Annotated in this window: 114 protein-coding genes and 4 pseudogenes (2 of these 118 only partly in view); 52 read left to right on the top strand and 66 right to left on the bottom strand. The window is 70.0% G+C overall.

Annotated features, from left to right (window positions below):
• The 5 genes from rlmB to OG352_RS19710 all read right to left on the bottom strand — a co-directional run.
• A protein-coding gene (gene rlmB / locus OG352_RS19690; RefSeq protein ID WP_329218572.1) for a 23S rRNA (guanosine(2251)-2'-O)-methyltransferase RlmB crosses the window boundary here: on the bottom strand, positions 1-170 show its beginning. 772 nt of this gene lie to the left of the window's left edge; only the first 170 of its 942 coding nucleotides appear in the window; the start codon lies at positions 168-170; its stop codon lies beyond the left edge, outside the window.
• A gap of 121 nt (positions 171-291) precedes the next feature.
• On the bottom strand, positions 292-1,692 hold the full coding sequence (gene cysS, locus OG352_RS19695; RefSeq protein ID WP_329218573.1) for a cysteine--tRNA ligase: 1,401 nt from the start codon (positions 1,690-1,692) through the stop codon (positions 292-294).
• A 142-nt stretch (positions 1,693-1,834) separates the two neighbouring features.
• Positions 1,835-2,389, bottom strand: a complete 555-nt coding sequence (gene ispF / locus OG352_RS19700; protein WP_443072304.1) for a 2-C-methyl-D-erythritol 2,4-cyclodiphosphate synthase — start codon at positions 2,387-2,389, stop codon at positions 1,835-1,837.
• Positions 2,379-3,131: a 2-C-methyl-D-erythritol 4-phosphate cytidylyltransferase gene (gene ispD, locus OG352_RS19705; RefSeq protein WP_329218574.1), complete on the bottom strand. Its 753-nt coding sequence runs from the start codon at positions 3,129-3,131 to the stop codon at positions 2,379-2,381. The genes ispF and ispD overlap by 11 nt, the downstream gene beginning before the upstream one ends.
• A gap of 322 nt (positions 3,132-3,453) precedes the next feature.
• The gene (locus OG352_RS19710) at positions 3,454-3,936 is read right to left on the bottom strand and encodes a CarD family transcriptional regulator (RefSeq protein ID WP_003953493.1); all 483 of its coding nucleotides are present in this window, start codon (positions 3,934-3,936) and stop codon (positions 3,454-3,456) included.
• Between the two features lie 685 nt (positions 3,937-4,621).
• Between OG352_RS19710 and OG352_RS19715 the strand changes: the two genes are divergently transcribed.
• On the top strand, positions 4,622-5,314 hold the full coding sequence (locus tag OG352_RS19715) for a DUF461 domain-containing protein (protein WP_329218576.1): 693 nt from the start codon (positions 4,622-4,624) through the stop codon (positions 5,312-5,314).
• Between the two features lie 84 nt (positions 5,315-5,398).
• Here the strand turns inward: OG352_RS19715 and OG352_RS19720 are convergent, their stop codons facing one another.
• The gene (locus tag OG352_RS19720; RefSeq protein WP_015659563.1) at positions 5,399-6,079 is read right to left on the bottom strand and encodes a response regulator transcription factor; all 681 of its coding nucleotides are present in this window, start codon (positions 6,077-6,079) and stop codon (positions 5,399-5,401) included.
• Positions 6,076-7,446: a sensor histidine kinase gene (locus OG352_RS19725; RefSeq protein WP_329218577.1), complete on the bottom strand. Its 1,371-nt coding sequence runs from the start codon at positions 7,444-7,446 to the stop codon at positions 6,076-6,078. The genes OG352_RS19720 and OG352_RS19725 overlap by 4 nt, the downstream gene beginning before the upstream one ends.
• A 354-nt stretch (positions 7,447-7,800) precedes the next feature.
• Between OG352_RS19725 and phoU the strand changes: the two genes are divergently transcribed.
• From phoU to OG352_RS19745, 4 genes and pseudogenes are all read left to right on the top strand, one after another.
• Positions 7,801-8,514 carry a phosphate signaling complex protein PhoU gene (phoU, locus tag OG352_RS19730; protein ID WP_329218579.1) on the top strand — a complete coding sequence of 238 codons (714 nt, stop codon included), beginning with the start codon at positions 7,801-7,803 and terminating at the stop codon, positions 8,512-8,514.
• 134 nt (positions 8,515-8,648) lie between these two features.
• A complete protein-coding gene (locus tag OG352_RS19735; protein WP_177244840.1) occupies positions 8,649-8,807 on the top strand; it encodes a hypothetical protein in 159 nt (52 codons plus the stop codon).
• A gap of 165 nt (positions 8,808-8,972) precedes the next feature.
• On the top strand, positions 8,973-9,221 hold the full coding sequence (locus OG352_RS19740; protein WP_329218582.1) for an SCO4226 family nickel-binding protein: 249 nt from the start codon (positions 8,973-8,975) through the stop codon (positions 9,219-9,221).
• A gap of 14 nt (positions 9,222-9,235) precedes the next feature.
• Positions 9,236-10,914 (top strand): annotated as a pseudogene (locus OG352_RS19745) (FAD-dependent monooxygenase).
• 941 nt (positions 10,915-11,855) lie between these two features.
• On the opposite strand, the gene OG352_RS19755 reads toward OG352_RS19745, so the two are convergent.
• Positions 11,856-12,617, bottom strand: coding sequence for a phosphoglyceromutase (locus OG352_RS19755; protein WP_329218584.1), 762 nt, complete (start codon positions 12,615-12,617; stop codon positions 11,856-11,858).
• A gap of 210 nt (positions 12,618-12,827) precedes the next feature.
• On the opposite strand from OG352_RS19755, the gene OG352_RS19760 reads away from it, so the two are divergent.
• Positions 12,828-14,123, top strand: coding sequence for an MDR family MFS transporter (locus tag OG352_RS19760; RefSeq protein WP_329218586.1), 1,296 nt, complete (start codon positions 12,828-12,830; stop codon positions 14,121-14,123).
• Positions 14,124-14,129: 6 nt separating this feature from the next.
• Here the strand turns inward: OG352_RS19760 and OG352_RS19765 are convergent, their stop codons facing one another.
• On the bottom strand, positions 14,130-14,573 hold the full coding sequence (locus OG352_RS19765) for a DUF2000 domain-containing protein (protein ID WP_329218587.1): 444 nt from the start codon (positions 14,571-14,573) through the stop codon (positions 14,130-14,132).
• Positions 14,574-14,622: 49 nt separating this feature from the next.
• On the opposite strand from OG352_RS19765, the gene OG352_RS19770 reads away from it, so the two are divergent.
• Together OG352_RS19770 and OG352_RS19775 are read left to right on the top strand one after the other, a co-directional pair.
• A complete protein-coding gene (locus tag OG352_RS19770; RefSeq protein ID WP_329218588.1) occupies positions 14,623-15,426 on the top strand; it encodes a helix-turn-helix domain-containing protein in 804 nt (267 codons plus the stop codon).
• 138 nt (positions 15,427-15,564) lie between these two features.
• Positions 15,565-15,960 carry a hypothetical protein gene (locus tag OG352_RS19775; protein WP_329218589.1) on the top strand — a complete coding sequence of 132 codons (396 nt, stop codon included), beginning with the start codon at positions 15,565-15,567 and terminating at the stop codon, positions 15,958-15,960.
• On the opposite strand, the gene OG352_RS19780 is transcribed toward OG352_RS19775, so the two are convergent.
• Complete coding sequence (locus tag OG352_RS19780; protein ID WP_329218590.1) at positions 15,935-16,522, bottom strand: YbjN domain-containing protein; 588 nt, start codon at positions 16,520-16,522, stop codon at positions 15,935-15,937. The genes OG352_RS19775 and OG352_RS19780 overlap by 26 nt on opposite strands.
• Entirely contained in the window at positions 16,515-17,852 is a 1,338-nt protein-coding gene (gene mshA, locus OG352_RS19785; RefSeq protein ID WP_329218591.1) for a D-inositol-3-phosphate glycosyltransferase, read from the bottom strand. The genes OG352_RS19780 and mshA overlap by 8 nt, the downstream gene beginning before the upstream one ends.
• A gap of 208 nt (positions 17,853-18,060) precedes the next feature.
• On the opposite strand from mshA, the gene OG352_RS19790 reads away from it, so the two are divergent.
• From OG352_RS19790 to OG352_RS19800, 3 genes are all read left to right on the top strand, one after another.
• Entirely contained in the window at positions 18,061-18,879 is an 819-nt protein-coding gene (locus OG352_RS19790; protein WP_329218592.1) for a class I SAM-dependent methyltransferase, read from the top strand.
• Between the two features lie 298 nt (positions 18,880-19,177).
• Complete coding sequence (locus OG352_RS19795) at positions 19,178-20,296, top strand: C40 family peptidase (protein WP_329218593.1); 1,119 nt, start codon at positions 19,178-19,180, stop codon at positions 20,294-20,296.
• 441 nt (positions 20,297-20,737) lie between these two features.
• Positions 20,738-22,291, top strand: a complete 1,554-nt coding sequence (locus OG352_RS19800; protein WP_329218594.1) for a PP2C family protein-serine/threonine phosphatase — start codon at positions 20,738-20,740, stop codon at positions 22,289-22,291.
• A gap of 167 nt (positions 22,292-22,458) precedes the next feature.
• Here the strand turns inward: OG352_RS19800 and OG352_RS19805 are convergent, their stop codons facing one another.
• The 4 genes from OG352_RS19805 to OG352_RS19820 all read right to left on the bottom strand — a co-directional run bounded on the left by OG352_RS19805 (position 22,459) and on the right by OG352_RS19820 (position 25,664).
• On the bottom strand, positions 22,459-22,797 hold the full coding sequence (locus tag OG352_RS19805) for a DUF2516 family protein (RefSeq protein WP_443072305.1): 339 nt from the start codon (positions 22,795-22,797) through the stop codon (positions 22,459-22,461).
• Between the two features lie 234 nt (positions 22,798-23,031).
• Positions 23,032-23,688: a hypothetical protein gene (locus OG352_RS19810; protein WP_329218595.1), complete on the bottom strand. Its 657-nt coding sequence runs from the start codon at positions 23,686-23,688 to the stop codon at positions 23,032-23,034.
• A gap of 104 nt (positions 23,689-23,792) precedes the next feature.
• Entirely contained in the window at positions 23,793-24,251 is a 459-nt protein-coding gene (locus OG352_RS19815; RefSeq protein ID WP_329218596.1) for a helix-turn-helix domain-containing protein, read from the bottom strand.
• A gap of 216 nt (positions 24,252-24,467) precedes the next feature.
• On the bottom strand, positions 24,468-25,664 hold the full coding sequence (locus tag OG352_RS19820; protein ID WP_329218597.1) for a DGQHR domain-containing protein: 1,197 nt from the start codon (positions 25,662-25,664) through the stop codon (positions 24,468-24,470).
• Positions 25,665-26,150: 486 nt separating this feature from the next.
• Between OG352_RS19820 and OG352_RS19825 the strand changes: the two genes are divergently transcribed.
• Together OG352_RS19825 and OG352_RS19830 are read left to right on the top strand one after the other, a co-directional pair.
• Positions 26,151-27,089 carry a hypothetical protein gene (locus tag OG352_RS19825; RefSeq protein WP_329218598.1) on the top strand — a complete coding sequence of 313 codons (939 nt, stop codon included), beginning with the start codon at positions 26,151-26,153 and terminating at the stop codon, positions 27,087-27,089.
• Positions 27,086-27,325: a hypothetical protein gene (locus OG352_RS19830; protein WP_329218600.1), complete on the top strand. Its 240-nt coding sequence runs from the start codon at positions 27,086-27,088 to the stop codon at positions 27,323-27,325. Before OG352_RS19825 ends, OG352_RS19830 begins: the two co-directional genes overlap by 4 nt.
• Positions 27,326-27,389: 64 nt before the next feature.
• On the opposite strand, the gene OG352_RS19835 is transcribed toward OG352_RS19830, so the two are convergent.
• The 3 genes and pseudogenes from OG352_RS19835 to OG352_RS19845 form a co-directional block, all read right to left on the bottom strand.
• Entirely contained in the window at positions 27,390-28,895 is a 1,506-nt protein-coding gene (locus OG352_RS19835) for a hypothetical protein (protein ID WP_329218602.1), read from the bottom strand.
• A 133-nt stretch (positions 28,896-29,028) separates the two neighbouring features.
• A pseudogene (locus OG352_RS40000) lies at positions 29,029-29,364 on the bottom strand (DUF4158 domain-containing protein); the annotation flags it as partial.
• Between the two features lie 165 nt (positions 29,365-29,529).
• The gene (locus OG352_RS19845) at positions 29,530-29,841 is read right to left on the bottom strand and encodes a hypothetical protein (protein ID WP_329218607.1); all 312 of its coding nucleotides are present in this window, start codon (positions 29,839-29,841) and stop codon (positions 29,530-29,532) included.
• Between the two features lie 540 nt (positions 29,842-30,381).
• On the opposite strand from OG352_RS19845, the gene OG352_RS19850 reads away from it, so the two are divergent.
• Positions 30,382-31,569 carry a hypothetical protein gene (locus OG352_RS19850; RefSeq protein ID WP_329218609.1) on the top strand — a complete coding sequence of 396 codons (1,188 nt, stop codon included), beginning with the start codon at positions 30,382-30,384 and terminating at the stop codon, positions 31,567-31,569.
• Between the two features lie 98 nt (positions 31,570-31,667).
• On the opposite strand, the gene OG352_RS19855 is transcribed toward OG352_RS19850, so the two are convergent.
• Positions 31,668-32,693 (bottom strand): XRE family transcriptional regulator, encoded by a 1,026-nt coding sequence (locus tag OG352_RS19855; RefSeq protein ID WP_329218611.1) that lies wholly within the window; start codon positions 32,691-32,693, stop codon positions 31,668-31,670.
• A 216-nt stretch (positions 32,694-32,909) separates the two neighbouring features.
• On the opposite strand from OG352_RS19855, the gene OG352_RS19860 reads away from it, so the two are divergent.
• Both OG352_RS19860 and OG352_RS19865 read left to right on the top strand, forming a co-directional pair.
• A complete protein-coding gene (locus OG352_RS19860) occupies positions 32,910-33,857 on the top strand; it encodes a CBASS cGAMP-activated phospholipase (protein WP_329218613.1) in 948 nt (315 codons plus the stop codon).
• A gap of 1 nt (position 33,858) precedes the next feature.
• Positions 33,859-35,028, top strand: coding sequence for a cyclic GMP-AMP synthase DncV-like nucleotidyltransferase (locus tag OG352_RS19865; RefSeq protein WP_329218614.1), 1,170 nt, complete (start codon positions 33,859-33,861; stop codon positions 35,026-35,028).
• Between the two features lie 574 nt (positions 35,029-35,602).
• Here the strand turns inward: OG352_RS19865 and OG352_RS19870 are convergent.
• The 6 genes and pseudogenes from OG352_RS19870 to OG352_RS19895 all read right to left on the bottom strand — a co-directional run bounded on the left by OG352_RS19870 (position 35,603) and on the right by OG352_RS19895 (position 42,398).
• Positions 35,603-36,043 carry a hypothetical protein gene (locus OG352_RS19870; protein WP_329224193.1) on the bottom strand — a complete coding sequence of 147 codons (441 nt, stop codon included), beginning with the start codon at positions 36,041-36,043 and terminating at the stop codon, positions 35,603-35,605.
• Between the two features lie 282 nt (positions 36,044-36,325).
• Positions 36,326-36,769: pseudogene (locus tag OG352_RS19875) on the bottom strand (TniQ family protein); the annotation flags it as partial.
• 2 nt (positions 36,770-36,771) lie between these two features.
• Positions 36,772-38,001: a TniQ family protein gene (locus OG352_RS19880; protein WP_329218615.1), complete on the bottom strand. Its 1,230-nt coding sequence runs from the start codon at positions 37,999-38,001 to the stop codon at positions 36,772-36,774.
• Entirely contained in the window at positions 37,998-39,287 is a 1,290-nt protein-coding gene (locus tag OG352_RS19885; RefSeq protein WP_329218617.1) for an ATP-binding protein, read from the bottom strand. The genes OG352_RS19880 and OG352_RS19885 overlap by 4 nt, the downstream gene beginning before the upstream one ends.
• A 1-nt stretch (position 39,288) precedes the next feature.
• Positions 39,289-41,583, bottom strand: a complete 2,295-nt coding sequence (locus OG352_RS19890) for a transposase (RefSeq protein WP_329223894.1) — start codon at positions 41,581-41,583, stop codon at positions 39,289-39,291.
• Positions 41,580-42,398, bottom strand: a complete 819-nt coding sequence (locus OG352_RS19895) for a TnsA-like heteromeric transposase endonuclease subunit (RefSeq protein ID WP_329218619.1) — start codon at positions 42,396-42,398, stop codon at positions 41,580-41,582. Before OG352_RS19895 ends, OG352_RS19890 begins: the two co-directional genes overlap by 4 nt.
• Before the next feature lie 17 nt (positions 42,399-42,415).
• On the opposite strand from OG352_RS19895, the gene OG352_RS19900 reads away from it, so the two are divergent.
• The 4 genes from OG352_RS19900 to OG352_RS19915 all read left to right on the top strand — a co-directional run bounded on the left by OG352_RS19900 (position 42,416) and on the right by OG352_RS19915 (position 45,416).
• Positions 42,416-42,592 (top strand): hypothetical protein, encoded by a 177-nt coding sequence (locus OG352_RS19900; RefSeq protein WP_329218621.1) that lies wholly within the window; start codon positions 42,416-42,418, stop codon positions 42,590-42,592.
• 182 nt (positions 42,593-42,774) lie between these two features.
• Positions 42,775-43,227 carry a hypothetical protein gene (locus tag OG352_RS19905; protein ID WP_329218622.1) on the top strand — a complete coding sequence of 151 codons (453 nt, stop codon included), beginning with the start codon at positions 42,775-42,777 and terminating at the stop codon, positions 43,225-43,227.
• 109 nt (positions 43,228-43,336) lie between these two features.
• Positions 43,337-44,035: an SMI1/KNR4 family protein gene (locus tag OG352_RS19910; RefSeq protein WP_329218624.1), complete on the top strand. Its 699-nt coding sequence runs from the start codon at positions 43,337-43,339 to the stop codon at positions 44,033-44,035.
• 124 nt (positions 44,036-44,159) lie between these two features.
• On the top strand, positions 44,160-45,416 hold the full coding sequence (locus tag OG352_RS19915) for a HEAT repeat domain-containing protein (protein WP_329218626.1): 1,257 nt from the start codon (positions 44,160-44,162) through the stop codon (positions 45,414-45,416).
• Between the two features lie 33 nt (positions 45,417-45,449).
• Here OG352_RS19915 and OG352_RS19920 read toward each other — a convergent pair whose 3' ends face one another.
• On the bottom strand, positions 45,450-46,145 hold the full coding sequence (locus OG352_RS19920) for a hypothetical protein (protein ID WP_329218628.1): 696 nt from the start codon (positions 46,143-46,145) through the stop codon (positions 45,450-45,452).
• A gap of 449 nt (positions 46,146-46,594) precedes the next feature.
• On the opposite strand from OG352_RS19920, the gene OG352_RS19925 reads away from it, so the two are divergent.
• Positions 46,595-47,263 (top strand): hypothetical protein, encoded by a 669-nt coding sequence (locus tag OG352_RS19925; RefSeq protein WP_329218631.1) that lies wholly within the window; start codon positions 46,595-46,597, stop codon positions 47,261-47,263.
• Between the two features lie 262 nt (positions 47,264-47,525).
• On the opposite strand, the gene OG352_RS19930 is transcribed toward OG352_RS19925, so the two are convergent.
• From OG352_RS19930 to OG352_RS19950, 5 genes are all read right to left on the bottom strand, one after another.
• The gene (locus OG352_RS19930; RefSeq protein ID WP_329223895.1) at positions 47,526-48,032 is read right to left on the bottom strand and encodes an HAD domain-containing protein; all 507 of its coding nucleotides are present in this window, start codon (positions 48,030-48,032) and stop codon (positions 47,526-47,528) included.
• A 53-nt stretch (positions 48,033-48,085) separates the two neighbouring features.
• A complete protein-coding gene (locus OG352_RS19935; protein WP_329218634.1) occupies positions 48,086-50,161 on the bottom strand; it encodes a HelD family protein in 2,076 nt (691 codons plus the stop codon).
• A 77-nt stretch (positions 50,162-50,238) separates the two neighbouring features.
• Positions 50,239-50,916, bottom strand: coding sequence for a TetR/AcrR family transcriptional regulator (locus OG352_RS19940; protein WP_329218636.1), 678 nt, complete (start codon positions 50,914-50,916; stop codon positions 50,239-50,241).
• Positions 50,917-50,998: 82 nt separating this feature from the next.
• On the bottom strand, positions 50,999-53,158 hold the full coding sequence (locus OG352_RS19945) for a phosphotransferase family protein (protein WP_329218638.1): 2,160 nt from the start codon (positions 53,156-53,158) through the stop codon (positions 50,999-51,001).
• A 300-nt stretch (positions 53,159-53,458) separates the two neighbouring features.
• Positions 53,459-54,352: a winged helix-turn-helix domain-containing protein gene (locus OG352_RS19950; RefSeq protein WP_329218639.1), complete on the bottom strand. Its 894-nt coding sequence runs from the start codon at positions 54,350-54,352 to the stop codon at positions 53,459-53,461.
• Between the two features lie 218 nt (positions 54,353-54,570).
• Here OG352_RS19950 and OG352_RS19955 point away from each other — a divergent pair, with 218 nt between their 5' ends.
• A complete protein-coding gene (locus OG352_RS19955; RefSeq protein WP_329218640.1) occupies positions 54,571-54,759 on the top strand; it encodes a hypothetical protein in 189 nt (62 codons plus the stop codon).
• Here OG352_RS19955 and OG352_RS19960 read toward each other — a convergent pair.
• Both OG352_RS19960 and OG352_RS19965 read right to left on the bottom strand, forming a co-directional pair.
• Positions 54,743-55,579, bottom strand: a complete 837-nt coding sequence (locus OG352_RS19960) for an HAD family hydrolase (RefSeq protein ID WP_329218642.1) — start codon at positions 55,577-55,579, stop codon at positions 54,743-54,745. The genes OG352_RS19955 and OG352_RS19960 overlap by 17 nt on opposite strands.
• Positions 55,528-56,406, bottom strand: a complete 879-nt coding sequence (locus OG352_RS19965) for a GntR family transcriptional regulator (protein ID WP_329218643.1) — start codon at positions 56,404-56,406, stop codon at positions 55,528-55,530. The genes OG352_RS19960 and OG352_RS19965 overlap by 52 nt, the downstream gene beginning before the upstream one ends.
• A 184-nt stretch (positions 56,407-56,590) precedes the next feature.
• Here OG352_RS19965 and OG352_RS19970 point away from each other — a divergent pair, with 184 nt between their 5' ends.
• Positions 56,591-56,785 (top strand): hypothetical protein, encoded by a 195-nt coding sequence (locus OG352_RS19970; RefSeq protein WP_329218644.1) that lies wholly within the window; start codon positions 56,591-56,593, stop codon positions 56,783-56,785.
• Here OG352_RS19970 and OG352_RS19975 read toward each other — a convergent pair.
• The 3 genes from OG352_RS19975 to OG352_RS19985 form a co-directional block, all read right to left on the bottom strand.
• Complete coding sequence (locus OG352_RS19975) at positions 56,775-57,683, bottom strand: winged helix-turn-helix domain-containing protein (protein WP_329218645.1); 909 nt, start codon at positions 57,681-57,683, stop codon at positions 56,775-56,777. The genes OG352_RS19970 and OG352_RS19975 overlap by 11 nt on opposite strands.
• Positions 57,684-58,028: 345 nt before the next feature.
• Positions 58,029-59,270: a GNAT family N-acetyltransferase gene (locus OG352_RS19980; RefSeq protein WP_329218646.1), complete on the bottom strand. Its 1,242-nt coding sequence runs from the start codon at positions 59,268-59,270 to the stop codon at positions 58,029-58,031.
• A 101-nt stretch (positions 59,271-59,371) separates the two neighbouring features.
• On the bottom strand, positions 59,372-59,938 hold the full coding sequence (locus OG352_RS19985) for an RsiG family protein (RefSeq protein ID WP_329218647.1): 567 nt from the start codon (positions 59,936-59,938) through the stop codon (positions 59,372-59,374).
• A gap of 163 nt (positions 59,939-60,101) precedes the next feature.
• Here OG352_RS19985 and dtd point away from each other — a divergent pair, with 163 nt between their 5' ends.
• Positions 60,102-60,527: a D-aminoacyl-tRNA deacylase gene (gene dtd, locus OG352_RS19990; protein WP_329223896.1), complete on the top strand. Its 426-nt coding sequence runs from the start codon at positions 60,102-60,104 to the stop codon at positions 60,525-60,527.
• 51 nt (positions 60,528-60,578) lie between these two features.
• Here the strand turns inward: dtd and ygfZ are convergent, their stop codons facing one another.
• From ygfZ to OG352_RS20005, 3 genes are read right to left on the bottom strand one after another with little or no spacing between them, the layout of a single operon-like run.
• Positions 60,579-61,544: a CAF17-like 4Fe-4S cluster assembly/insertion protein YgfZ gene (ygfZ, locus tag OG352_RS19995; protein ID WP_329218649.1), complete on the bottom strand. Its 966-nt coding sequence runs from the start codon at positions 61,542-61,544 to the stop codon at positions 60,579-60,581.
• 10 nt (positions 61,545-61,554) lie between these two features.
• Complete coding sequence (locus tag OG352_RS20000) at positions 61,555-62,046, bottom strand: Fur family transcriptional regulator (protein WP_329218650.1); 492 nt, start codon at positions 62,044-62,046, stop codon at positions 61,555-61,557.
• A gap of 16 nt (positions 62,047-62,062) precedes the next feature.
• Positions 62,063-62,638, bottom strand: a complete 576-nt coding sequence (locus OG352_RS20005; protein ID WP_329218652.1) for an FABP family protein — start codon at positions 62,636-62,638, stop codon at positions 62,063-62,065.
• Positions 62,639-62,981: 343 nt separating this feature from the next.
• Between OG352_RS20005 and OG352_RS20010 the strand changes: the two genes are divergently transcribed.
• A complete protein-coding gene (locus OG352_RS20010) occupies positions 62,982-63,344 on the top strand; it encodes a DsrE family protein (RefSeq protein ID WP_329218654.1) in 363 nt (120 codons plus the stop codon).
• Positions 63,345-63,375: 31 nt separating this feature from the next.
• Here the strand turns inward: OG352_RS20010 and OG352_RS20015 are convergent, their stop codons facing one another.
• The 8 genes from OG352_RS20015 to OG352_RS20045 form a co-directional block, all read right to left on the bottom strand.
• Positions 63,376-63,636: a DUF3099 domain-containing protein gene (locus tag OG352_RS20015; protein WP_329218656.1), complete on the bottom strand. Its 261-nt coding sequence runs from the start codon at positions 63,634-63,636 to the stop codon at positions 63,376-63,378.
• Positions 63,637-63,882: 246 nt separating this feature from the next.
• Positions 63,883-64,170, bottom strand: coding sequence for a DUF1416 domain-containing protein (locus OG352_RS20020; protein WP_329218658.1), 288 nt, complete (start codon positions 64,168-64,170; stop codon positions 63,883-63,885).
• Between the two features lie 26 nt (positions 64,171-64,196).
• Positions 64,197-65,036: a sulfurtransferase gene (locus tag OG352_RS20025; protein WP_329218660.1), complete on the bottom strand. Its 840-nt coding sequence runs from the start codon at positions 65,034-65,036 to the stop codon at positions 64,197-64,199.
• Between the two features lie 137 nt (positions 65,037-65,173).
• Positions 65,174-65,257: an Ms5788A family Cys-rich leader peptide gene (locus OG352_RS40005; RefSeq protein ID WP_350818853.1), complete on the bottom strand. Its 84-nt coding sequence runs from the start codon at positions 65,255-65,257 to the stop codon at positions 65,174-65,176.
• 213 nt (positions 65,258-65,470) lie between these two features.
• Positions 65,471-66,208: an LmeA family phospholipid-binding protein gene (locus tag OG352_RS20030; protein ID WP_329218662.1), complete on the bottom strand. Its 738-nt coding sequence runs from the start codon at positions 66,206-66,208 to the stop codon at positions 65,471-65,473.
• 188 nt (positions 66,209-66,396) lie between these two features.
• Positions 66,397-67,560: a hypothetical protein gene (locus OG352_RS20035; protein WP_329218663.1), complete on the bottom strand. Its 1,164-nt coding sequence runs from the start codon at positions 67,558-67,560 to the stop codon at positions 66,397-66,399.
• 2 nt (positions 67,561-67,562) lie between these two features.
• The gene (locus OG352_RS20040) at positions 67,563-67,817 is read right to left on the bottom strand and encodes a MoaD/ThiS family protein (RefSeq protein WP_093780201.1); all 255 of its coding nucleotides are present in this window, start codon (positions 67,815-67,817) and stop codon (positions 67,563-67,565) included.
• 37 nt (positions 67,818-67,854) lie between these two features.
• Positions 67,855-68,409 carry a hypothetical protein gene (locus OG352_RS20045; protein ID WP_329218665.1) on the bottom strand — a complete coding sequence of 185 codons (555 nt, stop codon included), beginning with the start codon at positions 68,407-68,409 and terminating at the stop codon, positions 67,855-67,857.
• 215 nt (positions 68,410-68,624) lie between these two features.
• Between OG352_RS20045 and OG352_RS20050 the strand changes: the two genes are divergently transcribed.
• The 6 genes from OG352_RS20050 (at position 68,625) to OG352_RS20075 (ending at position 74,512) form a co-directional block, all read left to right on the top strand.
• A complete protein-coding gene (locus OG352_RS20050; protein WP_329218667.1) occupies positions 68,625-69,413 on the top strand; it encodes a response regulator transcription factor in 789 nt (262 codons plus the stop codon).
• Between the two features lie 126 nt (positions 69,414-69,539).
• Positions 69,540-70,562, top strand: coding sequence for a LacI family DNA-binding transcriptional regulator (locus tag OG352_RS20055; protein WP_329218669.1), 1,023 nt, complete (start codon positions 69,540-69,542; stop codon positions 70,560-70,562).
• A 139-nt stretch (positions 70,563-70,701) separates the two neighbouring features.
• Positions 70,702-71,925: a S1C family serine protease gene (locus OG352_RS20060; RefSeq protein ID WP_329218670.1), complete on the top strand. Its 1,224-nt coding sequence runs from the start codon at positions 70,702-70,704 to the stop codon at positions 71,923-71,925.
• Positions 71,926-71,965: 40 nt separating this feature from the next.
• Complete coding sequence (locus OG352_RS20065) at positions 71,966-72,211, top strand: hypothetical protein (protein ID WP_329218672.1); 246 nt, start codon at positions 71,966-71,968, stop codon at positions 72,209-72,211.
• A gap of 127 nt (positions 72,212-72,338) precedes the next feature.
• Positions 72,339-73,076 carry a response regulator transcription factor gene (locus OG352_RS20070; RefSeq protein WP_329218674.1) on the top strand — a complete coding sequence of 246 codons (738 nt, stop codon included), beginning with the start codon at positions 72,339-72,341 and terminating at the stop codon, positions 73,074-73,076.
• Positions 73,073-74,512 carry a HAMP domain-containing sensor histidine kinase gene (locus OG352_RS20075; RefSeq protein WP_329218675.1) on the top strand — a complete coding sequence of 480 codons (1,440 nt, stop codon included), beginning with the start codon at positions 73,073-73,075 and terminating at the stop codon, positions 74,510-74,512. The genes OG352_RS20070 and OG352_RS20075 overlap by 4 nt, the downstream gene beginning before the upstream one ends.
• Here OG352_RS20075 and OG352_RS20080 read toward each other — a convergent pair.
• The 5 genes from OG352_RS20080 to OG352_RS20100 form a co-directional block, all read right to left on the bottom strand.
• The gene (locus OG352_RS20080; RefSeq protein ID WP_329218676.1) at positions 74,487-74,846 is read right to left on the bottom strand and encodes a hypothetical protein; all 360 of its coding nucleotides are present in this window, start codon (positions 74,844-74,846) and stop codon (positions 74,487-74,489) included. The genes OG352_RS20075 and OG352_RS20080 overlap by 26 nt on opposite strands.
• Positions 74,843-75,193, bottom strand: a complete 351-nt coding sequence (locus tag OG352_RS20085) for a DUF6247 family protein (RefSeq protein ID WP_329218677.1) — start codon at positions 75,191-75,193, stop codon at positions 74,843-74,845. Before OG352_RS20085 ends, OG352_RS20080 begins: the two co-directional genes overlap by 4 nt.
• A 136-nt stretch (positions 75,194-75,329) precedes the next feature.
• Positions 75,330-75,545, bottom strand: coding sequence for a DUF397 domain-containing protein (locus OG352_RS20090; RefSeq protein WP_329218678.1), 216 nt, complete (start codon positions 75,543-75,545; stop codon positions 75,330-75,332).
• Entirely contained in the window at positions 75,545-75,748 is a 204-nt protein-coding gene (locus OG352_RS20095; protein WP_329218679.1) for a DUF397 domain-containing protein, read from the bottom strand. The genes OG352_RS20090 and OG352_RS20095 overlap by 1 nt, the downstream gene beginning before the upstream one ends.
• A complete protein-coding gene (locus OG352_RS20100) occupies positions 75,732-76,571 on the bottom strand; it encodes a helix-turn-helix domain-containing protein (protein ID WP_329218681.1) in 840 nt (279 codons plus the stop codon). Before OG352_RS20100 ends, OG352_RS20095 begins: the two co-directional genes overlap by 17 nt.
• Positions 76,572-76,769: 198 nt before the next feature.
• Between OG352_RS20100 and OG352_RS20105 the strand changes: the two genes are divergently transcribed.
• Together OG352_RS20105 and OG352_RS20110 are read left to right on the top strand one after the other, a co-directional pair.
• On the top strand, positions 76,770-77,033 hold the full coding sequence (locus tag OG352_RS20105; RefSeq protein WP_329218683.1) for a hypothetical protein: 264 nt from the start codon (positions 76,770-76,772) through the stop codon (positions 77,031-77,033).
• Positions 77,030-77,365, top strand: a complete 336-nt coding sequence (locus OG352_RS20110) for a hypothetical protein (RefSeq protein ID WP_329218685.1) — start codon at positions 77,030-77,032, stop codon at positions 77,363-77,365. The genes OG352_RS20105 and OG352_RS20110 overlap by 4 nt, the downstream gene beginning before the upstream one ends.
• Before the next feature lie 192 nt (positions 77,366-77,557).
• On the opposite strand, the gene OG352_RS20115 is transcribed toward OG352_RS20110, so the two are convergent.
• Positions 77,558-78,544 (bottom strand): helix-turn-helix transcriptional regulator, encoded by a 987-nt coding sequence (locus OG352_RS20115; protein ID WP_329218686.1) that lies wholly within the window; start codon positions 78,542-78,544, stop codon positions 77,558-77,560.
• A gap of 140 nt (positions 78,545-78,684) precedes the next feature.
• Here OG352_RS20115 and OG352_RS20120 point away from each other — a divergent pair, with 140 nt between their 5' ends.
• The gene (locus OG352_RS20120) at positions 78,685-80,766 is read left to right on the top strand and encodes a pectinesterase family protein (protein ID WP_329218687.1); all 2,082 of its coding nucleotides are present in this window, start codon (positions 78,685-78,687) and stop codon (positions 80,764-80,766) included.
• Between the two features lie 65 nt (positions 80,767-80,831).
• The gene (locus OG352_RS20125) at positions 80,832-81,716 is read left to right on the top strand and encodes a response regulator transcription factor (RefSeq protein WP_329218688.1); all 885 of its coding nucleotides are present in this window, start codon (positions 80,832-80,834) and stop codon (positions 81,714-81,716) included.
• Between the two features lie 118 nt (positions 81,717-81,834).
• Here the strand turns inward: OG352_RS20125 and OG352_RS20130 are convergent, their stop codons facing one another.
• A complete protein-coding gene (locus OG352_RS20130) occupies positions 81,835-83,646 on the bottom strand; it encodes a bifunctional metallophosphatase/5'-nucleotidase (RefSeq protein ID WP_329218689.1) in 1,812 nt (603 codons plus the stop codon).
• 157 nt (positions 83,647-83,803) lie between these two features.
• Here OG352_RS20130 and mshD point away from each other — a divergent pair, with 157 nt between their 5' ends.
• Positions 83,804-84,730 carry a mycothiol synthase gene (gene mshD, locus OG352_RS20135; protein ID WP_329218690.1) on the top strand — a complete coding sequence of 309 codons (927 nt, stop codon included), beginning with the start codon at positions 83,804-83,806 and terminating at the stop codon, positions 84,728-84,730.
• Between the two features lie 255 nt (positions 84,731-84,985).
• Here the strand turns inward: mshD and OG352_RS20140 are convergent, their stop codons facing one another.
• The 5 genes from OG352_RS20140 to OG352_RS20160 form a co-directional block, all read right to left on the bottom strand.
• Positions 84,986-85,705: an ABC transporter gene (locus OG352_RS20140; RefSeq protein WP_329218692.1), complete on the bottom strand. Its 720-nt coding sequence runs from the start codon at positions 85,703-85,705 to the stop codon at positions 84,986-84,988.
• Complete coding sequence (locus OG352_RS20145; RefSeq protein WP_329218693.1) at positions 85,693-87,258, bottom strand: ABC transporter permease; 1,566 nt, start codon at positions 87,256-87,258, stop codon at positions 85,693-85,695. Before OG352_RS20145 ends, OG352_RS20140 begins: the two co-directional genes overlap by 13 nt.
• Positions 87,255-88,160, bottom strand: a complete 906-nt coding sequence (locus OG352_RS20150; protein WP_329218695.1) for an ABC transporter ATP-binding protein — start codon at positions 88,158-88,160, stop codon at positions 87,255-87,257. Before OG352_RS20150 ends, OG352_RS20145 begins: the two co-directional genes overlap by 4 nt.
• A gap of 196 nt (positions 88,161-88,356) precedes the next feature.
• Positions 88,357-89,199 (bottom strand): anti-sigma factor family protein, encoded by an 843-nt coding sequence (locus OG352_RS20155; protein WP_329218696.1) that lies wholly within the window; start codon positions 89,197-89,199, stop codon positions 88,357-88,359.
• 70 nt (positions 89,200-89,269) lie between these two features.
• A complete protein-coding gene (locus OG352_RS20160; RefSeq protein ID WP_329218698.1) occupies positions 89,270-89,821 on the bottom strand; it encodes an RNA polymerase sigma factor in 552 nt (183 codons plus the stop codon).
• Between the two features lie 177 nt (positions 89,822-89,998).
• Between OG352_RS20160 and OG352_RS20165 the strand changes: the two are divergent.
• The 11 genes and pseudogenes from OG352_RS20165 to pstB all read left to right on the top strand — a co-directional run.
• Positions 89,999-90,385, top strand: a pseudogene (locus tag OG352_RS20165) (GntR family transcriptional regulator); the annotation flags it as partial.
• 176 nt (positions 90,386-90,561) lie between these two features.
• Entirely contained in the window at positions 90,562-91,455 is an 894-nt protein-coding gene (locus OG352_RS20170; protein ID WP_443072485.1) for an ABC transporter ATP-binding protein, read from the top strand.
• Positions 91,452-92,498 (top strand): ABC transporter permease, encoded by a 1,047-nt coding sequence (locus OG352_RS20175; RefSeq protein WP_329218700.1) that lies wholly within the window; start codon positions 91,452-91,454, stop codon positions 92,496-92,498. The genes OG352_RS20170 and OG352_RS20175 overlap by 4 nt, the downstream gene beginning before the upstream one ends.
• On the top strand, positions 92,495-93,496 hold the full coding sequence (locus OG352_RS20180) for a hypothetical protein (protein ID WP_329218701.1): 1,002 nt from the start codon (positions 92,495-92,497) through the stop codon (positions 93,494-93,496). The genes OG352_RS20175 and OG352_RS20180 overlap by 4 nt, the downstream gene beginning before the upstream one ends.
• A 161-nt stretch (positions 93,497-93,657) precedes the next feature.
• Entirely contained in the window at positions 93,658-96,015 is a 2,358-nt protein-coding gene (locus OG352_RS20185; RefSeq protein ID WP_443072306.1) for an RNA degradosome polyphosphate kinase, read from the top strand.
• The gene (locus OG352_RS20190; protein WP_329218703.1) at positions 95,996-97,153 is read left to right on the top strand and encodes a CHAD domain-containing protein; all 1,158 of its coding nucleotides are present in this window, start codon (positions 95,996-95,998) and stop codon (positions 97,151-97,153) included. Before OG352_RS20185 ends, OG352_RS20190 begins: the two co-directional genes overlap by 20 nt.
• Before the next feature lie 36 nt (positions 97,154-97,189).
• Entirely contained in the window at positions 97,190-97,666 is a 477-nt protein-coding gene (locus OG352_RS20195; protein WP_329218704.1) for an NUDIX hydrolase, read from the top strand.
• A gap of 324 nt (positions 97,667-97,990) precedes the next feature.
• Positions 97,991-99,124 (top strand): phosphate ABC transporter substrate-binding protein PstS, encoded by a 1,134-nt coding sequence (gene pstS / locus OG352_RS20200; protein ID WP_329218705.1) that lies wholly within the window; start codon positions 97,991-97,993, stop codon positions 99,122-99,124.
• A 142-nt stretch (positions 99,125-99,266) separates the two neighbouring features.
• Positions 99,267-100,286 carry a phosphate ABC transporter permease subunit PstC gene (gene pstC, locus OG352_RS20205; protein ID WP_329218707.1) on the top strand — a complete coding sequence of 340 codons (1,020 nt, stop codon included), beginning with the start codon at positions 99,267-99,269 and terminating at the stop codon, positions 100,284-100,286.
• Positions 100,283-101,347, top strand: coding sequence for a phosphate ABC transporter permease PstA (pstA, locus tag OG352_RS20210; protein WP_329218708.1), 1,065 nt, complete (start codon positions 100,283-100,285; stop codon positions 101,345-101,347). Before pstC ends, pstA begins: the two co-directional genes overlap by 4 nt.
• 50 nt (positions 101,348-101,397) lie before the next feature.
• Complete coding sequence (gene pstB / locus OG352_RS20215) at positions 101,398-102,174, top strand: phosphate ABC transporter ATP-binding protein PstB (RefSeq protein WP_329218709.1); 777 nt, start codon at positions 101,398-101,400, stop codon at positions 102,172-102,174.
• Between the two features lie 791 nt (positions 102,175-102,965).
• Here pstB and OG352_RS20220 read toward each other — a convergent pair.
• Together OG352_RS20220 and OG352_RS20225 are read right to left on the bottom strand one after the other, a co-directional pair.
• Positions 102,966-103,964, bottom strand: coding sequence for an inorganic phosphate transporter (locus tag OG352_RS20220; RefSeq protein WP_329218710.1), 999 nt, complete (start codon positions 103,962-103,964; stop codon positions 102,966-102,968).
• A 7-nt stretch (positions 103,965-103,971) separates the two neighbouring features.
• On the bottom strand, positions 103,972-104,592 hold the full coding sequence (locus OG352_RS20225) for a DUF47 domain-containing protein (RefSeq protein WP_037678700.1): 621 nt from the start codon (positions 104,590-104,592) through the stop codon (positions 103,972-103,974).
• A gap of 220 nt (positions 104,593-104,812) precedes the next feature.
• Here OG352_RS20225 and OG352_RS20230 point away from each other — a divergent pair, with 220 nt between their 5' ends.
• On the top strand, positions 104,813-105,202 hold the full coding sequence (locus tag OG352_RS20230; protein ID WP_329218711.1) for a metal-sensitive transcriptional regulator: 390 nt from the start codon (positions 104,813-104,815) through the stop codon (positions 105,200-105,202).
• Here the strand turns inward: OG352_RS20230 and OG352_RS20235 are convergent.
• Both OG352_RS20235 and OG352_RS20240 read right to left on the bottom strand, forming a co-directional pair.
• Entirely contained in the window at positions 105,191-105,439 is a 249-nt protein-coding gene (locus OG352_RS20235; protein ID WP_329218712.1) for a hypothetical protein, read from the bottom strand. The genes OG352_RS20230 and OG352_RS20235 overlap by 12 nt on opposite strands.
• Positions 105,440-105,572: 133 nt before the next feature.
• Complete coding sequence (locus tag OG352_RS20240; protein ID WP_329218713.1) at positions 105,573-106,409, bottom strand: hypothetical protein; 837 nt, start codon at positions 106,407-106,409, stop codon at positions 105,573-105,575.
• A 163-nt stretch (positions 106,410-106,572) separates the two neighbouring features.
• Between OG352_RS20240 and OG352_RS20245 the strand changes: the two genes are divergently transcribed.
• Positions 106,573-106,743: a hypothetical protein gene (locus OG352_RS20245; RefSeq protein ID WP_329218714.1), complete on the top strand. Its 171-nt coding sequence runs from the start codon at positions 106,573-106,575 to the stop codon at positions 106,741-106,743.
• Positions 106,744-106,917: 174 nt separating this feature from the next.
• Positions 106,918-108,495: an FAD-binding oxidoreductase gene (locus OG352_RS20250; RefSeq protein ID WP_329218715.1), complete on the top strand. Its 1,578-nt coding sequence runs from the start codon at positions 106,918-106,920 to the stop codon at positions 108,493-108,495.
• A gap of 57 nt (positions 108,496-108,552) precedes the next feature.
• On the opposite strand, the gene OG352_RS20255 is transcribed toward OG352_RS20250, so the two are convergent.
• Together OG352_RS20255 and OG352_RS20260 are read right to left on the bottom strand one after the other, a co-directional pair.
• Complete coding sequence (locus OG352_RS20255) at positions 108,553-109,263, bottom strand: phosphatase PAP2 family protein (RefSeq protein WP_329218717.1); 711 nt, start codon at positions 109,261-109,263, stop codon at positions 108,553-108,555.
• 168 nt (positions 109,264-109,431) lie between these two features.
• Positions 109,432-110,439: a C40 family peptidase gene (locus tag OG352_RS20260; RefSeq protein ID WP_329218719.1), complete on the bottom strand. Its 1,008-nt coding sequence runs from the start codon at positions 110,437-110,439 to the stop codon at positions 109,432-109,434.
• Between the two features lie 89 nt (positions 110,440-110,528).
• Between OG352_RS20260 and OG352_RS20265 the strand changes: the two genes are divergently transcribed.
• Complete coding sequence (locus OG352_RS20265; protein ID WP_329218721.1) at positions 110,529-111,146, top strand: hypothetical protein; 618 nt, start codon at positions 110,529-110,531, stop codon at positions 111,144-111,146.
• Between the two features lie 166 nt (positions 111,147-111,312).
• The gene (locus tag OG352_RS20270) at positions 111,313-112,071 is read left to right on the top strand and encodes a carbonic anhydrase (RefSeq protein WP_329218722.1); all 759 of its coding nucleotides are present in this window, start codon (positions 111,313-111,315) and stop codon (positions 112,069-112,071) included.
• 75 nt (positions 112,072-112,146) lie between these two features.
• Here OG352_RS20270 and OG352_RS20275 read toward each other — a convergent pair whose 3' ends face one another.
• On the bottom strand, positions 112,147-112,258 hold the end of the coding sequence (locus OG352_RS20275; protein WP_329218723.1) for a trypsin-like peptidase domain-containing protein. 638 nt of this gene lie beyond the right edge of the window; the window shows 112 of its 750 coding nt (coding positions 639-750); its start codon lies off the right edge, out of view; the stop codon is at positions 112,147-112,149.

The raw sequence follows: 112,258 nt of genomic DNA on the forward strand, positions 1-112,258 counted from the left end.
CGGCGCACGGCCTGCTTCGCCTTGGCGTTCGCGATGCGGTTCGCCTTGTGCTTCTTGCGCATCTCGGCGGGCGGGGTCGGGCCCTTGCCCTCCAGGCCTCGGCGCCGCTGGCCGCCACTGCCGACCTGCGCGCCCTTCTTGCCGGACATGCGGCGGTTGTTGGCTGCCATGAGTGACTCGTCTCCGTGAGCTTCGTACGTGCGTGCGTCGTACTGCGTCTGTTGCGATGTCTGCGTCTTATGCAGTGTGCCGCCCGGAAGGCCGGGCGGCACACTTGATCAAGAAGTGGGGCTAGCGCGGGCCGAGGCTCCAGCGCGGGCCCTGGGGGCCGTCCTCGATGGTCAGGCCGGACTGGCCGAGCTGGTCGCGGATGGCGTCCGCGGTCGCCCAGTCCTTGCGCGCGCGGGCCGACTCGCGCTGGTCGAGGACGAGTCGTACGAGGCTGTCGACCACGCCGTGCAGGTCCTCGCCGCGGCTCTCGTCGCCGGCCCAGTGGGGGTCGAGCGGGTCCAGACCGAGGACGCCGAGCATGGCGCGGACCTCGGCGAGGCGGGCCACCGCGGCTTCCTTGTCGTCGGCGGCGAGGGCCGAGTTCCCCTGCCGGACCGTCGTGTGGACGATGGCCAGGGCCTGCGGGACGCCCAGGTCGTCGTCCATCGCCTCGGCGAAGGCGGGCGGCACCTCGGCCGCGGGCTCGACGACTCCCCCGGCCTTCTCGACGACGCGCTGCACGAAGCCCTCGATCCGAGCGAACGCCGACTCAGCCTCGCGCAGGGCCTCCTCGCTGTACTCGATCATCGAGCGGTAGTGCGGGGTGCCGAGGTAGTAGCGCAGGACGATGGGCCGCCACTGCTTGACCATCTCGGAGACGAGGACGGAGTTCCCGAGGGACTTCGACATCTTCTCGCCGCTCATGGTGACCCAGGCGTTGTGCACCCAGTACCGGGCGAACTCGTCGCCGTAGGCCTTGGCCTGGGCGATCTCGTTCTCGTGGTGCGGGAAGATCAGGTCGAGGCCGCCGCCGTGGATGTCGAAGGCGGAGCCCAGGTACTTGTGGGCCATCGCCGAGCACTCCAGGTGCCAGCCGGGACGGCCGCGGCCCCACGGCGTCTCCCAGTCGGGCTCGCCCGGCTTGGTCGCCTTCCACATCGCGAAGTCGCGCGGGTCCCGCTTGCCGGTGATGCCCTCCTCGGAGGGCTGGCGCAGGTCGTCGACGTCCTGGTTGGACAGCTCCAGGTAGCCGGGGAAGGAGCGCACGTCGAAGTAGACGCTGCCGTCGGCCTCGTAGGCGTGACCGCGCTCGATGAGGCCGCGCATCATCTCGATCATCTCCGGGACGTGCCCGGTGGCGCGCGGCTCGTACGTCGGCGGGAGGCAACCGAGTGCGGTGTAGCCGTCGTTGAACGCGCGCTCGTTCTCGTAGCCGATGGACCACCAGGGGCGGCCCTGGTCGTGCGACTTGGTGATGATCTTGTCGTCGATGTCGGTGACGTTGCGGATGAACGTGACGTCGTAGCCGCGGTGGTCGAACCAGCGGCGCATGATGTCGAAGTTCAGGCCGGAGCGGATGTGGCCGATGTGCGGGGCCGCCTGCACCGTGGCGCCACAGAGGTAGATCGAGACACAACCCGGCAGGAGCGGGGCGAAGTCACGGATCTGCCGGGCGCTGGTGTCGTACAGGCGAATGGTCACCACACCAGGGTAGTGGGCCCGTGGCGATGCCTCACGCCTTCCGGCGATTGGACCGTTTTCGGCTGCGGGCCGGTGGGGGCTGGTCGCGCCCACGCGGCGGAGCCGCACATGCTCACAGCCCCGCGCCCCTTGGTTGGCACACTCACGCCTGTCGCACCACCAACGCCGTCGCCACCGCCATCAGTCCCTCGCCGCGTCCCGGGAAGCCGAGTCCGTCCGTCGTCGCGCCCGACACCGAGACGGGGGCTCCGGCCGCCTCCGACAGCACCTTCTGCGCCTCGCCGCGCCGCTTGCCGATCTTCGGCCGCGGACCTACGACCTGTACGGCGACATTGCCGACGACGAACCCGGCGGCGCGGACGATGCGGGCGGCCTCCGTGAGCAGGGTGACGCCCGACGCGCCGGACCACTCGGGGCGCCCGGTGCCGAAGTGCTGCCCCAGGTCGCCGAGGCCGGCGGCGGAGAAGAGCGCGTTGCAGGCGGCGTGCGCGACCACGTCGGCGTCGGAGTGCCCGGCCAGACCGGGTCCCTCGCCCTCCCACTTCAGGCCCGCGCACCACAGCTCGCGGCCCTCCTCGAAGGCGTGGATGTCGGTGCCGATGCCGACCTGGGGGAGCGGCATCCCCGCGAAGGGCGTCGCAGGGGCCGTCCCGGAGGCTGTCCCGGAGGCCGTCTCAGAGGTCGTCTCAGAAGCCATCGTTGAGCCTCCTGCGGGCCAGGACCGCCTCGGCGAGGACCAGGTCGAGCGGGCGGGTGACCTTGAAGGCCTCCTCGTGGCCGGGCACGACCACGACCGTCAGGCCGAGCTGCTCGACCATGCTCGCGTCGTCGGTGACGTTGTCCGTGACCGTCTCGTGGGCGCGGATCAGGGTGGCCCGGTCGAAGCCCTGAGGGGTCTGGACGGCGCGCAGGCGGGCGCGTTCGGGGGTGGCGACGACCGGCTCGGGGTCGCCGGGGGTCGCGGCCGGTTCGACCTCCTTGACGGTGTCGGCGAGCGGCAGCGCCGGGACGACGGCCGGGGCGCCCTCGCGTACGGCCTCGATGACGGCGTCCACCGTGTCCACGGGGACGAGGGGGCGGGCGGCGTCGTGCACGAGGACGATGTCGTGGCCGGGGGGCAGCGCGTCCAGGCCCAGCTTCACGGACTCCTGACGGGACCCGCCGCCGGGGACGACCAGGAAGTCGGTGCGGTCGGGCAGCGCGTGCGCGTCGAGGAGCGACTTGACCTCGGCGGTGCCGTCCGGCGGGGCCACGACGACGACCAGGGAGACGGCGCGGGAGGCGGCCAGGGCGCGCACCGCGTGGATCAGCATGGGCGTGCCGCCCAGCGTGCGCAGCGCTTTGGGGGCGCCGGGACCGAGGCGTACACCCCGTCCGGCGGCTGGAATCACCGCGGCCGTGCGGGCGGGCGCGGGGGAGGGACGCGAATCGTCAGACATCGGTTCCTGTCAGGTTTGTGTGCCGGCCTGGCGTGGGTATGGCCTGGGAAGTGCCGGGCGCGACGCCTTGACCGGACCCTTCCGTGACGCACCGGTCGAGGCAGCAGCCCGGGCCCGGCACATCCAGTATCGAAGTACGAAGTACATCGAAGTACGGGGGCGAGCGACAGCTACGGCGTCCGGGCGTGAACATGCCGCAGCGCCCGGCGACGGAAAATACGTCATCGGGCACCGCGGCATTTCGGTGTTCTTCAGTGTGCTGTGTACGCGTTCTTCAGCGTGCTGAGACCGGTCTCGGGCACCGATGTCAGGACGACCGATGTCAGGACGCGAGAACCTCGTCGAGCAGCGCTTCGGCCTTGTCCTCGTTGGTGTTCTCCGCGAGAGCGAGCTCACTCACCAGGATCTGGCGAGCCTTGGCGAGCATGCGCTTCTCACCGGCGGAGAGTCCGCGCTCGCGCTCACGACGCCACAGGTCACGCACTACTTCCGCGACCTTGATGACATCGCCGGAGGCGAGCTTCTCCAGATTTGCCTTGTACCGACGCGACCAGTTCGTGGGCTCCTCGGCGTACGGCGCGCGCAGCACCTCGAAGACCCGGTCCAGCCCGTCCTGACCGACCACATCACGTACGCCGACGAACTCCGCATTGTCCGCTGGCACACGTACCGTCAGGTCACCCTGGGCGACCTTCAGCACCAAGTAGGTCTTGTCCACGCCTTTGATCTGGCGAGTTTCGATAGCCTCGATCAGCGCGGCCCCGTGATGGGGATAGACCACGGTGTCGCCAACCTTGAACGTCATGTGACAGGTACCCCTTCCGTGGCTATCCAGGGTAACACGGAAACTACGGGTTCTGAATGACGTTTTCGCAGGTCAGGGCATATCTCAGGGCTTGACAACAGCAACAGGAACGTGCTGCGGAGGGGCTGCGGAAGCAGGTATTCGCAGGTCGGAGCGGCTCTCCGAGGGGGGAGAAACGCGCACGGTACACACATCCGGAGGCCCGCGCGAGCGGTTGAACGTCCGCAAATGTCCGCTTCCAAGCGTGCGACTTACGCTACTCCGTTCGGTGTGCGCGGCCGGATACGAGTCGTTTCCGGAATTGATCATCCAGTCTTCGACCGGGGTCGTGATCAATTCCGGTGATCGTCTCGTTTTCCTTCACGGAAAATCCGTGCGGGGGTGTCGGACGCGCTTGTCGGACGCGCTTATGTGAATGGCAGACGAGCGGGAAGACGAGTGACGAGTCAGGAAGACGAGTGGTGAAGCCAATGTGACTCACGGGTCGCTCGTGGTGGTCGGGGCGGGGGTGGCGGAGAGACGTGCGGGGCGTCCGCCGAGGCCCCTGATCGCCCCGGATCGCTCTAGAGGCGGGTCGGGTGCGGTGGCGCGGGAACGGCTCGGTAACCTAAGGGCCGCTGACAGACCCTTAGGGCGGCTTTGTTCACAGGGAAGCCGCCCGCGTGTTCAAGGAGTTGCCGCCGCCGTGAGCAGCAGCCTTCGACGTGGCGCCCTCGCCGCTTCCGCCATCGCGTTCTCGATCGCCTCGCTCGCCGCCTGCGGGGCCGGCAACGACTCCCAGACCCTGGAGATCAAGCCGGACAACGCCGCCACCAGCGTCGGCGACATCAAGCTGCAGAACGTCGTGGTCATCACCCAGCCCGACCTGGAGTCGACGGGTCCCGCCGTGATCTCGGCGACCGTCTTCAACACCGGGAAGACCGCCCAGACGCTGGACTCCATCACCGTCGACGGCACCGGCAAGTCCGCCGAGCTCAAGCCCGCCAAGGGCAAGGGCAAGCTGACCGTCCCGGCCGGCGGCTCGGTCGTCATCGGCGGCGCGGACAACGCCTCCGCCGTCCTGCCGAGCAGCCGTGAGGCCGTCCGGGACGGCGACGCGCAGAAGATCACCTTCACCTTCAGCGACACCGGCGAGATCAGCCTGCGCGCCTTCGTCGTCCCCTCCGAGAGCTACTTCTCGTCGTGGGGCCCGACCGACATCCCGAGCGCGTCGCACAGCGCTTCGGCGGGTTCTTCGGAGGGTTCTTCGGCGGGCTCCTCCAAGTCGCCGTCCGCGAGCACGTCGGGGTCCCCGGCGGCGGGCGGCGAGGCCGGCTCGGCCTCCCCGTCCGGCTCGGCCTCCGCGAACGCCTCGGAGTCGGCGACGGCCGGCCACTGAGCCTCGTGAGCAACGCCGAAGGGCGGCACCCCGCGTGGGGTGCCGCCCTTCGGCGTACGTCCTGACGGACCGTGCCGGGCCGGCCTACGGCTCGAACTTGTAGCCGAGACCACGGACCGTGACGAGGTACCTCGGGGCGCCCGGGTCGGGCTCGATCTTGGCGCGGAGGCGCTTGACGTGGACGTCGAGGGTCTTGGTGTCGCCGACGTAGTCGGCGCCCCAGACCCGGTCGATGAGCTGCATGCGGGTCAGGACGCGGCCCGCGTTGCGCAGCAGCATCTCCAGGAGGTCGAACTCCTTGAGGGGGAGGTCGACCTTGGAACCGGAGACCGTCACGACGTGGCGGTCGACGTCCATGCGGACCGGGCCGGCCTCCAGGGCCGCCGGAGTGACCTCCTCCGGTTCGCCGCGGCGGCGCAGGACGGCCCGGATGCGGGCGACCAGTTCGCGCGAGGAGAAGGGCTTCGTGACGTAGTCGTCGGCTCCTATCTCCAGGCCGACGACCTTGTCGATCTCGCTGTCCTTGGCCGTCACCATGATCACGGGGACGTTGGAGCGGCCGCGCAACTGGCGGCAGACCTCCGTGCCAGGCAGGCCCGGCAGCATCAGGTCGAGGAGGACGAGGTCGGCGCCGTTGCGCTCGAACTCGTCCAGCCCGTCGGGCCCGGTGGTCGCGACGGCGACCTCGAAGCCCTCTTTGCGGAGCATGTACGACAAGGCGTCGGAGAAGGACTCCTCGTCCTCGACGACGAGCACTCGGGTCACGGAAGGACCTCCGGGGCGGAAAGCGTCTGGTACGCGGACGGGTCGGGGGAAGAGGCGCGGGGTGCTGCTCGGGGTGAGTGGTGAGGGGAGGTGTGGGAGGAGCGGGTGACCTCGGCGAGGTCGCCGGCGTCGTCGTCGAGGCCGTCGACGGCGTCAACGTCGTCGATCTCGTCCTCGTCCTCGTCCGGGTCGGGGTGCTGGTGCGCGCGGTCGCGGGGCGCGCCCGCCTCCGGCAGCCGCAGGGTGAACGTGGAGCCCTGGTTCTCGGCGCTCCACACCGTGACCTCCCCGCCGTGCGAGGCGGCCACGTGCTTGACGATAGCCAGTCCGAGGCCCGTACCGCCCGTCTGGCGGGAGCGGGCCGGGTCGACGCGGTAGAAGCGCTCGAAGATGCGTTCCTTGTCCTTGTCGGAGATGCCGATGCCCTGGTCGGTCACGGCGATCTCGATCAGGTCCCCGCCGGGCGCGCTCACCCTGCGGGCGGCTATGCCGACGCGGGTGCGGGCCGGCGAGTAGTTGACGGCGTTCTCGACCAGGTTGCCGAGGGCCGCGGCCAGCTGGCCCCGGTGCCCGAAGACCCGCAGGTCGGCGGTGCCGGCGGCGGCGATGGTGATCTGCTTGGTACCGGCCTGGTGCCGGCAGCGGTCGACGGCCTCGGCGACGAGTTCGTCGATGCCGACCGGTTCGGCGTCCTCGAGGGGATCGTCGTTCTGGACCCTCGAGAGGTCGATGAGCTCCTGGACCAGGCTGGTCAGCCGGGTGGCCTCGATCTGCATCCGGCCGGCGAACCGCTCCACCGCCTCGGGGTCTTCCGAGGCGTCCATGACGGCCTCGGAGAGGAGGGAGAGCGCGCCGACCGGGGTCTTCAGCTCGTGGCTGACGTTCGCCACGAAGTCCCGCCGCACCGCCTCGATACGACGGGCCTCGGTGAGGTCCTCGACGAGGAGCAGGACGAGCCGGGAGCCCAGCGGGGCGACTCTCGCGGACACGGCGAGAGCCTCGCCGCGCCCGGTCCCGCGCCGGGGAAGGTCCAGCTCCACCTGGCGTATCTCTCCGTCGCGTCTGGTGTCCCGCGCCATCTTCAGCATCGGCTCGACGCTGAGCCGGCCGCCGCGGACCAGCCCGAGGGCGTACGCGGCGGAGCTTGCCTTGACGACGGCGTCGGCCTCGTCGAGGACGACGGCGGAGGAGCGGAGCACGGACAGGACGGTGTCCACACCCGGCGGAAGCACCGGGTCCGTGTGGAGAGAGGTGCGCGTGGGGCGCTTCTGCTCCCGCTCGCTCCAGCGGAACGCCAGCATGGCGATGACACCGGTGAGCACCCCGGCGATCGCTGCCGCTGCGGCGACCGCCGCGTTCACGTCCATGCACCCAGGTTAGGCACGGGTTGCGTCCTGGCCACAGCCATCGAGGTGCGAGCTCGAACACTCGTCGCCCAGAGTTCACCTTGGAGCCAGTGGTGGTTCATTTGAGGTGACGGAAATCGACGCGTACGGGGCGGACCGTGGCACCGTGGGGTTCGCAGCACCGGTTCCACGGCCGGTCGGCACCGGTTTCACGGCCGGTTCCGCCTCGGTTCCGCGGCCGGTTCCGACCCCTGGAGCCGAGTCCGGAACCGAAATCGGAGCCACAATCCGAACCAAATCGGATCCGAGACCCAGACCGAAACCCGAACTGAACCCGAACCGAACCCTGAGAACGACGTACGAGAGGGAATCCTGATGCGGGACGCGTACCACGAGGAACTGGACTCGATCGGCGACAGCCTGGTGGAGATGGCCCGGCTGGTCGGGTCGGCGATCGGACGCGCGACGACCGCCATCCTCGACGCCGACCTCAAGCTCGCCGAGAGCGTCATCGAGGCCGACAAGAGGGTCGACGAGCTCCAGCACGACCTGGAGGCCAAGGCCATAGCGCTGCTGGCGCGGCAGCAGCCGGTGGCGACGGACCTGCGGATCGTCGTCACGTCGCTGCGTATGTCCGCCGACCTGGAGCGTTCCGGCGACCTCGCCCAGCACGTGGCGAAGCTGGCCCGGCTGCGCTTCCCGAACCGCGCCGTGCCGCACGACCTGCACGCCACGATCCTGGAGATGGGCCAGCTCGCGCAGCGCCTGATGGCGAAGGCGGCGGAGTGCATCATCACCAAGGACGTCGACATGGCCCTCCAGCTGGAGGCGGACGACGACGCGATGGACCTCCTGCACCGCACGCTCTTCCAGCACCTGATCGACGACCGCTGGAAGCACGGCATCGAGACGGCCGTCGACGTCACGCTGCTGGGCCGCTACTACGAGCGGTTCGCCGACCATGCGGTGGCGGTCGCCAAGCGCGTGGTGTTCCTGGTGACGGGCGAGCACGCGGACGAGCTCCAGCCGGACCTTCAGCCGGAGATCCAGCCGTCGGGCGGGCCGGGGACGGCGGCCGAGGGAGCCTGACCGGGGCCGAAAAGGGGCCTGAAAAGGGGCCTGCGCGGAGGGGCTGGGGCGTACGCGAGCCACTGTGCGCCGTTGATGCGCCCAGCGGAACGGGCATGCAATGGGCACAGGCCCTACGCCTCCGGGAGGAACCCATGGCCGAGTCCCCCAGTACCCCCACGCCCGACCCCACGCAGGAACGCCCGACCGAGCGGCCCGCCGAGATCAGGAACCTGATGCTGATCGGCGCGTGCGGCTGCGGTTCGGGGTGCGGCTGCGGGTGCCAGTCGGGCAGCCCCTGCCAGTGCGGCTGAGGCAGTACGAAGCGAACGTACGTGGATGAAGGGCCCCGGCGCCGCGCCGGGGCCTTCGTCGTGCGGTCGCCGCAGGGGGTACGCGGGCGCAGCATGGAGGTGAAGGAGCCGGGCACCGGCTCACAGAGGGATTACGGATACGGACAGGGAAGGGGGTGGGCAGTCATGACCCGCTTCATGGACGTCCACCACAACATGAAGGGCATCACGGGCGACCAACTCCTCGAGGCCCACAGGGCCGACCTCGCCATCGAAGGCGAGGAGGGCGTGCACTTCGCGCACGCCTGGGCGGACCCGGAGTCCGGCACCGTCTACTGCCTCTCCGAGGGCCCCTCGGCGGAGGCCGTCCAACGCGTCCACGAACGCACCGGCCACAAGGCGGACGAGATCCACCCGGTACCGCTGGCGGTGTGAGACCGGAGGCACCCGTGGCGCACGCCGGAGCGACGGACGTACTGATCGCGGGCGCCGGCCCGGTCGGGTTGAGCGCGGCCGCCGAACTGTGCCGGCAGGGGGTGAGCTGCCGGCTCGTCGACCGCCTGCCCGCCCGCCTCCCGTACGCGAAGGCGGTCGGCATCCAGCCGCGCACGCTGGAGATCTGGGACCGGATGGGCCTGGCCCGCACGGTCCTGGAGGCCGCCGCCGTACTGCGCGGCCAGTTGATCTACGTCAACGGCCGCGAGCAGGCACGCATCGACCTCTCCCTGCCACCCGAGGTGCCGTACGAGTTCGCCGCGCTGCCGCAGTACGAGACCGAGCGCCTCCTGGAGGAGTACGTCGCCGGCCTCGGCACCGTCATCGAACGCGGCACCGAACTCCTGTCGTTCACCCAGGACGACGACGGCGTCACCGCCCGCCTGCGCACCGCCTCCGGCGCCGACGAGGAGCTGCGGGCCGGCTATCTGATCGGCTGCGACGGAGCGCACAGCACCGTGCGCAAGGCGCTGGGCCTCAGTTACGAGGGGGCGGCCTTCGCCGAGGAGTACATGCTGGGCGACGTCGAGGCCGACTGGGACCTGCCCCCCGGCTACGGCATCCGCTCGACCCACCGCACCCCCGACGGCGCCACCGACGACCTGCTGGTCTGCGTCCCGCTGCCCGGCACGGCCCGCTACCGCATGTCGATGCTGGTCCCACCGGAACTCAAGACGCAGAACGCCGATGGCGACGGCGACGGCGACGGCGACGGCGTGACACACGGTCTACAGGGCGGCCTGGGGAACGGCCGCACCCCGGCCCCGGAACTGCGCCACCTCCAGACGGTCGTAGACCGCCTCGCCCCCAAGCCAACCCCCCTCTCCCACCTCCGCTGGTCCTCCGTCTTCCGCATCAGCCACCGCATCGTCGACCGCTACGCCGACGGGCGGGTGTTCGTCGCGGGCGACGCCGCCCACATCCACCCGCCCACCGGCGCCCAGGGCATGAACACCGGCATCCAGGACGCCTGCAACCTGGCCTGGAAACTCGCCCTCGTCCTCCGGGGCGAGGCCGGCCCCGCCCTCCTGGCCACCTACGACGCCGAGCGCCGCCCGATCGGCGAGGAGGTCGTCGGCCGCACCGTCCGCCACGCCACCCAGGGCTTCGAATCCGACCCCGACGACCCGCGCACCCTCCTGCTCCGCGAGGCCCAACTCCTCGTCACCTACCGACCCGGCCCCCTGGCCACCCACCCTCACGGCCCACCCGACGCCCCCCCCAACCCGGCGACCGCGCCCCCGACTGCCCCGGCCTCACCACCCCCACAGCCACCTACCCCTGGCGCCTACTGGACATCCTGCGCAACCGCCCGGACCACGTGCTCCTCCTCTACAGCACGGACCTCAAAGCCATAGCCACAGCCGCAGCAGCCGCCGTTGCCCTGACGAAAACGACGACTGGACCCCCCATCCACCCCATCGCCATCCTGTCCCGCGACACCACCCCGTCCTCCCCCACCACGTTGCCCTTCCCCGCCTACCGAGACACCACCGGCAACTTCGCCCACCTCTACCACCCAGACACCCCAACCGCCTTCGTCATCCGCCCAGACGGCTACTTGGGCCCCCGCTTCCCCCTGACCGAGACCACGACAGCCCTGTCGTCCTACTTCACGACGCTGGACAGGTGACGGCAGCGCGAACAGTGTCGTACCGGACGCCGAAGGCAGCGACGAGACGAGGGTGGCCGATGGCGGGCGAGTACTTCTTACTCGTATGCGACGACGTACCTCACGACGTGATCCTCACCGCCCCTGGCACCCATGCCCTGGACGTCGCCCAAGTCGTACGCAGCCTGACCGGCCTGAGCCTCTGGCACAGCAACGCTCTGACGACACAGCCCCCGCCGTGATCCTCGACGGCGTCAGGCAGAGAGACGCCGAGGCAGCGGTCACAGCTCTCCGAAAGGCAGGAGCCCGGGCAGAGACAAGGAAACAGCCGCCGCCGAACTTCCTCAGGAACGGCTCTTCGCCGTAAAAGCCGGCATGCCCGAGCGCTTCGGGGCCGTGGTCGACCTGGGCGGCGGATTCGGCCTGCGCCAGGACGAGATCCTCGGTGCAGCCGTCGACGCGATCGACTCCGCATGGGACACACTCCACATGGTCCGGCAACTCGAGCCGAGTCGGAGCAAAGCGGGTCTTCGAAGGTGAGCGGTGCGCGGGCACGCCGGGTCCCCCATAGGTGAGCCGCAGAAATGTGACACTCCCGCACCAAAGTGTCACCTTCCTGCGCGGACCACCCCCTGGCAGACACCCGGCACAGAGCCGCACCGCCCGAGCCGTGTCCGACGTCTTTCTGAAGCGTCTGCACCCCGAACCGTGAGATTCGTGAGCGGTCCGGCAGGATGCTCGGACCTGGTTACCTCGGGGAGGGAATCCATGGACGCGACGGATGGCGTCATCAGTCTGATCCATCTGACCGACAGGCCCGGCACCAGCGGACACAGCGTCTCCCTGCGCATCCTGAGGCGGTCTCAACCCGGAATCCTGAGAGACGGCCCACCCAGCCCCGCCAAAAGCCCCCGCCCCGCGAAGGAACCGCAGGTCGGGGGCCCAAAGGCTGAAGGTGGGGGTTACTTCTTCTTGCCCTGGTTCTTGACTGCCTCGATTGCGGCTGCCGCCGCGTCCGGGTCGAGGTACGTTCCGCCCGGGGTCAACGGCTTGAAGGCGGCGTCGAGTTCGTAGGCGAGGGGGATGCCCGTCGGGATGTTCAGGCCCGCGATGTCGGCGTCGGAGACGCCGTCGAGGTGCTTGACGAGGGCGCGGAGCGAGTTTCCGTGGGCGGCGACCAGGACCGTGCGGCCGGAGAGGAGATCCGGGACGATGCCGTCGTACCAGTACGGGAGCATGCGGACGACGACGTCCTTCAGGCACTCCGTGCGCGGGCGCAGCTCCGGGGGGATGGAGGCGTAGCGCGGGTCCGAGGACTGGGAGAACTCCGAGTCGTCCGGCAGCGGAGGCGGCGGGGTGTCGTAGGAACGGCGCCAGAGCATGAACTGCTCCTCGCCGAACTCCGCGAGGGTCTGCGCCTTGTCCTTGCCCTGGAGGGCGCCGTAGTGGCGCTCGTTCAGGCGCCAGGAGCGGTGGACCGGGATCCAGTGGCGGTCGGCGGATTCGAGGGCCAGTTGGGCCGTGCGGATCGCGCGCCGCTGGAGGGACGTGTGGACCACGTCGGGGAGGAGGTCGGCGTCCTTCAGGAGTTCGCCACCGCGGACTGCCTCCTTCTCGCCCTTCTCGTTCAGGTTGACGTCCACCCAGCCGGTGAACAGGTTCTTCGCGTTCCACTCGCTCTCGCCGTGGCGGAGGAGGATCAGCTTGTACGGTGCGTCGGCCATGCGTATGAGCGTAATCCACCGCTCCGGCCGGTTGTGCGCCCGCTCGTACAGCGGACAGCTCGGCGGACGGGGCAGTGGAGAGGGCCGTGGACAGGCGCTGCGGCATGGCCTCGACGGTTCACTGGATCCCTTAATTGAGTGGCCTCTCCCGGGGCTCTCCTCGTAAGTTCTGGTTGCCACCTGCGCCACTTACAACCCGGGGGATCCGTCATGTCCGTCGCCACTCTCAGACGTGCCACCCGCGAGACGCTCTCCGGGCTGCCGCGCGAGTTCTGGTGGCTGTGGACCAGCACGCTCGTCAACCGGCTCGGCGGGTTCGTCGCCACGTTCATGGCGCTGTACCTCACCCTCGACCGCGGGTACTCCGCCTCCTACGCCGGGCTCGTCGCCTCTCTTCACGGGCTCGGCGGGGTGATCTCCTCCCTCGGGGGCGGGGTCATGGCGGACCGGCTCGGGCGGCGGCCCACGCTGCTGATCGCGCAGGTCTCCACCGCCCTGTCCGTCGCGCTCCTCGGGTTCGTGACCGACCCGCTCGCCATCGCCGGCGTCGCCTTCCTCGTCGGGACGGCCTCCAACGCCTCCCGACCGGCCGTGCAGGCGATGTTGGCCGACATCGTGCGGCCCGAGGACCGGGTCCGCGCGTTCTCGCTCAACTACTGGGCCATCAACCTGGGGTTCGCCGTGTCCTCCATGGCCGCCGGGTTCATCGCCGAGGTCAGCTACCGTGCCGGGTTCCTCGTCGAGGCCGGGATGACGTTCGTGTGCGCGCTCGTCGTCTTCCTCAAGCTGCCCGAGTCGCGGCCCCGGCAGGAGGAAAAGGCCGCCCCGGAGGACTCCGTCGGGCTGGGGACCGTACTGCGCGACGGGCGGTTCATGAGCGTCGTCGGGCTGTGTTTCCTCGTCGGGCTCGTCTTCCAGCAGGGTTCCGTGGGGCTGCCCGTCGCGATGGGCGCAGCCGGGTTCACGCCGGCCGACTACGGCATGGTGATCGCCGTCAACGGTGTACTGATCGTCGCGCTGCAACTCCCCATCACCCGGTTCATCGAGCACCGGGATCCGCGACGGCTGCTGGTCGTCTCCTCCGTCCTCGCCGGGTACGGCTTCGGGCTCACCGCCTTCGCCGGGTCGGTCGGCGTCTTCGCGCTCACGGTGTGCGTGTGGACCCTCGCCGAGATCGTCAACGCGCCGACCCAGACCGGGCTCGTCGTCCGCCTCTCCCCCACCCACGGCCGCGGCCGCTACCAGGGCATGTACACGCTCTCCTGGGCCGTGGCCTCCCTGGTCTCCCCTCTCATGTCCGGCTTCGTCATCGACCGGTTCGGCGCGGAGTGGCTGTGGGGGATGTGCGCGGTCGTGGGGACGGCGGCGGGGGTGGGGTACGGGGTGCTGATGCGACGCCTGCCGGACGAGGAGGCCGCCCCCGCCGAACATACGGCCGACCCCGACCCCGACCTCGACGCAGGTGTCGGCGTCGACACGAAGTCCGAGGTCAGCGCTGCCGGCTGAGACGCCTCACGGGTGCATCCGGGCCCCCTTCAGTACCTTGTCCACCGCGTTGCGCGGGCCGTAGACCGCCAGGCCCGCCAGGTCCAGGTCGGCTGTCCGTACGGCGCGTACCGCGGCGCGGTTGTCGCGGTCGTTGCCGGTGGTGAAGAGGTCGGTCGTGAACGCCGCGCGCGGGAGGGCTCGGGAGAGCACGCGCGCGTGGGCCGCTGCCAGCGTCTCCTTCGTGCCCTCGAAGACCAGCACCGGCTGGCGGAACATCGGGAGAAAGCCGACGCCGTCCGCATCCTCGTACGGCTCCCCGATCACCTCGGGGACCGTGGTGCCGAGGCCGCTGACCAGGAACGCGGTGACGTTCAGGCGCTGCCAGGTCTCCAGGTCCTCGCGCAGCAGGACGGCGATCTTCGTGTCGAAGCGCATCGGTTCCGCGCTCACCATCGGTTCAGTGCTCATGGAGCGAGACTGCCGAACGGCCTACGACCCCGTCTTGTACGTTCTTTGCATGGCCGCCCAGCAGGAAGTCTCCGCCTGGCGCCCGGCCGTCGCGGGCGTCGTGGAGGTCTTCCACGCGCGTTTCACCGAGTACGCCTACCCGATGCACGTCCACGACGCGTGGACGCTGCTCATCGTCGACGACGGCGCCGTACGGTACGAACTCGACCGGCACGAGCACGGCACGCCGCACGACACGGTGACCCTGCTGCCGCCGCACGTCCCGCACAACGGTTCCGCCGCCACTCCCGGCGGCTTCCGCAAGCGGGTCCTGTACCTCGATGCCGGTGTGCTCGGCGAGGAGCTGATCGGGTCCGCCGTCGACGCGCCCGGCCTGTGGGATCCCGTGTTGCGGCGGCGGGTGGGGCAGTTGCACTCCGCGCTCGCCCGGCCGGGCGACGAGTTGGAGGCCGACAGCCGGCTGGCGCTGATCGGCGAGCGGTTGCGGGTCCATTTGCGGGCGCAGCGGCCGGACGGTCCCGCGCGCCGTGACCCCGCCCTCGCCCGCCGGCTCCGTGAGCTCCTCGACGAGCGTGTCGTCGAAGGCCTCGTACTGGACGAGGCGGCAGGGCTGGTGCAGGCCCATCCGGCCCATCTCGTACGGGCGTTCAGCGGGGCATACGGCATCGCGCCGCACCAGTACCTCACCGCCCGCCGCGTCGACCTCGCCCGCCGGCTCCTGCTCGACGGGCGTCCGCCGGGGGAGGTCGCGGCGGCGGCCGGGTTCTACGACCAGGCCCATCTCACGCGCCATTTCCGGAAGTTGGTGGGGGTCACGCCGGGACGGTATGCGCGGAAGTTCTCCGTCCGGTGATCGCCGCGGGCTAGCGTCGCGTTCATGGACGAGACTCAGAGCGCAGAGGCAGAGATAAAGGCAGAGAACAGACGAGACAGGACGCGGCGTAGACATCTGGGGCGATTCGCGGCCGCTGTCGCAGGGGCCTCGGCGCTGGTGGCCGTGAGTGTGGGCGTCGCCCTCGCGGCCGGTTCGGACGAGGGGCCCGACGGCCCCGTACCGAGCGCGTCGTCCACGCTGGATCCGGTCACCGAGGTGCCCGCCGACACCGGGGGCGGCACCGGAGGCACCGTCACCGGCGGCGGTGACAGTGGCGGTACCGACGCCGAGCCCGACCCTGATGCGACCGATCCGGTGCCCACGCCCACCCCGTCGGCCGATCTCGACGAGATCAACCGGCGTATCACCGAACTCGGCGCGAAGGTGGACCAGTTGCCCACCAAGCAGGAACTGGCCGACGCCCTGCGCGCCTTCGCCGATCAGCTCGACTCGCCGACGTCCCCCACGTCTGCCCCTACGCAGGCCCCTAGCTCTGACCCTGATCCTTCCTGACCGGATCCGGCGAGTCCGCCGGGCGTCGGGTCAGGTGGGCGAACGCGTCCAGGTTGCGGGTCGGCTCGCCTCGGGAGACGCGCCACTCGTACTCCTTGCGGATGGCGCTCGCGAAGCCGAGTTCCAGGAGGGTGTTGAAGGCGCCGTCGGCGGCCTCCAGGACCTGGCCGAGGAGGCGGTCGATCTCGTCCGGGGTGATGGACGAGAGGGGGAGGCGGGCGGTGACGTAGACGTCGCCGAGCTGGTCGACGGCGTAACTCACGCCGTACAGCTTGAGGTTGCGCTCCAGGAGCCAGCGGTGGACGCCGGGCTCGTTCTCGTCGGGGTGGCGGATGACGAAGGCGTTGAGGGAGAGGGAGTGGCGGCCGACGATGAGGGAGACGGTCGTCTTGAGCTTGCGGGTGCCCGGGAGTTGGACCACGTAGGTGCCGGGCTCGGGGGTCTCCCACTCCAGCGCCCCGTCCTCCGTGCCCTCCGCGCCCTCCGTGGCCTCCGCGTCTTTCAGGAAAGCCTCGATGACCTGCGCGGTCGTCTTCTCCGCGGCACCCATGACGTCACCCATGATCGGAGCGTACGCCACGGCGGTGGGCCTGGGTCGCGGCCGCGTAGACGTCGGCGGTGGCGGCGGCCGCGGTGTCCCAGCCGAAGGACTGGGCGTGCGCGGCGGCGGCCGCGCCCATGCGGGCGGGGAGTTCGGGGCCGTCGGCGAAACGTGCGAGCACGCGCGCGTAGTCGGCCGGATCGTGGCCCTGCACCAGGAAGCCCGTCTCGCCGTCCCGGACGGCCACCGGGAGGCCGCCGACGGAGGCCGCGAGCACCGGGGTGCCGGCCGCCTGCGCCTCTATGGCGACCAGGCCGAACGACTCGCTGTAGGAGGGCACGACCAGGACGGACGCGGCGCGGAACCAGTCCGCGAGCTGGTCCTGGCCGACCGGCGGACGGAACCGTACGACGTCCGCGATGCCCAGCCGCGCGGCCAGCTTCTGCAGGCCCTCCGGTTTGGCGAGGCCGCTGCCGCTGGGGCCGCCGACCACGGGGACGACGAGGCGGGAGCGCAGCTCCGGGCGCTCGTCGAGGAGGACGGCGACCGCGCGCAGGAGGACGTCCGGGGCCTTCAGGGGCTGGATGCGGCCCGCGAAGAGGGGGACCAGGGCGTCCTGGGGGAGGTCGAGGCGGGCGCGGGCGGCGGCGCGGCCGTCGGCGGGGCGGAAGCGGTCGAGGTTGACGCCGGGGTGCACGACGGCGACCTTGCCGGGGTCGGCGTGGTAGTGCCGTACGAGTTCGTCGGCCTCCTCCGCCGTGTTGGCGATGAGGCGGTCGGCGGCGGCGACGATCTGGGTCTCGCCGATGACACGGGCGGCGGGCTCGGGGGTGTCGCCGTCGGCCAGGTTGGCGTTCTTGACCTTGGCCATGGTGTGCATGGCGTGCACCAGGGGGGCGCCCCAGCGCTGGGCGGCCAGCCAGCCGACGTGGCCGGAGAGCCAGTAGTGCGAGTGGACGAGGTCGTAGTAGCCGGGGCGGTGGCCGGCCCAGGCCTGCATCACACCGTGCGTGAACGCGCACAGCTGGGCCGGGAGGTCCTCCTTGGCGAGGCCCTCGTAGGGGCCGGCGTCGATGTGCCGGACGAGGACTCCGGGGGCCAGTTCGACGGTCGGCGGGAGGCCGCCGGTGGTCGCCCGCGTGAAGATCTCCACCTCGATGTTGATCGCGGCGAGGCGCTGCGCGAGCTCGACTATGTAGACGTTCATGCCGCCGGCGTCGCCGGTGCCGGGCTGGTGGAGCGGTGAGGTGTGCACGGAGAGCATCGCTACGCGGCGGGGGCGGCGGTGGAGCCTGAGCCGCGAGGGGGCCGCCGTAGAGCGACGCCCGAGCCTGTTGACGTACTGGCTCACGTGGCGTTCCTCCTTGCTCTTGCTGCGGGCGCGGGCATGCGGGAAGGAGGGTGTGGGGCGCCCTCCACGGGGGTGCAACATCGGAGGGAGGCATTCCCATTCCGGGCGGGTTTGGGGAGGGGCGGTTTTTGCCCAGTCGTTACCGGGGTCGCTCAACTGTTCGGGGGCGAGGGGCGTGGGGGTCCCTTGTGCGCATACCCTCCTAGGTATGACATCCCGCGCCCCCGCCCGCCCCGTGGGCACGGTCACGCGCGGGACGACCAATCCCAATCGGCTGCGCCGCATGGACCGCTGGATCGTCGCCGCGCACGGCGCTGAGCTGCGGCGGGCCGGTGAGCCGGTCGCCGTCGACCTCGGGTACGGGGCCGCGCCCTGGACGGCCGTCGAGTTGCTGGCGCGGCTGCGTTCCGTCGCTCCACGCGCGCGTGTCGTGGGCGTCGAGATCGAACCGGCCCGGGTCGCGGCAGCCGAGCCGTACGCGCGCGAGGGGCTGGTCTTCCGGCACGGCGGGTTCGAGATCCCCGTCCCCCGGCGGCCCCACCTCGTACGCGCCGCCAACGTCCTGCGGCAGTACGACGAGGACGAGGTCGCCGCCGTCTGGGAGCGGCTGTGCGCGCGGCTCGCGCCGGCCGATCCGGTGACCGGATCCCGTGGCGGACTGCTCGTCGAGGGGACCTGCGACGAGATCGGCCGACGGCATGTCTGGGTCGCGCTCGGGCCGGAGGGGCCGCGGACCGTCACCTTCGCGACCCGGCTGGGGTCCCTGGAGCGGCCCTCGGACCTGGCGGAGCGGCTGCCCAAGGCACTGATCCACCGCAACGTTCCGGGCGAGCCGGTGCACTCTTTCCTCCGCGACTTCGACCGCGCCTGGGCGGCCGCCGCGCCCTACGCGTCGTACGGCGCCCGCCAGCGGTGGATCCGCGCGGTGCGGGACCTGACGGCCGACTGGCCGGTGACGGACGGGCCGGTGCGGTGGCGGCAGGGGGAAGTGACGGTGCGGTGGGGGGCGTTGACTCCCCGGAGGTGAGCGGAGGCGAGCGGGGGTGAGCCGGAGTGAGCCGGAGTGAACAGTTGGCCGGCCTTCGGGAACTCGGGGAACTTCGGGAACTTCGGGAACTTCGGAGCCGCCGGGAACGATCTCCGTGAGTCGTTCGTCACACTGACGGGGAGATCGTCATGCCGGGGTGGGTGAGCGCGGGGAAGCAGGGTGGGGAGCAGGAAAGTGCAGCATTTGTCTGCGCCTCTGTCGTTCTCGGCCGTGACATGGCACGATCCCCCGGGCACCGTAAGTTACTGACGGTTAATCAGGGGTTGGGGGACGGGGTATGGGAACGGGCAAGCGCGGTCTGCTCGCGGCGGCTGTGAGCGTGGTCTGCGCGGTCACCGTGCTGGGGGCGCCCGGCGTCGCGTTCGCCAGCCCCGGCGCGCCCGACCCCGGGCCCAGTTCCAGTGCCACCACGTCACCGGCGGCGGGGTCTTCGGCCCCTCCGCTCCCCTCGACCGCGTCCAACAAGGACCTCGAGGCCGTCCACATCAAGCTCGAAGCGCTCTACCACGACGCCGCCGTCGCCACCGACGACTACAACGCGGCCGAGGAAGCGACGAAGAAGCAGTCCGCGGAGATCGTGGAGCTGGCCAAGAAGATCGTCGCGGGGCAGGCGAAGCTGGACGACCTCAAGGACCGCGCCGGCGCCGCGGCCCGCGCCCAGTACCGCACCGGCGGGCTGCCGGACGGGGCGCGGTTGATGTTGAGCGACGACCCGGCGGAGTTCCTCGACGGCGCGGGCCGGGTGCTCCAGGGCGAGCGCGCGACCAAGGGCATGATCGGCGAACTGACCCGCACCCAGCAGGACTTGGAGCAGTACTCCAAGGACGCCTCCACGCAGTGGCAGAAGCTGGAGGCGGGCCGCAAGACGAAGGCGGCGGCCCAGAAGAAGATCGAGAAGCAGATCGCGGCGGCCGAGAAGCTCGAGTCCCAGTTGGAGAAGGAGGAGAAGGAGCGCCTCGAACAACTGGAGCGGCAGGACGCCCAGAAGGCGCAGACCGCCTGGCTGGACACCGGCATCCTCGCCGAGATCAACAGCGCGGCGTCCGTACAGGGCAAGAGGGCCGTGCAGTTCGCCACCGCGCAGATGGGCAAGGCGTACGAGTGGGGCGCCGAGGGCCCGGACACTTTCGACTGCTCCGGACTGACCTCCGAAGCCTGGAAGAGCGCCGGCCAGGCGATACCGCGCACCTCGCAGGAGCAGTGGAAGCAGCTCCCGCACGTCGCCGTCGAGGACATGCGCCCCGGCGACCTGATCATCTACTTCGACGACGCCAGCCATGTCGCGCTGTACGTGGGCGACGGCGCGATCATCCACGCCCCGCGCCCGGGACGGACGGTCACGCTCGCCGGGGCGGGTTCGATGCCGATACTCGGGGTCGTCCGACCGGACGCGTGAGGTCGGGCGCGCGAGATCGGGCGCGTGCGGTCGGGCGCGTGCGGTCGGGCGCGTGCGCGGTCGGGCGCGTGCCGTAAGACGCGTGGCGACGGCCGTAAGGTGCGCGTGGCGACGGTCGGGCGACGGCCGCATGAAGTGGGCCCGCTGGGCCGCATGAGGTGAGCCGCCTGGGCCGCATGAGGTGGGCCACGTGACCCACGGCACCTCGCTCCACCCCCCAAACTCCCCGCGGACGTGACGTTCGTCATCCCACCCCGTTCCCACCCCCCTCCCGCCCTGCCCAACTGCGGTACGGAACGCGGCATATGACAGCGGCGAGAGATCAGGCGGCGTGCCGTACACCATTCCGTTGCGCCGCCTTCTGCCGCTATGGTCCCGGTCGGTGGGTCGAGGTCCCTCGTCCCCGCCATGCCCTCGGGGGGAGGGAAGGAACCCAGGACGATGCCCGTACCCATACCGCGGCAGAGAACGATCCCGCCCGTGGAGAGTGGTCAGGCGCAGGCCGCGCCCGCCGTCGGCGGCCCCTCCAAGGCAGCAGACGTTCGCCACGAGGACGCCGTGGACACGGTGGACACTGTCGACTCTGTGGACACTGTCGACTCCGTGGACGCTTTGCTCGACGAGACGACGACGGTCGAGAACGGCGGCCCGCTCAACGCCACGCCCGCCGACGGCGTCCACCATGGCGTGAGCACCACCGGCATGAGCACCACCGGCGGAAGCACCGCCCCGGCCTGCACCGCCGTGGGCTCGACCGCCGTGGGCTCCACTGTCGTGGGCTCCGCAGGCATGGCCGCCACCGGCACGGCCTCCGCCCCCCACACCCCCCTCACCCTCCTCCTGATCGAGGAGGACCCGACGGCCGCACCGATCGTCCGCGACCTGCACGACTCCGACGGCAGGCCGATCCGGGTGCGCACCGCCCGCAACCTCACCGAGGCCGAGCGGCTGCTCACGCACGACGTGCACTGCATCCTGCTGGACCTCGCGCTGCCCGCGCCCGGCAAGGCGGGCGAGCCCGACGACGAACTCGCCGTCCTGCGGCACGTGCTCCGTCTCGCGCCCCGGCACGCCGTACTCGCGCTCACCGCGTCCGGCGACGCCGAGCGCGGCGCCGAGGCGGTACGCGTGGGCGCCCAGGACTACCTGTTCAAGGACGAGCTGGACGGCCGGCTGCTGAGCCGCGCGATCCGGTACGCGGTGGAGCGGAAACGTTCCGACACGGCCGAGCGACGGCTCGCCGAGGGCAGGCTGCGCGCGCAGGAGAACGCCCGCCTGGAGCGCGGCCTGCTGCCCACGCCCCTCCTGGAGGGCTCCCCGCTGCGCTTCGCCGCCCGCTACCGCCCCGGCCGCTCGCGCGCGCTGCTCGGCGGCGACTTCTACGACACCGTCCGCACGCCCGACGGCACCGTGCACGCCATGATCGGCGACGTCTGCGGGCACGGCCCGGACGAGGCGGCGCTCGGCGTGGAGCTGCGCATCGCCTGGCGGGCGCTGACACTGGCGGGTCTGTGCGGGGACGACCTGCTGAACACGCTCCAGCAGGTACTGGAGCACGAGCGCGACGACGACGAGATCTTCGCGACGCTGTGCACGGTGGACATCGCGCCCGACGGCCGCCGCGCGGGCCTGTGCCTGGCCGGCCACCCGGCGCCGCTGATCGCCCGCCCGGACCGTCCCGCGCGCCTGCTGCCGTACGACAACAACGGCCCCGCCCTCGGTCTCCTGCCGGGCGCCCGCTGGCCGCGGATGCAGGTCGAGCTGGGCGCCGAGTGGAGCCTGATGCTGTACACCGACGGCCTGATCGAGGGTCGGATCGGCGGGGGCCGGGAACGGCTGGGTCAGGACGGCATGGTGGAGATCATCCGCCGCCAGCTCTCCGAGGGGCTGCGCGGAGAGGCGTTGCTGCGGGCCACGGTGAACGAGGTGCGTGAACTCAACGGGGGCGAGCTGACGGACGACGTGGCGGTGCTGTTGCTGGACCGCATGCCGTAACTCTCCGCTGGGCTCGCCGCTTCGGAAACCCGCCGTTGCGGGGCCTGTCGCATGCCGATGCCGGCTGCCGGTCCGTATTGGCTGGTCGCGCCGCGCGGCGGAGCCGCATATCGATGCTGCCCCGCGCCCCCTGGAGGGCTGCGCCCCCTCCAGAGCCCTACTGGCCTCTATCGGCCGCCGTTGTACGGGCCGTACGGGCCGTCGCTGCTGCTTCCGCCGCGTCGGCCGCCCCAGCCGCCGCCGCCCGAGATCTGCCGGAGGGCGGGCCGTACGTCCACGAAGAAGACGATCGTGGCGACGAGCCCCGCGAGCTGCAGGAAGAGCATCGGCACCAGGAGGTTCACCGCGACCGCGATGCCGAGGATGATCAGCCAGAAGCCCTTGTTCTGCTTGCTGGCGGCCCGGTACGCGTCATCACGGAACAGAGCGGCCATCACCAGCGCCACCACGGCGAGGACCAGCATGGCGAGGTAGAGCACCCACACCAGCCCCGCGAAGCCTGCCATCAGCACAACGCCCACCACCCGACTCGACGTATCTCGTCTCGACTAGACCTGACCTGACTGGACCGGACGGGACCTGGTCCGGCTTGGCCGACTTGCCGACTTACCCGTCCCTACGCGGTCACCGTACCCGCAACCGCGCTCCCGCTACCCGTACAACGGGCCGGGCACCCGATGAGTGCCCGGCCCGTGACCGTATGCCGTCGTCTGCCGCGTCCGTCCCGGCGGTCGTCGGTCTCACTTGGCCGGCGGCGTCGTCTTCTTCTCGGTGATCTTGCGGGCCGGAGCCTTCTTGGCGACGGGCTTCTTCTCCGAGGCGGCCCCGGACTCGGCCTCCACCGCGACGAGCTTCGGCTGCTCGTTCTTCTCGGCCGCGACCGGCTCCGCCTTCGGCTCGACCGCGATCGCCAACTCCTCGATCTCCTCGGCGGCCTCGCCGCGCCAGGTCTTCACGGTCTGCTCGCCGTGCTCGGCGACCTTCTCGTACGTCTCGCGGGCCTTGACGGCGTACTCGGCGGCGACGCCGACACCGCGCAGCGCGAGATCCTGGGCGGACTCGCCGAGCTTCTTCAGGTCGGCGTCGAGGGTGCTGCCGAGCTTCTTGATGTCGCCGTCGAGCGTGCCGATGAACTCGCTGACCTTGGTCTGGAGGTTCTCCTGCGCCTCCTTGGCCTTGACGCTCGCCTCCTTGGCACGGGCGGCGGCCTTCTCCTGCACGGCCTTGGGGTCGGTGTTGCGGACGGCCTCGAAACGGGCCGGGGCCTCGGTGCGCAGCTGCTCGACCAGACCCGGCACCTTCTTCGCCTGCTGGAAGGCCAGGTCGGCGGTGCCTGCGGCGAAGTAGAGCGGAGTCGGGTCGCTGAAGGTCTTGCGCAGGTCGTCGGTGATGGCCATGGTAAAGATCCTCCCGGATTCACGTATGTCTTGTGCGTGCTGTACGTCGTTTTCGGCTGAGGGTCGTGCAGGTCCGCAGCGGGGCGGCCGGTCCCCTGGTCCGGTCAACTGGCCGTCTGCTGCGGATCGGCGTCGCTCTCGTGGTCCTGCTTCTGTTCCTGCTTCCGCTTCCGCTCCTGGGCGTCCACCGCACCGTCGCCACTGTCGCCGTCCACGAATCCGTTCTCCTTGCGGAAGGACTCGTAGACCTGGAGCAGCACCTGCTTCTGCTGCTCGGTCAGCGTGGGATCGGCGAGGACGACGGCACGCGTCTCCACCTCGTCCCGGTCCCGCTCCGCGTCGAGGATCCCGGCCCGCACGTACAGCGTCTCGGCGGAGATCCGCAGGGCCTTGGCGACCTGCTGCAACACCTCCGCGCTCGGCTTGCGCAGCCCGCGCTCGATCTGGCTCAGATACGGATTGGACACCCCGGCGGCGTCGGCGAGCTGCCGAAGCGACAACTGCGCATTGCGCCGCTGCTCCCGCAGGTACTCACCAAGATTGCCGACGTTGAGCGATGCCATGCCTCCACTGTGCACCAGCCCCGCTAACTATTGCAAGCACATGCTTGCAATAGTGTGTCGCGCCACTTCGGACGACGCTTGTGACTGAGCACGATAGGTGTCGTATTTGCAGGACAACTGTCGTGCAGTCTCACCGCTGGTCGGGGCCCGCAAGCGAGCATGGGTGCAGGGGTCCACTCTGAGTGGACCCCTGCACCTGGCGATGGGCTTCCCTGGTCAGAGCTGAATGCTCTCCGCAGGGGAGGGCAGACGGCTCTGAATGAGGAGACTGAGACGCCTACGGCCAGCGTCACCGCTGAATCCCGAGGCGACCGAGCCGACGCGCCAGAAGTCGGCACCCGAGCGGATTGCACGCTGGCCGTCGTTGTCGACGGACTCGCCCTCCAGGGTAGGAAGCTCGCTCATCACCTCGGCATACCCCTCGGGCTGGCCCAACCTCCCGCCACTGCTGCGGACCACTTCGACCACCTGCGGCAATACGCGGTGCAGCGCCACGGCTCCGTTGCCCTTCTGCAGGACGAAGTCCGACGCTTCCTCGAACGGCTCGGGCATGACCTGCTTGATGCCGGCCCAGTAGGCATTGAGTACAGCTGCGACGGTCGCCGCGTCCGCGCGTTTGAACGACGGCATGTCGAGCACCGGCTTGAGGGAGCGGGCGAACTGCGGCTTAGGGATGGTCACCCCGTCACCTCGGGTCTTACGGCGGTTGGCTTCCTGGAACCTGCCCTTCCACGGACCGTCAAGCTTCTCCAGCTCGTCGACGACGGCGTAGGCGCGAGTGATCCAGTCCTTGTCCTCTGCCGCGAGCATCTCGCGAAGCTCAGGGTTGTCTTCCGCCATCTTGGTCAGCAGCTGCCAGGCGAGGTCGGTCTTGACGCTGGCGGCATTCGTATTGACCTCGTAGAACTCGCGCATCTCCTCACCAGGGTCCAGGCCCAGGGTGAGACTGATGGGAACGGGGAAGTCCTCGAAGTCCTCCTGCTCGCCCAGCAGCTGATTCAGACCGCCGGCGCGATGCTGGCCGTCATAGATCCACAGCGACAGGTCGTCGGTGAACTCGATGCGCCCGGTGCCGATCCAGTTTCCCCCTTCGAGGACGGCGTTCTCATATCCCGCCTGGTCGTCGTCGACGACGATGACGACCCGCTCCCCGTCCATGTCGTCCTTGCGGATGTTGATCAGGAGCGGGTTCGGCATCCGGCCCTTCTTCTCGTCGTAGTACCGGGCCGCCTTGCGCACCCGGGCCGTCACAGGAGCCCGCTGGTAGCCCTCGTTCGTGTCGGGGTCGAAGATATCGACCTCCTGGTGGTCCGACACTGTGATGGCGTCGGCGAACGCCTGCAGCATGCGCGTGCCCCTCTGCACGCACAGCGCACCCGCGATCTGAACCGTCTCCTTGACCTGCTTGGCCACGTTGTTGCTCCTCAAGATCCTTGAATGGCAGAGTGAAGCCTGGAGCTTCGTTAGATCTGAATATTAGATCTACCGTTTAGATCTGTCAATGAGATCTGGTAAATGGGCCAGCTTGCGGGTGATCACGCCTCCATCCGCTCGGCGTCGTCCGGTCTACTCCTCCGTGCCGTCCATCCAGTCGCAGTGAACACAGCGGGCGCCGCAGTAGGTCAGCCCTGCATGCTCCAGGAGGTGGTCGATCTCGACCGACTCAAGCTCGGCGCTCCGCACTGGGGGCAGCCCAGGAGAGCCCCGACCCCACTGAACCACCGAGGCTCCATTCCGGAAGCCGCGAAGAACTCCCGCGCCGACGCCGGGGCGATCTGGGACTGCGCGCACTTTGGTCGCGTGATGCAGGTCACACGGAAATCTGTGGAGGCGTTGTCGGATCGGGCCCGTGTGAGGCCCAAGGGGAGAAGGATTTTCCAGCGACGCGAGGAGGCACCCATGGCCACCGAGGACCAGACGCCCAGTTACTACATGGTCGAGGACAACGACTCCATCGACACCCAGATGGCGGAGCGGATCAACGAGTTCAACTGGGACCCGGATGCCGCAGGGGCCGTCATGGCCTTGTTCCCGGTTGATTGGGCCGGGTGCGAAGGCGAACTCGTGACCCTTCGCCAAGATGGGACCGTCGCCATCGACATCGACGGTACGTTCGCACTGCCCGAGCCGTTCGATCGCGGTACTCACAGCACGATGATCACCACCACCACCGGCATGGCGGTGCTCAAACCCGATCACCCGGCCAACCAGATGGTCGAGTCCGGCTTCCAGGCGGTCGGCGTCCCGGTGCCCGAGGTGGTCCGGGCGCTGAACGCCCGCGAGGCCGCCCTCACCGGGGACCGGGCGGCGATCCGCGCCTACACCTCGGAGGCGCTGGGAAGGTGGAGCGGGTGGAGCGAGCCGATCTCCACCGCCCTGCTCGGCAACTGGGCGGACCCGCTTCACAACGAAGGCCGACTTTCCCCCGGTGCCCTGGCCCTGTTCCTGGCCGAGGCCAGCGTCATCAACAAGCAACTCAAGCCGATCTGGGACCGTAAGGCCAACAGGGAGTACGTGCGACTGCTCGACGCCCCGCTCAGCCACGGGATGACCCTGCACGACGTGCTTTCTGGACAGCCGGCCATCGACCTCAGCTTCGATGGCTTCGAGGACTCGCGCCTGATCGAGATCCTGGAGACCCTGTCCACGGACGAGCGGGCAGTGGTTATGTGGCGCAGCCGCCACGGAATCACCAGCTGGGCCGAAGCCGCTATGGCCGCCGGTGTTCCAGAGCCGGAGGTTGTCGGCAAGCGGGTCCGCCGGAAGGTGAAGCGGCTTGCCGCCCACATCACCAGTGGCGCCCTCCAGGCCGGGGCGGGTACGGGGAACGTGCGATGAGTGCTCCCGCTCCGGGCCCATCGCGCCCGGCCGTACGCCGGGAGATGGTGCTGCGGATCACCCCGCCGGACCTGCCGGCCTGCACCGCGATGCTCGGCACCGGCAGCCTCGGTGCGTTCTTGGTCCACGGTGCTGTCCCGGCAGGATCCCCGTTCGTGTGGCCGCTCGTGGTTCTCGCGCTCGGCGCGATGGCGTACGACGTTGCGCTCCGGGCCGTGCGCCGCCGAGAGGGCTGACGACCGCCCTCCAGATGACGTGGGCTGGTGCGGCCCGGGGGAACGACCCCCGGGCCGCGCCGTGTCAGCGCTGCTGGGGGCCGAAAAGGGGGATGGCCTTCCAGCCCTCCTCCAGGATCGGGTTGTTCTCCAGGAACTCGTGCCCCGTGAACAACTGCAGCAGCGTTAGGGCGCCGTTCGGCGGGTCGGTGAGCAGGAGCTGGGACAAGCTGATGTCGGTGATGGTGACGGCGTGCTCCAGCTCGTGGATCGAGGCCGTGGTGATGGGGATGGTCTCGCCCGTCACCGGGTTCGGGGTGGGCTGGATTCCGGCGCGGAGCTCGGCGGTGTTGAGCAGGTGGAACGGCTCCATCGTGATCACCATGCCCCGCCGCGGCAGGTGGGACGGGATCTGCGCGAACGCGGGGTTGCCCTCGGAGATGAGCCGGTCGGTCTTCTCGATCTGGGTGAATCCTTCGCCGGGCGTCTTGGCCAGCATCTGGGCGTAGTTCTCCGCGCCGAGGCGCAGGTTGGCGTTGGGTCGGGCGGACTTGACCTCCACCAGCAGCACCAGGTCCGGGAAGACGACAATCCAGTCCACGGACTTACCGCCGTCCCCCTTCCTCGCGCCCGGATGCCGGATCTCGGGGTAGACCGTCGCGTTGTCGAGCAGGCCGAGCTGGCGCCCGACGTACGCCTCGAAGAGGTGCCCGAGGTCTGTGGTGAACAGCTTGCCGCGCGGCGTGGAGTTCTCCTCGCCGCCGGTGTAGTAGAGGCCGAGCATGCTCGCCTTGGACAGGACGGCGGCCGGCACCGGAACCAGGTAGCCCTCGCCGAACCCGGCGACCAGCGGGGTCGTCCGCAGGGGGTTGTGGCCGTAGCGGCGCAGCAGCGGGTCCGGGGAGGCCGGGTACGTCGCCTGGAGTCCGGGGGCGTCGGTCACGAAGTGGCGCTCCAGGACCGCAGTCGCATCGGCTACGGACCGCAGCGTGGAGAAGGCCGAGTAGTCCGCCGGGGCGAGCATCATGTCCGGGATGAATCGGCCCTTGAGCTCCGGGATCGGGATGCTGGTGGTGGTCGCCCAGACGTAGCGGGCCAGGCCGACGTAGTCGGCCACCGAGCACCCGAGCACGTCTTGTGCCCAGCCAGGGCCGATCACCTTGAGGGGCTCCGGGGTGCTGGTCTGGGTGAGGAGAGCGACCGCGCGGCTCAGCTCGGCGTACTCGTCTACCTGCCAGATGAACTGCTGGCCGGCCACCCGCAGGAGCAGGCGCGTGAGCTTCTCCTGCGGCGACTCCTTGTAGAAGGGGTCGTCCAGGGCGAGGTAGAAGCCCAGTATCTGTGCAAGGTCGCGCGGCTGTGCCGGGGCGCGGTTGATGTCCTGGCCGAGGGCAAGGGAGATCCAGGCGGCGTCGGCGAGGGCCCAAGGGCCGTATACGCCGAGACCTTCGTGCTCGCGCAGGTCACGGGGGTGCGGGAGCTGTGCGCTCGTGGAGGCGATGAGTTCCACGAGTGAGCTCTGCGAGTGGCGCAGGATGCGCCGGACGTACTGGGAATCCGGGACGCCGGATGCGGGGACGGAGTACGGCATAGCCGATGATTCTTCCGGTCGGTGGGGCCGCCTCGCACCCGGTTTCGCCGGACTGGCCGCACACCGGCGCTCAGCGGTGCAGGTACGCGGTGGCGGCCCGGATCACGGCGTCGAGCCTCGGCAGGTACGGCGAAGAGGTCACCAGCCGGGCGAACCGGCTCACCCCGGCAGCAGCACCCTCCGCTCGCGCAGCCACCCCACCGCCGCGTCGAAGATCGCCTTCGGCCCCTCCCTGGTCGTCCAGGCCCGTGCGTCCAGCCACCCCACCAGCTCGTCCCGGACCTCGGCGAAGTCCCGCCAGCCCTGTCCTGCTGGATCTCCCCGGCGGGCGAGCGGGCCGTACCGTCCCGCTCGCCGTACTCCGCCAGCACCCCGGCGTCCGCGATCCCCGGCTGCTCGCCAGGTAATCCGCCACCTCCGTCGGCACCTGCCGCGGGTGCGGCAGGTGCCGCCCCAGGAACCGCACCGTCATCGCCAAGGCCCTCGGCTATCACGACAAGACCGCGAATCGGCTAGTCACCGAAGCTGGCGGCACCTGGAGCCACACATGGTGACAAGACTTCCGCCGCCCCCGAGGAATACGCGACTCTTCAACATGCGGGCCTACCAGTCAAGGCCGTCGGCGCGTCCGCCTTCAGCGCGCACCTTCCTGAGCCTCCCGGTGAGCGGCGATCGGGTCGGCGGGCATGCCGCCGCCCGGGTACGTCGGGCCGTACATCAGCCCTTCCCGGTCGGTGTACTCCACACTGCAGTACTCCCGTTCACCGGGGCACCGGTGTGGTTCCTGGGTCCAGCCGATCATCACGTGATCGTGGAACACTCGCACTTGTTGCTGCGGGTCGTCCCCGTTAGGCACGTACCAGCCGCCCCGGTAGACGGTCAGCCCGAGCGCCGGCCAACCAGCTGCGACGGGCCCCAGCAGTTCACCGATTTCGTCGGCGGTCATGGGCACCTGCTTCGGCACGGCCGATCCCCTCCCCCTTCACTGACAGCAGCAGACCCGGCGACCCTAGCCGCCCCCGGCAGCCCACCACCTGGATTCAGCAGAAGACCCCCTGATCGTGCGCCTGACGTGCAAGGCAACCAGGATCTTTTGTGCAGCGCCAATCGCTTCAGCGATGTTCCAGGGCCGCACAGCCCGGTATATACGCGCATGGCATAGAAGGCCCTTCGGTAGCCTCACTCCCTATGACAGGCGATATTCACGAGCAACTTGCCGCGTACGACCGGGCAGTGCGGCTCGCTGGGGAGACGGACCCGGGGATGTCAGCCGATGAGAGGTGGGCGCGCGGTGTGGCGGCACCCCAGTTGGCGGCGCATGCGCCGAGCAACCGCCATGAACCAGCGTGTGCTGGGTGCGACGGGTCTCCGTGGCCTTGTGAAACAGTTCGAGGCGCCATGGTGATGGCCAACCCTCACTACAACTGAATCCGTCCGAGCCGCAATTGGCCGTAGGGGTGGGGAGCTCATCGCTAGGGTCGTGTCCATGAGCCCTGACAGCGTGGACTACTCCTGGCTGCCGGACCACCAGCTTCACGTGGTCGCGACGCTGGCCCATGTGGATCACACGATCGACCGCGCTCTGCAGCTGACTCATGATTACACCGAGCGGGGGCCGATCACGTTCGCCGAGGTGGTCACGGGCGACCGGGTGGAGGTTGTGGTCAAGGCACTTGCGCCTCTCCCGGAAGCGGTACCCCGGCTAGTGGCTGACGCTCTCACCCAGCTACGGGCTGCGTTGGAGCACACCCTGTACGCGGAGGTCGAGGCCAATCTCGGGCGACCCTTGACGGACGAGGAGGCGCGGGGTGTCGAGGTGCCCGCCACCACGGACGCCGGGACGCTCGCCAAGTGGTTCCGAGACAGCCGGCGGCGCCGGCTTCCGCCGCTTCATGTCGGCACACCCCTCGCGCAGCGCATCGAGCGGCTGCAGCCGTTCCAGCGCCGGGACTCGGACGAGCATCCGCTGCGACTCCTAGCCGTCCACACCAACCTAGCCAAGCACCGTACCCCCGCTGTCGCGGCGACACGGCTCGGGGCCGTGTACCCGGATAATCCGCGCAGCGACCTGACGGTTGCGCTTCCCCTCAAACCGCGACCCCAGCCGGGCGACGGCCTACCCCTACGTGAAGGCGATGTACTCGCCAGCGCCCCACGTGGTGCCCGCATTCCCTTCTCCGTGGTGCCGACCGTTTCGCTGCAGCGACCTCACAGTGGGGTGTGGGTCATCGCCGCCCATGAGCTGGAGCTTCTTGAGCACTGGGTGCGCACCATAGCCATCCCCATTCTTGTCACCGGAAGCTACGAGGTGAGCCCGCTGCCGCCGCAGCTCGACATCGCGGTCGGGCGCGCAGACCTACGCGCTGAACTAACAACGGCGGGCCGCGCACCCGCTGTTGTGCGTGCCCGGGACAGGATCTCGGCTGTCGTTGCCCGTGCCGGTCTCGTCGAGGTCCTCGCTCCATCCCCTGAAGGGCCTGAGGCGGAAACGGTCCGGATCTGGCTCGACTCACTGGACGACAAGGCGGTTGTGGAGCGAGCCGTTCATCTTGGAGTTGTTCGCGACCAACCGCATGAGCTGGTCAAGGTGTACCGCGAGCTGATCGCCGAAGCCCTCAGCCACAAGGAGCGGGCCCCGGAGACCTTGCGCACGGACGGCGGCGAGGCGCAGTAACCGGCTGCACGCCAGCCCGCGAAGTTGCGACGCCCCCTCACGGGGAGACGGCGTGGTGCGGCTGCGTACGGACATCTTGCGCGTACGAGCCAGTGCGGTCATGCCGCTGACGCGGTCTGGAGGCTTTCCACGATCTGGGCCGGCAGGATGGCTCGCGCCGGGGCGCTGTCGACAGAGGCAAGGTAAGCGAGGAGCCTTGTCGGCTGCTCCGGCCGACCAAGAGGGACCGGTTCAACACGGCGCCATCCCCGGGCAGACGCCGCCTTGATGGCGGTTAGATAGGTGTTCTCATTCATGCGCCCCAGGGTCCGGGCACGCATGAGCAGAGCGGCCAGGGACACCTGCCACTGCCGTTTGAGCGCGAAGAGGGCTGGCCAGTCGACAGTGGTCGGCAATTGGTCGTGGATGTCTTCTGCGGGCATAAGGAAGGCCGCCGCGAACTGGTGGGCCTGGGTCTCGACCTCCTTTACGCCCCAGATCTGCTCGCCGTGCAGCACTAGATGGGCGAGTTCGTGTGCGCTGTCGAAGCGGGACCGGGCTCGGTCGTCCTTGTCGGTACCCAGGACGACAACGGGATGATCAGGAAAAGGCAGGGAGAAGGCGTCGACATCCGTGTTGTCGAGGGGGAGACGGATCACCGCGACACCACGCGCCTCAAGAAGTCCAACGACGTCGGACACCGGTCCGGAAGGCAGTCCCCAGATCTTCCGTACCTGAGCCGCAACCTCTTCGACCTCCGCCCGTTCCGCCTGCAGTCCGCTCACGGGGAGCATCGGCACGTCGCCGGCACAGAACCGCTGCGCGGATGAGGCATGGACGGCCAGGTCGTGAGCCACGTGAGCGATGGCCCGCGCACGGCGGCGGTCGGACACCGACGTCCGGCGCAGCGACCGGAAGAAGCCCTCGTGGCTTTCGACCATCGCTTCGTGGAAGAACTCCTGAGGCACCCCAAGTACCGAGGCCAGGACACTGCTCGTCTCCGGGCTGGGTCGTACCGCGCCGCTCTCAAACTGGCTGATCGCGGCAGGAGTGAGCCCGCTCGCGCGGGCGAGCTGCGTCTGGCTCCAACCTGCCAGTTCGCGGGCGGTCCGCAGCCGAGAGCGCTCGAACGCCTGCGTGCTCATCTTTCCCCTTGCCTGGCCTGCCGGACTTTGATCTCCACATCTTGGCGGAACACAGAAACCACGCACGCTCCAGGGTGCGTGGTCAACACAAACCTTACGACTTCCGCGTGGAAACGCGCACGGAAACACATGCCGTGATAATAAGTACTCTCGATAGTGGAGATCCGACTGCGACAGGCGGAGCTTCCTCGAACCCATGGCGCGGGGGCGGTTGAAGTGACGGAGCGTTTCCAGATTCTGGCCCTCGACGGCGGCGGCTTCCGTGGCATGTTCTCCGCCGCGGTCCTGGCCCGCCTCGAAGAGGATCTCGGTGTCCGCATCGCCGACCACTTCGACCTGATCGCCGGCACCTCGACAGGCGGAATCATCGCGCTGGGCCTCGGACTCGGGCTGTCCCCGCAGCAGATCCTGGAGTTCTACACCGAGCATGGGCCGCGCATCTTCCGGGACCGTAGCCGCCTGCGGGGCCTGAAGCACCTGATGCGCGCGAAGTACAGCGCGGAGCCGCTGCGCGCGGCCCTCACCGAAGTCTTCGGCGAACGGACCTTCGGAGAGAGCACCAAACGCCTGGTCATCACCTCCTACAACGTCGCGGCCGACGACGTCTACCTCTTCCGGACCCCGCATCTGCCCGGCCTCAAGCGCGACTGGCGCGAGAAGGCCGTCAACGTCGCGTTGGCCACCTCTGCCGCGCCGACCTACCTGCCCGGGATGCCTCTGGATGGAGCACGGCTCGTCGACGGCGGCATCTGGGCGAACAACCCGGCCATGGTCGCGCTGACCGAGGCCGTGGGCCCCTTGTCTGTGCCCCTCGACACGATCCGGGTGTTCAGCCTCGGGACCACGACCGACGTCCGCCACCGCCACCGCCGTCTCGACCGCGGCGGTCTGCTGCCCTGGGCCCGCGACGCGGTCGAGGTCCTCATGCGGGCACAGAGCGAGAGCGCCGCGAAGCAGGTACGCCACTTCGTCGGCAAAGACGACGTGCTCCGTCTCAACCCGACGGTCCCCACCGGCGCCCTCGCGCTGGACGACGTGGACACCACAACCCTCTCGGGATGGGCCGGACATGTCAGCCGCGACGTCTCCCCGGCCGTCCACCGCACTTTCTGCGATCACCTCGCGTCGGCTTTCGTCCCCCTCCACTCTGCTCGTAAGGAATGACGTGAACGCGTACCACCAGACGCAGGACAACACCGACTCCGCCGAGCAGATGCTTTCCATGCTGCTCGACGGCGCCGTGGAAGTCCTCGACATCGCCCCTGACCTCCACGACACCGCCATCGAGCGGTACGGAGAAGTCGGAACCTGGCTCGCCGAGAACGGCAGCCCCGGATGGGAGATCCACTCCCAGGGCTCCTTCCTCCTCGGCACCGTGGTCCGCCCCAACACCGAGACCGGCGAGTACGACATCGACCTCGTCTGCCGGCTCCCGCTGCAACGGGACAGCACGACGAAAGAGGAACTCAAGCAGCGAGTCGGTGACCAACTGGTGGCCTACCGGCGCTGGAAGCAGCGCCAAGGCCACACCGACGGCCCCGAAAGCCTCGAAGCCCGCCGCCGCTGCTGGACCCTCGGGTACCCCGGCTTCCACCTCGACGTCCTGCCCGCCATCCCCGACGAGGAACACCCGCCCACCGGAATCCTCCTGACGGACAAGAAGCTCCACAAGTGGCAGCACAGCAACCCTCTCGGCTACGCGGACTGGTTCCGCGCCCGCTCGGAACTCTCCCGCGCCCTCCTCGAAAAGCGGCTCGTCGCCAGCGTCGCGAAGGTTCCCGAACACCACATCCGCAGCACCCTGCAGAGGCTCGTACAGATCCTCAAGTGGCACTGCATGCTCTTCTTCGCCGACGACCCCGACAACCGGCCGCCCTCCATCCTCCTGACCACACTCGCCGCCCGCGCCTACCGCGGTGAAGACGACCTGTTCACCGGCGTCCGCAACGTCCTCGCCGCCATGCCGTACTTCATCGAGAAGCACGACGGCCAGTGGCGGGTTTCCAACCCGGCCCACGAGGACGAGAACTTCACGGATAAATGGAACGAATACCCTGAGCGGCGTGAGGCGTACCTTTCCTGGTTCAGTGAAATCAACACGATCATGGACAACCTGGCCCTGACGGAATCCAAGGGCCTGCACGTGGTCTACTCCCAGCTCATCAAGTCCTTCGCGCCCGGCCCCGTGATGCACTCCTTCGCGAGCTACGGCGCCCGCATGAAAGCCCCCACCGGCCAGCGAATGAGCGCCACCGGGCTGCTCTCCGCAACCGCCGCAGGTCCCCGCAGGAAGCCGAACACCAACTATGGCCAGCATCCCGGCGCGCGCGGTTAACCTCGGCCGCCAGCTGGCCGCGATCAAGGCCGCCGTCCCCGACGCCCAAGGGACCGTGCGAGGCGGTGAACTCCTCTGCACGCTCACCCTTCAACCGACCCCTATGAGTAGGAGCTACAGAGTTCGGATCGTCTACCGCCATCGGCGCAGGCCACGAGTCACCGTCACCGACCCACCCCTGGCACTGCATCCGGACGCCACCGCCCTACCGCACGTCTACCCCGACGGCGACCTATGTCTGCATTTGCCCGGGGAGTGGAGGGACCACATGTTCCTCGCGGACACGATCTTGCCGTGGACCTCAGCATGGCTCCTGCACTACGAACTCTGGATGGCCCTTGGCTACTGGACCGGCACCGGCGACCAACACCCAGTACCGTCACCCGCGAACCGGATCCGATGACAGATTCGCGGCCATGATCTCTCCCTCCGCCCAGGCGGAAATGCGGGCGATGTGGCTCTGCCACTCCCGAATACCACGACCGGCTCCCGGTCATGGCAGGGGATAGTCAAGCAATGCACCTGGGAAAGCCGCAGCCGATGAGCCCAGCGTGGTGCGTCACGAGTTGAGCGATCATGCTGCGCCCCTTCTGCCCATCGGAAGATCCATGACCGCTTGCCTCAGCGAGACCGAGATCCAAGACGGGCGGCGAAGCCAGGTGCTCAGTGCGAGGTCCACCTCCCTCAGCCGTTGAACGAGCGGTGCCAACCGACTCCGGGCGTCTCCCGGATCGTGTGCGTCGAGCAGGTTCGTCGCGATGGCGAGTGCCGCGCCGGTGGCGAGGCACTCTGTCGGCGGCACGGTGTAAGGCTTGGAGGTCTTCTTCTTGCCCGGGGTGTTGAGCAGCGGCTCGGCCTGCGCGGCGCGGGAGGTGTACTCCGCATCGAGGGCGTCGGCCAGGCAGGGGGTGCTGGCGTACGCGCGGGCGACGGGCCAGGACCGAAAGATCATGGCGACCGCGGCGCGCAAGTCAGCGAAGTAGTGGAGGACGGAGACCGGTGCGCCGGCGCTCATCACGGTCTCGGGTCCGCTCGCGACAAGCAAGTTAATGAGCTGTCGCTGGACTTGTAGGAGCACGGGCATCGTGACCGCATCGGGTGTTACGGGAAACAGATCAGGCCGGGTCAGATCGGCTGCGCAGACTGCTTCGGGCTGCTCTGGTGATACTGGACGCGCAGCGATGCGGCACTGCCATGGGTGGAGTGTGTCATCGGTCAGCCGCGCGATGGCGTCTGCCGCGGGGGCGAACTGAGCGGGTGCTTTGCAGCCAGGGCATTGGTGCTGGAGGAGGCGTTGGTGCCTGGGGCAGAGGAATATCACGGGGAGACGCCAAAGCCGCCTCCATGCGCCACCGTGGAGATCCTGGATGGCGGTACCGTCCCCAGCGAGACAGTGCGGGCAGTAACGCGTGGAGCGGGTCAGAACCCACGGGTTGTCGTAGATCATCCGCGCTGGGGTACGGCGTGGGGTGAGCGCGGGGTTCAGCGGCCCGTAGCGGTCTCCGAGTGGAGCTAGGAGCATGCCGCTGACTTCGGCGGGCGTCAGCTGTGTGGCGAGAGCGAAACCCGTGAGGTATTCGTCGTCCAAGTGGTACAGGAAGCTCAGAGGCAGTCGAGAGGGCAAGCCGGTACGGACGGCGATCTCTCCGGGTGTCGTACCCAGCCTGTGGGAGAGCCGGAGTACGAATCCAGTGAGGGTTTCGTCGGGCAACGGGTCGAGGCTGCGTGGCAGAGGACGCATGATCAGCCGTTTCGTGGGCCGCGGACGTAGATCTCGGCGCTCGAACTGTCCGTTGCCTCCTTCGCCACTCCGAGAACTTCCTGCAACGCGGATGAAGTGCCGGGAAGGCGGGCGAGTTTCTGGAAGGTGTCCCGGTGCAGCGTCAGGGCGCTGCCATAGGCCGGGCCTACGGCCCTTCGAGTCCACTGTTTCTCTCGGCCATCAAGCATGCGTTCGGCGATCCCCAGTACTGCACCCATGGTCAGGGGGGATTCCATAGGCGCGAGCAACGAGTTGATCCCATACGGTCTTTTCGATGCGCCTGATGTGCGGCGCCGGCTGTCGCGCAGTCGCTGGTCTGCTTCTCGCCCGATTGCCTGGGCCAGGGTAGGTGTCGCCGCGAAGCCGCTGGCCTCCGGCCAGGAAGCCAGGACCAGGGTGGCCACGACACGCAGGTCGATGAAGTACTGGGCGACCGGTACGAGTTGGCCGCAGCTGTTGACCTTCTGTGGCCCGTCGGCTGACAACAGCGCATCGAGGCGTTGCTGAAGGGCCAGCAGCACACCGACGGAGTCTGCGTCTCCCGGCAGGCGAGTGGGGCGGATACGCGCGAGGTCGGTCCCGCAGACCGAGCGTCGCCCCCGACCCGTGTGCAGGGCGGGGGACACGGCTCGGCACTGAGCTGGATGAAGATCTTCCGTGCCTGGGCGAGCGATCAGGCCGGTGGGGGCGAACTGTCCGGGGGTTCGGCACTTAGGACAGGTACGGCTCAGGAGTTGCTGATGCCGCGAACACGCGAAGACCACCGGCAGCCGCCAGGCCCGTTTCCAGGCACCTCCGTACAGGCGTCCCAGCGAGTCGTCATCACCCGCGAGGCACGGCGGGCAGTACTGAGAAGTCCGGATGAAGACCCAGCGGTTGGGGCGGGCCAGTTGCTGCGGGCTCGTCCACGGCCAGTATCGGCGGCTCACGAGGCCGTATTTATGTCCCATAGGGGCCAGCAGCAGCTTGCTGGCCTCCGCCACAGTGAGGTGTGTCGCGCGTGCCGTCCGGACAAGACGTGGCTTGTCCATGTCCGCAAGCAGCCAGGGCGAAACGACGCCGGGAGCGTTGCCTGCCTCGTCCATCAACCCCATACGAGCGGCGATTTGAGCAGGGTTCGTGCCGTTATGACAAGCGAGGCGGAGGAGAAAGCCGACGATGGTCTCGTCGTCGAGCGGGTCAAGACTGCGCGACAGCGCGCGGCTAGTCATGCTTCAGCCGCCGGAGGTGTGCCTCGGTCGTCGTAGACGCTGTTGCGGCCCTTCCTGGGCTTCGGGCCCGGTTTCCGCTTCGGAGAAGTGTCGACGTCGGGGATCTCGCCAGCTTCGGCGTCCCGCCCGTCGTCCTTGCCGGGGACGTTGCCCAGGTTGATGGTGATCTCGTCGAGTAGGTCGATGGTCAGGTCCTCCGAGCCGCTCTCCATGGCCTTGGTCAGCCCGTCCTCGATCAGGCGCCGCAGGAGACCGACGATGCCGTGGGTCCGGCGGTAGAGGTACTCGGGCATCAGCCCCTGGGACAGCGTGCCAGGGCCGGCGTTGAAGAGCCGGATCTGGTTCTCAACGCCGACGAGGTGGTCAATGAAGGCCGCGATGCCCGCGTCGCTGCTGTAGTCGAAGGGGTCGAGTGTGACCAAGTCGAAGCGGCGCTCGGTCTGGGTGGAGGCGTCGGGGTTGTAGCTCTTGCCCTTCTTCAGTGGTGCGTAGACCCACTGGTTGGTGCGGGGGTCGTGCCAGCCCTCCCTGAGCAGGCCGGAGCGGGGGATGTTCACGCCGATGAGGACGAGCGTGACGTCCAAGTCCATCAGGCCGCGGATCAGGTCGAGGGTGTCCTGGTCGTCCTCCCGGTGCATCTTCAGTCGGGTGATGTCGTCGATGATCAGGACAGTGGTGGCGTGCGCCTTGATCGATTCGCGGGCGTTGCGGATCATGCCGCGCAGGTTCTTGCCGTAGGGGGCACCGTAGTAGTCGAGAATTGCCTCGCACAGGCCGATCGGGGTGGCCTTCACCGGGGTCTGGCAGTAGGCGACCGGCGCGATCAGGTCCCGGGTGCCGGGCATTGGATCGAAGTAGCACTCGGGGTACTGCTCGAACAGGTCACGCCAGGTGTCCTCGAACTCGACGGCGGTCCGGCAGGCGGTCTCCGTCTTGCCCTGGTACCCACCGCCGTTGATCATCAGCCCGTCCAGGGTGCTCGGGCCGATACGCATCGCGTTGTTCTGGATCCGCGAACGCATCAGCGTGGTGACCATCTCGCTCATCGGGGTGTCCAGCATTTGCATGTTGACGTGCGTGGCCGCACGGTGCAGGTCATACAAGGACCTTTTGCGCGGGCTCATCAACCCGTACTCGGCCAAGGAGATCTTCCTGACCGGCACAAACAGATCCCGTGTCCGGCGGAACTCCTGCCAGCCCTCATGCCGGGTCCGGTCCGACCTCGGGCCGAAGCGCAGGAATGGCACGGGCGCGTTCGGCGGCTCCGGGCGCAGGTTGCTCCTCATCTCACGTCTCCTCCGTCGACTGCGGGTCCGGTTCGTCGAATCCGTCATCGTCGTCGGCGATGACGAAGAGATTGCGACCGCGGCGGCTCGATCCCAGCGGCGCGGGTGCCGACGGCTGCTGCGCTGGCTTGGCCGTCTCACGCCGTCGTCGCCGGTGCGCGTCCAGGCCCTCGGTGGCCTGCCGGGCCCGTTCCCGCCACTGCGGCTGCCCATCCGGTGCGCCGACGGCAGCCAGGCGCGGTGGCTTGTTCGACTTCGGCGGCTGTTGCGGTCGGTCCGCGGCTGCCGCCTGGGCCTGGGTGATCTCCCGCGCGTGCTGCGTCCGCTGGGATTTGGTCAGCTGGGACGGCCACTTCGCGACCGGATCGACGGCCCCCAGCATCTCCAGGAGTTTGGGGACGAGCTCGCTGTCAGAGCGTGGCTTGAGGCCTGCTTCCCGTACGCGGGTGAGGAGTTCCTCGACCCGGGCGTCACCGAAGGCCGGCATCTCGCCCTCCGGCGGCAGGCCCGTCCAGCGCAGTTCGTGCCATTCATGGGTGTCGGGATCCTGGAAGTACACCACCCGCCGGTCGCGGGGTTCGCGGTGGATGACCCAGTGCTGCTTGTAGCGGCCCCCGCGCGCGGAATTCATGTCGGGCTGGTGCAGTAACGCGGCTTCGTACCAGAGCCCCTTGACCTTCACGCCCCGCCGGTGAATCCGCTTCACGTGGTGCTCGGGCAGGAAGCGGTAGTACGTCTCCGAGGAGGGAATGTCCAGGTCGAAGCCCTCCTGGGCGAAGGAGGCGGCAAACAGGGTGTTGGGGCTGTGGTCACCGCCGGGATCCCAGCTGGGCGCGAACTCGCCGAGCCTGCGGTTCTGCCAGACCTTCACGACCCAGGTCGCGATGAAGTGTTCCATCTCGGCCAGGGTCATCACCGCGTCGCCCTCCGGGTCCGCGCCGCGATCGGAGACGTCAACCCCCGTGTAACCGGCCAGCTTCTCGAATACTAGCGAGCGGATACTGCCGAAGACGCGCTCCACCGCGCTCTTGTCCTGCGGGCGCAGCACACGCGCCGGAAGAATCCGGCAGCCCATCGCCTCTTGGACATCCACCAGATGGTGATTGCGATAGACGGAACCGTGGTCGGAGGTGACGGTCTCGGGGGTGAAGAACGGCAGCCCGGCCACCTCGTACCCGGCGAACTCGGAGACCATGGCGGCCGGCAGCCCCGGATAGGGCCACTCCATGTCCTCGCCCCACTCCTCCCGCATGGGCAACGGCAGCATGACATCGCGCAGCACCATCGCGACGTCCACCGAGGAGTCCGACACCAGCGTGAGCCGGAACGCGCAGATGGAGTGGGTGTAGACGTCTAGCGCCAAAGTGAGGTGGACGGTGGTCGGGTCACCGAAAACGTTCTCGCGGACCATCACCGGCAGGATCGTCGTGTCCAGCGCGACGACCTGGCCGGGGCGGGTCACAAGCACATGCCCGTTCTTGGTGGGCAGTTCGGCCGAGCGCTCGTACTTCTGTCGGGCGCCGCCCGGCCCGAACCACTCCTTCCACACCCGCAGCAGCGTGTGGTAGCTGGGGACCTCGATCTTCTCTCTCTCGTCCCCGTCTTCGTTCTCGAAGGTCTCCCGCACATAGCGACGGATCATGATCTCGCGGGTGCGTGCGCTCACCCGGGACCGGTGGTGCTGCGTCTCCGCCCTGACCGCGAAGATCGCCTCGCGAACCTCCTCGCTGACGCTCGGGTGTCCTCCGCTCGCCCGCAGCCACCGGTGATCGGCGCAGCCCACGATCCCGTACTTCCTGCGCCTGCGCTCCCAGCGCTCCAGCGTGCGCACCCCGACGTGCGCGACGCCCAGAAGCAACTTGGCCTCTTCTGGCCTCAGCGCCGATAACTCAGCGGCCTTCGCCGCCCGCCGTTCAGTCAGCGTCGTACGATCCGGGTCGTACTCAGGGTGCGGCTCCCCCGGCTCGGGACGGAACGGATCACCACTGCGGAAACCGCAGTTGACTTCCATAAGATGCGCGAAACGCTGTTCCATCAAGGGCCGCTTCTCCGGCTTCACATCACTCCACGAAGCCGACTGCCGCCCACGGTTGGCGCCCTCCGCCGCTGTACGCGACGACGGCCGACAACGCGGGTGGTTAACCAGGAAGCGGAAGCTCGCCCGCTGGCGCTCGCCGTCCGCACGCACCAGGTGGACCCGCCCCAGATGTGGCTCCTGACGTTCGACCAGCCACTCCACCTCGTCGAGCACCACGCCCGCGCCAGGCGAGAGATCCAGTGCCGCCGCCCCCATCATGAGATGCCTCCCGCCAGCACCACCCGCGAACTGTCCGTCAACGGCTGAGCAAGGTCGATCCCGAGCCTGCGATGCCACAACAGGTGCAGCAACTGGGCCCGTGCCACCGGCCAGTACGTCTGCGCGGCTGCCAACTCTCCAAATGTGACGCCCTCTTCGGCATGAGCAAGCAGATCGGCCTGAATGTCGAGCACGTCGCGTGTCGGACGGCGCTTCCCGTACAACGCGCCGAGCGTGGACCGCACATGCGGACGCCACTCGGCCGCGACCGCGTAGTGCCACCCGCAGACCAACGCCACGTCCTCCGCGGCCGCGAACGACTCCAGGTCCCCGGGCTCGATCAGGTCCCGGGGCCGCACGTCGATCAGCCAGGTCCCCACCCGCGTGACTGCGAAGAAGTCCGGGGTGTGGTTGCGCCACTTCTCCGCTGTACGGAACCGGATACGCAACGGCTGCGACAGCACTTCCAACAGATCACCGGCAAAGTCCAGAGCTACCAGCAGCTGATCCTCTTCGAGGCTCTCGAACCCATGCAGGCGCCCCGTCGACACCAGGGACTCCAGCCCGGGCCTGTGCCGCTGCTCCCGCCGCCAGGTGAACCCCCGCATCGGCCCGCGGCTCGCTACCGGCACCTGCCCCAGGTGCCGGACCGGCCCCGCAACCTCGTCCCCGGCGTACTTCCACGTCGCCGTCCACCGGTCCGGCCAGCCATCGGACAGGTCGAGGTCGCCCCGCCCCGCGTCCAGCGAGACAGGGACCAGCAGATCCGTCCATGTACAGCTGTGGGACCACAAGGAGCCCCGGGTATCGCTCATAGTCCCAGGTAATCCGCATGCATCCCGTCGAAGGAGCGATCTTCGAAGTTGGCGACAACTTGCCTGCAAAAAGCACGGAACACGTCAACAACGACGCGAATTCGGCGACAGATATCGTGCTCAGTGCTTCAAGCAAGGCCAGGTCGGGGTGGGAGGTTAACGACAACTATCGTGCTCAAGCTCAACGCTTGTGACAGCTCGCGGCAGTTGGCACTTCGCAGCGCTGGTTGGCGCGGAGCGGCCACTGGCGGGAATGCCGTTGTGAACTCGTGGGACTTAGCGTTCCAGGCGGCACGCAGGCGACGAAGGTGGGACCGCGAGCCTGCGGGAAGGAAACGCAGGTGTCGGCTCCGGGCCGCGCAGGCAGGATCTCGGTATGTCGACCGACGTCAGTGGACTGATCGAATGCCGTCCGGGAGCCCGGCTGTGGGGCCCCGGCGACGAGGACTCCGTGTGGCAGGCGGCCATCGACCTGTTCCTGCTCAACATGGGCAACGCCTATGACGGCCTCGCTTGTCTCTTCGGAATCCGCAATTCCTTCGGCTTCCGCCCCCTGGCTGAGGGCCGCGGCTTCCCAGAGGACGCGTCGGATGGGCTGCGTGGTGATTTCGCCGCCTACGGCGGTCCCAGCGATGTGTACGGGACCACATGGCTGACCTGGGCCGAGCTGGCCAACGCCGACTGGCAGGAGACAGATGCCTCTGGTACACGAAGCCGTGCCTCGGCCGCAGGGGCCGGTAGCGACTGGGGTCGGGTGTGGAGCGTCATGCGCATACTCAGCGAACTCCACGGCGCGCAGAACGTACGTCTCGTCGTCTGGTTCTACTGACCCAACACCACGGCCGAGCACCTGCTTTGGCCGCTGATGGCCACGACGGCGCCTAGCTCCATGTGCGCGGGCCAGGCCCGGTGTCAGCGGCGCCACGTACGGTCTGCGCATGATTGATCAGTGGGCAGGGGTACGGGAACGCGTGGCGGCGTTGGGCACTCAGCCGGCGTGCAGTGAAGTCTTCGGGGCGCTCGGGCACCGGTGGGCCCTGGAGGAGCCACTCACCGAGGAGGGGCTTGCTGAACTCGAAGGCCAGATAGGTGTGAGGCTGCCAGACGGCTACCGGACCTTCCTCCTCCACGTCGCCGCGGGCGGCGCGGGACCGGCCTACGGCCTCTTTCCCCTGCGGCGCATACAGAGCCGGTGGCGCTGGGAAGGCGACGGAGCCGACCTGGCAGACCTCTCCACGCTCGCGGAGCCGTTCCCGGAGCAGGGACCGGACCCCAAGAGCCTCGACGAGCTCCTTGCCCTACGCCCCGAGGAAGAGGACTTCGACGAGATCAAGGACTTCGACGACGCCATCGAAGCGTGGGACGAGCAGTGGGACGCCCTCATGTTCGCCCCGGGACGCACCGCCGGCGCCATCGTGATCTCTCATCTGGGCTGTGCCCTGCGGGAGTGGTTGATCATCAGCGGCATGCATCGGGGCACGATCTGGTCGGATGGCCGGGCGGACGACGTCGACCTGGTGCCGCGCCTCGACGATGACGGGAAACCGGTGACTTTCGCCCGCTGGTACACCGACTGGCTGGAGCAGGCCGAGCGTCTGACGCTGCCATCTCCGTCGGATGCCTGCAACCTGTTCTGAAGCTGCCGACGAGCGGTACGAGCGGCGTAGAACCCTGAGCACGCTACCTGGTCGGCAGGTCCAAGCAGCGCGTTCAGGCATGACTCGGCTGAGTGTGGGTGGCCCGGCCGGTAGGGTCGCGCGCATGTGGGTGGGAGTGGGATTGGATGCGGTCGACTGGGCTGGGCTGAAGCACAACTACGGGTCTGCCGAGGACGTACCCGGCCTGCTCCGCCGATGCGAGGGTCCGGATCCGGACGATGCGGACGACGCCTCGTCCGAGCTGCTCAACCTGCTCTTCCATCAAGGTGGCTGGGTCTGCTCCGCCGCCCCGGCCGCACTGCCCTTCGTACTGCGCCTGGCTGCGACCCCGCAGGTGCCGAGCCGCTGCGCGATGCTGGAACTGGTGGCGATGCTGGCGGCGGAAGCCGGTCGGGTCAAAGCCCGGTTCCTTGATCCCGGCTGGGCGCCGGCGTGGACACAGGCCCTGCCCGAGTTGCTGGGTCTGCTGGACGATCCCGAGCCGGAGATCCGGCGGGCCGCGGCCGACGTGCTCGGTGTCTGCGACAGCCCCGGCGAGTTGGTTCTGCCTGGGCTGCTGCGGTGCTGGGAGGCGGAGGACGATCTGCCAACCCGCCTTGAGCTGGTCCTCTCACTCGGCCAGGCGGCCCTGCGCGCGCCAGTCGGCGGGCATGGCGCCGAGGTCTTCGACCTGCTCCGTGGTCTGCTCGATTCTCCCCAGGCTCAGATACGCCTGGCAGCGGTGCACGCGCTCGCCCCGCACGACCCGGGCCTGCCTGCGCGACGGCTCGACCTCATGCTCGAAGCGCTCCGGGACCCGACCATCGAGCTGTGGCGCCACACCAGCTCGGTGCAGACCGGCGTCCTGGGTGTCCAACACTGGGCTGCGCGGCTGATAACCGGCCCCTCCCCCACCTTCACGCTCGGCCTGCTGGCGGACCATCACGACGACGAACAACGGATCGGTGCCCTGTCCCAGGCGGGCGGACTGCTGTCTCAGTGGCGCTCACCGACCGCTGCCCTTTTACCGCGTCTCGTCGCGCGACTGGACGATCCGGCCCCCGAAGCCCGCTTCCGGGCAGCCGAGCTGCTGGCCTGCCTCGGCCCGGCGGCCGCCGCCCACGCCGACGAGGTCGCCACACTCCTCTCCGACACCGCCGTCCGCACCACACGTACCCGCACCACACGTGAACGGGGGACCGTCGGCGAGGCCGCCCTGTGGGCTCTGGCCCGGATGAACGATCCGCGCTGCCTGCCGGGCCTGATCGAACTGACCGCCGGCACACACTCCGGCTTCGCATCGGCTTCCGCCCACTACCCCGCCGGAGGCCACAAGTTCGGGATTACCGAAGGGTTTTCGGGGAGGAACTTGAGGGTGTAACAGTACTGCCGTCCCAGCTCCGGTCGGTGTTTTCTAGTGGCCGCGGTTCAGCAGGAGGTGGGCTGCCGGGCGGCATGGCCTCCCGATATCGGTGCATCGCCTCTCGAAGTCTGGTGGAAGCCAGCCGCGTCCCAGCAGTCGGGGGTGGGCGGGGAAGGCTGTGACAGCGGCCAGGACGAACAGCAGGGACGCCCAGGGAGTGTGGAGCTGGACTGTCGTCTGCCGTCCGCTGTGGATGTTGCGGAAGCTGGCCTGGAAGACCTCGGGTGCAACGAGGTCGATCGTGTCCAGGCCGCCCCAGGCGAGGTCGAGTGGGCACTTCGGGTGTCCGAAGTAGACCTTGCGCGTGGTGACGGTGATTTCGCCGGACCCGTCCACCACCCAGCGCGGTTGCGCGTCGTTTGCGGCAGCACGGCGGCGGGCGGAGTTACCGAGGGCCGAGCCGGCCATGCTGCTGAGTACGAATGTGGGACTGCCGAACGCAACGACGCTTCGGTGCATGTAGCTGCCGTCGCCCAGGGCCCGCCAGGTCAATCGCGTTGCGGGGCCGACGGCGAGTGCGCGTTCTCCGGGATCGAGCCGGGCGACGGTGGTGACCAGCGGACGCTGCTCCAGCCGTCCTTCGGCCAGGTCGGCGATGATGTCGCACGAGACCCATAGGTACTCGTCGAGCCATGACCATCCCGGCCGTTTCTCCATGCCGGAGGCAGGGGCGTAAGGGTTGTTCACTGTCTCTCCGTTCCCCAGTACTGATGCACCATCAACTTCGCTCGATCATGGCCACTTTACTGAGGTGCCTGTGCACTCACGAGGGCGTTGGTTTGGCCGCACTGCTGGCAGGGTGCGTACTGTCGTAGCGTCCGTGGACGGCATCGACATACCGCTGGGCGGTATCGGGTCGCAGTCCGAAGACTGCCGCGATGTGCAGAGGGTCGCGGACCCCTACGGCTTCGACTTCGTCGAGGATCCGGTCCTGTCGCAGGAGGTCGAGGCTGGCCTCCTGGCCGCGCAGGACAGTTCTGAGCCATACCCGGCTGACCGGGCTGTCGTGATGGGCGGTCTGCTGGGTGATCAGCAGATGGGGGTTGGTCAGGGCCCACGCGCCACCTCGCCCTCAAGTCGTACGCAAGGAAAGCGACCTCGCCGGGATTCCAGCGCTTCGCGATCACTGCCGCTCGATGGCGATGCTGGAAGCGATACTTCGCCCGGAATGGGCCGGTCGGCGCTACTCCTTCGACGCTCACTGGTCCGACGGGGAAGAGCTGGCCTCGATGCGCGACGGATCGGGCGACGAGTTTTCCGTCGTCTTCTCGGCCGTCGGCGCCTACATTCGCGGCTTCGCGCACGAGTCGCCCATGAGCCCCTATGCCGATGACGGACCGTGGCCGGGCGTGCTGAACGACGTCCCGGCGGTCTTCCGTTCCTGCGTCGAGGAGCCCGCGTTCGCCGACGAGGACGGAATGCCCGTCGTGACCGCCTGCACGTGGCGGGAGGTGGGTGATGGAGCTTGGCATGCGGGGACGATCGAGTTTCCTGACGACGGTGCCGGCACCGGCACCGTCGACAGCGACAGCGACAGCGACAGCGACAGCGACAGCGACAGCGATCCGGACGGCTCCGGGCACTTGTTCCGGTTGCTGGCCGACCGGTCGCCGGAAGCGTTCCAGCGCTTCGCCGAGGACTGCTACGAGATCCCGGTGTCCCTCGCAGCCATTCGGCACGTGCTTGCCCTGCGTCCTCTGACGACCGAGGTGGTCGCGGCCTTGAACCCCGAGGTCACGATGCACACCCTGGCAAAGGACATCGCTGAGATCGGCTATCCACTGGGCGACGGCACCAGCACCTGATGCATCTGATCCACCTGTCCGTTCCCGGCGAATGGGTGTGGAGGATCAGCCTGGTGCTTCCTTGCCCACCGGGTGCTCCGCGCCTCCGGGGAAGCTGGCGCGGTGGAAGGGGCCTCGGCGGTGGTGCGCAGGTTGCGTGCCTGTGGGCAAGCAGGACGAACCGCCGTTCGCGCCACAGCGGCACCCCGACGACCGAAGAAACCGTCACAGCCCGGCACCCTACGGCGGCCCGGTCCGACGCATCGACGCTTTTTTTCGAGGGCTACGCCCCTCGCTGCCCTCTGATCCACTCCTCCACAATCACGAAGTCCGCGTCCGTGAGACCTCGGGCGGGATGGACGCGGTGGAGGAGTGCGGCGCCGGGGTGATGAACGGCCGTCCAGACGCGGTCGGCGTCGGTGATCTCGTCGTCGAGCCAGACGAAGGGGCGACCGGCGGCCCGGGCGACAAGTGGCCGTGTCTTCCAGTGCACGCCGCCGCCTCCCGGTCCCAGTCCCGGTTCCGCGTCCGCGCCCTCGTCCTCGTCCTCCGGCCACTGCACCACCGGCAGCGTGGGCAGGCCGAGTCGCGGTGTGAGGACGGTGTTCGCGTCGTCCAGCCAGGTCGTCGCCCACACCAACTCGCAGCCCAGACTGAGCAGTTGGGGGCCGAGGGACGGGTCCAGGCGGGACAGGAGCGGGTGTTCGGGCGACGGTTCTCCGTACTCCGGGTGGGGAGCCGTGCCCCCGAACGGGATCAGCGTTCCGTCGACGTCGAGGTAGAGCAGCATCGCCGTCCAGGATGCCCCAGTCACTCCGGTTCGTGTTCCGGGCGCCCTCTGCCTCACCCCTCCCACGGCAACTCCCGTCCGTGTACCACCTCCAGGCGGGACACCGCTCGGGTCAGGACTACGTACAGCCGGTTCAGGCCGCGTTGTTCCGACTCTGCGATGGCTGCCGGTTCGACGGCGACGACGTGGTCGTACTCCAGGCCCTTGACGAGGGTCGCGGGGACGGTCGTCACGCGGGCGGCCGGGTCGTCCGGGCCGGAGGTCGGGATGCCGGCTGTGGTGAGGGCTGCGCGGACGCCGTCGAGTTGTGCGTCGGCGGCGATGACGCCGACCGAGCCCTCGTGGGTGAGTGCGTCGCGTACGGCGGCGACGACCGCGGCGTGCAGCATGGCGGCGTCTGTCCCTGTCCGCCGGAGGCGCAGTTCGCCGTCCCGGCGGAGGGAGTGGGCGCGGGGTACGTCGGCGTCGAGGCGGTCGAGGAGGCGGGACGCGAGGGTGAGGACGGCGGCCGGGACCCGGAAGCCCAGGGTCAGGGGGACGATCGTCGCATCCGGTTTGCCCAGGTGGGTCAGCTGGACCGGCCAGGAGGTCGCCGCCCAGGGGGTGGTGCCCTGGGCAAGGTCGCCGAGGACGGTGAGCGAGCCGAAGGGGACCCGGCGGGCGACGGCCCGGCACTCCATCGGGGAGAGGTCCTGGGCCTCGTCGACGACGACATGACCGTAGCTCTGGGGATGGTCGAGGAGGCCGGCGATCTCGTCGAGGAGGACGAGGTCGGCGGCCGACCAGCGCGCCGACCTGGGTGAGCGGGGCGGGCGCGGCCAGTGCAGGGCCTGTTGTTCGTCGGGGTCGAGGAGGCCGTCCGCCGCCTGTGCCAACTCGGCCGGGTCCGTCAGGAGTTGGGACAGCACCTCCTCCGGGCGGGCCTTCGGCCACACGGCTTCGACGCAGGCGCTGACCGCCCGCGCCCGTTCGACCCGGCGGGTCCAGGAGGCCGGGCGGGTCCCGCTCCGGCGTTCGGCCCGCTCCTGGATCCGGCGGACGATCCGGCTGCGCACCCGCTCCCGCCCGGTCTCGTACGGCAGTTCGTCGGCGAGGACCCCGGCGACGATCGCCGTCAGTTCGCGGCCCGCGAGCCGCCAGCGGTAGGAGCCGTCCGGGAGGGAGAGGTCCTCGGCGCGGTCGGCCGTCACCCGGCCGTACACCGCGCGGCGCAGCACCTCGGCCATCCGGGCGTCGTGTTTGACGGCGGCGGCCCGGTCGGGGTCCACCCCGGTGACCGGGTGGCGGGCGATCTCGTCGTGGAGCGTCGACTGCCGTACGCCGGTCTCGCCGAGGGAGGGCAGGACTTCCGCGATGTAGGTGAGGAAGGCGCGGTTGGGGCCGAGGATCAGCAGGCCGCCGCGCTGGATGCGGCGCGGGTGGGTGTAGAGGAGGTAGGCGGCCCGGTGCAGGCCCACGGCGGTCTTGCCGGTACCGGGGGCGCCCTGCACGCACACCGACTCGGCGAGGTCTCCTCGTACGAGGTCGTCCTGCTCGGGCTGGATGGTCGCGGCGATGTCCCGCATGGGGCCGACGCGGGGGCGTTCGATCTCCCGGGCGACGATGCCAGCCGGCCGCCCGGACCCGCCGCCGTCCCGGACGTCGAACTCCTCGCCTGTGTCGAGGTGTTCGTCCTCCAGGCCCGTGAGGTCGGCGGAGTCGCCCCGGCTGGCGGGGGCCCAGCCGAAGCGTCGCCGGACGGCCACGCCCTGCGGGTCGCGGGCGCTCGCCTGGTAGAAGGCGCGGGAGACGGGGGCCCGCCAGTCGACGACGAGGGGCGGGGCGGCCGGGTGTTCGCTGATGCGGAGGCGGCCGATGTGGTGGGCGAGATCCGCGTGATCGCCGCCCGTGCCGTGGGCGAAGTCCAGCCGGCCGAAGAACAGCGGGCCCTCGGGCAGCTCGTGCAGGGCCTTGGCGTGGCTGCGCAGCCGGTAGCCGAGGACTTCCGCGTCGGCGCCGGACGCGGAGACGTCCTCACCGGTGACCACCTGGAGGTCGGCGCCCTCGACCATCGCGGCGAGGGCGGCACGGCAGGTGTCGTGGTGGGCGCGTTCCCGGTGGAGGGCGGTGTCGAGGTCGGGTGCCGTCATACGACAAGGGTAACGAATAACGTAACCGAGTTACATCTTTTACCGAGTATCAGCAGCGCCGATCGGACGGTCCGGAGTCAGGTCAGTCCCGGCAGACCCGCCCCCAGCACCGCGAACGCCCGCTCCGCCGCCGCGACCGCCTCGCCCCGGACGTCCTCCAGCCGCTCCCCCGCCGCGATCCGCCGCCAGTTCTCCTCGGCGAGGATCCGCCGGACGGCGATGATCTGGCCGGCCGCCAACCGGGCGTCGAGAGCACTGGGCAGCCCCTCCCCACGTCCCTCCCCGCGCGCGTCCCCGCCGACATCTCCGAGAACGCCGGCGACGGCGTCCGCGAGGGCGGACTCCGAGCGCTCCAGGTAGCCGTAGAGGCGGGCGACCAGGGAGGGGGTGCCGTAGAGGAGGTCGTAGAAGGCGCGGACGTTCGGGTGGTCGTTGAGGCCGGTGACGGGGTCGTCGGCGGCGAGTCCGTCGAGGAAGTGCCGGCGCAGGGCGGGGAGCGGGGCCACCCCCTCGGCGCGCGCCGCGACGACGATCCGCGCCGCCTCCTGCTCGTGATCGGCGATCCGGTGCAGGACCAGGTCCTCCTTGGTCGGGAAGTACCGGAAGAGGGTCGGCTTGGAGATCTCGGCCGCGGCGGCGACCTCGGCGACGGACACCGCGTCGAAGCCGCGCTCCATGAAGAGCCGGACGGCGATGTCCGACACGGCCTGGTACATCCGCTGCCTCTTGCGCTCACGCAGCCCGGTCTCGCTCATGGGGCGAGCCTACGGCGACGGGTCGCCGGAGCGGGTCCGCTCCCCCCTCCCCAGAGCGCCCCATCCACCCTCGCCCGCCCCCCTACCCCAGCGCCCGCGCCAGATAAGGGTTCGCCGTTCTCGACACCGGCAGGCCCAGGCAGGCCGTGGCCGCCGCGAGGGTGCCGGCGTAGGAGTCGACGGCTCGGCGGACGTTGGGGGCGTCCAGGCTCGCCCGGGTCGCCAGGCGGTCGAGGTCGATGTACGCGGAGCGGACGATCTCGATCCAGCGGTAGACGGACCAGTCCTTGCCCCAGTCCTTCGTGTACCGCTTCGGCAGCTTCTCCTCCCAGCGCCGGAACATCCGGGTCCGGATCTCCGGCCGGGTCGGTGTCAGGTGCATGTGCCGGACGAGGTCGTAGAGCGGGTCGCCGACGAGGGCCATCTCCCAGTCGATGATGGTCAGGGCCAGATCGTCGGTGCGGCGCACCAGGTTCCACGGGTTGAGGTCGCCGTGCAGCAGGGCCGGCGCCCGGCGGCTCACCCGGTGCCGGGACAGGATCTCCCGCAGCCGCCGCTCGTCGGGCAGCCCCAGTGTGCGGGCCAGTTGGAGGGACTCCTTCGGCAGGTTGCGCACCAGGCCTACGAGTTGCTCCTTCAGCCACTCGTTGAAGTCGATGCCCCCGGCCTGCGGGTCGATCAACGCATGGTCCACGCCCGTCAGTTCGCACAGTTGGTGGACGAGCGCGTCCGCCTCGTGCGGGAGCAGACCGTTCACCGGATGGCCGGGCGGCTGGTCGATGCGGGTGCCGACGTACGTGTGGATGCTGAAGGCGTCGTCCGGATAACTCTCGCCCAGCGCCAGGACCTGCGGCGCCGCCACCCGCACGCCCGACTCCTGGATCGCGCGCAGGACGACGTGCTCACTCAGGTAGACGGGCTCCCTGCGCAGGACGTTGGCCAGCTTGCGGCGTACGACGACGGGGGTGCCGACGCCCGGGACCTGGACCACCGAGTTGAGGTGGCCGGTCCCCTTGAACACCCGGTGCGCGGGGGCGGCGCCCTCGGCGAGGAGGGCGTCGCGCACCGCGGAGGCGGGGAAGGCGGGCTGCTCGGGGAAGCGCGGGTCGGGACGCCAGTCGCAGGCCTTCGCGATCCAGTGGCGGCCGCTGACGTCCCCGTCGCCCCGCGACGCCAGCCAACGGAACAGCGCGCGCTCGATCTCGTCCTCCGCCGGAACGTTTCTCAGCCGCAGCGGCTCCGACGCCGTCTCCAGCGCCCTGCTCACCTCCGAGGTGGCCTCGTCCAGGCTCCGCTGGGTGAAGGACCCCTGCAAGGACCGCGCGGCCCGCATGACGTCCGGGTACACCGACTGGGCGCGCTCGAAGTCGAGGTAGTGCCGCAGGTCCCTGGCCAGCCCCTTGACCGCGCCGGGCTGAAGGGCGCGCATGGCGTCGGCCCACGCGTCGATCACCTCCGACCACTGGTCCCGCGGGTAGCGCATGCGCACCAGATGGGTGGCGAGGTCGTGCAGGGGATCGCCGTAGGTGGCCAGTTCCCAGTCCACGCAGACGAGGGGCGGGGCCGCGTCGTAGGACACGATCAGGTTGTCCCGGTGCAGGTCCGCGTGAAGCAGGCTGTACGGCCGCCGGGCCATCGACGGCACCCGCTCGGACAGCCGGACCATGGCGTCGTCGGAGATGCCCAGCGCCTTGAACAGGCCGCCGAACTCAGCCCAGTTGGGCGTCCGGATCTGTTCGTCGGCGAGCCGGACCAGGGTCTTGAGGAAGGCCTGGCTGTCGCTGTGGTTGGCGGGCCAGCAGGTCGGCAGGGCCGGCAGCACCGCCCGCCGCACCTGCGTCATCCGGGCCAGCAGCTCGACCAGCGCCTCCATGAGCAGCGTGTCGACGAGCTTGCCGTTTCCGCAGACGGTGGAGAGCGGGACGCCTTCCACATAGCTGTGGATGGAGTACTCCGCGCGCTTGACCAGACACTCGGGGGCCGGGGACAGCCCGCTCCGCACGGCGCGCAGGATCGCCGCCTCGTCCTGCCAGGTTCTGATCACCACCGGCAGCGCGTCGGCGCGCCGGATGCGCACCGTCACCGGCGTGCCGGCCTCGCGCCCCAGCAGCCGCGCCACCTCCGGGGTCAACGGCAGCACATGGTTGCGGTTGTGGTGACCGCTGGACTCCTTGGTCGCCTCCGCGGCCCGGACGAAGGCCGCCAGGGCGCTGGACGCGGCCTCGGCGGCTCGTTCCCCCACGAGACGTCGGGGAACAAGGGGGTCGACGACCACTGGCCGCTCCGGATACTCGCACTGACGGGTGGGGCAGACGGAAAATCCGCCGCACGACCGGAGCGAGGATCAGGTGAGCACAACGGGTGGTCTGCCACTCTGCCGCGTCAGGCCGTCGAGACGGTTGTTTTTCGCCGTCTCATACGTATGGACGGGAGCGGTTGCTCGCGCGATTTGGGGAATGCTAGCGCAACGGATGACCACTATTCGGCCAGACGCTCATCCGGCCGGACGCCCATTCGGCCAGACGCTCATGCAGCGAGACGCTCATTCGGCCAGCCGATGCCAGACCGAGTCGAACCACGACTGCCAGGTGTCGATGAAGACGGAGCCCGGCGAGTCCGGGTCCACGTCCTTCACATGGTGGGTGAGCGTGGCGCCGAGGCCCAGCACGTCGTAGGCGATGATGACCTCGCCGGATTCCAGTTCGATGGGGCGCTCGATCACCTCGTAGGGACCGAGCAGCGCCTCCGTTCCGTTGAAGACGTACAGCTTGAAGGTGGGTGTCAGGGGCGCGCGCCGGATCTGGACGTCGACGGACGGCACGAGTTCCTCGACCGCCAGGCCCTTGAGCACCTCGAGCAGCGACTTGGTGTGGCGGGTGGTGATGTCGTGCAGCCGGTCGCGCAGCCGCTGGTCGTCCTTGTCGTCCTTGACCCTCGGGTAGGGCAGGTCCAGGTCGGGCGAGGGCAGGAGCATCCGCAGGCCGATGTGCCGGGGAGCGATGTCACCGCGGCGGATCCGCTCGGCCTGGAGCCGGATGTGGGCGTCCAGGGACTCGGAGGTCAGCGTGTAGACGTCCAGCGTGACCTCCGGCTGTTCGAAGGCCTCGCTGAGCAGCGGCCCGAGCGTCGACTGCTGACGCTGACGGGTGGCCTTCGGCGTGTACGACCGGATGCGCTGCGTCTTGACCACCGTGTCGACGACGACCCGGGACCCGCTGCCCTGACGGGACTCGATCCAGCCCTCGCTGGCCAGTTCCCGCAGCACGCGCTGGACGGTGTCCCGGGAGACCCCGAACTCCCCGGCGAGGTCCCGCTGCGGCGGCAGGAACGAGCCCAGCGGATACGTCCCGTCGGCCATCCGGGCGCGCAGCGCGTCGGCGACCCGGTGGAACTCCCGGCCGCCTCCGTCACCGCTGCCGCTCTGTTGCGCTCCCACAGGGCGACCGTACCGCCATCCGTCCACGGGCAAACCACTGTCGGTCAGATCTCGGACAACTACCCCGGATTAAGGATCAACCAGTCCGGGGAAATCCACTTCAAGTCAACCAGTCCAATTGGACCGACAGTTGAAAGCTTGGCAGAAATTCACAGAGGCTCGCAGTGATTCACAGAGGTCGCAGTGATTCGCAGCGAACGGCATGGAGGGGGAAGGCCGTGCTCCTGTTATCGGCCCTCTTGGAACTCGGCGCGTACTGCGCGGGCTTGACGGTGCAGGCGAAGTTGGGCGCGCTGGGCGTGATGCTCATGATCACGGTGGCGGTGGGCGTCCGGGCCCGGCACAAACTGCTCACCGCGGTGGCGGGCTTCGCGCTCGTGGTGCTGATGCTCAGGCCCGGCGCCTGACCGTCTCCAGCACCGTCTCCAGCGAGTTGACCACCAGAGCGGCGCCCGCTCCCCGCAACCGCCGCTCCTTGTCCGCGTTGCGCGCGTAGCCCAGGAACGGGACGCCGGCCGCGTCGGCCGCCGCGAAGTCGGACGGGGTGTCGCCGATCATCAGGGCGTCCTCGGGCGCCGAGCCCAGGGCACGCAGCGCGAGATGCAGACAGCGCGGGTGCGGCTTGAGCAGGCGGAGATCCTGGGTGCGGCCGTATATGTGGGGGGTGAAGCAGTCGGTGAGGCCACGCCCGGCGAGGTAACTGGTCACCACCCTGGGCGAGTTGTTCGTGGTGATCGCCAGCCGCGGGCCCGTCGCCGCCCAGGTGCGGATCAGGGGGTCGGCGTACGCCGTGGGCATCGCCGAGGCCACGGCCAGCAGTTCCTCCTGGGTGAGACGTTCCTCCAGCTCGGCCGCCAGGTCGCTGCCGGGCCGCACCCGGTCCACCGCGCGCACCACGACGTGCGGGTCCAGCGAGTGCCGCTCGGTCTCGGTCAGCAGGCGGTGCAGGCCCCGCCCTTCGAGCCAGCCCATCAGCTCCTGGGCCACGCGCTGCGCCGAATGACCCGCGAACAACCGGCACATCGGCCCGTCGAAGTCCCAGAGGACGACGCGCGCACGCGTGATCGCCTTCCGCCGCTCCGCGGCCTCGTCGCCACTGCCGCTGCCTCTGTCACTACCGGTGTCGGTGCCGCTGTCGGGTGCCACCTGTTCAGTCTGCGTCGTATGAGAGGTCACTAGGAGAGTGTCAGGTCCGTCGTGATGGTTTCCCAGAGGGCGTCGAACCACTTCTGGGATTGCTCGACGAACGCCGCGTCGCGCTGGCCTGCCGACTTCCCGAAGGAGAAGAGGAGCGACTCGGTGCCGAGCACGTCGTACATGTCGAGGCGCCCGGCGTCGGTGTGCTCCTCCCGCCGCATGACCATGTAGTACGCCATCAGCGCCTCCTCGCCGTTGAGGAGGTACAGCTTCACCGGCGGGGTGAACGGCAGGGCGCGGAACGTGATGTTGACGTCGATGCCGTGCGTGCGCAGGGTCTGGAGGTTGTGCCGCAGGACGTGCCCCTGGGCGTTGCGCATCGACAGCCAGCGCTCGTGCACCGGGTCGTCGTCGCCGCGGCTGTCGACCGGGACCGGGAAGGCGAGGCTGATGTCCCGGGACGGCAGCAGGATGCGGACGTCGATCCGCTCGGGGCGGATACGGCCGCCGTGGATCAGCCGCAGCGGCTCGGCCAGGGCCGGGATGAGGCTCTCGGCGGTGAGACAGGCCGCGTCGACGCGTACGTGCCTGGCGGAGAAGGCCTCGGTGATCCGGGGGGCCAGGGCGACCATCGTGGGCTGGGGCTCGTCACGGCCCGGGTCCGGCGGCTGCGCGATCCGGGGCGGGCTGCCCTTGCTCACGTTGGTGAGGAGACCGTCGTCCTGAAGGGCCCGCAGCGCCTGGCGTACGGCGCCCCGCTCGACGCCGAACTCGTCCGCCAGCTCGGCCTGGGTGGGCAGCCGGTCACCGGCCCTGAGATCCCCGCCGTGGATGCGTTCGCGCAGGACAGCGGCGATCTGGTCGGGCGAGAGCCTTCTGTTGCCGTTCACTGCCACGTTCTCCTGGGTCACGACCAAAAGCTACAACTTCCATCCATCTGACGGGAGTTGTTTGAAAGTTGTTTAGCAGTTGCTGCCAAGTGGGGACAACATAGTTGTAGTTGGTTGCCAACTTGAGCAAGTTGGCGGAAGGTTTGCCTCCCACTCCGGCCCACTCGCGGCCTCTCCGACCCTCTCCACCCTCCGAAAGGGGGGAACCACCATGCCCGTCCTCGTCCTCCTCAGCGCCGCCTTCGTCGTCGGCGTCGAGCAGACCATCCAGTGGAAGTACGGCACCGCCGGCGCCGTAGGTCTGCTCCTGCTCAGCATCGGCATCAAGGCCAAGAGCCCCGTGATCAGCTCGGCCGGCGCCGTGATCCTGGCCCTCCTCGCCACCGGGCCCGCCGTCAACTCGTGAGCACCAGCTCCGAACTGATCGTCTCCCACAGCGCGTCGAACCACAGACGGGACTGCCGCACGAACGTCGTGTCACGTGGTCCGGCGCCCTGTTCGAAGGCGAACAGCACCGACCGCGTGCCCTCGGCGTCGTACATCTCCAGGTGCTCCTGGTCGATCGTCTGCTCGCCCCGCTGCACCGTGTAGTAGGCGAACAGCGCTTCCGTGCGGTTGAGCAGGTACAGCTTGACGGGCGGGGTGAAGGGCAGCGCGCGGAAGGTGACGTGCACGTCGATGCCGTGCGTGGCGCGCAGGGTGAGCAGGTTGTGCCGCAACACCTGGCCCTGGGCGTTGCGATGGGCCAGCCAGCGGCGCTGCAGCCGCCCGGTCTCCGAGATGTCCACCGGCGCCGGGAAGGCGAGGTCGATGTCCCGGGACGGCAGCAGGACCCGGACGTCGATCTTGGCCGGATTCAGTTGCCCCGCGTGGATCTGACGCAGGGGTTCGCCGATCGCGGCGGTCAGCGAGACCGCCGTCAGACACAGCGCGTCGACCTCGACATGCTCGGCGGCGAACGCCTGGGTGATACGGGGCGGAAGGCCGACCATCGAGGGCTGCGGCACCGCCCCGGGCCCGACCGGGGGGCCGGCCGCACCGGGCCGCACGGCGACCGTCGCCGGGCTTCCCTTCGAGACGTTGGTGAGGAGCTGCTCGGACTGCAGAATCCGCAGCGCCTGGCGTACGGCACCCCGCTCGACGCCGAACTCGTCCGCCAGCTTGGCCTGGGTGGGCATGCGCTGACCCGGCCGCAGCACCCCGGTTCTGATCCGGGCGCGCAGCTCGTCGGCCACCTCGCGGTGTGACCGCTGCGGCCGCTCCGCCCCCCTCCGCGCAGTGACGGAGGCATTTTCCGGGTCCACGTCCGCACAGTACAACTTCCCGCCATCTTTGGGCAGTTCAAAGAGAGATGGTTATAGGACGCTTCCAAGCGGACATAAGTACAGTGAAGTTGGCAGCCAACTTCAGCAACATGGTCAAACTTTCAGATGGTTGGCCGGTGGGTTCCCTTCCGGAGGGGAGCCGGGAGCCCGAACGGTCGGCACCGACGTACAGCCACAACTGAACATCGCCCGCACAGCCACAACTGAACAGACAGAGCAGGACCGCACAGCCACAACTGAACAGCTACGGATACACGGACACACAGACACACGGGTACACGGACACACGAGTACCCAGACCCTCCGCCCGACCGAAAGGAGCCGTCAGAACATGTCCGGGCACCAAGGTCGCCCGGACGTGCGCAGCAGGGCGTCGGCCCCTCGGGCGGCGCCCGCTCGTTCTTCCCGGAGCCGGCCCAGCGCCGCCAGCCGCCCCGCCGACTCGTCGCCCAGCCACAGCGTCGCCAACTCGGCGACGCCCAGGGTGAGGTCGGCGCTGCGGGTGGTCGGCGTACAGGAGGCGCCGTCGGGGGTCGCGTCCAGCAGGAAGCGGCCTCCGGCCAGACCGGCCGGGTCCACGACCTCCAGGACCAACGAGCCCTCCGCGTCGTACGTACGCGCCTGAAGGGCCTGTACGACGTCCAGGATCCGCACCCACAGCCAGTCCGCCTGCGTGCTGATGCTCGCCGCGCGCGGGTCGGGCAACAGGAGCGGGACCAGGTCGTCCGGGGCCCGCCAACCCGTCTTGACCTGTGTGATCCAGTCGATGGAGCAGAGGTAGCGCCACAGGGCGCGCTCGGCGGCCGGGGTCACCGCGAGCAGCCAGTTCACGGACGCCGTGTTCCGCGGCTGCTTGGCGGCGCTCCACGTCTCGTCGGCCGCGTACGACACCAGTCCCTCCACCGTGCCGTCCGCCGAGCGGTACACCGCGTAGAAGGGTTCGGTCCAGGGGTTGCCGCCCGGCCGCAGCAGGCCGGTGTCCGCGGCCCACCAGTGCTCGTCCCGGCTGACCGCGCCGGGCTGGGCGAGCCGCAGCCGCTCATGGAGCTCGGGACCGGCCTTGCGGACCTCCTCGGCGTCGGCGAGGTCGATCCGGCCGCCGTCCTCCGGGCCCGACCGGCGCGGGTCGAGGCCGGCCCGGGGTACGTCGATCGTCCACTCGGTCATCGTGGTGGCCGGGCCGAAGCCGTACCGTCCGTAGATCCGGTACTCGGCGGCGATGAGGGTGGCGACGACGTCTCCGCGGTCCTTCGCGGCCGTCAGGTCGTCGCTGATCAGACGGGTGAGGAGACCGCGGCGGCGGTGGGTGGCCGACACGGCGACGTTGGAGATGGCGTCGGCGGGGACGGGGGCGCCGCCCACCGCCGTGAGCTCCTGGGCGAACGAGCGGAACGTCGCCACACACCGGCCCGCGTCGAAGGCGCCCGAGGTTCGGGAGTCCGCGATCGTGGTGCGGCGGTCGGCGAGGGCCTGGTCGGTGACGGTGGGCGGACGCAGGAAGCCCGTGTTGAGGGCGCGTGTCCAGTCGGGAAGCTCGGCGTCGGTGATCGGGCGTATGTCGGTCATACGATCACCGTATGCAGGTGGGGGCGGGTGGGCGGGGGATTTTTTCGGCCCCGCACACCCGCCCGTACCGCCCCCGCCCGCTCCCGCTACCGCTCCCTGAGTCACACCAGCAGGTCCTCCACCTGCGCCTCGCCCTCCCGGTACCGTCGCGTGACCTCCGCGCCCGACTCGTCGGCCGTCCGCTGGAGTCGCTGGCGGCTGCTGGAGACCTGCTGTTCGTAGCGCACGAGGCGGGCCATCGCCTCGTGGAGTTCGAGGTCGGTGCGGGCGTCGAGGTCGGAGAGTTCGACGTCGGCGAGCATGTCGGCGGCCAGCCGGCGGTACTCCTCGCTGTGCGGGGTGCCCAGCGTGACGTGCCGGGCCGAGGAGCGGTGGCCGGACGGGGCGTCGGTGAGGATCTCCGACAGCCGGTCGACCACGGACGCCGCACCCGTCGGGGACCGCCGGGCCAGCTCCGCGCGCAGGATGTCGATACGGCCCTGGAGCAGCCGTCGTACGTAGCTCAGGTCGGCCTCGTCGCGCTGGGCGTCCCGGCGCAGGGTGCGCAGCTCGGGCAGGCTCAGCCGGGGCAGGTCGTGCTCCGGTGGTTCCGTGGGCAGCACGGGGCTGTCGCTGCGCTGTGCCGGCGGCCGCTGTGTGGCAGGCCGCCCGGTACTCGGTGTGCTCATGTCCCTCTGCCCCGTCCCCTCGGCCGGCGTGTGGTGGAAGCATCGTGCCACCCCAAGTCGCCGCTATGTGACCGAGTCCCCCCGAACGGCCCCAGATAGGGGCTTAAGGATCAAAAATGGGCCCCCGCGAGCCGCCCGCCGGGGACCCGGCATCATGGTCGGCATGCGAGCGGTGGTGCAGAGAGTGGACGGCGCGAGCGTCGTCGTGGACGGCGAGACGGTCGGGGAGATCAGCGGCGAGGGCCTGTGCGTCCTGGTCGGGGTCACCCACGAGGACACCAGGGAGACGGCGGCCCAGCTCGCCCGCAAGCTGTGGTCGGTGCGCATGCTGAACGACGAGAAGTCGTGCAGTGACATCGACGCCCCGCTGCTGGTGATCAGCCAGTTCACGCTGTACGGCGACGCCCGCAAGGGCCGCCGCCCCACCTGGAACGCGGCCGCCCCCGGCGACGTCGCCGAGCCCCTCGTCGACGAGGTCGTCGCCCGGCTGCGCGCCCTCGGCGCGACGGTGGCGACGGGCCGGTTCGGCGCGCAGATGCGCGTGTCACTGACGAACGACGGCCCGTTCACCGTCCTGATCGAGATGTGAAAAACCGGGGGCGCGAACCGGCGTGGCGAACTGACGCGGCGCACTGGCGAACTAGGGTTCGACGACGACTTCCTGGGCCGCGGCCGTGGTGCCCGCCACCAGGGGGGCGTCCAGCGGGACGTTGCGTTTCACCAGGGCCAGGGCCACCGGGCCGAGTTCGTGGTGGCGGGCGGACGTGGTGATGAAGCCGATCTTGCGGCCGTCGGGGTCCTCGGTGGCGACGCGCAGTTCGGTGCCGGCCGGCGGGAGAAGGACCTCGCTGCCGTCCAGGTGGAGGAAGACGAGGCGGCGGGGCGGCTTGCCGAGGTTCTGCACGCGGGCGACCGTCTCCTGGCCCCGGTAGCAGCCCTTCTGGAGGTGGACCGCCGTGCCGATCCAGCCCAGCTCGTGCGGGATGGTGCGGTGGTCGGTCTCGAAGCCGAGGCGCGGCCGGTGGTGCTCGACGCGGAGCGCCTCGTGGGCGAGGATCCCGGCCGGCGGACCGGCCTGCGCGGCGTACGACTCCAGGTCGGCGCGGGGGAGGAAGAGGTCGCGGCCGTACGGGGTCTCGCGGACGACGGCGCCGGGCGGGACGGGTGCGATCGACCCCGCCGGGAGGTGGACGACCGCGGTGTCCGCCGTCCGGTCGGCGACCTCGACCCGGTAGAAGAACTTCATCGATTCCAGGTAGGCGATCAGCGCGTCCTGGGTGCCGGGTTCGACGTGCGCCCAGACCGTCTCACCGTCGTCCACCAGGTAGAGCGCGTGCTCGATGTGGCCGTGCGCGGAGAGGATCAGCGCCTCGGTCGCCTGGCCGGCGGGGAGGTCGGTGACGTGCTGGGTGAGCAGCAGGTGCAGCCAGCTCAGCCGGTCCGCGCCGGTGACGGCGACGACTCCGCGGTGCGAGAGGTCGACGAAACCGGCGCCGTCGGCGAGGGCACGCTGCTCGCGGAACAGGTCGCCGTAGTGACCGGCGACGTCTTCGTCCACGCCCTCGGCGGGGACGGCGCCGGGCAGGGACAGCAGAGGGCTCTTCATACGCCTAAGCCTACGACTCGGTAGTTGAAGCCTTGGCGGTTGAAGGCTGGGCAGTTGAAGGCTGGCCGGTTGAAGCCTTGAGCGAGCAGTCCTTGCAGCGGCCGAAGATCGCGAAGTGCTTCATGTCGGTCTCGAAGCCGAAACTCGCCTTCAGCTTGGCCCGGAACTCGGCGGCCACCTGGACGTCCGCCTCGATCACGTTCTGGCAGTCCCGGCAGACGAGGTGGATGTGGTGGTGCCGGTCGGCGAGATGGTACGTCGGCGCGCCGTGCCCGAGGTGGGCATGGCTGACCAGCCCGAGCTCCTCCAGGAGCTCCAGGGTCCGGTACACGGTCGAGATGTTGACCCCCGACGCCGTCTTCCTCACTTCCACGAGGATGTCGTCGGGGGTCGCGTGCTCCAGGGTGTCCACGGCTTCGAGCACAAGTTGCCGCTGCGGGGTCAGCCGGTAGCCGCGTTGCCGCAGGTCGCTCTTCCAGTCGGTGCTTCCAGTGTTCACCACACCGAAGAGTCTAGGTCTACTTGAAGAAGGCGATCCCGTCGTCCGGCATGTCGTCCGGGAGGGCCTTCGCCCAGCGTTCGACGTCTTCCGGGGTGACGACCTTCTTCAGGTGGGCCGACAGGTAGGGGCGCAGCTCGACCTCGGGGGTCTGCTTCTCGCCGACCCACATGAGGTCGCTCTTGACGTAGCCGTACAGACGCTTGCCGCCGGTGTACGGGCCGGAGGCGGCCGTGCGGGCGACCGCGTCCGTGACCAGGTCGATCTGCGGCTTCTTGGCGGCCAGGTCGCCGTACCAGATCTCGACCACGCCGTCGTCGCGGACCATGGTCACCTCGACCTTGCGGTCGGCGTCGATGCGCCAGAAGCCGGACTCCGACTCCAGGGGGCGGACCTTGTTGCCGTCGCCGTCCAGGACCCAGGTGTGGGAGTGGTACTCGAGGAAGTCACGGCCGTCGTGGCCGAAGGTGACCTCCTGTCCGAAGTTGCACTTCTCGGAGCCGGGGAAGTCGTGCACGCCCGCGCCCGCCCAACTGCCGAGCAGGAAGGCGAGGGGGAGAAGGTCCTTGTGGAGGTCGGACGGGATCTCGATCATGAGTGGCGGTTCCTGGACTGGACGTGGTCGGTCAGCGCTGGCCCTGGTACAGCTTCTTCACGGTCAGACCGGCGAAGGCGAGGACGCCGACGCAGACCAGGACCAGCAGGGCTTCGAAGAAGATCTCCACGGGGTGCTCCTCGGATGAGCGTGGTTCGGTACACGTACAGCTTCGGTACACGTACGACAGGGCCGGAGGCCAGCTTACGGGTCAGCCGAGAAGCCGGCTCTGCAGGGCCACCGTCTGCTGGATGGGAACGGCGGCTGCCGCGCCCGCGCGGGACTGGACGACCAGGGCGATGACGTCACCGGCGGTCGTGGGGTAGCTGATTACGATTCAGGTATGGCGAAGAAGCTCGTGATCAAGGTGACGGCGGGTGCCGATGCGCCCGAGCGGTGTTCTCAGGCGTTCACGGTCGCGGCGGTGGCCGTGGCCAGCGGGGTCGAGGTCTCGCTGTGGCTGACCGGGGAGTCCGCGTGGTTCGCGCTGCCGGGCCGGGCCGCCGAGTTCGAGCTGCCGCACGCGGCCCCGCTGCCCGACCTGCTCGACTCGATCCTCGCGGGCGGCCGCCTCACCCTGTGCACCCAGTGCGCGGCCCGCCGGGACATCACGGAGAAGGACGTCATCGAGGGCGTACGGATCGCGGGGGCGCAGGTCTTCTTGCAGGAGGCGCTGGGGGACGAGACGCAGGCGCTCGTCTACTGAGACAGCCGTCTCACTGCGGGGCGGCGGGGCGCTACGGGCGGCGTTTCTTGCCGTCCAGCTCGTCCCACCACTCGTCGGACTTCGGGTCGCCGGAGGGGTCGTCCCACCAGCGGTCCTCGGGGCCGCGCCGGTTGGCGACCATCGCGGCGACCGGCGGGATGACCATGGCGACCACACACATCCCGACGGCCACGGGCATCGACCACAGACGCACGACTCCCCAGGCCAGGACGAAGAGGCCGATGCAGGTGCCCATCATGGCGAAGTAGACGTGCCGGCGGCGGGCGTACATACCTTCAGCGTAGATCCGAGCCAACGATTCCGGGCAGCTCGGGAACCCAGGACACAGGCCCACGCCGAAGGCCGCCGGACGGAGTCCGGCACAGGGCTCCGAAGCCTGCGAAGCAGTGCGAGGGCCCGTCGAGGAGGGGTCGTGCCGGCGGCGGGCGTACATGCGTCCTGGGTAGGCCCGTGTACGTGGCATGGCGAAGGGCCGTACCCCTGCGTACGGGGTACGGCCCTGCCGGTGCTGCTGTCGTCAGACGGTGATCGCGACCTCTGCGAGGCCGCCCGTCTGGGCGACGACGGTGCGGTCCGCCGTGCCGCCCGGAACGAGGGCGCGGACGGTCCAGGTGCCCTCGGCCGCGTAGAAGCGGAACTGTCCGGTCGCCGAGGTCGGGACCTCGGCCGTGAACTCGCCGGTCGAGTCCAGCAGGCGGACGTATCCGACCACCGGCTCGCCGTCGCGGGTCACCTGACCCTGGATGGTGGTCTCACCGGGCTTGATCGTCGAGGCGTCCGGGCCGCCGGCCTTCGCTCCACACATGTCTTGTTTCCTTCTGGTCGCAGCGGTTACTTGTTGGCGCCGAGCTCGATCGGGACGCCGACCAGGGAGCCGTACTCGGTCCAGGAGCCGTCGTAGTTCTTGACGTTCTCCACGCCCAGCAGCTCGTGCAGCACGAACCAGGTCAGGGCCGAGCGCTCGCCGATGCGGCAGTAGGCGATCGTGTCCTTGGCGAGGTCGACCTGCTCGTCGGCGTAGAGCTCCTTGAGCGCGTCGTCCGACTTGAAGGTGCCGTCGTCGTTGGCGTTCTTCGACCACGGGATGTTGCGGGCGGACGGGACGTGGCCCGGACGCTGCGACTGCTCCTGCGGGAGGTGGGCCGGCGCGAGCAGCTTGCCGCTGAACTCGTCGGGCGAGCGGACGTCGACCAGGTTCTGCGCGCCGATCGCCGCCACGACGTCGTCGCGGAAGGCGCGGATGGCGGTGTTCTGCGGCTTGGCCGAGTAGGACGTCTCGGGGCGCGCGGGCACCTCCTCGACCAGCTCGCGGGCGTCCAGCTCCCACTTCTTGCGGCCACCGTCGAGCAGCTTGACGTTGTCGTGGCCGTACAGCTTGAAGTACCAGTAGGCGTAGGACGCGAACCAGTTGTTGTTGCCGCCGTACAGGATCACCAGCGTGTCGTTGCCGATGCCCTTGGCCGACAGGAGCTTCTCGAAGCCCTCCTGGTCGACGAAGTCACGGCGGACCGGGTCCTGGAGATCCTTGGTCCAGTCGATCCGGATGGCGTTGCGGATGTGGTTCTTCTCGTACGCGGACGTGTCCTCGTCGACCTCGACGATGGCGATGTCGGCGTTGTCGAGATTGGCCTCGACCCAGTCTGCGTCGACCAGGACGTCGCTGCGGCTCATGCTCGTTCTCCTCCGGGGCAGTTGCGGCGGGGGTGTGCAAGAAAGAGGGGTGCGCGGCCGGGTCTCGCCGGCGGCCGGCGCACGGATGCCCTCGAGTGAGGGCGCCGGGAGGCGCGGAAGGCCGGCGGCGCTTCCGCTCAGAAGGGGCGACAGAGCATGGCGGCGACGCGGCACAGGTCTACTGCCCGCCGCTTCGTGAGATCCGCCTGTCGCTGCATCATGCCGTCGATCGTAGGGACGGACAGGCGGCCGTGTCACCAGTGCTCCGAATGGTGAGACGCGATCGTCCGGATACTGGGACATGCGAAGCGCCCGGGCCGTCGGTGTGCGGCTTCCGGGCGCTTGTATCCGTCATCACAGCTACGGTGCGGACGGCGGCGTCTCGCCTGTCGGACGTCGGCCGTCCATCAAGGACATCGTCCTGAAGGCCAGCCCTACCCGGCCAGCTTGACGTTCGAACCCTTCACCGAGATCTCCACACCGTTCTTCCCCGCCTCGACCTTGTCGAGCTTGATCCCGCCGGGCAGCTCGTCGATCTTCTGCTGGAAGTCGGTGATCGAGCGCACCTCGTTCTCGGCGGCCCGGACCCCGCCGAAGCTGGGCAGCGAGTCGGCGTGCACCCGGACGGTGTCGCCCTCGACGGCGACCGTGCTGAGGACGTACACGGGCTGCGGCAGCTTGGTGCCGAGGACGGTGGCCTCGACGGCGACCTTGATCTTGCCGTTGCCGCCGTCGGAGAGACCGACGACGTTGGCGGTGACGCCCGGCATCACCTGCGTCGGCTCGGACTTCGCCGTCTTCAGCAGCTCGGCGTAGGTGATGGACGCGGTGCCGGTGGCGCTGGCCGCGGTGGCGGAGCTGTAGTCGCCGGAGAACGCGACGCCCTTCATGTCCGCCTGGAGGTCGTCGATACGGATGGTCCGGCCGCTGGTGCCGGTCGCCGCCTCGTAGTCCTTGATGCCGACCTCGACGTCGTCCAGCGAACCGCCGACGACCTGGGTGAGGAACGGGAAGCCCTTGATGGACACGTCCGGGGTGGCGGCGAGGCCCTCGCTGGTCTTCAGCTTGTCGGCCACCTCGCCCTGCGCGAAGTTGACGGCGAGCCGGTCCGCGAGGACGAACAGGCCGCCCAGGATCACGACGACGACCAGCAGAATTCGAAGCGCACGCATGTGGTGGTTCCCCCTGACATCACTGACGACGGTTCAACGTAACCCGCAGGGCAAGGGCTGCCGCCGAATTGTCGATCACCTGTGACAGACCCTTGCCGCGTCTTGACTTCCCCGTGCCGGACCGACGCCGGCCCTACGGCGGACCTGTGCCAGCCCTACGCCGGACCGACGCGGGACCTGCGCGGGCCTTACGCCAGCGCCCGCCCCAGCACGTACACCGCCGGTGCCGCCGCGGCCAGCGGCAGGGCCACGCCCGCCGTGAAGTGGACGAAGCGGGAGGGGTAGTCGTAGCTCGCGACCCGGTGGCCGATGAGCGCGCAGACGGCCGCGCCCGCGCCGAGCAGCGCGCCCTTGGCGCCCATCCCGGTGATCCCGCCGACCGCGATGCCCGCGCCCGCCGCGGCGAGCAGCGCCACGACGACGGAGGCGGGGGTGGGCAGCGGCAGCGCCCGGGCCAGGACGGCCACCGCGACCGCGGCGGCGCCGACCGTCACCGCGTCCGGCTCGGCACCGAGGTGCCCGGTGGCCAGGACGGCCAGCGCGGAGGAGGCGACGGTCGCCATCAGGCCGGCCATGCGCTCGTCCGGGTCGGCGTGCGAACGCAGTTGGAGGACCAGGCAGAGCAGCACCCACACGCCGAGGGTGCCGAGGATCGCGGCGGGCGCGTTCTCCCGGCCGGCCGCGAGGAGCGCGACGTCCGAGACGAGCGCGCCCAGGAAGGCGAGGGCGATGCCCTGCCGGGCCGGCCACATGCCGTTCAGCCGGAACCAGCCCGCCGCCGTGACGGCCTGGAGGAGGACGAGCGGGACGAGGAGCGCGTACGAGCCGATCGCCGCCGCGCCGGAGAGGAGCAGTCCGAGGAGCGCGGTGAGCGCGGCGGGCTGCATCCCCGGCTCGATGATCGGTGAACGCCCTTCCAGCCGGGCCCGCTGGGCGTCGGTGAGACGGGCGTTGCCGGCGACGGTCGCGGGGCCGTAGCCCTCGGTCCCGGGTGCCGATACAGGCACCGGTGCCGGTACCTGTGCGGCTGGGGACACGTACGGCGTGTAGGCCGCCTGGTCGCCGTATGACGCGGGCTGCGGGTTCCCGTACGACTGGGCGGGGTCGGGGTCGGCAGGGGTGAGCGTCGGCTGGACGCTCGTCTCCCAGGTCTCGCCCTGCCACTGCTGCGTGTACTGCGTGTCCTGGGCGTCCTGGGTGTACCGAGGGTCGGCCTGGGCCTGCGGGTCGTCGTACCCCTGCTGCTGCCCGGGCCACTCCTGCTGGTCGTACCCCTGCGCCGGCTGGGCCGGCTGATACGGCTGGTACTCCTGGTATGGCTGATACGGCTGATACGGCTGCTGGTCGGACATCGTCACCCTCCTGCGAACGGCGGGAGCACCTCGACCGTGCCGCCGTCGGCCAGCCGTACCGTCTCATGTGCGCGGGTGCCCACGGGGTCACCGTCGATGAGGAACGAGCATCGCCGCAGGACACGCACCAGTTCGCCGGGGTGTCGCGTACGCGCGGCGTCGAGGGCCTCGGCGAGGGTGTCCGCGTCGTGCGGCTCCTCGGCGACCCCGGCCGCGGCCTTGGCGGCCGCCCAGTAGCGCACCGTGACCTTGGGCATCGGTTTCCTCGATCGATCGGCTGTGTACACGGTCAGGCTAGCCCGCCCGCGTGGCCGCCCAGTCCCCGATACGGGCCAGCAGACGATCGTCGGCGGCGTGCTCGGCGTGGCCCATGCCGGGCTCCAGCCAGAGTTCGCCGTGGTCACCGGCGGCCTCGGCGAGCATCCGGGGGTGGTCGAGGGGGAAGTAGCCGTCCCGGTCGCCGTGCACGATCAGCAGCGGGGTCGGGGCGATCTTCGGGACCGCCTCGACGGGCGACAGCGGTACGGGGTCCCACTCGCGGCGGTCGATACGGGTCCGGAAGCCGTAGCGGCCGACCAGGCGGCCCTCGGGGCGGGTGACCAGCCAGTGCAGTCGGCGCAGTGCGATCACGAACGCGGTCACGAACGCGGTCACGGACGCGCCTGCGAACGCGGGATGACGGGAGGATGGCGCGGAGGCGTCGTATACGACGTCACCCGGTTCGTATACGGAATCGATCGAAATACCGTCGCCGGTAGGCAGAAACGTCCGCAATGGTGCGCGCGCGCCCGTCTCGGAATCCGGACGAACCATGGAACGTGCCGCATGACCTGCCGCACTGCTGCTCATGTGGGCTATTCTGCTGGACAGAGGACTCGGGCAGCGTAGCCCCCGGGTCCTTTTGTGCTTTCGGGAGCGTTGTATACGAAGTGGCGACCGGGCGGGAAACGCCAGGTGACCACGGGTGTACCGGGCCTTTCGGGAACGCAGAGCAGTGCCCCCGCAACAACGCAGTACCGCAGTGCCGCAAACGTCCTCGCAGGGACCGAGGAGGAACCAGACGTATGAGTTCTCTGCTGCTCCTGACCAACGCTCTCCAGCCGTCGACGGAGGTGCTGCCCGCTCTCGGCCTGCTGCTGCACAACGTGCGCGTGGCTCCGGCGGAGGGCCCCGCCCTCGTCGACACCCCCGGCGCCGACGTCATCCTGATCGACGGCCGCCGTGATCTGCCCCAGGTGCGCAGCCTGTGCCAGTTGCTGCGCTCCACCGGCCCCGGCTGTCCACTCGTCCTCGTCGTGACCGAGGGCGGCCTCGCAGCCGTCACCGCCGACTGGGGCATCGACGACGTCCTCCTCGACACCGCCGGACCGGCGGAGGTCGAGGCCCGGCTGCGGCTGGCCATGGGCCGCCAGCAGATCGTCAACGACGACTCCCCGATGGAGATCCGCAACGGCGACCTGTCGGTCGACGAGGCGACCTACAGCGCGAAGCTGAAGGGCCGGGTCCTCGACCTCACCTTCAAGGAGTTCGAGCTCCTGAAGTACCTCGCCCAGCACCCCGGCCGCGTCTTCACCCGCGCCCAGCTCCTCCAGGAGGTCTGGGGTTACGACTACTTCGGCGGCACCCGCACGGTCGACGTCCACGTACGACGGCTGCGCGCGAAGCTCGGCCCGGAGCACGAGTCGCTGATCGGGACCGTGCGGAACGTGGGTTATCGATTCGTTACCCCCGAGAAGGGGGAGCGCGCCACGGACGAGTCGAAGGCCAAGGCGGAGCGGGCGGCGCAGGCAAACACGGAGGATGCGGACAACGCGGCCGCCCTGGACGCCGAAGAGGTCTCGGCGGAGGCGTAGTACCCGCCAGTAGGCCGCCTACCTGCTCGGACAGGCCCTCGCTTCCGCACCGGGAAGCGAGGGGAAGCGACAGGGAAGCTTCTTCACGCCCTGCCCAGAGCGGGTCCATCCGCGTAGACTCCGTGGGTGGCCAAGGTGACTCGGGATGATGTGGCGCGGCTGGCGGGGACTTCCACCGCCGTCGTCAGTTATGTCATCAACAACGGACCCCGGCCGGTCGCACCGGCCACGCGCGAGCGTGTCCTCGCCGCCATCAAGGAACTGGGGTACCGGCCCGACCGGGTCGCCCAGGCGATGGCGTCCCGGCGCACGGACCTCATAGGCCTGATCATCCCGGACGCCCGTCAGCCGTTCTTCGGCGAGATGGCGCACGCGGTCGAGCAGGCCGCCTCCGAGCGCGGAAAAATGGTGCTGGTCGGCAACACCGACTACGTCGCCGAGCGCGAGGTCCACTATCTGCGGGCGTTCCTCGGCATGCGCGTCTCGGGCCTGATCCTCGTCAGCCACGCGCTGAACGACCTGGCGGCCGCCGAGATCGACGCGTGGGACGCCCGCGTGGTGCTGTTGCACGAACGCCCCGAGGCCATCGACGACGTCGCCGTCGTCACCGACGACCTGGGCGGCGCCCAGCTCGCCGTCCGCCACCTCCTGGAGCACGGCCACCCGTATGTGGCCTGTGTCGGCGGCACCGCCGAGACCCCGTCCGTCGGCGACCCCGTCTCCGACCACGTCGAGGGCTGGCGGCGCGCGATGGACGAGGCCGGGCTGAGCACCGAGGGCCGGCTCTTCGAGGCCCCGTACAACCGCTACGACGCCTACCAGGTCGGCCTGGAGATCCTCGCCGGGCCGCACCGCCCGCCCGCGATCTTCTGCTCCACCGACGACCAGGCGATCGGCGTGCTGCGCGCGGCGCGCGAGCTGCGCATCGACGTGCCGGGCGAGCTGGCGCTCATCGGCTTCGACGACATCAAGGAAGCGGGCCTTGCTGACCCGCCCATGACAACGATTTCATCGGACCGCTCGGCGATGGCCCGCGAGGCCGTCGACCTCGTCCTGGACGACGGTCTGCGGGTCGTGGGCTCCCGCCGCGAGCGGCTGAAGGTGTTCCCGTCACGGCTGGTGCTCCGCAGGTCCTGCGGCTGCGCGTAACCCCGGCAGGCCTTTGTCCGGCCCCCCGTATGTAACCTCCTAGCCTCCGACGGGCCTTTATATCGGGCATACGAGGTTCTGCCGGGCTTCTCAGGGAGCACTCAGGGAGCTCTCATGGTTGAGCGGCAAGCTTCTTTCCATGACCGAGAGCATCCGCCGCAGCGGCGAGTACGAGAACTTCGAGAACCCGTACCAGGCCCCGTACGAGGGCGCCCAGCAGCACGCCTCCGCCCCCATGAGCTCCTCCCCCGTGAACCCCGAGTGGCCGCCCCCGCCGGTGTACCAGCCGGTCGCGCAGCCGACGCAGCAGCAGCCGCCGGTGGTCGAGCCGAGCGCGGTGTGGCAGACGCAGGCAGCCGCCGGCGGGAGCGCCGGCCACGGCGGCTACGGCGGCCACGGCGGCGGCCATGACGGCGGAACCGCTCTCCTCACCCCCCTGGCCGCGGAGCCCGCGCCCGGCGCTCCCGCCGGCAAGAAGAAGCGCACCCGGGGGCCGCTCGCGCTGCTCGCCGCCGTGGCGATCGTCGCGGCGGCCATAGGCGGCGGCACGGCGTACGGCATCCAGGAGCTGACCGGCAAGAACGAGGTGGTCTCCTCGTCCACCACGACCAGTGTGGTGCCGTCCAGCAAGACCGGTGACGTCGCCTCGATCGCTGCGGCGGTCAGCCCGAGCGTCGTCGAGATCAGCGCCACGCTGAGCAACGGGACGTCCACCGGATCCGGCGTGATCATCACCGGTGACGGCGAGATCCTCACCAACAACCACGTCATCTCCGGTGCGAACTCGGTCAAGGTGACGACCAGCGACGGCAAGTCGTACACCGCCAAGGTCGTCGGCACCGACAGCAAGAAGGACCTCGCGCTGATCAAGCTGGAGAACGCGTCCGGCCTGAAGGCGGCGACCCTCGGCGACTCCGCCGGCGTCAAGGTCGGTGACACGGTCGTGGCGATCGGCTCGCCCGAGGGCCTGTCCGGCACCGTCACCAGCGGCATCGTCTCCGCGCTGAACCGGGACGTGACCGTCTCGACGGACGAGAGCCAGAGCCAGAGCGAGAGCCAGCAGGGCGACGGGGGCGGCAACTGGCCGTTCCAGTTCGGCGGCCGGCAGTTCAACGGCGACACGGGCACGTCCACGACGACGTACAAGGCGCTCCAGACCGACGCCTCCCTCAACCCCGGCAACTCCGGCGGCGCGCTCATCGACGCGGGCGGCAACATCATCGGCATCAACTCCGCGATGTACTCCGCCGCGGCGGCCTCGTCGTCCTCCGACGCCGGCAGCGTCGGCCTCGGCTTCGCCATCCCGATCAACACCGTCAAGGCCGACCTCGCCACGCTGCGGGCCGGCGGCTCCGACAGCTGAACGTCCACCGAACGTCCACCGACCGCGTAGGGAGAACGTCATGATCAAGCAGGTTTCGCACCCGGTGACCGGCTTCGGCGCGGCCGACCTCGCCCTGGCCCTCGACGTGGCGTACGAACTGCACGCGCCGGTGGCGCGGACGGCGGTTCGCGCCCCCGAGGTGGCCGCCCCGCAACTGACGGCCCCGCACCTGACCGCCCCGCAGTTGATGGGCCTGCGCACCACGGCCGCCCGCCCGCACCTGCGCAAGGTTCCGCTGAACCGGCTCGCGGCGATGCGCGGCTGATCTCACACGCCGCCCGCTCTCCACGTCTCTACGCGCACGCCGGTAACCGTGCGAGGCTGAAGTCGCTCAGCACGTTGAGCAGGCCCAGCCTCCCGTCCGTCCCACCGCACCCGAGGAATACACGCCCATGAGCCCCGCCGAAGGCGACCGTGACACCCAGCGCATCCTGATCGTCGACGACGAGCCGGCGGTGCGCGAAGCACTCCAGCGCAGCCTCGCCTTCGAGGGCTACGACACGCAGGTCGCGGTCGACGGCGCGGACGCCCTGGAGAAGGCGACGGCCTACAACCCCGACCTGGTGGTCCTGGACATCCAGATGCCGCGCATGGACGGCCTCACCGCGGCCCGCCGCATCCGGGGCGCGGGCGACCTGACGCCCATCCTGATGCTGACGGCCCGCGACACGGTCGGCGACCGCGTGACGGGACTGGACGCCGGGGCGGACGACTACCTGGTCAAGCCCTTCGAACTCGACGAACTCTTCGCCCGCGTACGGGCGTTGCTCCGCCGCAGCTCCTACGCGGCGGCGGCCGGAGCGGGCACGGCGGAGGACGACGAGGCCCTCACCTTCGGCGACCTGCGCATGAACCTCGCGACGCGGGAGGTGACACGGGCCGGCCGCCCGGTGGAACTGACCCGCACGGAGTTCACGCTGCTGGAGATGTTCATGGCACACCCCCGCCAGGTCCTCACCCGTGAGCAGATCCTGAAGTCGGTCTGGGGCTTCGACTTCGAGCCGTCGTCCAACTCGCTGGACGTGTACGTGATGTACCTGCGCCGCAAGACGGAAGCCGGCGGCGAACCGCGCCTCGTGCACACCGTGCGGGGCGTGGGGTACGTCCTGCGACAGGGCGGCGCGGAGTGAACAAGCTGGTACGCCGCTTCCGGACCCTCCCGATCCGGGCCCGGCTGTCGATGCTGGTCGCTGCCGCTGTGGCGTTCGCGGTGGCGGCGGTTTCGGTGACTTGTTGGTTCATCGTGCAGGGGAAATTGTACGAGCAGGTCAACAACGATCTGCAGAGGGGCATGCGGGCGCCCGAGCAGATGATCAACGACGCCATCAACAACTGCTCCGAGACCCCGCAGAACACCAACAGCCCCTACCGGAACAACTACATCCAGGTGGTCAAGAGGGACGGGACCGTCTGCGTCCTCGGTGCCTCCATCGGCAAGGTCAAGGTCACGGAGTCCGACAAGAGCGAGATCAGGAACGGCAACACCGACAAGCTCTACTTCCGTGACGGCAGCGACTCGGCCGGCAACGCGGTACGCGTCATGCTCCAGCCGCTCGCCACCACCACCGTCACCGGGGACACGGGTCCCAACGTCGCGCTCCTTGTCGCTGTCTCCCTGAAGGGCACCCAGTCGACCCTCAACGACCTCGCCCTGATCCTCCTCCTCGTCTCCGGCGTCGGAGTCCTCGGAGCCGGCGCCGCCGGTCTGGCGGTCGCCCGGGCGGGGCTGCGGCCCGTCGACAAGCTCACCGAGGCTGTCGAACACGTGGCCCGGACGGAGGACTTGAGTATCCGGATCCCCGTCGAGGACGACGCCGAGGACGAAGTAGCCCGCCTCTCCCGCTCCTTCAACTCCATGACCTCCTCCCTCGCCAACTCCCATGAGCTGCAACAGCAGTTGATCGCGGACGCCGGTCACGAACTCCGCACCCCCCTCACCTCGTTGCGGACGAACATCGAACTCCTCACCCGAAGCGAGGAGACGGGCCGTCCGATCCCGGAGGCGGACCGCAAGGCGCTGCTGGCGTCGGTGAAGGCGCAGATGACGGAACTGGCGTCGCTCATCGGCGACTTGCAGGAACTGTCCCGCTCGCAAGGCCAGCGCGGCGAACGCGTTCAGGTGGTCTCGCTGGAGGACACGGTCGAGTCGGCGCTGCGCCGAGCCCGCCTGCGCGGCCCGGAGTTGTCGATCAACGCGTCCCTCGACCCCTGGTACGCCAGGGCCGAACCGGCCGCGCTGGAGCGGGCGGTGGTCAACATCCTGGACAACGCGGTGAAGTTCAGCCCCGAGGGCGGCACGATCGACGTCCAGCTCACCGACGGCACCCTGACCGTCCGCGACCACGGCCCCGGCATCCCCGAGGACGAACTCCCCCACGTCTTCGACCGCTTCTGGCGCTCCCCGAGTGCGCGCGCCCTCCCGGGCTCGGGCCTCGGCCTGTCCATCGTCGCCCGCACGGTCGAGCAGTCCGGGGGCCAGGTCACCCTGGCCCGCGCGGAGGGCGGCGGCACGGTGGCGACGATACGGCTGCCGGGGGCGGCTACGCCTCCGCCGGAAACCCCGTAACGGGATCGGCTTCCTGCCAGAAGAGCTCTTCGATCACGATCTGTGGACCATCGGTTCGGCGGACGAAGGTGTACTTCAACCAGCCGTTGCTGTTGTCGAACAAGCAGATGTGGCGGCCCTTCGGATCAGTGGACCGAGCCGGTATGACCTGCACACCGTCGGGAAGCCCGGCATCGGCGTCGATACCTCGAAAATACGGGTCCTTCGCGGTGACCAGTTCGCCACGCGCGACCAGGACGATCTCACGAATGTGGTCAGGCAGCGCCTCGAAGCCGGCAAGGGCATCGACCCGCCAGTCCATCTGCCAGGGCGGCCCCATGAACCCATCGGTCACTCGCCGGGCTCCAACTCTCGGACCCGGTAGTGAATCTTGGCCGCTTCTTCCAGGAGTGCCTTGGCCTCGGCGGTGTCGGTGCACTCGTACGCGGCTCGATGTTCGAGATCGCGCACGTGTGCGTCCAACTTGGGGTCGCGGGCGAGGGCGTACTCACCCCACCAAAGGGCCATGAAGGCCAGCACGGGACCCACGTTGTAAGCGTCGGCGATCGCCCGCTTCCAGTGCGCGTCGAAACTCGGGAGAAGCTCGGGAGCGTGCTGGACGATGGCCGCGCGCAGCGCGTTCGGCGTCCGCTCGGGCATGGGCGGGATGATCCGGTCGTTTTCCGTAGCGTGAGCAGTCATGGTCGATGCCCTCCTTGGACGCGCCGTCTTTACGACCATAGCCGCCTCGCGCTCCGTGGATCTGTCGTTCGTGTCGTGGTCACGAGATCCAGCATGTTGGCGGCGACGCCTCGAACATCAGGGCTTCCGGCATATGTCACCCGAACGTGCGCCGACCACCCTCTCCCTTCACCCCCTCCAAGAACACGGCCCAGGACCCGCCCGAGAAGACCACCGGACGGGCGGCGGGCGTCTTACTGTCCCGCACGGGGACGAGACCGAGGTAGCCGTCGGCGACCTCGACGCAGTCGTTGGCACCCCCTTCGCTGTAGCTCGACTTGCGCCAGACAGTGGAGGCAAGGTCGGGGGTCATCACACATCACCCTTGATCTTCGTCACGAACGGGTCCCACGAGTTCGCCCCGAACACGAGCAGCGGGCCGTCCGGCACCTTGCTGTCACGGACGGGGATCATGCCCGCGTAGCCGTCGGCGACCTCGACGCAGTTGTTGTCTCCCCCGTCGCTGTAAGACGACTTGCGCCACGCGGCGGTGCTGAGATCAGGCGTGTGCGTCATGGTGTCTGTGCTCCTCCAGTACGTCCCTGATGAACGTGAGCGAGTCCGACGGGGACAACGCCAGGTCGCGGAGCCGATCGTAGGACAATCTCTGCCTCAGAACCTCGTCCGGATCCTCAACCAGCAGGCCGCTGCTGTTGCCTTCCGTGTAGGCAACAGCGCTCCCGTCCCCCTGCCAGAGCAGGGTCAGCGACCCGTTCATGTGGTGGTGCGCGCCCGCCGAGAACGGGAGTACCTGCAACGCCACATTGGGCCACATCGCAGCCACTTCAAGATGAAGTAGCTGGTCGTGCCACGTCTTGCCCTGAGCCGCAGGCCGCCGAAGCGCGAACTCGTCCACGATGACGCGGACGTCGGGCCCAGGCTTCCGCCGCAGGAGGTACTGCCGCCCGAGCCGTGCCGCCACCTGCTCCTCGACGGCCTCGTCACCGTCAGCCGTTGTCTGGGCCCCAGACAACACCCCCCGGGCGAAATCCTCGGTCTGCAGAAGCCCGGGAATCCCCAGCGTGAACTTCCACATGATCCGAGCAGTCGCTTCCAGCTCCATGAACCGCTTGTACTGGTCCTTGAATGCGACCAGTCGCGCCGCGCGCCAGTGCCGAACCAGCAGGTCACCGGCCCCGTAGTACCCGTCCAAGTCCTCCATGACGGTCACCTTGGACAGTCGCTCACCCGACTCCAGCCGACTCAGGTAGCTCTTGTCGTACCCGGTGTCATCGGCGAGCTGTCCCAGCGACTTGCCCGCCTTCTCCCGGAGGAACTTCAGCGTTCGGCCCAGCACGGCCCGCCCCGACTCCCGTTCCCCGTCAACCGTTTCAGCCACGTCACTCCTCCCCGTTGCCTGGCGCCCCAGACAACACCGAACCCCTTTCGCAGCGTACGTCGCATCGGTGACGATCGAGGCACGAACGGTAATCGCCGCTCGTCAGGCCAACGCCACGACAGACGACAGACGAAAACCCCCGCGGTCGAGGGCAATCGACCCGGGGGCGTGGCCGACGCATTCGGAAGGACCGCCAGCATGAGGGAACGTATCGCGGGTTTCCGCGAGTCGCTACTGCGCACACTCGCGCGAATCCCGTTGCCCGCCCGGCACCGTCACGGGTATCAGCACCGGCATCCGCACCGTGCCGTCCAGCCCGAACCGCCCCGCAAGGAGCCGTTGCCGACGCCCCCCGTCGACGCCCCGCCCAAACGCGTCCCGCATCTCCTCAGCATGGCGAGGCTCCAGGAGCTCTACGAGATCGACCGGCGCCGTGAACGTGAAGAGGAGGTCTCCAGGTGAGCGACGTCCATGAGTCACCGTCGACCTCCGCCGGCGGCGGCCTCCGTCTCCTGCCCTGGACCAACCTCGACGGCAAGCCGTGTTACCTCGACACCGACGACGATCAGAGCCGTCTCTCCCTCCTCGCCGACAACGTCGAGGCATCCCAACTCGCCTCAGCGGAACACGTATTGGCAGGAGCGGGGGCTGTACTCGCCGACCCCAAGGCCGGCGAACGGGCCGTGCGTTTCGCGCTCACTCGGGCTGCCGAGTCGCTGGCGGACGTCGTGCGGATCGCGGTCAGCCGGGGCGGGCGGATCCCGGCGGGCGTCTCCGGGGACGGGGGGTGGTGATAGCCGCAACCTCGGCTCGACGCCGCTCGACGCCGCTCGGCACCGGATTTCCTCGGTCGCGGAGCGGTTCAGCTCCGCGACCGAGGGGTTCCCCCGTTGCAGGAACAACAATGCCCGGGTGCCGTCCTGCTGTCGTTCGCAGTCGGTCGACAGTTTTCTTGGCGCTGCGTCTACTCCCGGGCTGTTCCCGTCCTACTCCCGTCCGGACAGCGCCTGTTGCCGGTAGTCCTTGGGTGAGATGCCGTAGGCGGCCCGGAAGGCGCGGGTGAAGTCGGAGGCGCGGGGGTAGCCCCAGCGGGCGGCGACGAGGTGGATCGGCGTGCCGCGCAGCGCGGGCGACGCCAGGTCCCGGTGGGCGCTCTCCAGGCGTCGGCGACGGATCCAGGCCGCGACCGTCTCGCCGTGTGACTGCTGCTGGAAGATGCGGTGCAGGTAGCTGACGGAGATGTGGTGCGCGGCTGCTATCACCGGGGGCGTCAGTTCCGGGTCGTGCAGGTTCTGCCGGATGAACGCCTGGACGCGCTCCGCTGTGGCACGGCTGCGGGTCTCCGGTGACAAGGCCGCCTCCGTCTCCAGCAGTTGGGCGAACCAGGCCGACAGCAGGTCGAGTACGACCGTGCCCAGGCGGGGCGCGTCGGACGGCTGGAGGATGTCGGCCTGCCGCTCCAGCCCGACGAGGAACTCCGCCAGCAGCGCACCGATCCCCTCGCGCCCCGGCAGCTCCCGGCTCAGCAACTCCCTTACCCGGTACGGCGGCAGAGGCAGCAGTGCCTTGGGGAAGTCCACGGCCATTCCTCTGACGACACAGCCCTCGCGGTCGTCCGCCGACCTGACGTCGTACGGCTGCGAGCTGTCGGCCAGGTGCAGGTCACGGGAGACGAACGTGCTGGCCCGCCCTGCGTGGTCGAGCGCCAGCCCGCCGTCGGTCAGCAGGGTCAGGTGGTACAGCTCGGGGTCGGACTGGCGCACCATTTTCGGCGTCCGGTGGTAGCGCGTCGGCAGGAACGACATCTGGCTCACGGTCACCGGCCCCAGTTCCATCAGCCGCTGCTGCGCCCAGAAGTCGGCGGCGTGGTCGCTGATGATTTCGCTGGAGCGCGTCCGGCCGACCAGTTCCCGCCAGTAGTCGAACCTGTCTCCCGCCGGCACGTCGTCGCTCCGGAACACCGTCCCGATCATCGCGCTTCCTCTCCGGTCGCCGGTCTCCGGCTCTCCGTCCCTTCCGTCCTCTCGTGACGGCAACCTTTCCTCTCCCGGTTGCAACACCCAAGTGACCCGGTTCGCACTTCAGTTGACCCCTCACTTGATCGGAAGCAGCCATGAGCCAAACCCGCAGCACGTCCCGTCGCCGTCAACGCCGCAACAAGGCCGCCCTGTTGGTCGGGATCCCGCTGGCCCTGACCGCCGCCACGACCTCCGCGATGTCCGCGACCGCCACGACTTCCACGCCCGCCGCATCCACCGCGTCCACCGCATCTGCTGCGGCCTCCGCGCTCGCCGGTGTCACCGATGTCGCCGACGGCTTCGCCTCCGTCAACGCCCTGGGCCAGAACGGGACTTACGGCGGCCGGGACGGCAGGACCGTCACCGTGAAGACACTCGCCGACCTGGAGAAGTACGCGACCGCGTCCGAGCCGTACATCATCGTCGTCGCGGCCGCCATCACCATGGATCCCGTCGGAAAGGAGATCAAGGTCGCCTCCGACAAGACCATCATCGGGGCGGGGACCACCGGGCAGATCGTCGGCGGCGGTTTCTTCCTCGGGCAGGGTGTCCACAACGTCATTATCCGGAACCTGACGATCCGCGACGCCTACCAGGGCGTCTGGAACGACAAGGAGCACGACTTCGACGCCGTTCAGATGGACGGCGCCCACCACGTCTGGATCGACCACAACGACCTGCGCCACATGGCCGACGGGCTCATCGACAGCCGAAAGGACACCACCTACCTGACCGTCTCCTGGAACAAACTGAGCCAGGAGAACAAGGCGTTCGGCATCGGCTGGACCGACAACGTCACCGCCGATCTCACGATCCACCACAACTGGATCCGCGAGACCGAGCAGCGCAACCCGTCCACGGACAACGTCGCCCACGCGCACCTGTACAACAACTTCCTGGAGGACGTGGCGGGGACGGACATCAAGTCCTCGTACGGCAACTACTCGCGCGGCAGGACCAACATGGTCCTGGAGAACTCCTACTTCCAGGGCATGACCAACCCCGTCGTCCGGGACGCCACCGCCACCCTCGTCCAGCGCGGCAACGTCTTCACCGGCACCAACGGCAAGAACGAGAGCGGGGGTTCGGGCTCGGCCTGGGATCCGAGGACGTACTACCCGTACGCCCTCGACAAGGCGGCGGACGTCCCCGCGCTCCTCAAGTCGCGCGTCGGACCCCGCAGTTCGGTCGGCATGAGCGCCCCTGTCAAGGCAGCGGCCGTCACCACGCTCACCGTCGCCGCCGACGGCTCCGGCCAGTACCGGACCGTGCAGGCCGCCGTGAACGCCGTACCGGCGAACAACCCCTCGCGCGTCGTGATCGCCGTAAAGCCGGGCACGTACCGCGAGTTGGTGAAGGTCCCGGCCAACAAGCCGCACGTCACCATCCGGGGCACCGGCGGCAGCCGTACGGACACCGTGATCGTCTACAACAACGCGTCCGGCACACCGAAGCCCGACGGCTCGGGCACGTACGGCACCGGCGGCAGCGCCACCGTCGCCGTCGACGCGGACGACTTCCAGGCCCGCAACCTGACCTTCTCCAACGACTTCGACGAGGCCGCGCACCAGGACATCGCCAATCAGGCGGTCGCCCTGCGCACCTCCGCCGACAGGGTGTTCCTCGACGGCGTCGTCGTCAGCGGCGACCAGGACACCCTGCTGGTGGACACCGCGTCCAAGGACCGGCTGGGGCGCGTCTACATCAGCAACTCCAACGTCGTCGGCAACACCGACTTCGTCTTCGGCCGCGCCACCGCCGTGCTCGACAAGTCCGTCATCACCCTGAAGAAGCGCTGGAACGGCACCTCGGCCGGCTACGTCACCGCCCCCAGCACGGCCGCGAACCGCAAGGGCATCCTGATCGCCAACTCCACGGTGAACGGGGCCGTCTCCGACCGCAGCTTCTACCTCGGCCGGCCCTGGCACGCCGGCGGTGACGCCAGCCTCGACCCGCAGACCACCATCCGCAACACCTCCCTCAGCGCCGCGATCAAGACCACGCCCTGGACCGACATGAGCGGCTTCTCCTGGAAGGACGACCGGTTCGCCGAGTACCAGAACACCGGCGCGGGCTCGGGCGCCGCGAGCGGCGACCGGCCCCAGCTCACCGCCGCCCAGGCCGCCGGCCAGGAGGTCGCGGACTGGCTGGGCGACTGGACGCCCACGGCTTCCTGACACCCCCCTGCCAGCCCCGTCACAGCCCCTCGCCCCACCTTGAGGGGATGGCGAACCGTGTGGGGATGGCGATTCCGGCAGAGCGGACGACACCAGCAGGGCGGGCGACACCAACGGGGCTGACGACACCAGCAGGGCGGGCGACACCAACGGGGCTGACGACACCAGCAGGGCGGGCGACACCAGCGGGGCGGGCGACTCCGGCGGGGCGGGCGACTGCAACAGGGCGGGCGATTCCGGCAGAGAGGGCCGGGAAGATACTGCTGGCCGACGACGACGCGGACGTACGCGAGGGAATCGGCCGGCTGCTCCGCTTCGAGGGCTACGAGACCGTACTCGCCGACGACGGCCGCCTCGCCCTGGACCTCCTCGGCGCACCGGACGACCCGCCCGACCTGGTCCTGATGGACGTGTCCATGCCCGGCCTCGACGGGCTGGCCGCGACCCGCCGCATCCGGGCCTCCGGCTCCACCGTCCCGATCCTGATGATCACCGGCCGGGACGCCGTGGGCGACCGCATCGTCGCCCTCGACAACGGCGCGGACGACTACCTGATGAAACCGTTCGCCGTGGAGGAACTCCTCGCCCGGGTACGGGCCCTGCTCCGCCGCGCCACCCGCCGGACTCCCCCGCCCCCCAAACCCGCCTCCGCCCGCCTGACCTTCCACGACGTCGCCATGGACCCCTCCTCCCGCACGGTCACCCGCGCCGCCCGCCCCCTCGACCTCACCCGCACCGAGTACTCCCTCCTGGAGTACTTCCTGCGCCACCCCTCCAAGGTCCTCAGCCGCGCCCAGATCCACAAGGACGTCTGGGGCTTCGACTTCGAGCCGACGTCCAACACCCTCGACGTCTACGTCATGTACCTGCGCCGCAAACTGGAGCGGTACGGCGAGCCCCGGCTGATTCAGACGGTGCGGGGGTTGGGGTACATGCTGCGGGTGGAGTGAAGTGGGAGGAGTGAGGTGAGGGGCGAGGTGGGTGTCGTAGCCGTCGGGGAAGGCCAGGAGGCGGCCGCGTCGGTGACACGGCCGCCTCCTGGTTGTTCCGCTGAAGCGGCTGAACGGGTTACTGCACGATCGTGATCCGGTTCGTCGCCGGCGGGACGATCGGTGCGGTGGCCGAGGAGTTGGCCGTCAGGTACTGCTCCAGGGCCGCCAGGTCGTCGGTGCCGACGAGGTCGCCCGTGCCCTGGCCCAGGGTGGGGAAGCCGTCGCCGCCGCCCGCGAGGAAGTTGTTCGTCGAGACGCGGTAGGTGGCCGTCGCGGCGATCGCCGCGCCGTTCAGCCGGATGGAGTCCGTGACGACGCGGTCGGCGCCGGTCTTCGTCAGGTCCAGGGTGTACGTCAGGTTGGCGGACGGCTGCAGGATCTTCGGCGCGCTCGCGTTCACGCCGCTCACCTGCTCCTTGAGGATCTGGACGATCTGGGCGCCGGTGAAGTTCTGCAGGTTCACGGTGTTGGAGAACGGCTGGACCGTGAAGCCCTCGGCATACGTCACCACGCCGTCGCCCTCACTGCCCTTGGCCGCGTAGGTGAGGCCGGCCCGGACGCCGCCGGGGTTCATCAGCGCGAGGTCCGTCTCCGGGTCGAGCTGCTTGCCGTACCAGAGCTGGGCGTCCGCGATCATGTCGCCCATCGGGGACTCGGTACCCGTGTTGGGAACGTCCCCGGATATGTGGCCGATCGCGCGGTTGCCGATCGGCGCCGCCAGGGTGTTCCACCTGGTGATCAGCTCGGTCATGTCTGGCGCCTTGGCGACGGTCCGGGTGACCACGTGGTTCGCCGACTTGACCGCCGTCCGCGCGATGTCACCGGTGTAGCGGTCGTACGTCAGCGTGGTGTCCGTGTACAGCCGGCCGAACGACGCGGCCGAGGTGACCGTGCGCGGCTTGCCCGACGGGTCCGGGATCGTGCACGCATACGCGGCGTGCGTGTGGCCGGTGACCAGCGCGTCCACCTGCGGCGTGATGTTCTTCGCGATGTCCACGATCGGGCCGGAGATCCCGTCGCCCGCGCCCGGGGAGTCACAGTTGTAGTTGTAGGCGGACGACGCCGGGAGGCCGCCCTCGTGGATGAGCGCCACGATCGACTTCACGCCCTGCTTCTGCAGCACCTTGGCGTACTTGTTGATCGTCTCGACCTCGTCCTTGAACTTCAGGCCCTTGACGCCCTCGGCGGAGACGACACCGGGGGTGTCCTCCAGCGTCACGCCGATGAAGCCGATCTTGACGTCCTTCTTCTTCCAGACCCAGTACGGCTTCAGGATCGGCTTGCCGGTCTTCTCGTTCAGGACGTTGGCTGCCAGGTACGGGAAGTCGGCGCCCTTGAACTTCTTCTTCGTGTAGCAGCCGGCCGTCGGGTGACAGCCGCCGTTCTGCAGCCGGCCCAGTTCCTTGGCACCCTCGTCGAACTCGTGGTTGCCGACCGACGTGACGTCCAGGTCGAGCTTGTCCAGCGCCTCGATCGTGGGCTCGTCGTGGAACAGGCCCGAGATCAGCGGGGACGCGCCGACCATGTCACCGCCGGCCGCCGTCACCGAGTAGGCGTTGCCCTTGCGGGCCTCGCGCAGATGGGTCGCCAGGTACTCGACACCGCCCGCGTCGATCGTCTTCGTCGTGCCGTCCGCCTGCACCTCGGTGACCCGGCCGGAGGAACCGGACGGGGGCTCCAGGTTGCCGTGCAGGTCGTTGAAGGACAGCAGTTGCACGTCCTGGTAGCGGTGCGGCTGCGGATTGCCGTGCTTGGCCTGCTTGGCGTCGTGGGCGTCCGCCGGGAGCGCGGCGGCCAGGGCGCCGGTGGTGGCGAGCGTGGCGGCCGCCGCGAGCAGGCGGTACGTACGACGTCTGCGGCCGCGGTACGGCTGGGATGTGGCTGGCATGCGCCCCCCTGTGGATCGGCTGAGATAGGTGGCCCCGTCCGGCGCAGCCTAGATTCAACGCGCGTAGCGCGACAGGGGTTTCCGGGTTACATCCTGGTTTCCCTTTGCCCTCCCCTTTGCCCGCACTTTGTACGGCCCTCCCCTTACCCTCGTACGCATGACCAGCGACGACACCGCACGGATCCCCGGCTCCCGATCCATCGAGACCCACTCCGAGCTCGCCCCCGGACAGACCGAGGCCGTCCTCGACCTGCTCGCGGAGGCCGCCCGGACGGACGGCCAGCAGGCGGTGTCCGAACAGGGCCGGCTGCAACTGCGCGGAGGCGCCCGCGAGGGCGTCTCCCACCTGGTCCTCACCCTCGGCGACGAACTCGTCGGCTACGCCCAACTGGAGGACACCGACCCGGTCGAGGCGCCCGCCGCCGAGCTGGTCGTCCACCCCTCCCACCGCGGCCACGGGCACGGGCGCGCGCTCGGCTCCGCCCTGCTCGCCGCCTCCGGCAAGCGGCTTCGGGTGTGGGCCCACGGCGGCCACTCCGCCGCCCGGCACCTCGCCCAGGTTCTCGGCCTGTCCCTGTTCCGCGAACTGCGGCAGATGCGGCGGCCGTTGACCGACCTCGAACTGCCCGAGCCGGTGCTGCCCGAGGGCGTGACCGTCCGCACCTTCGTCCCCGGGCAGGACGACTCCGCCTGGCTCGCCGTCAACGCCGCCTCCTTCGCCCACCATCCCGAACAGGGTTCCCTCACCCAACGCGACCTCGACGACCGCAAGTCCCAGCCCTGGTTCGACTTCGCCGGCTTCTTCCTCGCCTTCCGCGGCGAGCGGCTCGTCGGCTTCCACTGGACGAAGGTCCACGCCGAGGAGCAGCTCGGCGAGGTGTACGTCCTCGGCGTCGCGCCCGGTGCGCAGGGGGGTGGCCTCGGCAAGGCCCTCACCACGGTCGGCCTGCGGCATCTCGCGGGGCAGGGGTTGCCTACGGCGATGCTGTATGTCGATGCCGACAACAAGGCGGCGGTGTCGGTGTACGAGAGGTTGGGCTTCGTCACGCACGAGACGGATCTGATGTACCGCACGGAGACGTGACCGTCGCTCGGTGAAGGTGCCGCAGTCGAGGGTGCCGGAGTCGAGGGTGCCGTCTCTCTGGGGGCTGCGCCCCCAGACCCCCGCTGTCGGCACTGAAGGGGCCCCGCCCTCAGACTCCCCCAGAGGGGGGACCCCCAACGGGCTGAATGTGCGGCCCGGCGTCGAGAAAGGCACCCCTCGTCAAAAGAGGCTCCCCCGCCGGGAAAGGCGCCCCCAGCGGGTGGGTGGGGGCTCGGGATGGCATCCGCCTTGTCCTCAGGCTCCCGCAGCGGGGGTACCCCCGGACGGGCTGATTCTTGCCCCCTTCGTCAAAGGCTCCGGGGTCCATATCGCGCTCAGCGTCAGCGTCGCACCCAGTACCACCGCCCATCTCACCTGCGTGGCCACCCAGTAGGGGTCGTGCGGGGTGCCCAGTAGGCCCCATTTGTTGGGGACCAGGAGTGTGACCCCGGCTGCTACTCCCAGCCAGATCGCCATGCTCCTGCCCGCTTCCGGGGTCGCTGTGAAGCGGACGGCGAGGGTGGCGAGGGCCAGGGCGGCGCAGGACATGGCCGCTGCTTCGAGGGTGGCCGGGCCGAGGGCGGGGCGGGTGGGGGCGGGGACGAGGAGGAGGGCCGTCGCCCACCAGAGGACGGTGAGCGGGGCCACGAGGGCCAGGCGCAAGGCGGTACGCCGGGGGCGGCCCACCGGTGTCGCCTCGGTCGTGTTGCGGGCGGGGTCGTCCAGGAGGAAGACCAGGCCCAGTGCGCCGGTGAGGGCGGTGAGGCGCAGGACCAGTTGTCCCAGGTCGGCGTCCGGTGCGGTGTCCGGCAGCCGTGTCGTGGCCGCCAGCAGCAGGCCCACCCCGCCGGCGGTGGTCAGCGCCCGCCGGGGGAGGCTGCGCCACACCGGCGTCACCAGGGTCCGGAGCAGGGCCGCCGAGGCTCTCCCCGTCTCCGCTCCCTCTGTCTCCCGCGCTTCTGCTACTCCCCGCACTTCTCTGCCTCCTTCGGCACCTTGACCCCCAGCAGCGTCGCTGCCTGGGCGGTCGTCGTCTTCGCGGATGTCAGATCCGTCCAGTGGGCCTTGACCCGGGCGGTGATCTCGGCGCGCGGGCGGTCCAGGAGCTCGCGGACCACCGTCGTCTGCGCCGCCGTCATGCTCAGTCCGTTCGTGGGGGCCAGGACCTCGCCCGAGCCTGTCGTGCCGTCGTCCAGCCGCACGTTCTGGAAGGTGGCCATCGGGGTGGGGTCGGCGCCCAGCACCAGCCACATGACGGTCACCCCGCGGGCGTCGCACATGTCCCGAGTCGTCACGTCCTCCGAGCCGCCCACCAGGACCGCGGCCACTCCGACCGCGAACTCGGGGACCCGGTTGCCGCCCCAGCGCGTGCCGACCGTCACCCGGCCCGGGGTGGCGGACGGGGTCAGAGCGCCGTCGACCTCCACTCCGCCGCTGGCGTCGATGCGCTGGCGGACCGTCAGGCCCGCGTCCGCCGCCGTGCCTCCCGCGAGGGACTGGACGCGGTCGACGACCTCCGCCCAGTCGGACCGCACACCGTTCCACTCGGGGAACGAGCAGTACGTCGAGCCGCCGTGCGTCGTGCACGACTGGACCTTCTGAGGCGTCTCGGACGCCGTCCTGCGCGCCGCTTCCAGGGCCGCCGTGTCGCGCGGGATCTGACCGACCACGCCGGCCGCGGTGGCCGCCAGGGCGAGGGCGGTCGCCGTCTTAACGGCTCGGGTACGGCCGCCGGACACCAGCAGCGCCACGCAGGCCAGCAGGACGCACCCGCCTGTCACATACAGCGCGTGCCAGCCGGCGGGGCGGCCGAGCAGGTCGGCGGGGACCGGGTCGCCGCCACCGGAGTCGCCGAAGAGGATCGGGGAGAGCCAGCCCACCCAGTTGTCCTCGGTACCGACGAGGACGGAAGCCATGATGCCCAGCAGGTACATGGCGATGACGAACACTATGGGGGCGAAGGTGGAGGGCACCAGGCGGGCCAGCAGGATGCCCGTGATGCCGGCCAGCAGGACGCTCAGGGGGCCGACGGCCAGTTCCCCGAACGAGCCGTGCCCGATCGCGCCGGGCTTCAGCGCCTCTCGGATGAACTCGCCCGCGACGACGAGCGCGGTGAGCGCCGCGTACGGGATCACGGACAGCACATGGGCGAGCGTGCGCCGCCAGGGTTCCATGGGCAGGACGCCGAGCTGCTGGACCGTGCCGTGCTTGCGCGAGCGCAGCGCGGCCGAGTTGGTGCAGATGAGCATGGCGATGGCGAACAGCAGCGGTGTCACCTGGGTGCGGCGGTCGACCGTGTTGAGGACGGGGAAGTCGTCCATGCCGTCCTTGCTCATCAGCCGCAGGGCGACGAAGCCGACGTACAGGGCGAAGAGAAGCAGCACCGGGGCCTGTAGGAGCAGCTCACGGGCCTCGAAGCGGGCCAGGGCCAGGACGGCTCCTGTGCGGTGGCTTTCACGCGGGGGCTCGGTGAGCGTGGCGGCGGGTTCCTCGATCGTCGAGGCCGGAGTCGTGGTCGGGGTGCTCATGCCGGCACCTCCGCGCTCTCGCCGTCGAGGGCGAGCAGATAGCCGTCCTCCAGGGTGGGTTCGAGGAGGTCGGCACCCGCCGGCGGGTCGCCGATGTTGCGGAAGCTGCCGGTGCCGGTGCGCCAGCCGGCCAGGGCGTTCGGGTCGCGTTCCGTGCTGCTCCAGACCCGGCCGTCCGCGCGGGCGGTCAGGTCGGCCGGGGTGCCCTCGAAGCGGATGCGGCCGCGGGCCAGGACCACGACTCGGTGGCAGAGCATCGCCACGTCCTCCGTCTGGTGGGTGGACAGCAGCACCGTGCGCCCCTCGCCCGCCTGGGCGATCAACTCCCGGAACCGCATGCGCTGTTCGGGGTCGAGGCCGACGGTCGGCTCGTCCAGCACGAGGAAGCCGGGGTCGCCGACGAGCGCGGCGGCCAGGGCGACGCGCTGCCGCATGCCGCCGGACAGCCGCTTGATGCGCTTGCCGCGCATGTCGGAGAGGTCGACGGCCTCCAGCACGCGCCGCACCTCGCGCAGCCGGCCGGCGCGGTCGGTCAGCTCCTTCAGGATCGCCACGTAGTCGACGAAGTCGAAGGCCGTGAAGTCCGGGTGGAATCCAGGGGTTTGGGGCAGATAGCCGAGGGTGCGGCGCAGGGCGAGGCGTCCGGCGGCGGTACCGGGGTCGTGGCCGAGGGCGGTGAACCCGCCCCCGTCGGGAGGCACGGCCGTGGCCAGCACGCGCAACAGGGTTGTCTTTCCGGCACCGTTGGGGCCGAGCAGCCCGGTGACACCACGGCTCAGCCGCAGCGAGACCCCGTCGAGGGCGCGGGTGCCGCCGAAGCGCAGGGAGAGGTCGGTGGCCGTCACGGTGACGGGGCCGAGGGCCGCTCCGGCGCCGTGGCCGGGGGTGGACGCGGTGGTCATGCGAGGCTCCTGGAAGTGCGGTCGGCCGGCGAAGTGTGGGGGGTCGGTGACGTGCGGTTGGCCGGCGAAAGGCGGTGGGTCGGCGACGTGCGGTGGGCCGACGAAGGGCGCTGGGTCGGCGAGGCCGGGGTCGGGGTCGGGGTCGGGGTGGGGGAGAGGGAGTTGGGGAAGGCGATGGTGGGGGTCGGGTGGCGGGTCATGCGGTGCCGCCGTCCTGGAAGCCGGCCAGCGGGCGGGCGTCGAAGCGGTCCCGGGCCTGGTAGAGCAGCAGGGCGGCGAGGGCCGCGACCACTGCCGCGGCGGACTGGCCTGCCGCCGTGAAGGGGGCGAGGGTGTCCTGTGCGGGCGTCCGGGCCGTGGCCACCAGCAGCAGCGTCAGCCAGCCGCCGCCGACCAGGACGGGTGCGACGACCGGGCCCAGCCGGGCGGTCAGCGCAAGGCCCGTCGTGGTGAGGGCGAGCGCGGGCAGCAGCCAGGACAGGGCCAGCAGCCCGTACCCCGGAAGGGCCAGCGTCGCCAGGCCGTTGAACACCAGGCCCGCGGTGAGCACCGCGACCGTACGGATCATCAGCAGCCGGAAGCCGTGCAGCGGGGCGACGACCGCCATCTCGTACGTCGGGTCGAGGGACGGGCCGTACGACAGGGCGACCCCGGCGAGCGGGAGCAGCGGGGCGAGCGCGAGGAACAGCGCGGGCTTGTCCACCACGCGCACCGCCAGCACCGTCATGACCAGCAGGAACAGCACCGACAGCAGCCAGGAGCGGCGCAGCACCGGCGTCGCCGCGAGCAGCCGCGCGGTGTGGTCGGCGACGCCGAGCCGCACCAGCAGCCGTTCGAGCAGGGCAGGACGCGGCGCGTCCAGCTCGGCGTCCAGCCGCTCCCAGGCGGTGTCCAGCGCGACCGGGTCGGTAGCCCCCGCGAGCCGGGCCCGGCACTGGGCGCACCCGGCGAGGTGGGTGTCGGCGGACCACAGCAGGGGCGGTGCCAACTCGCCGTGCGCGTAGGCCCGCAGGTCTTCTTCAGCCACGTGCCATGTCATGCCAGGTCCTCCCTCGACTGCTCGTCGCCCACGCGACCGCGCGGGCCCACTCCGCTCACGTACCGCCGCCTCATGCCAGCGCCTCCCGCAGTTGCTTGCGGGCACGCAGCGCCCGCGTCTTGACGGTGCCGGGCGGGATGCCGAGCAGAACGGCCGCCTCCCGGGTGGTGAGCCCGTCTATGACGGTCGCCTGCAGGACGGCCCGCAGCTCCGGCGAGAGGCGGACGAGAGCCCCGGCGAGGTCGCCGTGCTCCACCCCGGCGAGCACGCGCTCCTCCGCCGAGACCTCGTCACGGTGGCGCAGCCGGGACAGCGCCTGACGCAGCCGGCCGCGCGCCCCGTCGCCGCGCACGGCGTCGACCAGACGGCGTGCGCCGATGCACCACAGCCAGCCGGCGGCGTCGCCCGAGGGGCCCTCCTCGCGGTAGCGGGCGGTGCCGCGCCACACCGCGAGGAACGTCTCCTGAACGACGTCGTCGACTATCCCGGCGTCGGCGCAGCGGCCGCGCAGGCGCGCGGTCAGCCATGGTGCGTACCGCCGGTATAGCTCCTCGAAGGCGTGACGGTCCCGGTCCGCCGCGATGGCCCGCAGCAGCTCCCCGTCGCTTCTCGTTTCGCTCACAACCCTTCATCGGACGAGCCCCGCCGATCGGTTCACGATTCCCGACACAATTTTTTCGGCCCCGCCCGCACCTGCCTCGCCCTCGCCCTCGCCCCCTCCCCCACACGTCGATCTTGACTTCCGCGCCGCCTTCCACCACCCTTTCACTACTCAATTAGTGAAAGGGTGGTGTTCCGAGTGGTCGAATACCGCATCGACCGGCACAGCGGTGTCGCCACCTACGTCCAGATCGTCCAGCAGACCAAGCAGGCCCTGCGCCTGGGCCTGCTGGAGGCCGGCGACAAGCTGCCCACCGCTCGCGAGGTCGTCGAGGCGACCGCCATCAACCCGAACACCGTGCTGAAGGCGTACCGCGAGCTGGAGCGCGACGGGCTGGTGGAAGCCCGGCGCGGCCTCGGCACCTTCGTGCGGCGCGGGCTGAACACCGCCCCGGCCGACTCGCCCCTGCGCGCCGACTCACCGCTGCGCGCCGACCTGGACGTCTGGGCCGACCGCGCCCGGGCGGCCGGGCTGGACCGCGACGACGTCGCCGCGCTCTTCACCGCCGTACTCGACGAACAGTTCGCCGCAGCCGCACCCGCACCAACAGCCACAGCCGTACCGACAACCGCACCCGCACCCGCACCCGCACCCGCACCCGCACCCACACCCACACCCGCACCCGCACCCGCACCCGCGCCCACCCCCGTCCCCGACGACCCGCACGACCTTCAGGGAGACCCCTCATGACCGACACCGCCATGGCGGCAACCGCGCTCGGCAAGCGCTTCGGCCGGCGCGGAGGCTGGGCGCTGCGCGAGTGCACGTTCCGCCTTCCCGCCGGACGCGTCTGTGCCGTCGTCGGCCCCAACGGCGCGGGCAAGTCCACGCTCCTCGCCCTCGCCTCCGGCCTGCTGGCCCCCACCGAGGGCCGGGTCACCGTCCTCGGGACGGACCCGGCGTCCGCACGCGCGCGTGTCGGTTACGTCGCCCAGGACAAGCCGCTGTACCCGCAGCTCACCGTCGCCGAGACCCTGCTCGTGGGCGCCGACCTCAACCCGGGCCGCTGGGACGCCGAGACCGCCGAGCGGATCGTTTCCGCAGGCGATCTCGACCGCAAGAAGAGGATCCGCGCCCTCTCCGGCGGCCAGCGCACCCGCGTCGCGCTCGCCCTGGCCCTCGCCAAGCAGCCCGAACTGCTCCTGCTCGACGAGCCGATGGCCGACCTCGACCCGCTGGCCCGGCACGAGCTGATGGGCACCCTGATGGCACGGGCCGCGCAGTACGGCACGACGATCGTGATGTCGTCGCACGTGGTCGCCGAACTGGAGGACTCCTGCGACCACCTGCTGCTGGTCGGCGACGGCCGGGTACGCCTCGCCGGTGAGCTCGACGACCTGCTCGCCGCCCACGCGCGCGTGAGCGCACCGACCGAATCCACCGCCCCGGACCAGGCCCTGTTCCTGTCCCCGCACACGGTCGTCGAGTCCCGGGTCACCGGCCGTCAGCTCACCGCCCTGGTGCGCCCGGCGGGCCCGCTCGCCGACGGCTGGCGCACCTCGACGCCCTCCCTGGAGGAGCTCGTCCTCGCCTACCTGCGCAACCCGCAGGCCACCCCGCTCACCCCGGCCACGCCCGAGGAGGCCGCCGTATGACCGCACTCACCGTCTCCCCGGCTGCCTCGAAGGACGCCGACGGACGCTCCCCCGGACACCGTCCCGGACCGCGCTGGCTGCTGCGCCTGCACCGGCCCGCCCTGTACGTCTGGACCGGCCTCGTCGTCGTCCTGGCCGCCGCCCTGGTGTGGCTGTGGGGTCCGCTGACCCACGGTGCGATCGAGGGCTGGCGCCAGTACAACGCCTGCCGCGACGAGGGCCCCTGCCAGTACGACCAGGACGCGATCGTCCGCTACAAGAGCGTGTACATGTACGCGACCGGCGCGCTGACCGGCCTCCCCTTCCTCGTCGCCGCGTGGGCGGGCGCCTCCCTGTTCGGCCGCGAGCTGGAGCACGGCACCGCGCAGCTCGCCTGGACGCAGGGCGTGTCGCCGACCCGCTGGCTGGCCACCAAGCTGGCCGTGCCCGCTGTCCTGGTCGCCGCCGGCACGGGCCTGCTGGTCACGCTGCACCGCCTGATGTGGTCGGCGGGCGACGGCCGGATCGACACCGCCAAGACCTGGTCCGACAACCTCACCCTGCACACCAACGGGACCACCACCATCGCGTTCGCCCTGACCGGACTGGCCGGCGGCGCCTTCGCGGGCGTGCTGCTGCGCCGTACGCTGCCCGCGCTGACGCTCGCCTTCGGCCTCGTCGCCGCCGCGCGGGTGCTCGCCGACCTGGTCATGCCCCACCTGTGGCCGGCCGTCACCCGCGTCACCAGCCTCGCCGACGGCTACGGCGGCTCGGGCATCAAGGTCGACTCGGGGCTGGTCACCTCCACCGGCGCGCACATCGCCGACCCCGGCTGCGGGCCGACGTTCGTCCCCGGCTGCGAGGCGGTGTACGCCCGGCTCGACGCCACCGGCTTCTACACCACCTACCACCCCGAGTCCCACTACTGGCCCCTCCAGCTGACCACGACCGCCGCCCTGCTGGCCGTGGCCGCCGCCCTCGCCGTGGCCGCGTTCGTCCTGCTCAGGCGTACGACCGCGACCCGGCCCAGCGCCCCGCGCGCGGGCGAGGTGACCACCGTATGACCGACGTCGCCGATGCCCGCCCCCGCGCCGCCGTCGACCGCCCCCACCACGACGCCTGGGGAACCGCCCGCACGGTGCTGCGCGTGCACCGCGCCGCCGTCCGCGTCTGGGCGCTGGCCGTGGTGGTCCTGAGCGGCTGGCTGGTGTGGTTCACCGAGACGGTCGCCAAGGACACGCGCGCGGAGACGGAGGCCTGCGACCGCGCGGGGCGGGACCTCTGCGACCTGACCGTCGGCATGGTCGGCTACGGCGAGACGGTCGACTGGATCGGCCTGCTGACCTCGTACCTCTTCCTCGCCGTGGCCGCCTTCGCGGGCGGCGCGCTGTTCGGGCGCGAGCTGGAGAACGGCACCGCGCGGCTCGCCTGGACCCAAGGCGTCACGCCCGCGCGCTGGCTGGCCGCCAAACTCGCCGTCCCCGCGCTCGTGGTGACCGCCGGCGCCACCGTCCTGGTCCTGGTGTTCCGCTGGGCCTGGGGCGGCGACCACGGCCTGCTGTACGACGGCTGGACGTCCGACGCCGCATACCTCTCGCGCGGCCCGGCCACCGTCGCGTACGCCCTGTGCGCGCTCGCCGTCGGCGCGGTCACCGCGCTCCTGCTGCGCCGCGCGCTGCCCGCCCTCGCCGTCTCCGTGGCCGTGACCGGGCTGCTCGGCCACGTCGTGGCGCGGTTGCGCGCCTCCTTCTGGCCCACCGTGACCGTCACCTCGCCGTCCCCGACCGGGGAGCTCGACCACCCGGCGTCCGCGTGGGAGGTGGAGAGCGGCTCCGTGGTCCACGGGCGGCATGTCCCGGACTTCGCCTACTGGCGGTGCGACGGAACGGCGGCCGAGACCCGGCGCTGCCTGGCCGACCTGGGCGTCGAAGGCTCGTACGTGACCTACCACCCCGAGTCCCACTACTGGCCGCTCCAGCTCGTGGAGACCGGCGTCGTCCTCGCCGTCACGGCCGCCGCGACCGCCGCCGCCTTCTGGCTGCTGCGCCGCCGCACGGCCTGAAAACCGCGAGACCCAGGTGCGTACGTCCCTCATACCTACGGGGGAGGGCAAGACGTACGCACCCCGCGCGACCTCCCGCGACCCCCGCGAGCCGCCCCCCGATATCCCGCACGCCATGTCGCCGTAACCGTCGGTTCAGACGACCTTGCGACGCTCGGTGAATGAACCCCGACGTGCCCGAGCCTTCGCCGCCCCCCGAGGGGAATCACCCCTACGGGACGCCCGCCGCGCTGCCGCCCGCACGTTCCGACGCGCCCGTCACCCTGTTGGCGCGAAAGAATGGGTCCATGAGCCAGTCAGACGCCCAGGCACAGGTCCAGCACGCGCAGCCCTCCGTGGGCTCCATAGCCGCGCACCGCCCGCACACCGTGTCGGCCGTGGTGTCCGACCTGGAACCCGACATCGACGCCGACCTCGACGCGTACGAGGAGTCACCCTACGACGGGCCCGAGCTGCCCCAGGGCCGTTTCCTCGACCGGGAACGCAGCTGGCTCGCCTTCAACGAACGCGTCCTGGAGCTCGCCGAGGACCCGAACACGCCCCTTCTCGAACGGGCGAACTTCCTGGCCATCTTCGCCAGCAACCTGGACGAGTTCTTCATGGTCCGGGTGGCCGGACTGAAGCGCCGCATCGCCACCGGCGTCGCCACCCGCTCCGCCTCCGGTCTCCAGCCGCGCGAGGTGCTGGAGATGATCTGGGCGCGCTCGCGCGAGCTCATGGCCCGGCACGCCGCGACCTACCACGAGGACATCGCCCCCGCCCTCGCGGAGGAGGGCATCCACCTGGTCCGCTGGAGCGAGCTGACGGAGAAGGAGCAGGCCCGCCTCTTCACCCTGTTCCGGCACCAGATCTTCCCGGTCCTCACGCCCCTGGCCGTCGACCCCGCGCACCCCTTCCCGTACATCTCGGGTCTCTCGCTGAACCTCGCGGTCGTCGTCCGCAACCCGGTCAGCGGCCACAAGCACTTCGCGCGCGTCAAGGTGCCGCCCCTGCTGTCCCGCTTCCTGGAGAGCTCCCCCGGCCGCTACGTCCCCATCGAGGACGTCATCGGCGCCCACCTGGAGGAGCTGTTCCCGGGCATGGAGGTGCTGGAGCACCACGCCTTCCGGCTCACCCGCAACGAGGACCTCGAGGTCGAGGAGGACGACGCCGAGAACCTGCTCCAGGCCCTGGAGAAGGAGCTCATGCGCCGCCGCTTCGGGCCGCCGGTGCGCCTGGAGGTGGAGGAGTCCATCGACCGCGAGGTGCTCGACCTGCTGGTGCGCGAGCTCAAGATCAGCGAGGCGGAGGTCTACCCGCTCCCCGGCCCCCTCGACCTCACTGGTCTCTTCCGCATCCACGGCCTCGACCGTCCCGAGCTGAAGTACAAGAAGTTCATCGCCGGCACCCACCGCGACCTCGCCGAGGTCGAGTCGGCGTCCGCGCCGGACATCTTCGCGGCCCTGCGCAGCCGCGACGTCCTGCTGCACCACCCCTACGACTCCTTCTCGACGTCCGTGCAGGCGTTCCTGGAGCAGGCGGCGGGGGACCCGGACGTCCTCGCCATCAAGCAGACCCTGTACCGGACCTCGGGCGACTCGCCGATAGTCGACGCGCTGATCGAGGCCGCCGAGTCCGGCAAGCAGGTCCTCGTCCTGGTCGAGATCAAGGCCCGCTTCGACGAGCACGCCAACATCAAGTGGGCGCGCAAACTGGAGGAGGCCGGCTGCCACGTCGTCTACGGCCTGGTCGGCCTGAAGACGCACTGCAAGCTGTCGCTGGTGGTCCGCCAGGAAGGCGACACGCTGCGCCGCTACTGCCACGTCGGCACCGGCAACTACCACCCGAAGACGGCCCGGCTCTACGAGGACCTCGGCCTGCTCACCGCGGACCCGCAGGTCGGCGCGGACCTCTCCGACCTGTTCAACCGGCTCTCCGGCTACTCCCGCCGCGAGACCTACCGCCGGCTGCTCGTCGCCCCCAAGTCCCTGCGCGACGGCCTGATCTCGCGCATCGACAAGGAGGTCCAGCACCACCGCGCCGGACGTCCCGCGCACATCCGCATCAAGGTCAACTCGATCGTCGACGAGGCCCTCATCGACGCCTGCTACCGCGCGTCCCAGGCGGGCGTGCAGGTCGACGTGTGGGTGCGCGGCATCTGCGCGGTGCGCCCGGGCGTGCCGGGCCTGTCGGAGAACATCCGGGTCCGCTCGATCCTCGGCCGCTTCCTCGAACACTCCCGCGTCTTCGGCTTCGGCAACGGCGGCGAGCCCGAGGTGTGGATCGGCAGCGCCGACATGATGCACCGCAACCTCGACCGCCGTATCGAGGCCCTGGTCAGGGTCGTCGACCCGGCCCACCGGGCGTCCCTGAACCGGCTGCTGGAGACCGGCATGTCCGATGCCACCGCCTCCTGGCACCTCGGCCCGGACGGCGAGTGGACCCGGCACGCGACGGACACGGACGGCGCGCCCCTGCGCAACGTCCAGGAGATGCTCATAGACGCGCGGAGGCGCCGGCGTGGCACAGCGACACCATGACCTGACGGACCTCACGACCGGGCCCGTGACCACGGGGGACGCCCTCGGGGGCTACCTCCGTGACCAGGCCACGGAATTCCTGCGCGCCCTGCGCCTGCACCGGGAGACGGGGGGCGCCACGTCGAGCATCGCGGCCAACACGTCGGCGAACGGTGTGCAGGAGCGCGTCGACGCGGTGCGCGCCCTGCGCCGCTCGGCCCGCCGCATCAGCGGCAGCCTGCACACCTTCCGGCCCCTCCTCGACGCCGAGTGGTCCGAGGGCATCCGCCCCGAACTGGCCTGGCTGTCCGGCACACTGGCCCTGGAGCACGCGTACGGGGCCCGGCTGGAGCGGCTGCTGCTGGCACTGAACCGGCTCTCGGGCGCCACGCCCACACCGGTGCCGCCCCAGCCCCAGCCCCAGCCCCAGGCTCAGGCTCAGGCTCAGGCTGCGACCGGCACAGGCGCGGGCACGGGCGGCCGGTCCGCCGTCACCCCCACCTCCGCCCCCCGGCCGACCACCACCCCCGACCGCGGCAACCTCACCGTTGGCGCGGCGAAGGCGGGAGCGCTCCTGGACCGTCAGCTCACCCTCGCCCGCACCCGGGCCCACTCCACCGCCCTGCAGGCCCTCGGCTCCGCCCGCTTCCACGCCGTCGCGGACCAGGTCGCCGTCCTCGCCAGCGAGGTCCCGCTCACCCCCGCCGCGCCCGCCACCGACCTGCGCCCGCTCGCCAGGGCGGCCGAGGAGCGCCTCTGCGACGCGGTCGGCGCGCTCCCGCTGCTCACCGCGGGCAGCCCGTACAACGCGGAGGCCCTGATCCACGGCCTGTCCGCGGAGCCGGCCCCGCACCCGCAGGACGCGCCCTGGCACCAGGTCCGGCTGCTGCTGCGCCTGCACCGGTACGCGTGCGAGGTCGTCCACGGCCGCGGCACCCCGCTGGACGTCCGCCTGCTGACCGCCGGTCAGGCCCTCGACCGGCACCGCGACGCCTCGGAGGCGTCGTCCGCCGCGGCCCAGGCGGCCCGCACGCCCCGGATCGCGCCCGCGACCGCGTACGCACTCGGCGTGCTGCACGCGGACCAGCGGCATGAGGTGGAGGCGGCTCGGTACGCGTTCCAGCGTTCCTGGCAGCAGCAGACCATCGGCACGCCCTGACCCCCAGGCCCCGACCTCCCAGGCGGTGAGTACCGAATGAGCACGCCGCACGACCCCGACGACATCTCCGTCACCACGACCGGCACGACCGACCCCACGGCCGGCGCCACGACCGTCCAGGCGGCCGGCTGTGTCCTGTGGCGGCGTTCCCCGGCCGGGGGTGAACTGGAGGTGTGCCTCGTCCACCGCCCCAAGTACGACGACTGGTCGCACCCCAAGGGGAAGCTGAAGCGCGGCGAGGAGCCGCTCGATGGCGCGCTGCGGGAGGTCGAAGAGGAGACCGGCTACCGCGCGGCGCCCGGCGCCCGGCTGCCGACCGTGGCCTACGAGGCGAACGGCCGCCCCAAGCAGGTCAGCTACTGGGCGGCCGAAGCCGTCGCCGGCGCCTTCGCCCCGAACGACGAGGTCGACCGCCTCCTCTGGCTCCCGCCGCCGGCTGCGCGCGACCGGCTCACCCAGCCGAGGGACCGTACGCTCGTGGACGCCCTGCTGGACGTCCTGCACCTGGCATAACGGGTACCGGGACCGGGCGCGCGCGATACGGAGAACCGGGCGCGCGCGGTGCTGACGACCGGGCGCGCAAGCTGCTGGCGACCGGGCGGGCGCCGGGACCGGCCCGTGTCCTCGACGTGAGCGTTCCGTGACCTAACCGCACCGTCCCCAGGGGTTCACCCCCCGTTTACCCGTGCCCGTAAGCGGCTTCACCTGATCTGCCTAATTTCAGCCTTACACGGTGCGGCACGCGGCCAACGGGGACGCGCGCACGCCGAGCAGACTTCGCACACTCCGCACGCCGCCGGAATTCAGGACGGCGGCTCCTGGAAGGATCTTCCTCAAGTGAAGCTTCAGCGCATGAACCGGCGGGCTCTCTCCCTCGGTGCTCTCGCCGTCTCCGGCGCCCTGGCCCTCACGGCGTGCGGCTCCGACGACACCGGCTCCACCAGCGGCGGCAGCAGCAGCTCCTCGGCCACCGCGGCCGCCGGGTCCATCAAGTGTGACGACGCCAAGGGCCAGCTCCTCGCCGACGGCTCCTCCGCGCAGAAGAACGCGATCGACGCCTGGGTCAAGAACTTCACGCAGGCCTGCTCCGGCGTCCAGGTCAACTACAAGGGCTCCGGCTCCGGCGCGGGCGTCACCGCGTTCACGCAGGGCCAGGTCGCCTTCGCCGGCTCCGACTCCGCGCTGAAGCCCGACGCCGTCGCCGCCTCGAAGTCGGTCTGCTCCGGCGGCCAGGGCATCGACCTGCCGATGGTCGCGGGCCCGATCGCCGTCGCGTACAACGTCGAGGGCGTCAGCGACCTCGTCCTGGACGCCGCGACGATCGCCAAGATCTTCAACGGCAAGATCACCAACTGGAACGACGAGGCGATCAAGAAGCTGAACCCGAGCGCCAAGCTGCCCGACCAGAAGATCCAGCCGTACCACCGCTCGGACGAGTCGGGTACGACGGACAACTTCACCAAGTACCTGATCGCCACCGCCAAGACCGACTGGCCCTACTCCGGCGGCAAGGCCTGGCAGGCCAAGGGCGGCCAGTCCGCGGCCGGTTCCTCCGGTGTCGCCCAGGGCGTCAAGCAGACCCCCGGCGCGATCGGCTACATGGAGCTGTCGTACGCCAAGGACGGCCTCGGCACCGTCGCCGTCAACACCGGCGCGGCCGCCCCGGTCAAGGCCTCCTCCGACGGCGCCACCAAGGCCGTCGCCGCCGCCCAGGTCGTCGGCACCGGTAGCGACCTGTCGCTGAAGCTGGACTACGCCACCAAGGCCGACGGCGCCTACCCGATCACCCTGGTCACGTACGAGATCGTCTGCGACAAGGGCAACAAGGCCGCCACCCTGCCCGCCACCAAGGCCTTCCTGCGCTACGTCGCCAGCACGGACGGCCAGGGCATCCTGTCGGGCATCGACTACGCGCCGATCCCCGACGCCATCATCACCAAGGTCCGCAGCACCATCGAGGGCCTGAGCTGATCTGAGCGGCGCGGTCCGGCGCCGGGGAGACCCGGTCCGGACCGCGCCCGTCCGGTGCACCGCCGCCAGGGGCCACCCGCAACCCGGCCCCACCCGAGCCGCCCCCACACCCGCAGGGCGGCTCCGCAAACCGGAGACCCCCATGGACATATCGACACAGAAGTCAGACGCGGGCGACACCCCGCCCCCCGTGACCCCGCCGACCGAGACCGCCGAGCAGAAGCGCGCGGCCCGCGGCGCCACCCGACCCGGTGACCGGATCTTCCTCGGTCTCTCCCGCGGCTCGGGCATTTTCCTGTTGGTGATCATGGCCGCCATCGCGGTCTTCCTCGCCTACCGGGCCTACCTCGCGATCAGCAAGGACGACGCCAACTTCCTCACCACGTTCGAGTGGAACACCGGCCTCGTCCCGCCTCAGTTCGGCATCGCGGTCCTGGCCTTCGGCACGGTGGTCTCGTCGATCATCGCCATGGTCATCGCCGTCCCGATCGCGGTCGCCATCGCCCTGTTCATCACGCACTACGCGCCGCGCAAGCTCAGCGGCCCCATCTCGTACGTGGTCGACCTGCTGGCCGCCGTACCGTCCATCGTGTACGGCCTGTGGGGCGCGCTGGTGCTCGTACCGCACATGAACGGGCTGTTCGGCTGGCTCAACGACTACCTCGGCTGGACCGGCGTCTTCTCCTGGGACGAGGGCGCCCCGCGCTCCATGCTCACGGTGGGCATCCTGCTGGCCGTGATGATCCTGCCGGTCATCACCAACGTGAGCCGCGAGGTCTTCCGCCAGGTCCCGCAGATGCACGAGGAGGCGGCCCTGGCGCTGGGCGCCACCCGCTGGGAGGTCATCCGCATGTCGGTGATCCCCTTCGGCCGCTCCGGAGTGATCTCGGCGTCGATGCTGGGCCTCGGCCGGGCACTGGGCGAGACGATGGCCGTGGCCACGGTCCTCTCCCCCGACTTCGACATCCACGCCAGCCTCCTCAACCCCGGCGGCGGCACCTTCGCCCAGAACATCGCCAGCAAGTTCAGCGAGGCGACGGAGTTCGGCCGTGACGCGCTCATCGCCTCCGGTCTGGTCCTGTTCGTCATCACCTTGCTGGTCAACGGCGCGGCACGCATGATCATCGCCCGCCGCGCGGAGTACTCGGGGGCCAACGCATGAGCCACGCAACAGCAGTAGCCGACAAGACCCCCAGCACGCTGCGGGGCGCGAGCCTCCCGAAGTGGTCCCCGTGGGCCATCGCCGGCGGTTCGCTCGCCCTCGCGGTCCTCATCGGTCTCGTCGGCGGCCTGGACAGCAAGGTGCAGTGGGGCCTGATCGCCGGCCTGCTCTTCATCTCCGGCACGTACGGCATCGCCGCGAAGATCGAGGGCCGCCGGCAGGCGAAGGACCGGGTGGCGACGAGCCTGGTCTGGGTGGCGTTCATCCTGGCGGTCATCCCGCTGGTGTCGCTGCTGTGGACGACGATCCAGCGCGGCACGAAGGTCCTCGACGTCTACTTCCTCACCCACTCGATGGGCGTGGTCGCCGACTCCGAGCCCGGCGGCGGCATCTACCACGCCATCATCGGCAGCCTGGAGCAGGTCGGCCTGGCCACGGCGATCGGCGCCCCGATCGGCATCCTGACGGCGATCTACCTGGTGGAGTACGGCCGGGGCGGCCTCGCGAAGGCGGTCACGTTCTTCGTGGACGTCATGACGGGCATCCCCTCCATCGTCGCGGGCCTCTTCATCCTCAGCCTGATGCTGATGCTCGACATGCAGCCCTTCGGCTTCGCGGGTTCGCTCGCGCTGGCGATCCTGATGATGCCGGTCGTCGTACGCTCGACAGAGGAAATGCTGAAGCTGGTCCCGAACGAGCTGCGCGAGGCGTCTCTCGCCCTGGGCGTCCCGAAGTGGCGCACGATCCTGAAGGTGGTAGTCCCGACGTCGATCGGAGGCATCATCACGGGCGTCATGCTGTCGATCGCCCGAATCGCCGGCGAGACGGCCCCGGTCCTGCTGTTGGTCTTCGGCAACCCGTTCATCAACAACAACCCCTTCGAGGGTGCACAGGCCTCGCTCCCGCTGTACATCTACCAGCAGTACTCGCAGAGCGCGGGTTCGAGCGCGGCGTACGACCGTGCCTGGGCGGCGTCGCTCACGCTGATCGCCTTCGTGATGATCCTGAACCTGGTGGCCCGTGGCATCGCCCGCTGGAAGGCACCGAAGACCGGTCGCTGACGCGGCCATACAGCGACTGATCCGTCCGATCCGGAAGTGAAGTAGAAAACATGGCCAAGCGAATCGACGTAAGCGGACTGACCGCCTACTACGGTGCCCACAAGGCGATCGAGGACATCTCGATGTCGGTCGAACCGCGCTCGGTGACGGCCTTCATCGGCCCCTCCGGCTGCGGCAAGTCGACGTTCCTGCGCACGTTGAACCGTATGCACGAGGTGACCTCCGGCGGCCGGGTCGAGGGCAAGGTCCTCCTGGACGACGAGGACCTGTACGGCGCGGGCATCGACCCGGTGTCGGTCCGCCGCGAGGTCGGCATGGTCTTCCAGCGCCCGAACCCGTTCCCCACGATGTCCATCTTCGACAACGTGGCGGCGGGCCTGCGCCTGAACGGCAGCTACAAGAAGGCCGAGCTCGCGGACGTCGTCGAGAAGTCCCTCCAGGGCGCGAACCTCTGGAACGAGGTCAAGGACCGCCTGAACAAGCCCGGCTCGGGCCTGTCGGGCGGCCAGCAGCAGCGCCTGTGCATCGCAAGGGCGATCGCGGTGCAACCGAAGGTCCTGCTCATGGACGAGCCGTGCTCGGCCCTGGACCCCATCTCGACGCTGGCGATCGAAGACCTGATCGGCGAGCTCAAAGAGCGCTTCACCATCGTCATCGTGACGCACAACATGCAGCAGGCGGCGCGCGTCTCGGACCGCACCGCCTTCTTCAACCTGGCCGCCGTCGGCCAGCCCGGCAAGCTGATCGAGATAGACGACACGGAGCGCATCTTCTCCAACCCGTCGGTCCAGGCGACAGAGGACTACATCTCGGGCCGCTTCGGCTGAACCAGCCACCCCAGTCCCCTCGCGGTGCTGCATGGCGGTGCCACCGCGAGGACACAAAGAGCACGCCCCCCGGGGTTTCCCGGGGGGCGTGCTCACGTTTGCCTCCGGCGGTCGGACGGCGAACGGTCTCGCAAGTCTTCGCCGGGTCCCCGGTAGCTGAGCCGCAGAAAGGTGACACTCCCCCACCAAAGTGTCACCTTCCTGCGCGGACCCCCCAGGGCAGACACGAAGCCCCAAGGAGGGTGCCTCGTCAACCCACCGAGTCGGACGGACGGCTAGGCGCAGTGCGCAGAGGCAGAGCCGCGCAAGGGGTGCAGGGGCCGGCGCCCCGCCGTGGGTTCGGGGCGAAGCCCCGGGGAGAGGGGCGCTGCTCACCCCACCGAGCCGGACGGACCGACACCCGGGGCGCAGGAGCACAGGGAGCAAAGCCCCGGGAGGGGTGCAGGGGGCGGAGCCCCGAGGGGGTTCGGGGCGGAGCCCGGGAGGGGTGCAGGGGGCGGAGCCCCGAGGGGGGTTCGGGGCGGAGCCCCGAGGGGGTTCGGGGCGGAGCCCCGAGGGGTTCGGGGCGGAGCCCCGAGGGGGTTCGGGGCGGAGCCCCGAGGGGTTCGGGGCGGAGCCCCGAGGGGGTTCGGGGCGGAGCCCCGAGGGGGTTCGGGGCGGAGCCCCGAGGGGGGTTCGGGGCGGAGCCCCGAGGGGGGTTCGGGGCGGAGCCCCGAGGGGGGTTCGGGGCGGAGCCCCGAGGGGGGTGACTCTTCAACCTGCCGAGTCGGGCGGGTGGGTGGGCGATTCCGCTACAGGAACGCCAGGTTCACGAGCCAGAACGAACACGCCGCAACTGCCGCAGCCGCCGGCATCGTAATAAACCACCCGAGCACAATGTTCTTGGCGACTCCCCACCGCACGGCATTGACCCGCTTGGTCGCCCCCACACCCATGATCGCCGAAGTGATCACATGCGTCGTAGAAATAGGCGCCTTGAACAAAAACGCCGAGATGAACATGATCGACGCCCCCGTCGTCTCCGCGGCAAACCCCTGCGGCGGATCAAGCTCGATAATCTTCCGCCCAAGCGTCCGCATGATCCGCCACCCACCCGCATACGTCCCGAGCGACAGCATCACCGCACAAGAAATCTTCACCCACACCGGAATCGGATCATCGGCCCCCTGAACATCCCCGATGACCAACGCCATCACCACGATGCCCATCGTCTTCTGCGCGTCCTGCAGACCATGCCCCAGCGCCATACCCGCCGCCGAAACGGTCTGAGCGATCCGAAAGCCCCGCTTGGCCTTGTGCGGATTGGCCCGCCGGAACATCCACAAAATAGCCGTCATCACCAGATAACCGACGACAAGCCCCACCACCGGCGACACGAACATCGGAATGACGACCTTGTCGAGCACCCCGGACCAGATGACATCCGTCCCCCCGGCGAGCGCAGCGCCCACCATCCCCCCGAACAACGCGTGCGAGGAAGAAGACGGCAACCCGAAATACCACGTGACGAGATTCCAGACGATCGCCCCGATCAACGCGGCGAACAGAATCCCCATCCCCTTGGACCCCTCAGGAGTCTCGATCAGCCCGCTACTGACGGTGTGCGCGACACCGCTCCCCAGAAAGGCACCGACAAGGTTCATCACAGCGGCCATGGCCAGCGCGGCGCGCGGCGTCAGCGCCCGAGTGGAAACAGACGTGGCAATGGCGTTCGCCGAGTCGTGAAAGCCGTTCGTATACGTGAATCCGAGCGCGACGCCAATGGTCACGATCAGAGCAAAGGTGTCCATGAAGGGCTCAGGACTCCTTGACCGCGATGGTCTCCACCGTGTTGGCCACGTGCTCGAAGGCGTCGGCGGCCTCCTCCAGCACATCCACGATCTGCTTCAGCTTGAGCACCTCGATGGCGTCGTACTTGCCGTTGAACAGATGCGCCAGCAGCTTCCGGTGGATCTGGTCGGCCTGGTTCTCGAGCCGGTTGACCTCGATCCAGTACTCGGTGAGGTTCTCCATGGTCCGCAGATTCGGCATGGCCTCGGCGGTCAGCTCCGCCGCCCGCGCCAGCACCTCGATCTGCTGCTCGACCCCCTTGGGCAGCTCCTCCACGTTGTAGAGGACGACCAGGTCGACGGCCTCCTCCATGAAGTCCATGATGTCGTCGAGGCAGGACGCGAGGTTGTAGATGTCCTCACGGTCGAACGGCGTGATGAACGAGGAGTTCAGCTGATGGAAGATCGCGTGCGTGGCATCGTCACCTGCGTGCTCCGCGGCCCTCATACGCTCTGCGATCTCGGCCCGGCCGGCGGTGTCCGCCCCGAGCAGTTCCATGAGGAGTTTCGAGCCCGTGACGATGTTGTCCGCGGATGCGGCGAACATGTCGTAGAAGCTCGTCTCCCTGGGGGTCAGACGAAAGCGCACGTGGGGTCCTCAGGATGCATCGATTCGGTCAGGCTGATGCTAGGCGCATCATCCGGCCACGGCTAATGGGCCGTCCCCCAGTGTCGCCCATGGGGCAGACCGACCGGCAGGGGGGCGACCGGCGAAGTCCCTGCTGGGACCGTGTACCCGCCAAAGTTCGGTACGATATACCCAGTAGGGGTATAGGTCAGGAGCAGGAGCCGGAGCGCTGGAGGACAAGATGACGACCACCGAGGCCGGCACGGAAACCCCCGGCCCCGACCGCACCCCCGACCCCACCGTCGCCCCCGACCCCTCAGCCGAACCGGACCACGCACCCGGAACAGTGGTCCACGGCTACCACAAACAGAAGGACGAACACCTCAAGCGCCTGCGCCGCATCGAGGGCCAGATCCGCGGCCTGCAACGCATGGTCGACGAGGACACCTACTGCATCGACATACTCACCCAGGTGTCCGCCTCCACCAAGGCCCTGCAGTCGTTCGCGCTGCGACTCCTGGAGGAACACCTGCGCCACTGCGTGGCCGACGCGGCCCTCAAGGGCGGCACGGAGATCGACGCGAAGGTGGAGGAAGCAACCAAGGCGATCGCCCGCCTCCTACGCACCTGACCCAGCCGACTCACCCGAACCGGAGCTGGAACCGGCGCCTGAACCACCACGCGCCGCCCACTCCTCGCCCCGCTCCCGCTCCTCCCCCACCCGCAACACCTGATCGATGCTCTCCAGGCTGAGCCGTTCCTCCCCCGCCGCCGTCGAGGCCGCGATGATCAGCTCCCCGCACAACTCGATCTCGGCGAGGGCCACGTTGTCCTGAACTGCCGTACCGCCGCCCGGAGCCACGCGCATCACCTCGTCTCTGCCGTCGCCGACTTCCTGGAGTGACTTCCTAGAGTAGGGAGCGCTCCACATCGCGCGCATGGCACGGACGGGCTAGTCCTTGTGCCCACCCTGTGGCTGAATCTGTCCGTTCGGAGCGGCTTCACTCCTCCGCGATCCGCCCCGCGTAGATGTCCCCGGCGGCCGGCAGCCGCACCTCGACGGGCAGCCCGAAGTCGTACAACAAGGTCGTGGACGCGACGGCGACGGCGTCCTTCTGCTGCCCGTTGACGAAACTGAACCGGTGCCGGACCTTCCGGATACGCCCCTCGTCGTCGAGGTAGGCGTCGAACGGCACCCGCGCCGTGGCGAACCCCTTCGCCGCCGCCCGCAGCGCATCCCGTCCCCCCACGGACGCGTCCTCGGCGGCCACCGCCAGATCGGCGGTCCCGCGATAGTGCCGCACCGCCGTCCCGGCCACCTCGGTCCGCCCGACGTACGTCGCCGTACGCACCCCCCGCAGCACCTCGGCGGCGGCGAACGGATCGGTGGCCCCGCCGGTCACCAGGTTCCCGTCGGACAGGGTCGCCGTCTCCACCCGCACCCACTTGTCGGCCGGCACCCCGGCCCCCCGGTTCTTCATGAACAGGGCTCCGGGCGCGAGGAGTTCGGTGATCGGCCGGTGCTCACTGACCCCGGACGGATCCTGCGGCAGCAGCACCTTGAACTCCCCGAGCTGCTTGCGGTAGTCGTACACCCCCTGGCCCCGGATGGTCACCCGGGTCCCGCCGGTGGCCATCTCCATCGACGTCCGCGCCTTCGACGTGCCCGCCTCCACGAGGGTGTCGGCGGCCCGGTGCAACGTCTCGACGGGATCGGCCGCCCGGCCGTCCTCAGCGCCGGCCCCGCCCCCGGAACACCCGGCGGCACACGCACAGACCCCCGCGACGAGCCCCGAAATCACCGCCGCACCCACCTGCCGCCGCTGCCGCTCCGCCATGGCCTGCCTACCCCCAGCCGGTACGTCCGTCACGGGCCTCGTGTCGTCCGCTTAACGACGGGTAACTGCCCCCGTCACGCGGCACCGAGGCGCACAACCGCCCTGCGCCCGGCTTGCGACCGCCATACGGGTGCTTTTCCTCAACCTGGGTAGCGTTGTGTTCGTGACACAGCAGGACGGCTCAGACCTTCCCCGCAGCGACGGGGCCCACAGCACCACGACCGTCGAGCAGGGCCGCTTCTGCCTGGCCCGCTGCACCTGCGGCTGGCGCGGCCCGGCCCGCAGAGCGAGAAGCCTCGCGAGAACGGACGCCGAGCGCCACACCCACGTCTGACCACACCCACGCCCGATCACACCCACGCCCGATCACACCCACGCCTGATCACACTCACGCCCGACCGGCCGACGTCACCGTTGCGTCACCGCCGGCCCCCGCCGGAACCCGTGGTCCCATGACCCCGTCTCGTTCCATGAAGCCGACGGGCGGTCGAGGGAAGGCGGCAGGGACATGGAACGGCGTACGTTCATCGCAGGCGGCACGGCGACGGTCGCGGCGGCGGTCACCGCGTGCAGGGCGACCGGGGGCACCGCGAGCGCCTCCACCGGAGCCGCTGGAGCAGCCGGGGACGCGAAGGCCACCGGAACGACCACCCGCCTCACCACCACCAGCGTCTCCGCCCCCGCCAACTGGACCGCGCTGGCCCGCGACCTGGACGGCATCCTGGTCCGCCCCGGCGACGCCTCCTGGGCGGCGGCCCGCCAGCTCTACAACACCCGCTTCGACAACCTCAAGCCGGCGGCGGTGGCCTACATCGCCCACGCCGACGACATCCGCACCGCTCTGGCGTACGCCCGCGCGCACGGGACGAAGGTCGCGATCCGCAACGGCGGCCACTCCTACGGCGGTTGGTCCTCAGGCGACGGCCGGCTGATCATCGACGTCTCCAAGCTGAACCGGGTCCGGGCGAGCGGCACGACGGCCGTGGTCGGCGCGGGCGCCAAGCTGATCGACGTCTACCGGGCGCTGGCCGCGAAGGGCGTGACGATCCCGGCGGGATCCTGCCCGACGGTCGGCGTCTCCGGTCTGGTCCTCGGCGGCGGCCACGGCGTCGTCTCCCGCGCCTACGGCCTCACCTGCGACAGCCTCACCCGGGCCACGATCATCACCACCGACGGCAAGCAGCTCACCGCCGACGCGACGACGAACAAGGACCTGTTCTGGGCGCTGCGCGGAGCCGGCAACGGCAACTTCGGCATCGTCACGGAGCTGGAGTTCAAGACCCACCCCGCGCCCCAGGCGGTGACGGGCTACCTCACCTGGCCCTGGTCGAGGGCGGCCGCGGTGATCAAGGCCTGGCAGGAGTGGGGTCCGTCCCAGCCCGACGAGATCTGGTCCTCCCTGCACGTGGCGAACGCGCCGGGCGGCACCCCGACCATCTCGGTCGCCGCGTTCTGCATCGGCACGTACGGCCAGCTCCAGACCGCCGTGGACCGGCTGGCGGACCGGGCCGGCGCCCCCGCGACGAGCGTCTCGCTGCGCCGCCGTACGTACGAGGCGGCGATGGAGGTCTACGCCGGCTGCTCGTCCTTCTCCTCCGACGCCCAGTGCCACCTGCCGGGCTCGACGCCGGGCCGCTCACCGCAGGGCGCGCTGGGCCGGGAGACGTACGCGGCCCGCTCGGACTTCTTCGACCGCTCGCTCTCGGCGGCCGGCATCCAGGCACTGCTGAAGCAGATGAAGTCGGTCCAGGTCGGCTCGGGCAGCATCGCGCTGACGGCGCTGGGCGGCGCGGTGAACCGCGTGTCCCCGACCGCGACGGCGTTCGTCCACCGCCGCTCGCGCATGCTGGCGCAGTACATCGCGTCGTGGCGGGCGGGCACGACGGGCACGGCGGCGCAGTCGTGGCTGAATACCGCCCACAAGGCGATGTCCCCGTACGCCTCGGGCGCGGCGTACCAGAACTACGCGGACCCGACCCTGACGAACTGGCGCAAGGCGTACTACGGCGACGCCCTCCCGCGCCTGACCCAACTGAAGAAGCAGTACGACCCGAACGGCTTCTTCACGTACCCCCAGGCACTCTGAGGCCCGGACAGGACCGGGAGGCCCCGGCAGGACCGGGCCGAGCCAGGCCGGCCGCCCCTATGCGGCGAGGTCCCGCTCCTCCGCGGCGACCTCGCTGCGCGCCCCCGGAACGAACCCGTCCCGTTCGCCGAGCCGAGCGGCGCGGCTGCGCACGACCCACCCGAGCCGGGGCGACCGGTCGACGGCCTTCAGCACCGGGGTGAGCAGCATGGAGGCGACGGGCGACAGCAGCAGGGCGACGGCCGTCCCGAGCGCGAAGCCGCCCACCACGTCGGTCGGGTAGTGCACGCCCATGTACACCCGGCAGAACCCTTCGAGCAGGGCGATCACTATCCCCACCAGCCCGAACTTCCGGCTGGCGACGAACAGCCCGACGGCCATGGCCATGGTGATGGTGGCGTGGTCGCTGACGAAGGAGTAGTCGGTCTTGCCGGAGACCAGCACCTCCAGCCCCTGGTGGTCGAGGAAGGGCCGGGGCCGCTCCACGAACCCCCGTATGGGCACGTTCACCAGCACGGCGATCGCGGCGGCGAGCGGCGCCCACACCAGGGCGGCGACGGAGGAAGCGGCGTCCTCGGCCCCACCGGGCCGCCTCCGCACACCCCACCAGCACCCCACGATCAACAGCACCATCGCGAGCAGCAGCCCGTACTCGCCCACGAAGCCGACGGTGCGGTCGAGCCAGTGCGGGGCGTCCTTGGCGAGGCCGTTGATGTCGTAGAGCAGGTCGACGTCAGGGTTCGACCCGGATTCGGCGAGTCCAGCCATGGTGCTGCGGCCCCTTCGTCGTGTGCTGCCCGGCGCACCTCACATGCGCCCGCTTCAACAGGAACGCACGGCCCCGGTTGATACGTTCCACTCTCCACCGAATGATCACTCAGACGTTATCGAAGAGAGACACGTCCCCGCAGCTCAGAGGCCGGGTCCAGGCCCGCGTCAGACCGTCGCGGGGAGCGCTTTCGCGCCATCTTCGGTGACCCGGGTGGCCCCGAAGTACTCGGCCGTGTCGATGGGGTCGAACCGGATGACCGCCCCCGTGTAGGGCGCGTTGATCATGTAGCCGCCGCCGACGTACATGCCCACGTGGTGGATGGCCCGCGAGTTGCCGGGATCGGTCGAGAAGAACACCAGGTCCCCCGGCAGCAGCTCGCTCCGCTTCGGGTGCGGCCCGGCGTTGTACTGGTCGTTGGCGACCCGGGGCAGCGTGATCCCGACGCTCTCGTACGCGGCCTTGGTCAACCCGGAGCAGTCGAACCGTCCGCCCTGGTCAGCGGTGCCGTTGCCGCCCCAGAGATAGGGCGTGCCGAGCTTCTTCTGCGCGTAGTAGATGGCCCCGGCGGCCTGCTTGGACGGATCCACCCGGCTGACGGGCGCGGCGAAGGACTCCTCCAGCGTCGTGATCGTCTTCACGTAGTTCTGGGTCTCCTTGTACGGCGGCACCCCGCCGTACCGGATGACCGCGTCCGGCCCCGCGTTGTAGGCCGCGAGCATGTTCCTCGTGGCGTCGCCCGGCACGGTCTTCACGTACGACGCGAGCTGGCAGTCGTACGACGCGGCCGACGGAATCGCGTCATTCGGGTCCCAGACGTCGCGATCGCCGTCCCCGTCGCCGTCGACGCCGTGCGTGGCCCAGGTTCCCGGGATGAACTGCGCTATCCCCTGCGCGGCGGCGGCGCTCTGCGCCCTCGGGTTGAACCCGCTCTCCTGGTAGAGCTGGGCGGCGAGCAGCGCGGGGTTGATGGCGGCGCAGAGGTTGCCCCACTTCTGCACGAGCGTCTGATACGCGGTCGGCACGGCCCCCTTGGCCAGCGACCTGGTCGCCCCGCCCACCCCGTTCGTGATGTTCCCGCCGACGACGTACACCCCGACGACGAGCGCCATCATGAAGGCGACCCCGGCACCGACGGCAGCGGTCGCTACGACCCATCCCTTACGCACCGTCAACCGCCCCTCGCCGCCCAGGAGTCCGCCCCCGACAGTGTAGGGGCGGCCCCCTCGCGACGGGGTGATCACGCACAAGGAGAGACCCGCACGTGACGACCCCCTACCCCCCACAGCACCCGGCTCACCCCAACCCGGCTGCTCCACAAGGGGGTTACGCGCCGAACGGTCCACAGCATCCGGCCTACGCACCCCCGGCCACGGCGTACGGCCAACCCCCGCAGGGCCCGTACGCCCAGCAGCATCCACAGAGCCAGTACGCCCAGCAGCACCCGCAGGCGCCGTACGGACAGCAGCCGCAGTACCCCGCCCCCACCGGTGTCACCGTCTCCGTCTGCCGGATCTGCACCGCGCAGCCGGCCTCGGCGGACATCGAGATCCGGCAGCACACGGGCCTGATCCTGGCGATGCGGACCGCCAAGGTGGAAGGTCCGCTGTGCCGTACCTGCGCGACCGCGATCCACCGTGACATGACGGCCAAGACCCTGGCGGCCGGCTGGTTCAGCGTCCTGTCCCTCTTCCTCCTCTGCTGGCTGACCCTCGCCTGGAACCTCTACACCCACTTCAAGATCACCAAGCTCCCCCACCCCACCCCGACCCCCACCACCCTCACCCCCGGCAAGCCGATCTTCCAACGCCCCCTGGCCTACGTGGGCATCACCCTCGTCGCGAGCTGGCTGGTGGTCCTGATCGTGAGCGCGGCGAGTTAGCGGGCCGGCCGGTCGGTGGGCCGGCGGGTTCCTAGCAGCCCATGGGTCAACGGCAGCTTTTGACGACGTCAAAGATCGCCCAGCGTTCGATCCCGTCATCCTCATGCACGGCCATGATTCGGCAACGCCCGCGACCGGGTTCGGGCTCGGACGTACGTTCCACCCCGTGAACTCTGAGAACACCCCCCACAGAGCCGTCGCCCAGGGTCCGGCCGCCACCGCGCGCCGCGCACTCCTGCGCGGCCTGGCCGGCGCGGCGACCCTGGGCGGCCTCGCCCTCGGAACGGCTCCCGCCTCCGCCGCCCCCCACCGCACCTCCCCGCGCGGCACCACCCCTAGGCCCGGTACCGCCGAAGAGGCCCTGCGCGAACTGACCGCGGGCAACCGGCGCTGGCGCGCCTTCCGCGAGCGGCACCCGGACGAGACGTGCGCCGTCCGGCAGAGCCTGACGGCAGGTCAGCACCCCTTCGCCGTCGTCCTCGGCTGCATCGACTCCCGCGTACCGCCCGAGCTGGTCTTCGACCAGGGCCTCGGCGACCTGATGACCGTCCGCACCGCCGGCGAGGTCCTCGACGAGGCCGTACTCGGCAGCGTGGCCTACGGCGTGCTCGAACTGGGGATACCGCTGGTCGTGGTGCTCGGTCACCAGTCGTGCGGCGCGGTGAAGGCGGCCGTCCAGGCGGACCTGTCCGGCGAGCGGCTGCCCGCCCACATCCAGTACCTGGCCGACCGGATCAGCCCGTCCATAGACCGCACGAAGCAGGGCGACGCCCGCGTCGACGCGACCATCGACGCCAACATACGAGCCGTCCACTCACGCCTCACCGCCGAACCCGACCTCGCCGCGAAGATCTCCACCGGCGCACTGGCCGTCGTGGGCGCCCGCTACGAACTGAGCACCCAGCTCGTCCACCGGATCGCGTAATACCCGTAATACCCGTAATACCCGGAGTCCCGTAGTACGCCGAGGGGCACTACGGGACTCCGGGACCTACGGGTACTACGGGTCGGAGGCCGCGTCCCGGTACAGCTCCGCCGCCTCCGCCCCCAGCACCACGCTGTACGAGATGTCGGGCGTGGCCCCGCCCTGTTCGTGGCCGCCCAGGATGCCC

It is taken from the genome of Streptomyces sp. NBC_01485 (genome assembly GCF_036227125.1).
GTDB lineage: Bacteria > Actinomycetota > Actinomycetes > Streptomycetales > Streptomycetaceae > Streptomyces.

Coding starts and splice junctions, on each gene's coding strand:
- ispF (WP_443072304.1), bottom strand. CDS start 2,389: ATGGCTTCTGAGACGACCTCTGAGACGGCCTCCGGGACAGCCTCCGGG.
- ispD (WP_329218574.1), bottom strand. CDS start 3,131: ATGTCTGACGATTCGCGTCCCTCCCCCGCGCCCGCCCGCACGGCCGCG.
- OG352_RS19710 (WP_003953493.1), bottom strand. CDS start 3,936: ATGACGTTCAAGGTTGGCGACACCGTGGTCTATCCCCATCACGGGGCC.
- OG352_RS19725 (WP_329218577.1), bottom strand. CDS start 7,446: ATGGACGTGAACGCGGCGGTCGCCGCAGCGGCAGCGATCGCCGGGGTG.
- phoU (WP_329218579.1), top strand. CDS start 7,801: ATGCGGGACGCGTACCACGAGGAACTGGACTCGATCGGCGACAGCCTG.
- OG352_RS19735 (WP_177244840.1), top strand. CDS start 8,649: ATGGCCGAGTCCCCCAGTACCCCCACGCCCGACCCCACGCAGGAACGC.
- OG352_RS19740 (WP_329218582.1), top strand. CDS start 8,973: ATGACCCGCTTCATGGACGTCCACCACAACATGAAGGGCATCACGGGC.
- OG352_RS19755 (WP_329218584.1), bottom strand. CDS start 12,617: ATGGCCGACGCACCGTACAAGCTGATCCTCCTCCGCCACGGCGAGAGC.
- OG352_RS19760 (WP_329218586.1), top strand. CDS start 12,828: ATGTCCGTCGCCACTCTCAGACGTGCCACCCGCGAGACGCTCTCCGGG.
- OG352_RS19765 (WP_329218587.1), bottom strand. CDS start 14,573: ATGAGCACTGAACCGATGGTGAGCGCGGAACCGATGCGCTTCGACACG.
- OG352_RS19770 (WP_329218588.1), top strand. CDS start 14,623: ATGGCCGCCCAGCAGGAAGTCTCCGCCTGGCGCCCGGCCGTCGCGGGC.
- OG352_RS19780 (WP_329218590.1), bottom strand. CDS start 16,522: ATGGGTGACGTCATGGGTGCCGCGGAGAAGACGACCGCGCAGGTCATC.
- OG352_RS19790 (WP_329218592.1), top strand. CDS start 18,061: ATGACATCCCGCGCCCCCGCCCGCCCCGTGGGCACGGTCACGCGCGGG.
- OG352_RS19795 (WP_329218593.1), top strand. CDS start 19,178: ATGGGAACGGGCAAGCGCGGTCTGCTCGCGGCGGCTGTGAGCGTGGTC.
- OG352_RS19800 (WP_329218594.1), top strand. CDS start 20,738: ATGCCCGTACCCATACCGCGGCAGAGAACGATCCCGCCCGTGGAGAGT.
- OG352_RS19805 (WP_443072305.1), bottom strand. CDS start 22,797: ATGGCAGGCTTCGCGGGGCTGGTGTGGGTGCTCTACCTCGCCATGCTG.
- OG352_RS19810 (WP_329218595.1), bottom strand. CDS start 23,688: ATGGCCATCACCGACGACCTGCGCAAGACCTTCAGCGACCCGACTCCG.
- OG352_RS19815 (WP_329218596.1), bottom strand. CDS start 24,251: ATGGCATCGCTCAACGTCGGCAATCTTGGTGAGTACCTGCGGGAGCAG.
- OG352_RS19825 (WP_329218598.1), top strand. CDS start 26,151: ATGGCCACCGAGGACCAGACGCCCAGTTACTACATGGTCGAGGACAAC.
- OG352_RS19830 (WP_329218600.1), top strand. CDS start 27,086: ATGAGTGCTCCCGCTCCGGGCCCATCGCGCCCGGCCGTACGCCGGGAG.
- OG352_RS19835 (WP_329218602.1), bottom strand. CDS start 28,895: ATGCCGTACTCCGTCCCCGCATCCGGCGTCCCGGATTCCCAGTACGTC.
- OG352_RS19845 (WP_329218607.1), bottom strand. CDS start 29,841: ATGACCGCCGACGAAATCGGTGAACTGCTGGGGCCCGTCGCAGCTGGT.
- OG352_RS19850 (WP_329218609.1), top strand. CDS start 30,382: ATGAGCCCTGACAGCGTGGACTACTCCTGGCTGCCGGACCACCAGCTT.
- OG352_RS19855 (WP_329218611.1), bottom strand. CDS start 32,693: ATGAGCACGCAGGCGTTCGAGCGCTCTCGGCTGCGGACCGCCCGCGAA.
- OG352_RS19870 (WP_329224193.1), bottom strand. CDS start 36,043: ATGAGCGCCGGCGCACCGGTCTCCGTCCTCCACTACTTCGCTGACTTG.
- OG352_RS19880 (WP_329218615.1), bottom strand. CDS start 38,001: ATGACTAGCCGCGCGCTGTCGCGCAGTCTTGACCCGCTCGACGACGAG.
- OG352_RS19885 (WP_329218617.1), bottom strand. CDS start 39,287: ATGAGGAGCAACCTGCGCCCGGAGCCGCCGAACGCGCCCGTGCCATTC.
- OG352_RS19890 (WP_329223894.1), bottom strand. CDS start 41,583: ATGATGGGGGCGGCGGCACTGGATCTCTCGCCTGGCGCGGGCGTGGTG.
- OG352_RS19895 (WP_329218619.1), bottom strand. CDS start 42,398: ATGAGCGATACCCGGGGCTCCTTGTGGTCCCACAGCTGTACATGGACG.
- OG352_RS19900 (WP_329218621.1), top strand. CDS start 42,416: ATGCATCCCGTCGAAGGAGCGATCTTCGAAGTTGGCGACAACTTGCCT.
- OG352_RS19905 (WP_329218622.1), top strand. CDS start 42,775: ATGTCGACCGACGTCAGTGGACTGATCGAATGCCGTCCGGGAGCCCGG.
- OG352_RS19910 (WP_329218624.1), top strand. CDS start 43,337: ATGATTGATCAGTGGGCAGGGGTACGGGAACGCGTGGCGGCGTTGGGC.
- OG352_RS19915 (WP_329218626.1), top strand. CDS start 44,160: ATGTGGGTGGGAGTGGGATTGGATGCGGTCGACTGGGCTGGGCTGAAG.
- OG352_RS19925 (WP_329218631.1), top strand. CDS start 46,595: ATGGCGATGCTGGAAGCGATACTTCGCCCGGAATGGGCCGGTCGGCGC.
- OG352_RS19930 (WP_329223895.1), bottom strand. CDS start 48,032: ATGCTGCTCTACCTCGACGTCGACGGAACGCTGATCCCGTTCGGGGGC.
- OG352_RS19935 (WP_329218634.1), bottom strand. CDS start 50,161: ATGACGGCACCCGACCTCGACACCGCCCTCCACCGGGAACGCGCCCAC.
- OG352_RS19940 (WP_329218636.1), bottom strand. CDS start 50,916: ATGAGCGAGACCGGGCTGCGTGAGCGCAAGAGGCAGCGGATGTACCAG.
- OG352_RS19970 (WP_329218644.1), top strand. CDS start 56,591: ATGCCCGTCCTCGTCCTCCTCAGCGCCGCCTTCGTCGTCGGCGTCGAG.
- OG352_RS19980 (WP_329218646.1), bottom strand. CDS start 59,270: ATGACCGACATACGCCCGATCACCGACGCCGAGCTTCCCGACTGGACA.
- OG352_RS19985 (WP_329218647.1), bottom strand. CDS start 59,938: ATGAGCACACCGAGTACCGGGCGGCCTGCCACACAGCGGCCGCCGGCA.
- dtd (WP_329223896.1), top strand. CDS start 60,102: ATGCGAGCGGTGGTGCAGAGAGTGGACGGCGCGAGCGTCGTCGTGGAC.
- ygfZ (WP_329218649.1), bottom strand. CDS start 61,544: ATGAAGAGCCCTCTGCTGTCCCTGCCCGGCGCCGTCCCCGCCGAGGGC.
- OG352_RS20005 (WP_329218652.1), bottom strand. CDS start 62,638: ATGATCGAGATCCCGTCCGACCTCCACAAGGACCTTCTCCCCCTCGCC.
- OG352_RS20010 (WP_329218654.1), top strand. CDS start 62,982: ATGGCGAAGAAGCTCGTGATCAAGGTGACGGCGGGTGCCGATGCGCCC.
- OG352_RS20015 (WP_329218656.1), bottom strand. CDS start 63,636: ATGTACGCCCGCCGCCGGCACGTCTACTTCGCCATGATGGGCACCTGC.
- OG352_RS20020 (WP_329218658.1), bottom strand. CDS start 64,170: ATGTGTGGAGCGAAGGCCGGCGGCCCGGACGCCTCGACGATCAAGCCC.
- OG352_RS20025 (WP_329218660.1), bottom strand. CDS start 65,036: ATGAGCCGCAGCGACGTCCTGGTCGACGCAGACTGGGTCGAGGCCAAT.
- OG352_RS40005 (WP_350818853.1), bottom strand. CDS start 65,257: ATGATGCAGCGACAGGCGGATCTCACGAAGCGGCGGGCAGTAGACCTG.
- OG352_RS20030 (WP_329218662.1), bottom strand. CDS start 66,208: ATGCGTGCGCTTCGAATTCTGCTGGTCGTCGTCGTGATCCTGGGCGGC.
- OG352_RS20035 (WP_329218663.1), bottom strand. CDS start 67,560: ATGTCCGACCAGCAGCCGTATCAGCCGTATCAGCCATACCAGGAGTAC.
- OG352_RS20040 (WP_093780201.1), bottom strand. CDS start 67,817: ATGCCCAAGGTCACGGTGCGCTACTGGGCGGCCGCCAAGGCCGCGGCC.
- OG352_RS20045 (WP_329218665.1), bottom strand. CDS start 68,409: ATGAGCAGCAGTGCGGCAGGTCATGCGGCACGTTCCATGGTTCGTCCG.
- OG352_RS20050 (WP_329218667.1), top strand. CDS start 68,625: ATGAGTTCTCTGCTGCTCCTGACCAACGCTCTCCAGCCGTCGACGGAG.
- OG352_RS20060 (WP_329218670.1), top strand. CDS start 70,702: ATGACCGAGAGCATCCGCCGCAGCGGCGAGTACGAGAACTTCGAGAAC.
- OG352_RS20065 (WP_329218672.1), top strand. CDS start 71,966: ATGATCAAGCAGGTTTCGCACCCGGTGACCGGCTTCGGCGCGGCCGAC.
- OG352_RS20070 (WP_329218674.1), top strand. CDS start 72,339: ATGAGCCCCGCCGAAGGCGACCGTGACACCCAGCGCATCCTGATCGTC.
- OG352_RS20085 (WP_329218677.1), bottom strand. CDS start 75,193: ATGACTGCTCACGCTACGGAAAACGACCGGATCATCCCGCCCATGCCC.
- OG352_RS20090 (WP_329218678.1), bottom strand. CDS start 75,545: ATGACCCCCGACCTTGCCTCCACTGTCTGGCGCAAGTCGAGCTACAGC.
- OG352_RS20095 (WP_329218679.1), bottom strand. CDS start 75,748: ATGACGCACACGCCTGATCTCAGCACCGCCGCGTGGCGCAAGTCGTCT.
- OG352_RS20105 (WP_329218683.1), top strand. CDS start 76,770: ATGAGGGAACGTATCGCGGGTTTCCGCGAGTCGCTACTGCGCACACTC.
- OG352_RS20115 (WP_329218686.1), bottom strand. CDS start 78,544: ATGATCGGGACGGTGTTCCGGAGCGACGACGTGCCGGCGGGAGACAGG.
- OG352_RS20120 (WP_329218687.1), top strand. CDS start 78,685: ATGAGCCAAACCCGCAGCACGTCCCGTCGCCGTCAACGCCGCAACAAG.
- OG352_RS20125 (WP_329218688.1), top strand. CDS start 80,832: ATGGCGATTCCGGCAGAGCGGACGACACCAGCAGGGCGGGCGACACCA.
- OG352_RS20130 (WP_329218689.1), bottom strand. CDS start 83,646: ATGCCAGCCACATCCCAGCCGTACCGCGGCCGCAGACGTCGTACGTAC.
- mshD (WP_329218690.1), top strand. CDS start 83,804: ATGACCAGCGACGACACCGCACGGATCCCCGGCTCCCGATCCATCGAG.
- OG352_RS20145 (WP_329218693.1), bottom strand. CDS start 87,258: ATGAGCACCCCGACCACGACTCCGGCCTCGACGATCGAGGAACCCGCC.
- OG352_RS20150 (WP_329218695.1), bottom strand. CDS start 88,160: ATGACCACCGCGTCCACCCCCGGCCACGGCGCCGGAGCGGCCCTCGGC.
- OG352_RS20155 (WP_329218696.1), bottom strand. CDS start 89,199: ATGACATGGCACGTGGCTGAAGAAGACCTGCGGGCCTACGCGCACGGC.
- OG352_RS20170 (WP_443072485.1), top strand. CDS start 90,562: ATGGCGGCAACCGCGCTCGGCAAGCGCTTCGGCCGGCGCGGAGGCTGG.
- OG352_RS20175 (WP_329218700.1), top strand. CDS start 91,452: ATGACCGCACTCACCGTCTCCCCGGCTGCCTCGAAGGACGCCGACGGA.
- OG352_RS20180 (WP_329218701.1), top strand. CDS start 92,495: ATGACCGACGTCGCCGATGCCCGCCCCCGCGCCGCCGTCGACCGCCCC.
- OG352_RS20185 (WP_443072306.1), top strand. CDS start 93,658: ATGAACCCCGACGTGCCCGAGCCTTCGCCGCCCCCCGAGGGGAATCAC.
- OG352_RS20195 (WP_329218704.1), top strand. CDS start 97,190: ATGAGCACGCCGCACGACCCCGACGACATCTCCGTCACCACGACCGGC.
- pstC (WP_329218707.1), top strand. CDS start 99,267: ATGGACATATCGACACAGAAGTCAGACGCGGGCGACACCCCGCCCCCC.
- pstA (WP_329218708.1), top strand. CDS start 100,283: ATGAGCCACGCAACAGCAGTAGCCGACAAGACCCCCAGCACGCTGCGG.
- pstB (WP_329218709.1), top strand. CDS start 101,398: ATGGCCAAGCGAATCGACGTAAGCGGACTGACCGCCTACTACGGTGCC.
- OG352_RS20220 (WP_329218710.1), bottom strand. CDS start 103,964: ATGGACACCTTTGCTCTGATCGTGACCATTGGCGTCGCGCTCGGATTC.
- OG352_RS20230 (WP_329218711.1), top strand. CDS start 104,813: ATGACGACCACCGAGGCCGGCACGGAAACCCCCGGCCCCGACCGCACC.
- OG352_RS20235 (WP_329218712.1), bottom strand. CDS start 105,439: ATGCGCGTGGCTCCGGGCGGCGGTACGGCAGTTCAGGACAACGTGGCC.
- OG352_RS20240 (WP_329218713.1), bottom strand. CDS start 106,409: ATGGCGGAGCGGCAGCGGCGGCAGGTGGGTGCGGCGGTGATTTCGGGG.
- OG352_RS20250 (WP_329218715.1), top strand. CDS start 106,918: ATGGAACGGCGTACGTTCATCGCAGGCGGCACGGCGACGGTCGCGGCG.
- OG352_RS20255 (WP_329218717.1), bottom strand. CDS start 109,263: ATGGCTGGACTCGCCGAATCCGGGTCGAACCCTGACGTCGACCTGCTC.